The organism is Streptomyces sp. NPDC006372 (genome assembly GCF_040612515.1).
GTDB lineage: Bacteria > Actinomycetota > Actinomycetes > Streptomycetales > Streptomycetaceae > Streptomyces.
Genome location: NZ_JBEXQJ010000020.1, coordinates 1 through 115343 on the forward strand (window position 1 = coordinate 1; position 115343 = coordinate 115343).

Below are 115343 nucleotides of genomic sequence, written 5' to 3' on the forward strand. Positions count from 1 at the left end.
GAGGCAACCCTACGATTGTAGCCGCCAAATCCCGCCGTTACGCGGACAATCAATTCGCACTGCACTCAGCCATAGCTGAGTCAGTAGCCCGCGGCCCGGTGGGCGGCGCCGCCCCGTCGGGCTCCTGACCCGGCATGGGTTTGGGTCGCAACGCGGTCTGTTCCATGGCTCCCCTCCGGATGTGCGGATCGTCTCCGGCGGACGCGGAACGATCACGGCAGTTGCTCTACCCGGCACATCGGCGCATCACGAGCCACGAACGAGTGAGACTGAACGGTGCCTGTGGGGGCCTGGCGCGTCAGCCCGTGTGGCCCTCCCCGTGACCGCCGTGGGCACCGCCGTGGTCGAACTTCAGCACCTGGGACGGCATCACGACGAAGGGCCGCATCATGCCCATGTCCTCGTGCTCCAGCAGATGGCAGTGGTACATGAACCGGCCGTGCGCGCCGTCGAACTTCCCCATGACGCGCAGCATCTGGTTCCCGGGCACCCGGAAGACGTCCTTCCAGCCGCGCTCGTTGGGGGCGAGCGGCAGGGCCGTGCCCGCGTCGTGGCGGATCGGCGTGCGCGTGCCGCCCACCGCCGGGTCGAAGCCCGACACGTCGTACGCGTCACGGCCCAGCAGCTGGAAGTCGGCCAGGTGAATGTGCATGGGGTGGACGATCGGCGCGAGGTTGAGGAAGCTCCACTGCTCGTGGCTGCCCTCGGCGAGGGTGAAGCCGAGGGCGTCGTTGAACGTCCGTGCCGTACGCCGGTACGTCCGGGTCCTGCCGTCCGGCCCGGTGACCTGGATGACGCCGTCCGTGGGGACCTGGATGTCGCCCGGGTGCTCGACCTCGGCCATCTCCCAGATCTCGGGGTGGCCGCCGGCGCCCTTGGTGGCGGGCGGGGTGAGGACGACCAGGCGATGGCCGTGCCCGATGTCGTGGGTGAGGCGGCGGAAGGAGCCGGAGAGCACCGTGGGCAACTCGAAGGTGTCCGGCTCGCAGGTCTCACCGACCCGGAACTCCATGACGGCCGGGTACGGCACGTCACCCGCCGGGTCCGGCACTCCGGGCGGCTGGTTGCGGCCCTTGTTGACCAGGCGCAGCGTCCGGCCCTCGAGCCCCCGGAAGTCGGCCAGCAGGTCGAAACGCTCGGCCGGCGCGGCGGTCAGTGCCGGCAGGGTCTCCCCGAAGTCGACCGGGACGGGGCGCGGCAGCAACCCGCCGTCGCTGCCGATCTGGTGGAGGACACCGGGGACCGGGTTGTTCTCCTCGTCGACGAGGACGAGGTCGTAGATGCGCGCGTTGGAGGCGTTGACCAGCCGGAACCGGTACCAGCCCGCGTCGACGCCGGTGTACGGCCAGATACGGCCGTTGACCGTGGTGTACGGGCCGGTGAACGGGATGGAGACCGGCTTGCCCGTCTCCGGGTTCTGGTCCTGCACGATGACTGTCTTGTGCAGGAGCCGGCCGTTCAGACGGCCGTCCTCGTCGGTGTCGAGGTTGCGGTCGGCGAGCAGCAACGGGATCTCCCGCTCACCGCTCGGCAGCCGGAGGGCGTCCTCCTCGTCGTCCCGGACGAGGTAGGTGCCGTACAGGCCCGCCATCACGTTCCACCGGGTGATGTTCATGGCGTGGTCGTGGTACCACCACTGCACGGCCTGGTGGTCGTTCGGGTACTCGGAGAGCTGCGCGTCGCCGAAGGCGACCGCGTTGTCGGCCCAGCCGTCGTTGCCGCCGCCCGTCTGTGCGCCGTGCAGGTGGGTCACGGACCAGGCGGGCAGGGCCGCCACGTCCTTGTTCGGCTCGACGCCCTCACGTCCCGGTTCGGTACTGGCCTGCGGGCGGCCGTCCCGGCGCAGCTTCACCTCGACGGAGGTCACCGGGTACTCGCCGTCCTCGGGGATGCGGTTGGTCCAGGCGATGCGGACACGCTGCCCGCGCCGGACCTCGATGGTCGGGCCCGGGACCTGTCCGTCGTAGCCCCACATCAAGGTCGGCGGGAGCTGCGGGTGCAGGCGCACCCAGGTAGGGCGCAGGGCGATCTCGGTCTCGCGCAGGACGTCCCCGGAGGCGGGACGCAGGACGGGCGGGACGGGCAACTGTGCGACGTACGGCGTGAGTTCGGCCAGTGCGGGTGCCTGCTCGGTCTTCTCGGTGACGTCGGCCGGCTTGTCGATGATGTCGGTCAAGGTGAAACCCCCGTGTTGGTGCTTGTCTGTTCCCCTCACTGAGGAAGACCCCCGGAGCGCCGCCGGGGGTTCCTCGATGTCCCGTTCCGGATCGATCTGACTGGAAAGCGCCGTCTCAGCGAAGAGCGGGCACGGGCACGGCGGGTGGCCGGTCCGGGAGGAAGCCGTGGGCACGCCGGGCGAGCCACTCGTCCTTGTAACGGTCGACGTTCTGATGCCAGTTCAGGATGCCCGCCAGCCAGTTCCGCAGGTCCGTCACGTACTCCCCCATGACGGCTCGTCCCTCGTCCGAGAGCTGGACGTCGTCGTACAGGACCGGCAGTTCGTGTTCCACGACATGCTCGAACTGGCGCATGCGCTGACTCATCAGGTCGTGCACGACGCCGAGGGCGGCCGGGTAGTCGCAGCCGAAGAAGGACTGGACCACGAGGATGGCGTTGTGGATCTCGCCCTCGTACTCGATCTCCTTCTGGTACGAGAAGACGTCGTTGAGCAGGCACGCGAAGTCGATCGCGGCGTTCTCCAGGGAGCGGACCGGGCCGCTGCGGTAGAGCTCGGGCGGGACGGCCGGGCCGTGGCCCATCCGGCACAGGCTCAGGGTGAGGTCGGAGCCGAAGGTCGCGCGGCGCATCTCCAGGTAGTCGATCGGGTCGGGAACGCGGTTCTGGAACTGGTTGGACAGCTCCCACACCCAGCTCTCGGTCATGGCGTCGACCGAGGCCTTCAGGGTGCGCCGTTCCTCGGGCGTCATCCCCGCGGTGGTGCGCGACCACAGGTCGACGAGGCCGCGCTCCATGGCGTCGGCCGGGACCGGTGGCTCCTCACCGGTGACCGGCATGCAGTCGGACAGGCGTGCCGTGGCCAGCCGGGCGGCGACCAGGTCGCGGCGGCGGCCGTGGACCAGCGGGTAGTAGTCGTCGCCGTAGGTGCCCCAGGCGAGCCACTGGGCACTGAGGTCGAGGGCCTCGGGCGTGGCGTCCGGATCGAGGCCCGCCGCACAGAGCGCGAGGTCGTAGGCCCTGAGTTTGTCCTGGTCCCAGACGCCCTCGGCGAGGAGGCCCGTCCGGTCCGCCCAGGCGCGCAGACTCCGGCGGGCGTCGTCCAGGTGCGGGCTGAGCTCCAGCGGGAACGGCATGCGGATGTCGGGGATTCGCGCCGGGCCGACCTTCTGGTACGGCACATGCGTGTAGGAGCGCAGCCGCTCCGCACCCGCCGTCGCGAGCAGGGTGCGGACATCGGCCGCGGAGGTGCCGATGCCGGTGCATCCCGGCCACGGGCCGCCGCCGCGCGCGGCGTTCTCGTTCATGTAGCGGCTGGAGCGCAGATGCCACTCGTGACCGCCGGACTGCCAGTCCTGGAGTCCCTTGGTGTACGCCGCCACGGCCGCCACCTCGCCCGGGGTGAGGCCCTGCTCCAGGGCCACCGCGGGCACTTCGGTGAAGGCCGTGTGCTCGAACTGGTGGAGGCGGGAGGTGAGGACGTCGTTGACGGTGTCGGCGGCCTCCTGCGTGGTGCAGCCGAAGAAGGTCTCCAGGACGAGCACGCCGTTGCTGTTCTCGCCCTCGTCCTCCACCTCCCGCTGGTAGGAGAACAGGTCGTTGCGCAGGTGCACGGCGTCGGAGAACGTCTCCATCAGCACCCGCAGCGGCCTGGACCGGGCGACGGACGCGGGCACTTCGGCGGTCGCGTACTCCACGAGCCCGGCCGACCAGGGCGCGCCGCCCACCTTGCGGCGCATCTCGATGTACTCGACGGGGTTGGCGATCCGCCCCTCGTTGATGTTGGACAGCTCCCACATGGACTCGTTGAGCAGATGCTCGGTCGCCACGGCGAAGCGGCGGCGCCAGTCCTCGGACATCTTCGGCACCGTACGCGCCCACAGGTCGGCGAGGCCCGCCTCCACCGGGTTCTCCGGTTCCGGTACGGGGGTCGAGAGGTCCAGCGGCATGAACAGGGGCAGCCGGTCCAGGTGGGCCTTGCCGGCGACACGGTCCTGGCTGCGCTTGTACATCTCCAGGAAGTGGTCGTCGAAGAAGAAGACCCACACGTACCAGTCGGTGATGAGGGAGAGGGCGGGGCCGTCGCAGTCGGGGTGGGTGTAGGCGCACAGCAGGCCGTAGTCGTGCGCGTCGAGGTCGGTCTGCTCCCAGACGCCGGACCCCTCCAGCATGCCCATCTCGCGCGCCCAGTCCGTCGAGTGGGCCCGGGCCTCGTCGACGTGGGGGTTCAGGCGCGCGGGGTGCGGCAGGTAGAAGTGCGGGAGTTCGAACGGCTGCGTCATGGCCGGGCCCTACCCGGCGCCCCGTCACCGCATCCACGGCGTGGGACATGATCACACCATCGCGTGACTCACCCCCGGCTTCTGCGACTTCGCGTCCGCTACTCGGGGATCCTCACCTGGATCAGCGCGTGTGTGCCGCCGGTGCGCCAGCGCTCGCCCTCCGCAGCCACCAGTTCGGTCTCCGTACGGCTGTCGAGGCCGGTGATCACATCGGACTTCAGGGTGCGCAGGGCGGCGACCGGGCCGGGGAAGTAGGCCGTGACGTCCGGGAACGGAGTCGTCGGGGCCCACAGCCGGTCGCCCACGAGGCGGCGGTAGTTGAGGTCGCCCTTGACGATCGTGAGCGTGGCCGCGGCGAACTCGGCGCGCAGGTCCCCGGGCATCTCCTCGTACGGCAGCGGGGCGCTGGAGAAGGGTTGGGCGCGCAGGACGAGACGGCCGTCGGCCAGGGCGGACCACAGCCGGCGCCCGTACGCGGCGGCGGCTCCCCCGGCGCCGGTGAGGCGGCGCAGGGCGTCGACGACGTCGGCGGTGGTGGCGTCGGAGACGTAGTAGGGGTAGGGCTTGACGTGCAGGACCGCCCGTGCGATGCGGCCGCCGGCCAGGAGGTGGGCGATGAGGAGCAGATCGGGGACGAGTTCACGGCCGGCGTTGTCGGCGACCAGGCAGAGCGTGCCGTTGCCGGCGTCCGGTCCCTGGGCGTCGAGGAGCGACCAGAGCGCCTCGCTGTCGTCGGCGACCAGGCCCGGCGCGGCGTCCGCGGCCCGTGCGCCCTCGGCGGAGAGCCGGAAGCCGAGGTCGGCGCGGTTGCCCCAGAGGGAGCCGTGCAGGAGGGCCTGCGCCTGTTCGCCGGCGGGCCGGTGCGCGAGGTCGTCGAGTGCGGCCAGTTCCTCGTCGGTCTCCCGGGAGTCGAGTTCGGCGAGTTTGAAGGGGCGGAAGGGGTCGATGCCCTGCCAGGGGCCGGGGCCGAAGTAGCCGACGGCCTGGAGCAGTCGGCGGTAGAACCAGCTCTCGGACCAGAGCCACGGCACGTCGAACCAGGACCGGCCGGCGTACTCGCGCATCCCCCAGGCGTCCCAGAGGTCCCGGTCGTGCGCGTCGGCGGGGAGCGGTTCGATCTCGCCCTTGGTGCAGTTCGTCAGCAGTTCGTCGAGCGCGCGGTGCTGCCCGGGTTCGTACGGGAAGGCCTCACGCACCTGCCGGATGATCGCGGGGTGCCGTTCGGCCAGCACGCTGTGCGGGAAGGAGCCCGGCTGGTTGCCGAGGAGGACGGGTGCGGACGGGGTGTCGGGCATACGGCTCACCGTAGCGCGCGGATCTCCGGTCCCGGACGGATGCTTCAGACCGGCGCGAGTTCCCGTTCCAGGCGGGCCGCGAGACTCAGGTAGCGGGCGCGGCGGGTCACCGGGACCAGGCCGCGGATGAGTATGTTCCACATCTCGGCCGTCCTGCGCGGCTGGCGGGCGACGGGCTCGCGGGAGCGGCCGACGACCCGGGTGCCGACGAAGAAGCAGACCAGGGAGTGGGCCACCACGTCGATGTCGATGTCCGGGTGGACGTCGGCCTCCTTGACCGCGCCGACGAGCCGGGCCGTGACGATGTCCAGCCATTCCGTGAACGGGTGGCTGAGCGGCGGGCGGGGCCGGATCCCTCCGGTGGCGAGCCGCAGACCGGCCCGCAGGACGGGGTCCTCGACGGACATGCGGGTGATGCCGAACGTGAGGCGCATCAGCGCCTCGAGGGAGGTGTGACCGCGGTTGTCGGTCTCCTTCGCCAGCCGGCGGGCGGTGTGCGACTGGAGTTCGAGGATCGCGTGGGCGAGATCCTCCTTCGCCGCGAAGTGGAAGTACAGGGCACCCTTGGTGACCGAGGCGTGTTCCACGATGTCGCTGAGACTGGTTGATTCGTAGCCGCGACGGTCGAACAGGTCAGCGGCGGCCGTGATGATCGTCGAGCGGGTCTGCTCGGCTCGCAACTGCCTCACCATCGACTGATCTCTCCCGGGACGGAAATGAACGGGTCATGCCGTTTGTTTTTACCCCCCGTACACGATAACTCACCCTGAGACGGCGCTCATCACACCAGTGTGCCGGAGTGCGGGTGCACATCCGGCAAAACAAACGCAACCGGTGAAAGAAAACAGCGCGTTCGGTATCTAACTGTGGGGGTTGTGCGGCCAGACGTAAAGGCGGGCCGGCAGGTGCCCCATCCGCACCTGCCGGCCCGCCCGCTCGTGGCTGGATCCGTTCAGCGTTCCCGTGCCGGGATCAGAAGGTCAGCTTCCAGCTGTTCAGCGTGCCCGTGTCCTGCGCCGCGGTGTCCTGGACGCGCAGCTTCCAGGTGCCGCCCGCGCTCTCGCTCGAGGCGTTCACCGTGTACGTGGTCTTCACGTCGTCGGCGGAGTCCGAGGCGGCGGACTTCAGCCGGTACGCCGAACCGTCCGGCGCGATCAGGTCGATGACCAGGTCGCCGCGGTAGGTGTGGGTGATGTCGACCCCCACCTGGAGGGCCGACGGGGCGTTGCCGCTGCGGCCGGTGACGCTGATCGGCGACTCGACGGCCGCGCCGTTGTCCGGGATGGCCACGGCCGTGGTGCTGGAGAAGGTGGTGCCGGTGGACGTACCGCCCTTGACGGCCTGGACCGTCCTGGCGGCGTCCGCGAGGCCGGCGCCGCAACCGCCGGAGCAGGTGCCGGGCAGCGCACGGGCGTTGGCCTTGATGGCCGACTCGATCTGGGCCGGCGTGAGGGCGGAGTTGGCCGACTTCACCAGCGCGGCGAGGCCCGCGACGTGCGGGGTCGCCATGCTCGTGCCCTGGTAGTAGGCGTAGTTCTCGCTCGACGGCGTCTTGGAGCCGGAGTTCAGGGTGGAGAGGATGCCGTTGGCGGTGGAGGTGCGGGTCTCACCGCCGGGGGCGGCGATGTCGACCAGCGAACCGTAGTTGGAGTACGAGGCCCGGCTGCCGGCACGGTTGGTCGCGGCCACCGCGATGACGTTGTTGCAGTTGGCCGGGGAGGCGTTCGAGACGTTCTGGTTCTCGTTGCCGGCCGCGACGACGACCGTGGTGCCGCGGTTCACGGCGCCGTTGATGGCGCTCTGGGTGGCGGTGGAGCAGGCACCGCCGCCGCCGAGGCTCATGTTGATGACCTTGGCGACGTTGGTGTTGGCGGGCACGCCGGAGACGGTGCCGCCGGAGGCCCAGGTGATGGCGTCGATGATGTCGGAGTCGTAGCCACCGCACTTGCCGAGGACGCGGACCGGGGAGATCTTCGCGCCGTACGCGATGCCGGCGACGCCCTTGCCGTTGTTGGTGGCGGCGGCGATGGTGCCGGCCACGTGCGTGCCGTGCCAGGAGGAGGTGGAGGCCGGGATGCCCTGGCCGCACTCGTTGTCGTTGTACCAGTCGCCCGGGTCGGCCGGGTTGCTGTCACGGCCGTTGCCGTCGACGGAGACGGCGGTGTCGGAGATGAAGTCGTAGCCGCCGACGATGTTCGCGGCCAGGTCGGAGTGGGTCACGTAGCCGGTGTCGATGACGGCGACGGTGACGCCGGTGCCGGTGGTGGTGTCCCAGGCGGCGGGGACGTTCATGCCGGCGGTGGACTCGAAGAGGTCCCACTGTTTGCTGTACTCGGTGTCGTTCGGGGTGACGGCCGTCGGCTTGTTCAGGCGGTCCGGGACGACGTAGGCGACCTGCGGGTCGGCCTGGTACTGGGCGACGACGTCGGCGACGTCCGCCCGGGTGGGGTTCGCGCCCAGCTCGACGAGGGCCGCGCCGGTGCCGAGACGGCGCTGGAAGTCGACGTCCTCGCCGGTCTTCTCGGCCTTGGCCTCGGCGTCGGCGGCCGCGGCCTTGTTCGACCTGGCCTCGGAGGCGCCGGACTTGTAGCCGACGATGAGCCGCTCGGCCGGGGTGCCGGGGGCGGCCTCGGTCCGGTCGGCCGGGACCGCGGCGGCCCGGCCGGGGGCGGCCTCCTGGGCCACGGCGACCGTGGCGGGGGCGGCGGTCAGCAGGGCGGCGGAGACGACGGCGACGGATATCAGCTTCCGTCTGAGCTCTGGGGAGGTACGCACGGTCGTTGCCTCTTTCGAAACCGGGCTCCGGGCTGAGCGCGGAGCGGCGGTGGACGCGCTTCGTCGTCGAAGCGGAGGGGGGTGGTTCGACAAGCGACGCGATGGCCGGCCAGGCGTGTGGGGAGCGGACCGTTCGGGGTTACCTGTGGGTCAGCTGTGCTCGAACGATAGGCAAGGTGAAGGTCTTCGGGATACGGGGGAAACCCTCGATCCGGCTGGAAAACAACCCTGTATGGCGGCCAGTTGGCCGTGATTGGCCCGCTTTCGAACGGGTCTCGGCGCGGTGAACGCGCCGGGCCGCTTTCCCGTACTGCACTTCCGACCGCTCCCGCCCGGCCGAGGAGATGCAGACGGATGCTCCGAACGACCACACACCGCACCGCACTCGCGGCCGCCCTTGTCACCCCGCTGCTGCTGCCGCTCTGGACGGCGGCACCGGCGCGGGCGCACGGTGCGCCGACCGATCCGCTGAGCCGGGTGGTGGCCTGCTCCCCCGAGGGCGGCGACGACGCCGGCTCGGCGGCGTGCCGCGCGGCCGTCGCCGCGAACGGCGGGCCCTTCACGGCGTGGGACAACCTGCGGGTGGCGAACGTGAACGGCCGGGACCGGCAGGTCGTGCCCGACGGGAAGCTGTGCAGCGGTGGACTGCCCGCTTACAAGGGGCTCGACCTCGCCCGCGCGGACTGGCCCGCGACCCGTGTCACGCCCGGCGCGACGCTGACCATGCGGTACGTCTCGACGATCCCGCACACCGGCACGTTCCGGATGTACCTGACGAAGCCCGGCTACGACCCGACCGGACCGCTGTCCTGGTCCGACCTGCCCGAGAAGCCGTTCGCCGAGGTGACGGACCCGGCGCTGACGGACGGCGCGTACCGCCTCGAGGCGACCCTGCCGTCCGACCGGACCGGGCGGCATGTGCTGTACACGGTCTGGCAGAACAGCAGTACGCCGGACACGTACTACTCGTGCTCGGACGTGGTGTTCCCGGAGGGGGAGAAAAAGGAGACCCAGAAGGAGCCCCGGAAGGAGACCCAGAAGGAGCCCCAGAAGGGGGTGGAGGAGGAGACGGAGCAGAAGGCGGATCAGCAGCGGGGAGGGGCGGGGGACGCCACCCCGGCGGCCTCCACCGCCGAGCCCTCCTCGGGCCCGTCCACGCCCATGCTGGCGGGCGGCGCCGCTGCGGTGCTGGTGCTCACCGGCGGCGCCGCCCTGGCGGCACGGCTGCGTCGGCGCTGAACCGACGCCACTCGGCTGCTAGTTCACGTCGACGGCGACACCGTTCGCGGTCACCGGGGCGTACTTGGCGGTGAAGAAGGCGTTGGCGAAGCACAGCGACGAGCCGGACACCTTCGTGAACTGCTGGTTGGTGAAGGAGATGCTGTGGTCGGCGTTGTTCGCCTTGCCGGTCAGGCCGGGCGCCTGGTAGACGCAGTTGATGGTGCCGAGCAGGGTGCGCAGCTTGACCGTGGACTGGACGGTGGAGCCCGCGGCCGGGGTCACGGCGACGGTGCCGTCGGAGGAGACGCTGGTGGTGTAGGGCAGGTTGTCGACGGTGATGCCGCTGACGCCGAGCACACCGACCACGTTGGCGGTACAGCCGCTGGTGTCGAAGGTGTGCGAGGTCAGGGACTCCGTGGCGGTGCCGGGGGCGGCGGGGTTGCCGGTGACGGTGGCGGAGAACGCCGACGAGGTGCACGAGATGCCACTGGTGCCGGTGGCGCTGGAGTAGAAGGTGGCGGCGGTGCCGCTCGCCAGGGACGCGTTGAGGACGTCCCCGACCGCCACGGCCGCGCCGCCCGCGGTGAGGACCGGGGTGTCGGCCGCCGAGGCGGGGGTGGCGAGGCCCAGGGCGGCGACGGCGGCGGTGAGGGTGAGGAGGGTGCGCGTACGCATGCGGGTGTACCTCTTTCTGTGAAGCGAGGGGAGGGGGGACGCGGGTGCGCGTCCGCCGCCGCCGGCCCGTCACGCCTTCTCCGTACGTGACGGGCCGGCAACGGCAGTCCGGTCACCGGCCGGAGGGCCGCACGGGACGCGGCTCCGGACGGGCCGGGTGGGGGGTGGCTGGTGGCACGTCGTGCAGGAAAGGGGACCGTGCCGGGGCCGTGGAGGGTCGGACTCGGGCGGTGGAGAGCCCGTGTGGACACACCGGGCGGCGGGATTTCCCGTACGAGACGGGCGGTCCGGGGCACGCGGACGGCGCCGCGTGGCGGATCCGGCGCCACGGATCCGGTGGGACGAGGAGAGTTGTAGACCTACTCGTCAGTCAACGTCAAGGCTTCGCAGGGGAGTTGTGCGCGGGTTGAGCCTTCCCCGACAGTGGTGACTCACATGCGGCGCACATTCAACACTCTTTGTTCACACTTCCCTTGACCCTTCATGTAACCCCCGGTAACTTCCGAATCGGCTACTGCGGCGTAACGAGAAAGCCCTTGCGACCTCCGGGAGTCGCGGGGAGACGTGCGTACGCGGTCGGTGTCCGCGCCAGGGCAACGTGCCACCGAAGTCCGATCCGCACCGACATGCACCTGGAGCAGACATGACCTCCTCCGCCGAGCACAGCCCCGAAAGACCGGACGGCGCCGCCGTGCCGGACGTCAGTGATGTCCCCGCGCGACGCGGGCGGGTCCGGGCGCGCCGGACCGCGGTGATGGCGGTGCCGGCCACCCTGGTCGCCGCCGGACTCGCGGTCATGACCGCCGAGGGGGCGCTGGGCGTGCAGTTCGCCATCTCCGGCATGCCGTTCACGGTCACCGCCACCGATCTGAACGGCAAGGGCTTCGCGCAGTTCGGCGGCCTGGACGAGATGGCCGAGGGCAGCCCGAACGCCGGTGAGACCGGCGGTCAGGTGCTGGTCGTCACGTCGGTGATCAAGGACGCGACGCTCACCAAGCTGTGCCAGAGCGTGGACCTGGGCGGCACGAACCTGATCATCAGGGCGGGTGGCGGCGACAAGAAGGTCAGAGCCACCGACCTGACGACCGACTCGACGGAGCTGTCCGGCGACGCCGCGTTCAAGAACATCGAGATCGGCAACGACGCCAGCAAGCTCAACAAGGCCGGCAAGCTCGGCAAGGGGCCGATCGGCGTGTTCAGCCAGCAGTCCGACCGGGTGCGCATCAAGAACCTGCGGCAGACCAACTACGCCACGACGGCCGGTGTGTTCAGGCTGCCGGGGCTGACGCTGGGCTTCGGCGAGAAGGGGTGCTGATGCCCGGCGCATCGCCCGGGAGGTTCCGGCCCGCCTTCCGCCGGTGGCGGGCCGGCCGTCCGTTCTGGGGCGGGCTGCTGCTCGCCCTGGGCGGGGCGGAGGTGCTGCTCACCCTGAAGGCGTCGCTGGACGTCATCCTGCACGTCGGCATGCAAGGGCTGGCCGGCTACCTGCTGCCCACCGTCATGCTGCTGTGCGGATTGCTGATCCTCTTCAGCCCGGCCCAGCGCCTGTTCTACTCGGTCATCGGGGTGCTGGTCTCCCTGGGCAGTTGGATGACCTCGAACCTGGGCGGCTTCTTCGTCGGTCTGCTCCTGGGCGTCGTCGGCAGCTGCCTCACCTTCGGCTGGCTCCCGGACCAGGAGCCGCGGGTCAGCCGGCGCAAGCGCAGGAAGGAGGCGCGGGCCGCGAGGGCGGTGGCGCAGCCCCTGGAGCGCGAAGCAAGCCAGACCGCCTGAAACAAGCCAGTGATCGGCCATCCCCTGGCGTCGCACCGCCGCGGCCACTTGGCTGGACGGGGCGCGCTCTCACCCAAGAGGTGCGGGCACGTCACGCGAACGACCGCCAGCGCAGGGAGAGTCCGATGGAGTTCACCCACCCGATTGTGATCGACCCGACCGGCAGCGACATCCACGGCGAGGCCACCCGGATCCGCGAGCGCGGGCCCGTCACCCCCGTCGAACTCCCCCACGGCGTCCCGGCCTGGGCGGTGAGCAGCACCCCGCTGCTGAAGCGGCTGCTCACCGACCCGCGGGTGTCGAAGGACCCGCGCCGGCACTGGCAGCGCTGGATCGACGGCGAGGTCTCACCGGACTGGCCACTGTTCACCTGGGTCGCGGTGACGAGCATGTTCACGGCCTACGGCACCGAGCACAAGCGGCTGCGCACCCTCGTCTCCAAGGCGTTCACCGCCCGCCGCACCGCCGCGCTGCGGCCGCGGATCGAGGAGATCACCGGGTCGCTGCTCGACCGGGTCGCCAAGGCCGCGGCCGGCGCTGCCGCGGACGGCCACGCGGTCGATCTGCGGGAGGAGTTCTGCTATCCGCTGCCCATCCGGGTCATCGGCGAACTGCTCGGCCTGCCGGAAGAGTTGGGGCCCGAACTGCGCGCTGTGGTGGACGGCGTCTTCCACACCTCGGCCGACGCGGCCGAAGTCACCGACATGTATGCCCGGTTCTACGCCGTCCTCGGTGAACTCGTCGCCGTCAAACGGGCGTCACCCGGCGACGACCTGACCTCCGCGCTCATCGCGGCCCACGAGGAGGAGAGCGGCACCCGGCTGAGCGAACAGGAGCTGCTCGACACGCTGCTGCTGGTGATCAGCGCGGGCCACGAGACGACGGTCAACCTGCTCGACAACGCCGTCCACGCGCTGCTCACCCACCCCGGCCAGCTCGCGCACGTCCGTGACGGGCGGGCCACCTGGGACGACGTGATCGAGGAGACCCTGCGGGCCGAGGCACCGGTGGCCAGCCTGCCGCTGCGGTACGCCGTCGAGGACCTCCCGCTCGGCGAACTGGGCGGCCCGGACGGCGCGGTGATCCGCAAGGGCGAGGCGATCCTCGCCTCCTACGCCGCCGCCGGACGCGACCCGGAGCAGCACGGCCCGGACGCCGCCCGGTTCGACGTCACCCGTGCCGCGAAGGACCATCTGGCCTTCGGATACGGCGTCCACCACTGCCTGGGCGCCCCGCTCGGCCGGCTGGAGGCCCGCGTGGCCCTGCCGGCCCTGTTCGAGCGGTTCCCCGGCCTCACCCTCGCCGTGCCGTCGGACGAGCTGCGGCCGGTGGACTCGTTCATCTCCCACGGCCATCGGTCGCTGCCGGTCCTGACGGGCTGACGGGCGACCCGGCGGGCGCCGGATCTCCGGAGACCGGTTCTCCGGCGCCCTCCTCCTTCAGTGCCCTCGCCAGTAGTACACCTGCCGGCGCCCCTCCCGGCGGGAGCGGACCAGACCGGCCAGCTTCAGCTTGGTGAGGTGCTGGCTGACCGCGGGCAGCGCACCGCCGACCCGCTCCGCGAGCCCGGTCACGTCGCTCTCGCCCTGGGCCAGCGCCCACACGATGTGCAGCCGGGCGGGCGAGGCCAGCAGCCCGAAAGCCGCGGACGCCTGGGCGAGCACGTCGGCGGAGGGGTCCTCGAAGCCACTGCCGGCTGCCGCCACCGTGCCGCCCTTCCGTCGTCGCCGTCATCACCGTCGTCCCGCGAGCCGCCCCAGTCTAGGCGGCTCCCAGAGGAGTCCCGGAAAGCCGTTTTCCGCGACTTCGTCCGGGCGGTGTCGGCAGCCACCCCCTGGCGTCCGAACCGCACGGACGGTACGGAAAGCCGAGGTGAGCGCATCCGGAACGAGGACATGGCGACGTACGGGACGGGGGCGCGCACGGCATGACCGGGAGCACGCCGTTCGACCGGCCGAACGGTCATCACGATGCGGCGGCGGCAACTCACTGCATGTGGCCGCTCACTTGACGACCAGTGGTCACACACGGTTGGCTCCGGGCCAGCGAGAGTCATCGGGTCGTGCACGTTCATGGCCAGGCCTGTGCTCTCACCCTGCTCTTGCTCGGCCGCACAGCGAGGTCCGCCCCCCATGAACACTCCTCCCCCACCGCACACCACAGCGAGACTCGCCCGGGTCGCCGCTCTGGCGTCCGCCGTGTGTCTGCTGGTGGCCGGCTGCTCCGCCCTCGGCGCGGCCCGGGACGGGCAGGGCGCGGACGCGGCGGGCGGGCCGGGCGACGGCATGAAGGTCGCCATGGTCACGCACGGCGGCAAGGGCGACGCCTTCTGGGACCTGGTGCGCAGAGGCGCCGAGACGGCGGCCGCCAAGGACGGCGTCGACCTGACCTACGCCAGCGACTCCGATCCGGCCGCACAGGCCGACCTGGTGCGCGACGCGGTCCGCGACAAGGTCGACGGCATCGCGGTGACCCTGGCCAAGCCGGCGGCGATGCGCGGGCCGATCGCCCAGGCCAAGGCGGCCGGCATCCCCGTCGTCGGGCTCAACTCGGGCATCGACGCCTGGCGGCCGTCGGGGCTCCTGGAGTACTTCGGCCAGGACGAGTCCGTCGCGGGCCGCGCGGTCGGCGACAAGCTGGACGAGGTGAAGGCCAAGCACGTCCTGTGCGTGGTGCACGAGCGCGGCAACGTGGCGCTGGAGGCCCGCTGCGCGGGCGTGAAGAAGACCTTCCACGGTGACACCGACAACCTGTACGTGGACGGCAGCGACATGGACGCGGTGGACGCCACGATCGCCTCCCGGCTGCGGCAGGACACGAGCATCGACGAGGTGGTCACCAACGGCGCCCAGTACGCGCTCAGCGCCGTCAAGGCAGTGAGACAGGCCGGCAGCAGGGCCAAGATCGCCACCTTCGACCTCAACAAGGACCTGGTGAAGGCGGTCCAGGACGGTGACGTGCAGTTCGCCGTGGACCAGCAGCCGTACCTCCAGGGCTACCTCGCGGTGGACGCCCTGTGGCTGTACCGGACCAACGGCAACGTCAGCGGCGGCGGGACCTCGCCGGTGCTCACCGGTCCGGCCTTCGTGACCCGGTCGAACGTGTCCGCTGTGGCCCGGTTCGCGGCCGCCGGAACCCGGTGACCGGACGCTTCCTGTGAGGGTGTCGCCAAAGATTCGTTCAGGCCCGGTCCCTGTGTTCACTTGTACGGATAACATCCTGCACATCCCATGTGCCGCGCCCGGCATCCCCTCACCCTCGCGATCGTCCCCCGCACCCCCGCGACCGTCCCCCGCGCTCCCCGACCGTTCCGCCTCCCCGTTCCTCGCTCCCCGCTGATCGCCCTAGGACGACGATGTCTCGACGGACAGGTGCCCGGCGCCGTCTCGGTTCCATACGCCTCTCCCTGGTGCTTCTGGCCCTGGTGCCGAGCGTCACCCTCGCCGCCATGTGGGGCGTGACCACGATCCAGATGTTCTCGGAGGGGCTTCGGCTGCGTGACCAGACGGAGCTGAGCCGGTCGACCGGCGCCATGGGCACCGACGCGACACTCGCACTGCAGCGGGAACGCAGCCTGTCGGCGGCCTGGCTGGCCTCGCCCAAGGGCTCCCGGGCCAGGCTCGACGCGCAACGCGAGGAGAGCGACAAGGCGGTCGCGAAGCTGGTCGGGCAGGCGGACGCGATCGAGAAGGCGCCCTCCCGCGTCTCGGACCGGCTGTACTCGGTGCTGGGTTCGGTGGGCAGCCTGGAGTACTACCGGGACCAGGTGGACAACCCCACCGACATCACCCCCCAGCAGGCGCTCGACCAGTACTCCTCGATCATCGACGACCAGATCCACGCCTTCCAGGAGCTCTCCCAGGTCGACGACGGCGACCTCACCTCGCAGGCCGGCCCGCTGGTCGCGCTGGAGCACGCGGCGGAGCTGGTCTCCCGGGAGGACGCGCAACTGACCCTGGCCTGGCCGACCGGGCATCTGGACGACAAGGCCTGGGTGCAGTTCGCCGAGCTGGTGAACACCCGGCGCTGGCTGGTCCAGGACCAGGTGCTGCCCCAACTGACCGGAGATGCCAAGGCGCGGACCGAGCGGATCCTGGCGAGCCCCGAGTGGCGCACGCTGCAGGCCGTCGAGGACCAGGTCCTGGCGGCCCGCAACTCCAGCGCCGAAGCGGACCGGATCGCCCTGCCGGACGCGCAGAAGCGGTGGAACGCCGCCATGGACGAACTCTCCGACCACTACGCGACCCTGATCGAGCAGCAGACGACAGGACTGCTGGAACGCAGCGCCGACAAGGCGGACGGGCTGCTGATCAAGGCGGGCTTCCTGAGCGCCGGCGGCCTGCTCGCGCTGCTGCTGTGCGTCGGGATGTCCTGGCGGATCACCCGCTCGCTGTCCCGGCGGCTGCACGGCCTGCGCCGGGCCGCCGTCAGCCTCGCGCAGGAGCGGCTGCCCGACGTGGTGGCGCGGCTGGAGCGGGGCGAGACCGTCGACCCGGAGTCGGCGGCGAAACAGCTGGACTACGGCCACGACGAACTCGGCCAGGTGGCCCGGGCGTTCAACACCGCCCAGCGCACCGCCGTGCACACGGCGGTGGAACTCGCCGACACCCGGCGCGGCTTCCAGAAGATCATCCTGGGCATCGCCCGGCAGAGCCAGAACCTGGTCAACCTCCAGCTCAGCAAGCTGGACGCGCTGGAGCGTGAGCACAGCGACCCCGACATCCTCAAGGGCCTGTACGAACTGGACTCCACGGCCAGCCAGTTGCGCCGCTACGAGGAGAACCTCGTCATCGTCAGCGGCGAACGGCCCGGCCGCAGCTGGTCCGAGCCGGTCGCGCTGATCGACATCCTGCGCAGCGCTGTCGGCGAGGTCGCCGAGTACCAGCGGGTGGAGGTGCACACCGAGGAGGAGGTGTACGTCGCCCCGCCCGCGGTGGCCGACGTCATCCACCTGCTGGCCGAGCTCATCGACAACGCCACCGCGTACTCCCCCGCCCCGAGCCCCGTCACGGTGCGTGCCGGGATGGTGGCCAAGGGCCTGGCGGTCGAGGTCGAGGACCGCGGCCTCGGCATGTCGGAGGAGGACTACGCGTCCTTCAACGAACAGCTGGCGGTGCCCCCGCAGTTCGACGTGGTGGCGCTCGCCGACGATCTGCGGCTCGGCATGTTCGTGATCGCCCAGCTGGCCCACCGGCACGGCATCACGGCGACCCTGCGGTCCTCGCCGTACGGCGGGACCACGGCGATCGTGCTGATCCCGCACGAGATCGTGGTGCGGGAGGTCCCGGACGGCGGGACGTCCCGGGCGCGCGGCGCCGGCGGCGGAGCCGGCGTGAACGGTCTGGTGGCCACGGCCGGGCCGAGGGGCACGGGCGGCGGCCCCCCGGAGGGCGGACAGGTCCCGGAGGACGGGCGGGCCCCGGTGGACGGGAGGGATGCCACGGACGCCGGGCGGGCCGCGGCGTCCCAGGACGTCGAGGAGCCGCGCGGAGGCGAGGCCCCGCAGGGGACCGAGCGCGTCGCAGGATCCCCCCGCGAGCCCCGCCCCCTCGTCGCGGCGCGCACGGCCTCCGCCACCGCCCGGACCGCCGCCCGCGAGGTCGTGCCCCGCCGTGACGGTCTCGCCCCGCTCCCCCGCCGGGTGCCGCAGACCAGCCTGGTGGAGGAGCTGCGGGAGGAGCCCGGGCCCGACGACGGCTCCCTCGACGAGTTCACCGCGGAAGCGGCCGCCTCCTCCCTGGCCGGTTTCCAGCGCGGCACGCTCCGGGCCCGTGACGGCGACGCCGAGCCGCCGTCCGACGAGACCTCGACCGCACCGCCCCGGCAGGCCATCGCCGCCCCCGTCCCCCCGACTCCGCCCGCCGACCGCTGACGAAGGACACCGCAAATGACAGGCCCCATCCCCGCCACGCACACCCAGCTCGACCAGCTGCTGACCGGACTCGTGGAGCGGGTCGCCGACGTGAACCAGGCCGTGGTGCTCTCCGAGGACGGCCTGGTGGTGAGCAAGTCCACCGGGTTCCTGCGCGACGACGCCGAGCGCCTCGCGGCGACCGCGTCCGGACTGATGAGCCTCAGCAAGGGCGTCAGCATGGACTTCCGGGGCGGTCCGGTGCGCCAGGCGCTCATCGAGATGGCCAACAGCTATCTGATCCTGACCTCCGCCGGTCCCGGCGCGCACCTGGTGGTGCTCACCGGGCCGGGCGCGGACGTGGGGGTGGTGGCGTACCAGATGAACATGCTGGTGAAGAAGATCGGCGAGCACCTCAGCGCGGCACCGCGGGGCATGGCCGGTCCCGTCGTCGACCCAGGCGTGTGAGGTGGGCGGAGGCGACTCGGCGGGCCGGCTCGTACGGCCGTTCGCTCTGACCGGTGGCAGGACCCGGCCCAGCCGCGCCGACTTCACGCTCATCGCGACCGTCACCGCGGTCGATCCGCAGCCTGTGGTGGCGGTCCGGTGCCAGCCCGAGCACACCCGGATCCTGCGGCTGTGCGCCGAGCCGGTGGCCGTGGCGGAGCTGGCCGCCCGGCTCGACCTCCCGGTGAGCGTGGTCGTCATCCTGCTCTGCGACCTGCTGGAGGCGGGCCGCATCACCGTCCGCCCGCCGCGCCTCGTTTCCCGCACCACCCCGGACCTGGACCTGCTGCAGAAAGTGAGGGACGGCCTTGGCCGGCTCTGACTCCACCACCGACGCGTCCTCGGCACCCGACACGGTCAAGATCCTCGTCGCCGGCGGCTTCGGCGTCGGCAAGACCACCATGGTCGGGTCGGTCAGCGAGATCGCCCCGCTGCGTACCGAGGAACCCCTGACCATGGCCGGTCTGGGCGTCGACGACCTCGACGGCATCGAGGAGAAACGGGCCACCACCGTGGCCCTGGACTTCGGCCGGATCACCATCAGCCGGGAGCTGGTGCTGTACCTGTTCGGCACGCCGGGACAGCAGCGCTTCTGGTTCATGTGGAACGACCTGGCCCTCGGTGCGCTGGGTGCCGTGGTCCTGGTCGACGTCCGCAGACCCGAGTCGAGTTTCGCCGCGATCGACTTCTTCGAGCGCCGGGACATCCCGTTCGTCGTGGGCGTCAACGGCTTTCACGGCGAACACCCGTACCCGCCGGAGGACATCCGGGAGGCGCTCGCGATACCGCAGGACGTCAAGGTGCTGCTGTGCGACGCCCGGGACCGGGAGTCGTGCCGTGACGTGCTGATCGCCCTGATCGACCAGCTGATCGCGTCGGCGGTGCAGGCTTAGGGAGTTAGTTCGGGCCGGCACGTCGTGCGGCCCGGACGGGCGTCGCCGTCCGGGCCGGAGGGTCGGCCGGACGGTCAGACCAGCCCCTGCGACTTCAGCCAGGCCTTGGCCACGTCCAGCGGGTCCTTCTTCTCGAGCTGCACCTGCGTGTCCAGGTCGAGCAGCGCCGCGGTGTCGAGCTTGGCCGAGACCGCGTCGAGCGCCGCGGCGCCCTCCTTGGACAGCTCGCCCTTGCGGACCAGGGGCTGCACGTTCTGGAAGCCGAAGAGGTTCTCCGGGTCCTTCAGGACGACGAACTTGTCCCGGGCGATGGTCGGGTCGGTGGTGAAGAGGTCCGCGGCCTGCACCGTGTTCTTCTTCAGCGCCGTCTGGGTCAGCGGCCCGCCCGCGTCGAGGGACTTGAAGGTCTTGAACTCCAGCCCGTACACCGACTTCAGGCCCGCCAGGCCCTGGTGCCGGGTCTGGAACTCGGGCGAGCCGCCGAACACCAGGTCCTTGGCGGCGTCCTTGAGGTCGGCTATGGAGGAGTCCGAGGTGAGCTTGTACTTCTTCGCGGTCTCGGCGTTGACCGTCACGGAGTCCTTGTTCTGCGCGGCCGACGGCTTCAGCAGCTCCAGCTTGGAGTCGAGCTTGCCGTCGATCGCGGTGGTGGTCTCCTCGACCGTCTTCGGCTTGGCCTTGGCGTCGAGGTAGGCGAGCAGGGAGCCGTTGTACTCGGGCAGCACGGTGATGGTGCCGTTCTTCATCAGACCGTAGGTGGTCTCGCGGCTGCCGATGTTGGGCTTGTAGGTGACCTTGATGCCCTTGGCCTTGAGGGCCTCGCCGTAGATGTCGGCGAGCAGGATGCTCTCGGCGAAGTTGTTGGAGCCGACGACGACGGTGTCGCCCTTCGCCCCGCCGCCCTTCAGGGGGTCCTCGGAAGTGCCGCCGGAGGAACAGCCCGCCAGGAGCGCCACTGCCGCGCCGAGCGCGACCGCGGCCGCGCCGGGATGCCTCGTGATGGACCGGGTGCTGCTCTTCGCCGTAGTAATCACCCACTGATCCAAGCCAGCCGATAATCGGTCAGTCAAGAGCAGCCTGGTTACCAATCGGCGTCGATCTGGACCGGATTGCGCTACTCGCCCCTCATCGCCTGCGCACCCCCGGCGACACCGTGACCCGCGCCACTCCCCAGAAGAGCGCGAGCGTGACCAGCGCCAGGACGGCCACCAGGGTCGCGCCGCCCACCACCTTCTCGTAGTTGCGCTGGTAGAGGCCGTCCACGATGTACCGGCCGAGGCCGCCCAGGCTGACGTAGGCGGCGATGGTCGCGGTCGACACGATCTGGATGGCCGCCGAGCGCAGTCCGCTCAGGATCAGCGGCAGCGCGACCGGCAGTTCCACCTGGAAGAGGATGCGCGACTCGTGCATGCCCATGCCGCGGGCGGCGTCCACCGGTGACGGGTCGACGCTGCGCATCGCCTCGTAGGTGGTGACCAGGATCGGCGGGACGGCGAGGACGACCAGCGGGATCATCACGGGCAGCATGCCGAATCCCAGCAGGGTCGTCATCAGCACCAGCAGACCGAAGCTGGGCAGGGCCCGCCCCGCGGTGGCGACCAGGGACAGGGCGTTCCCGCCCCGGCCGTAGTGGCCGGTGACCAGGCCGATCGGCAGCCCGATGGCGGCGGCGAGGAGCAGCGCCTGAAGGGTGTACCGCACGTGTTCCCCGAGGCGGGCGGGGATGCCGTCGTAGCCGTGCCAGTGGGCGCTGTCGCTGAAGAAGGAGTTGACGAAGTTCAGTACGTTCACCGGGCGGCATCCTCAAGGACGGGCGCCGGCTTGCGGCGGGTCGTGCCGCTCGGCATCCAGGGCGTCAGCAGCACACGGACGAGAACCAGCAGGGCGTCGACGAGGATCGCCAGGAGGGCCGTGGTGATCACGGAGTTCCACGTGAGTTCGGGCCGGTTGTAGATCTGCGCGTCGTGGAGCAGGTTGCCGAGCGCGCCCTGGTTGCCGATCAGCATGCCGACGCTGACGAGGGAGATACTGGACACGGTCGCCACCCGCAGACCCGCGATGATCGCCGGGACCGCGATCGGCAACTGCACCTGGAAGTAGCGCCGTACCGGGCCGAAGCCCATGGCCGTGGCGGCGGCCAGGGTCTCCTCGGACACCGAGCGCACCCCGTCGACGATCGCCGGGACGAGCACCACCAGGCTGTACACGGCCAGCGGGATCATCACGGTCAGTTCGGTCTGCCCGGTGTAGTCGATGAGCACGACGAAGAACGCCAGCGACGGGATGGCGTACAGCACCGTGGTGACGCCGAGGACGGGCGGGTACAGCCAGCGGAAGCGCACGCACAGCTGGGCGATCGGCAGTGCGAGCAGCAGTCCGGCCGCGACCGGCAGCAGCGCCTCCCTCAGGTGCAGCCCGATCAGTCCGAGCCAGCTGTGCTGGAGGTCGCTGGGGATGTCGAAGAAGTCGTGCAGGAAGCCGCTCATCCGGCGACCTTCTCGTCGTCGCGCCCGGCCGCGTGGGCGCTGCGGATCGCCTCGCCGATGGTCTGCTGCGAGACCACTCCGGTGACCCGGCCGTCGGCGTCCACGGCGACGGCCCAGCCGGTCGGGGAGAGCACCGCGCAGTCGAGGGCGACCCGCAGGGAGTCGGTGCCGGGCACGAACGGCCGGCCGTGGGACAGCAGCCGGTCCGTCCTGATGTCCCCGGCCGCAAGGTCGCGCGGCTCGCCCCAGCCGAGCGGCCTGCCGTCCCCGTCGGTCACCAGGAGGTACGGGGCGTCGGGGGCGGCGATCTGCTCGGCGGTCGCGTCGAGCGGGATCACCGGGCCGGACGTCAACTCGAGCCGCCCGGAGGGGAAGAACGACAGCCGGCGGATGCCGCGGTCGCCGCCGAGGAAGTCCTCGACGAAGGCGTCGGCGGGGCTGGACAGCAGCTCGGCGGGCGGTGCGTACTGGGCGAGGTGACCGCCGGTGCGCAGCACGGCGACCGTGGTCCCGAGCTTGATGGCCTCGTCGATGTCGTGGGTGACGAAGACGATCGTCTTGCCGAGCTCTTCCTGGATGCGCAGCAGTTCGTCCTGGAGGCCCTTGCGCACCACGGGGTCGACCGCGGAGAACGGCTCGTCCATGAGCAGCACCGGCGGGTCCGCGGCGAGCGCCCGGGCCACGCCGACGCGCTGCTGCTGGCCGCCGGACAGCTGGTAGGGGTACCGCTTGGCGAGCGCGGTGTCGAGGCCCACGCGTTCCATCAGCTCCGCCGCCCGGGCCCGGGCCTTCTGCTTGCCCCAGCCGAGCATGCGGGGCACGGTCGCGATGTTGTCGACGATCGTGCGGTGCTGGAAGAGGCCGGCGTTCTGGATGACGTACCCCATGGACCGGCGCAGGGTGGTGACGGGTTGCCGCTGGATGTCCTCGCCGTCGAGGAGGATCGTGCCCTCGCTCGGTTCGACCATCCTGTTGATCATCCGCAGGGTGGTGGTCTTGCCGCAGCCCGAAGGTCCGACGAGGACGGTGATCGAGCGGTCGGGTATCTCCATGGAGAGCCGGTCCACCGCCACCGTGCCGTCCGGATACCGCTTGGTGACTGATTCGATCCGTATCAAGACGCCGGGGCCCTTCGGGTTGGCGGAGAGTGTTGGCCATGGTCGTACGGGCTGTTGCCGGTCGAGTCTAGACGGCGGCCGTTTCCGGCCCCGGGGCGGCCGGAATCTGCTCCGCGGTCAGCGGCAGGCGCACGGTGAACACCGTCGCCCCCGGCTCGCTGTCCAGCTCGATGCGGCCGCCGTGGGCCCGGACCAGGGACTCGGCGACCGCGAGGCCCAGTCCGCTGCCGCCGCGGTCGCGGCTGCGCGCCTTGTCGACGCGGTAGAAACGGTCGAACACCCGGGCGCTGTCGTCGGGCGGGATGCCGGGGCCGGTGTCGGTGACCCGCACCTCGGCCGTGCCGGGCCCGACGCGCACCTCCACGGACACCTTCGTACCGGCGGGTGTGTGCACGGCCGCGTTGGTGAGGAGGTTGTCGACGACCTGCCGGATGCGCAGCGGGTCCATCCGCAGCCACACCGCCCGCGGACCGGCAGGCCCGGTCAGCGGATGGTCGGGGCGGCCCGCGCGGAAGGCCTCCGCTGCCTGGTGCACCAGCTCCATCAGGTCGGCGTGCTGGAGCCGCAGCGGCGTCTCCACCTCCGCCGCGTCCAGCCGGGCGAGCAGCAGCAGATCGTCCAGGAGGACGCCCATCCGGGCGGCCTCGGCGCGCAGCCGGGCCAGATGCCGGTCGCGTTCCTCGGGGGCGTTGGCGGCGGCGTACTGGAACAGGTCGGCGTAGCCGCGCACCGACATCAGCGGGGTGCGCAGTTCGTGCGAGGCGTCGGCGACGAACCGGCGCAGCCGTTGTTCGGCCTCCGCGCGGACGGCGAGGGAGTCGTCGATGTGCTCCAGCATCGTGTTGAAGGCGGTCCGCAGTTCGTCCACCTCGGGCCCGCCGTCGCGGCCGTCGGCGCGCAGCGGCAGCCGGGCCGCCGACTCGGTCAGGTCGTGCGAGGCGATGCCGTTCGCGGTGTACGCCATGTCGCTGAGCGGCTTCAGGCCGCGGCGCAGCATCCTGCGGCCGAGGACCACCAGGGCCAGCAGCGCGAGCCCGAACGTGACAGCCTGGATCGTGATCAGCTGCCCGACCGTGTCCTCGATGTCGTCCATGGGCGCGGCGCTCACCAGCACCACCCCGGGTTCGACCTCGCAGGCGCGCAGCCGGTAGGCGCCCGCCCCCTCGAGGTGCTCGGTGCGCACGAGCTCCTGGTGCGTGGCGGCCTGGGCCCGGGCCAGGGCGGTGAAGTCGTCGACGTCCCGCGGCACGTCGGCGGGGTCCTCGGGCTTGCGCAGCTCGGGTGTGCCGTCCGCGACGTCGTACACGGCGTAGTACCAGCGGTAGTACTTCTTGCCCTGGAGCGTGCCGTGGTCCGCGATGCTCTTGGACTGGGCGAGCTGGGCGAGTTTGAGCTGGTCGTTGAGCTGGGCGGACAGGTAGTCCCGCATGTAGGTGGTCAGGGCCGTGCCGACGACGGCGAACACGACCAGCGCCAGGGCGCCGAGGCCCAGGGCCAGCCGGGTGCCCAGGCGCATTCCGCGGTAGGCCCGCATCGGCCGGGCGATCACTCGGAGGCCTGTCGCAGGACGTACCCGAAGCCGCGCACGGTGTGGATCAGCGGCGCGCTGTCGTCGTCCGTCTCGTCGAGCTTGCGGCGCAGCCGGCTGACGACCAGCTCGACGACGTTGGACCGGCCGCCGAAGCCGTACTCCCACACGTGGTCGAGGATCTGCGCCTTGGTCAGCACGGTGGGCGACTTGCGCATGAGGTAGCGCAGCACCTCGTACTCGGTCGGGGTCAGCGACAGCAGCCGGTCGCCGCGCCGCACCTCGCGGGTGTCCTCGTCCATCGTCAGGTCGCCGACCCGGAGCACGGACCGCTGGAAGGCGGGGCCCGCGCTGCGCCGCAGCACGGTTCGCAGCCGGGCCATCAGCTCCTCCACGGCGAACGGCTTGACCAGGTAGTCGTCACCGCCCCGGGTGAGACCCGCGACCCGGTCGGCGACTCCGTCGCGGGCGGTGAGGAACACCACCGGCACCATCGTGCCGGAGGCGCGCAGCCGGTCCAGGACACCGAAGCCGTCCACGCCGGGCAGCATCAGGTCCAGCACCACGATGTCGGGGTGGAACTCGGCGGCCCGCCGCAGCGCGTCCTCGCCGGTGTACGCCGTGACCGCCTCCCAGCCCTCGTAGCGGGCGACGGTCGCGACGAGATCGGCGATGGGCGGGTCGTCGTCGACGACGAGCAGTCGTACTTTCTCCACCCGCTCATAGTGCTTCACCTGTCCTGCGCCTCCATAGCCGTCCGCCCCTCGGCCGCGGGATCGATAAAAACTTGAAAGTTGAGCGACAGTATTCCGACAGCTCCCCCGCGACAAGCTCGGTGTCCCAGGATCCGATCAAGGAGCTGCCGACCGTGACGACCCTTCAACGACCCCCCACAGCGACACGGCCGGGCGTGCGCCCGGGAGTCGTGGGCCGCGCCGGCCTGTACGCGGTGCTGCTCGCCAACGCGGCCGTGGTGGCCGTCTTCTTCGTCCAGGCCGGTTTCGCCTCGAACGCGCTGATCGTGCTGGGCCGGCTCACCGGGCTGTACGGGGCGCTGCTGATGGCGTTCCAGCTGCTGCTGGTGGCGCGGCTGCCGTGGTTCGACCGGCGGATCGGCATGGACCGGCTGACGTCCTTGCACCGCTGGACCGGCTTCTCGGTGCTGTCGGTGCTGCTCGCGCATGCGGTGTTCATCATCTTCGGCTACGCGCGGTCCTCGTCCCTGGACCCGGTGAACCAGCTGGTGGACCTCGCGGAGACCACGGAGGGCGTGCTGCGCGCGCTCGTCGCCCTGGCGATCCTCATGGTGGTCGGGGTGGTCTCGGCTCGCTGCGCGCGGCGCCGGCTGGCCTACGAGACCTGGCACTTCATCCACCTGTACACCTACGTCGCGGTGGTGCTGGCGTTCACCCACCAGGTGGCGGCGGGCACGACGTTCACCTCGTCGTCCGTGGCGAAGACCTACTGGTCGGCCGTGTGGGGCGGAGCCCTCGCCGCGGTGTTCGCGGGCCGGCTGGTGCTGCCCCTGTGGCGCAACCTCCGCCACCGGCTCCGGGTCACCGCCGTCGTCCCGGAGAACGACGACGTCGTCTCGGTCTACGTCACGGGCCGCGACCTGGACCGCCTGCCCGCCCGGGCCGGACAGTTCTTCCTGTGGCGATTCCTGACGAAGGACCGCTGGTGGCAGGCGAACCCGTTCTCGCTGTCGGCCGCCCCGGACGGCCGCACCTTGCGCCTGACCGTCAAGCGTGCCGGCGCCGGCAGCGCCGCCCTGCGCCACCTGAAGCCCGGCACGCGCGTGTTCGCCGAGGGTCCCTACGGCGCCTTCACCACCCTGCACCGCACCCGCCCGGACGCGGTACTCATCGCCGGCGGGGTCGGCGTGACGCCCATCCGGGCCCTGCTGGAGGAACTGCACGGCCACGCCGTCGTGATCTACCGGGTCGCCACCGACCAGGACGCCGTCCTCCACGGGGAACTGCGCGACCTCGCGCTCGCCAGGGGCGCGGAACTGCACCTGGTGACGGGGCCGCCCGTGCCGGACCGGTTGGCGCCCGGGGAGCTGGCCCGTCTCGTGCCGGACATCGCCGAGCGGGACGTCTATCTCTGTGGCCCGCCTCCGATGATGAACGCCGTGCTCGGCAGCCTGCGCGAGCTGGGCGTGCCCAAGCCGCAGGTCCACTTCGAACGCTTCAGCCTGGCCGGATGACGAGGAGACTGTCGTGAAGCGAGCCATACCCGTCCTGGTCCTGAGCGTCGCCGGTCTGATCCCGGTCTGGCGGTACGCGCCCTCGCACGACACGGGATCGTCGTCGACGGTCACGGAGGCCGCGGCACCGGCGTCGACGCCCTCGGTCTCCTCGTCGGGCGGTACCACGTCCACGGTCGTGTCGGGTTCGGCCATCGACACCGAGAAGGGCCCGGTGCAGGTCGAGGTCACCTTCGACGGCGAGAAGATCGCCTCGGTGCGCATGCTGCAACAGCCGAACCACCCCCAGACAACGGCCGCCGTACCCCAGCTGATCGAGGAAACGCTGCAGGCGCAGAGCGCCGACATCGACACCGTCTCGGGCGCCACGATCACCAGCGACGGCTACAAGGAGTCGCTCCAGGCCGCCCTCGACGCGAAGGGCTGAGAGCATGCGGCGCGTCGAGCACGTCATGGGATTCCCGGTGTCGGTGCGGATCGACGACGAGGGCTTCCCCGAGGCGCCGTTGGACGGCCTTTTCGCCTGGCTGCGCGAGGTCGACGCACGGTTCAGCCCGTTCCGGCCTGACAGCGAGGTGTCCCGGCTGGACCGCGGGGAGGTACGCGAACCGAGCCCGGAGCTGCGGGAGGTCCTGGACCTGTGCGAGGAGTACCGGGTCGCGACCGGTGGCGCCTTCGACGCACGGCTGCCCGGGCGCGGCCTCGACCCCTGCGCCGTGGTGAAGGGCTGGTCGGTGGAGAGGGGCGCCGAGCTGCTGAGGGCGGCCGGGGCGCGGCGCTTCTGCCTCAACGCGGGCGGTGACGTGATCGCCGTCGGCGGCCCCTGGCGGGTGGGCGTACGCCATCCCGAGCGGGCGGACCGGCTGTGCACGGTGCTGGCCCTCACGGACCGGGCCGTCGCGACCTCCGCCCGCTACGAGCGCGGCGACCACATCATCGACGGCCGCACGGGCCGCCCGGCGACCGGACTGCTCAGCCTCACGGTCGTCGCCCCCACCCTCACCGAGGCCGACACCGTCGCGACGGCGGCCTTCGCGCTGGGCGCCGAGGGGGTCGAGTGGGTGGCGGGGCGGGCCGGTTGTGAGGTCTTCGCGGTGGACGCGGGGCGACGGGTGCTGCGGTCGGCGGGGTTTCCCGTCGCCGGGGAACGGACGGTGCGGGACTGACCTATCGGTAGTACCTGGTCGCCCATGCCTTTGGCATCCGCCACCGAAGTTGGGAGGGGCTTCCGAAAAAGCTGGACGACGGAGTGAACCGGGATGCGTTGAGCATCACCTTTGGTTGCACGTTCGGCACAATGCTCAGATCCTCCGCCAGACTCGCTTCCACACCGCCCGGCAGCTTCAAGCTGATCACTTTGGGCAACAGGAACCCTGCGAAAATCAACCCGAGGAGAACTGGCGTGAGTGTCATGACCATCGTCGTGGTCACATCTGCCCCCCAAAGGAAGTCGACCCACGTGGCCAGCAGAACCAGCGCAACGATCAAGACCACGAACGGTCCTGCGACGGTGGCACCCACCATCCACGGAAATGAGCTTTCTCCGAGCAACTGAGCAGCGCGCCGGGCCTCGTACTTGCCGCCTTCCTCGCGATGATGATTCTCGCTCTCTTCGAAATAGTGACGAGCATTCTTACGGTGTCTGCTCTGCTCGAAGGCGTTCGACGTCTGACTCGCCAACCTTTGCTCCACCACTCCTGCTACGAAGTAGGATTCCGGGTCGTTCATGTCGCTCAGGACCGCCGCCTTGGCCGCGCTGAGGGCGTCATCGTAGAAGGGCGTCCCAGAGGCTTGCTCAGCGGACTCCGGGACCGCGTCGCCGGCCTGCACCAGCACCCGGGCCAGGGCCTGATTGAGCTTCCCCGTGGAATAGCCGACATCGTCTCCGACATGGATGGCGGTGCGCAGCGTCTCTTCTGCCGACTTCAGATCGCCCCGCGATCGCACTACAGCTACTGCCAGCCCGAGAGCCGCGTCTCCTTTTTCCTTTCTGTTCGCAGTCGCCATTCGGGCCCGACGGAAGTGCCAGGCGGCGGCTTCCGCGTCCTCAGGGGACTCACTGCGCTCCAGATGGAGATGACCGAGCTCGATATGCACGCTCGCGTCGTTTTCATTGCAATCTTCCGCGCGCTCCAAGGATTCCAGGCTTTCTTTGAACAGGCCCATCTCTCGGTACAGGGCACCCAGCGCGACATGCCCACTGGAGCAGGGTGCAAGCTCGACCGCCTGCTGGAAGTATTGCTCCGCAGCTGCGTACTCGCCGTCGCGGAATGCCATCACACCTCGCCATGAGTGAGCCAGGGGAGCGAGGGGATCGCTCGGCGTGTGATCCAGAAACTCTGCGATGTGAAGACGTGGATCGCCATCGGCACCATAGTTCGAATTTTCGTCCCGCACACTTATCCAGGCCGACCCGAGCCAATACCTGGCCGCATGCATCGGGTCCCTCTCACGCGCCGCCTTGAATCGCTCGGCCGCCTTTCTGTAATCTTCTCCCTCGAAAGCCACCCAGCCGAGCTGCTCCAGCACTTCCGCCTCCTCTTCGGCGGACACGCTCTCGCGTTCGAGGAGATCCTCAAGAATCATTTCCGCCTTCCGAAAGTGATCCCCTTCTGGGTGAGCTATGCCTCGTTCAAGCTCAATCATGCCTTGTTCAACGAGGAATGGTCGATACGAGGCCCGCTCAAGGTGCCCACATATGAACCTCTGCGCGTCATCCAGACGGCCCAGCCCACGCAAGGCGGAGGACTTCCCGATGATTGCCGGCTCAAACCGCGGATTCAGGGCCAGGGCATCATCGTAGGACTTCAAGGCCTCCGCAGGACGGCAGAGACCGTCCAGCAATTGCGCCAGGACCGTATGCGCGTCCACCGACCTTCGATGTTCGGCGACCACCTTGCGGGCCTCGTCCTCCGCCGACCCGAACTCATGGAGTTCTTTCAGGATTTGAATATAATCCGACAACGCCTTCGGATGGACAGGATTTACGGAGAAAGCCTTCTTCGCATGCTCTCGCGCATCCTCGTACCTTCCTTCACCCCGGAGCACGTCACAGAGTGCGGAACGCTGGGGAAGGTCGTCCGGAAGTTTGTTGATCGCGTCGTATCCGTGCTTCTCGGCCTCTTCCCAACGTTGCTGCATCGCCAGGAATTGCGTTTTTGTGGACAGACCCCAGGAGTGGTGTCCCCTCGAATGGCTTATCGCTTCGTCGACTTCTCTTTCTGCGTCGTCACGACGGCCCATGTCGAACAGTACCCAAGCGAGCATCACACGTCCGTCTGCACTGTCGGGAAGGCGAATTATTGCTCGTGCCGCCTCCTCGGCTTCATGCCAACGGCGCATATAACGCAACTGGGCGGCTTTCGCCTGCAAAACTTCTTCATTATCCGGATCCATTTCGCAGGCTTCTTCGAACTGCCGAAGCGCTTCTTCAGCATGGTCCTGCTCACTCAGCACCCATCCTCGTGAGACCCGTAGGCCCGCATCCATCGGATGCAGTGAAAGTGCTTCATCAGCGGCATCTATAGCTTCGGTCCATCGGCAGAGCGCAACCAGAGCCGCTATTTTTCCGCGTAGCGCCCTGATGTTGCGACGGTCTGCGCTGAGTGCCTCTTCGTAGGCCATGAGGGCCTCATCATGACGACCTCGGCCGGCGTGCTCAGCTCCCTGCTTGACACTGTCCCCCACGTGACGTGCCTGGATAGGAATAATCTGCTGCAGCGTCATGACGCTACCCCCTGACTTGCAACTCCCTCGGATCACTCGGCAGAAGTAGTTAGATGTACACCACCATTATCGGCCGGGCCTACGAAAGATCACAACCCTCAACAGTTGCTTCACACAGGATTTTCGGTCAACTATTTCGTATTGAATTACGGCCGAAGTGGGAGTCGAACTCTGAACTGCGTATACAGGCCGCCCCTGACGTCTGAGCAGGCGTGCGCTGAGCGGGGAAACGAGGCAGTCAACAAAGCACCCGTCCCGAGGACGCGTTAGGCTCCTGGTGGATCACTGCCAACGGTAAAGGGGGGCCGGGCGCATGGACGCCACGGTGACGGCTGTCAGCAGCAACGGGGAGTACTCGTTCACCAAGCCGAACCGGGACAGCATCACGCTGCTCGAAGGGCTCGGGGTGGAGGGCGACGTCCATGCGGGGGTGACGGTCAAGCACCGTTCGCGCGTCGCGCAGGACCCGACCCAGCCGAACCTTCGCCAGGTCCACCTCATTCACGAGGAGCTCTTCGCCGAGGTCGGCGAGGCGGGCTTCCAGGTGGCGCCCGGCGAGCTCGGGGAGAACATCACCACGCGCGGCATCGACCTGCTGGGCCTGCCGGTCGGCACGCTGCTGCGGATCGGTGACACCGCGGTGGTGGAGGTGACCGGCCTGCGCAACCCCTGCCAGCAGATCGACGCCTTCCAGGACGGGCTGCTGAAGCAGGTCGTCGGCCGGGACGAGAACGGCCGGGTGGTGCGCAAGACCGGCGTCATGAGCATCGTGCGGGAGGGCGGGGTGGTGCGGCCCGGCGACACCGTCGAGGTGCGGCTGCCGGCCGAGCCGCACCGGCCGCTGGATCGCGTCTGACCGAACCGGTCAGTCCTCGGGAAGCGTCTCCAGGAATCCCGCCGGGGGGACGAAGAACAGGCTGCCGGTGACGGCCCGTGAGTAGTCCAGCAGCGGGTCGGGTCCCGAGCCCGGCCCGCCGAGGAACATCGTGCGCAGCATCGTCTCCGGGATCCCGGGCGTGCGGGCGTAGGCCACGAAGTACGTGCCGAACTCGCCGTGCCCGGGCCTGCCGAACGGCATCGCGGCGCGCAGTATCCTCTGCTCGGAACCGTCCGGGCCGAGGACGGTGTTGACGTCCTTGTGGGAGCCGGGCGCGTCGAGTTCGAGGTTGGTGAGCTTGGTGCGGCCGATCACCTTCTCCTGCGCCTCGACGGCGAGGGCCTCCCAGGCGTCCACGTCGTGCAGGTACTTCTGCACGACGGCGTAACTCCCGCCCCGGAAGCCGGGATCCTCCTCGCCGACCAGCACCGCGTCGGCCGCGGCCTGCCCGACGGGGTTCTCGGTGCCGTCGACGAAGCCGAGGACGTTGCGCGAGTCGAAGGAGGAGAACGCCTGCGTCTCGTCCCGCACGGTGATCGTGCCGCGCAGCCGCCGCATGAGCTCGGCGGCGAGGGCCTGTCGTTTGGATCAGGTCGGCTGAGAGGGGCCTCGCCTGTCAGCCGACCCGAGCGGGGCGTGGTGCGTGCAGCTGCAAGGCGGAGGAGGGAGTCGACGCGATGGGGGTACCGCCCACGCGAGCGAAGCCGAGCGTGGGGGAGTCGGCGAGTGACGACAACGCGGCAGATGTGCGTGCCACGCCCCGCGACGCCGGCATGATCCAAACGACAGGCCCTGGGGCGAAGCACAGGTCGGTGCGGGCGGCCTTGATGTGGAGGAACAGGTCGCCGGGGGTCGACGGGGCGTGGAGCCGGGGCCCGGCCAGTTCACGGAACGGGTGCAGTTCCGCGGGCCTGGGGCCGCCGAACAGCCGGCTCCAGGCCCGGGAACCGATGCCGGCGACGCAGCCGAGGCCGCCGTCGGGGCTGGGGAAGCCGACGGACCGCACGAGGCCCGCGAGGGAGCCCAGCACCTCCCGTACGGTGGCTTCCCCGCCGGCGTCGATCGTGGCGACCAGGAACACCGCGACCGACGCCGGCGGGTTCAGCACCGGCTGTGGCAGCGTCTCGCCCGGGGGCAGCGGTGACGTCATGGCTTTCCCATCCCTTCGCCCGGCCGGCACGGCCCGCCCGCTCCCCCTCCGGGACGGCGCGGCCCACGCCCCTGACACGATGCCCAGCGAACGGGCGGCCGGAACTCCCGGGCCGGAAGGGATGGTTGCTAGAGCTCCTCGTCCCGAAGCACCTTCACGTCCCAGGGACCGAGCGGCACGGCCTCGGCGTAGACGGTGTCGGAGAGCACGTCCCGCACGGCCGCGGGAACCGGAACGGACACCTCCTCCCACGACCAGTTGTGCAGGAAGCGCACCCGGCGGCCGTCCCGGGCGGCCGCCGAGGTGGCCGTGACGCTCGGGTGGGCGGGGCGCCACGAGCCGTCCGGGGCGTACCGGTCGAACAGGGCGCGGGCGAGGACGGGGTCGGGGACGGTGCCGACGTAGGTGACGCGGCCGGCGCCGTGGCGGTGCGTGGTGATCGCGGGCCAGCGTCCGAAGTGCGGGTGCACGTACGCCGCCAGGGCCTCGGCGCCCTGCGCCCGCAGTCCGTCCGCCCAGTGCAGGGCATGCGCGTCGGGCGGCAGGGGGAGGGCGTCCGTACCGGTGACGGGCAGCGGGTCGCCCAGGTTGCTGAACTCGTCGTACGTCACCCCGGCCGCCTCTGCGAGCCGTCCCGGCTGGAGGTCGGTGCGGGCCCTGGCCTCGGTGTCGCCGTAGCCGGTGCGGGGGCCGAGGACGAGGTGGCCGCCGGCCTCGGCGTAGGCGCGGAGCCGGTCCAGGACGGTGTCGTCGGCGGCGTAGTAGGCGGGGACGACGAGGAGGGGCGGCAGGTCGGCGTCCGGGAGCTGCCCGGGGTGCAGGACACGCGCCTGGAGGCCCGCGTCGAAGGCGCCCCGGTAGAAGGCGTCGAAGATCCGCTCGTACGACCGCCCGTCCGGGTTCCCCTCGGCGTCGGCGAGCGGCGGATGGCCCTGGAGCGCCCACTTGCTGGGCCCGTCGTACAGGAAGGCCACGTCGGCGTCCGGGGTGAGGGACGAGACGAGGTCGCCCGCCTTCTCCAACTCGGCGCCCAGCGCGGCCATTTCGCGGTAGACGCGGCCGGGCCGGCCGTTGTGCGGGAGGATGCCGCCCCAGTAGGTCTCGGCACCGAAGTGCAGGGTGTGCCAGTGCCAGTACTCGATCATCGAGGCGCCGCGGGAGATCAGCGCCCAGGCGGCCTGGCGCCACTGGCCGTCGTAGGCGGGACGGTTGTCCCACGGCCCGCTGATGGCCTGCGCGTTGGTCTCGGTGACCAGGAAGGGCTCCTGGCGTGAGGAGTACATGCGGTCGGCGCTGCGGAACAGCGCCCAGGTGCCGTTCGTCGTCCAGTTCTGCCCGGCCTTGCGCACGTCGGGCAGGGCGAGGGCGTCCTGCATCGTGTAGTACGGGTTGCCCGCGGTGACGTCGAGGCGGTCGGTGAGCTTGTCGTCCTCCACGCCCTGGCGGTCGTAGGAGATGCACGTCGTGACGAACTGGCCGGGGCGCGCGTACTCGCGGACGATGCCGGCCTGCCAGGCGATGAACTCGGTGGTGAGCCGGGCCTGGAAGCGCCGCCAGGCGAGGTCGTACTGCGGCTGGACGTTGCCGTCCGGGGTCCACAGGTCGGCCCAGGTGGACAACCGGTGGGACCAGTAGACCAGGCCCCACTCGCGGTTCAGGGTCTCCACGTCGCCGTACTGCTCGCGCAAGTGGTCGGTGAAGCGCTGGAAGACGCCGTGGTTGTGGAAGAGGTGCAGGCCCGGTTCGTTGTCGACCTGCCAGCCGATGACCGCCGGGTGGTCCGCGTACCGTTCGGCGATCCTGCGGATGATCCGCTCGGCGTGGAAGCGGAACGCCGGGTGGGTGAAGTCGACCTCCTGCCGGGCGCCCCAGCCGTGGCGCATGCCGGTGCGGTGCTCCCCGGCGATCTCCGGGTACTGCCGGGCCAGCCACGGCGGCACCGCGTACGTCGGCGTCCCGAGGATCACCGAGATGCCCCGCTCGTGCGCGCCGTCCAGGACCGGTTGGAGCCAGTCGAGGTCGAAGCGGCCGTTCTCGGGCTCCCAGGTGGACCAGACGGACTCGCCGACCCGGATGACCGTGAAGCGGGCCTCCGCCATCAGGTCGAGGTCGTCCTTGAGACGCTCGTACGGCTGGTACTCGTGGTAGTAGGCGGCACCGAACAGGATGCGTCGGGGCAGCTCGAACATGTCTCTCCTCTGGGCGAGTTGGTGGGACTTCAGCCCTTGACCGCGCCGGTGGACAGGCCTTCGAGGAGCTGCTTGCGCAGCAGCACGAAGAGGGCGACGGCGGGCAGGACGGCGAGGACGGCTCCGGCGAGCACGAGGTCGTACTGCCGTTGCTCCGACACGAACAGGGTCTGCAGGCCCAGCGGCAGGGTGTACTGGGAGCTGTCGGAGACCAGCACCAGCGGCCACAGGAAGCTGTTGTAGCTCTGCAGGAACTGCCAGACGGCCAGGGCGCCCAGCGCGGGCCGCAGCAGCGGCAGCACGATGGTCCGGAAGATGCCGAACTCGCTCGCCCCGTCGATCCGGGCGGCCTCCAGCACCGAGTCCGGGATCGACTGCACGATGTACTGCTGCATCATGAAGATCCCGAACGCGGGCGCCACCCACGGCACGATCAGCGCGAACCACGGGCTGCCGAGGCCGGTCTTCACGAGGATCACGAACAGCGGCACGAGGATCACCGCGAACGGGATGGACAGCGAGCTGAACATGACGTTGAACAGCAGCCGTTTCCCGGCGAAGCGGAACTTGGCGAAGCCGTAGCCGGCGAGCGCGCAGACGAAGACGGACACGGTCGTGGCGACGACGGCGACCACCGTGCTCATCAGGAACCAGCGGCCGAAGGGCTGCTCGGTGAGCAGGGTGCGGTAGTTGTCCAGTGTGAAGGGGTCCGGGAGGAGCTGCGGCGGGTAGCCGAAGATGTCGCCGCGCGGTTTGAAGGAGCCGCTCAGCGCCCACAGCAGCGGGGCGAGGAAGCCCAGGAGCAGCAGGACCAGCGCGGCGTACAGGGGGACGCGGGTGCGGGTCATGAGGCGGCCCTCCCGATGCCGAGGAGACGGTTGAAGAGCCGGCTGAGGCCGAAGACGAGGACGAAGAGGACGACGGCCGCGGCGGCGGCGTAGCCGAACTGCTGGCGCTGGAAGGCGGCCCGGTAGATGAACATGGTCACCGAGAGGGTGGACTCGGCCGGTCCGCCGCCGGTCAGCAGGTACGGCTCCTCGAAGATCTGGGCCGCGCCGATGAACGACGTGACGACGACGAACGCCGTCACCGGCTTCAGCGCCGGCAGGGTGACGGTGGTGAAGGTGCGCAGCCGTCCGGCCCCGTCGAGGGCGGCGGCCTCGTACAGCTCCCGGGGCACGTTCTGGAGTCCGGCGAGGAAGAAGACGGTGAGGTAGCCGGTCCAGCGCCACAGCATGACCAGGGCGATGCTCACCCTGGCCCAGCCCGGATCGCCGAGCCAGTCGATGCCGCCGGCGCCGAACAGGGCGCGCAGCACCGCGTTGGCGAGCCCGAACTGGCGGTCGAAGATCAGGCCGAAGACCAGGGCGACGAGGATCGGCGAGACCACCATCGGCACGAAGTAGGCGGTGCGCCACAGGTCGCGCACCCGCAGGCCCCGGGTGTTGAGGGCCTGCGCGATCAGCAGCGCCAGCGGTACGACGACACAGACCGCGACCAGCACGAAGACGGCGGTGTTGCCGAGGGCCCGGTGGAAGCTGATGTCGGTGACGAGGAGCCGGTAGTTCCGCAGCCCGACCCAGTGCGGTGTGCCGAGCCCGACCCACTCGGTGAGACTCAGCCACAGCGAGACACCGACCGGGACCAGCATGAAGAGGACGTAGAGGAGATAGAAGGGGGAGATGAAGAGGTAGGGCGCCCAGGTTCTGCGGGGCCGGTGTGCCTCTTGGCCAGGGGCGCTGTGCGCACGGGCGGTTCCAGGCGCCCCGGCAACGGTGGGGGTCATGGGTTACTCCTAATCCGCCGAGTTCGGCATCCCCTCAGGGGCGCGGGCAGCTTCGATATGCGGCTCCGCCGCGTGGGCGCGACAAACCCCAACGGCGCCGCAGCCGAACTACCGGCCGGCCTGGTCACGAAAATCGGCCGCGGTCTGCTTCAAGGCCTGCCGCGGGGTCAAGCTGCCGCGATAGGCACGCAAGAGGTTGCCCGCCAGAACGTCGTAGAGGATCGACTGGTCGGGGCTCTGGTGGAACGCGGGCACATCCGGCAGCAGCGAGCGGTACAACCCGAACAGCCGCTGCCCGCCACAGAACTCGTCCCGGTAAGCCCCCAGGCGCGGATCCGCGTACACCGACCGCCGGGTGGGCAGATAGCCGGTCTCCGTGAACCGCCGCACCTGCCCCTCGTGACTGAGCCAGGTCTTGAAGAGGAACTCCGTGGCCGCCCGTGTGTTGGCCTTGTCCTTGACGGCACCGAAACCCGTACCGCCGAGCGCAGCGGTCACCCCGCCTCCCGCGGCGAACCGGGGCAACGCGCGCACGCGCCATCTCCCCTTCTGCTCGGGCACGTTGGGCACCAGGCCGTAGTTCTTGTACCAGATGGCCATGGGCAGGCCGATGACCCGGCCCTGTTTCAGCGCGGTCTGCATGGCGGCCCCGTAGTAGTCGGAGACGTCGACGACGAAGCCACTGCGCAGCCCCTCGCAGAGGAAGCGCAGCACCTCCTCTGCCTCCGGCGAGTCGAGGAGCAGGGTCCCGTCGGCGTCGAAGAACGCGCCGCCGCGCTGGTAGAGCAGCATCTGGAAGGACTGCACGACCTGTCCCGGGTCGCTGCCCACCGTGGAGACGACGCACAGCGAGGAGCGGTGGTCCCGGTACACCCGTGCCCCGGCGTCGGCGAACTCCTCCCAGGTCGTCAGGGACCCGGTGAGGCGGTACCGGTCGAAGAGGTCCTCGCGGTGGAAGTAGACGACCATCGGGGTGTCCGAGTCGAAGGCGTAGACGCGGCCGTCCTTGCTGAAGGGGGCGGTGCGGGCCGGCAGCAGGTCGTCCTTCAGACCGGGTACGGCCTCGATGTCGGGTGTGAAGTCGTGCAGCAGCCGTTCGGAGATGTCGCCGCGCAGCATGCGCGGGAAGCTGCCGATCTCGAAGCCCACCAGGTCGGGGGTGCCCCGTCCGGCGACGGCCTGGGCGAGCAGTTTGGTGACGATGTCCGGGGGCCCGGAGCGCGTCACCTTCAGGTGGTAGCGGAAGTCGGTGGCACGGTCGGCCTCCGGGACGCCCTTGACGAAGAACTCCTCGTAGCCCGGGTCGTGGGTCCACAGGGAGAGGGTGACGTCGCCCGAGGTGCGGGGCGTGGTGCTGCCTGCGCCGCAGGCGGAGAGCGCGGCGGCCGTACCGAGGCCGAGGGTGCCGCGCAGCAGGGCGCGGCGGGTCGGAGGGCTGGGGGATGCTGGGGTGTACACACGTGACTCCTCACGTGGTGCGGCTGCGGGCGGGTGTCAGAGGGAGCCCGGGTCGCGTACCGGCCCGGTGGAGGCCCGTACGGTCAACTCGACTGCGTCGTCGGCCGGTTCGGCCGGTGCGGTGCGGCCCTCGATCAGGGCGATCAGTACGTCGACGGCGCGGTCGGCGACGGCGGCGAAGTTCTGCCGGACGGTGGTCAGCGGCGGGGAGAGGTAGGCGGCGGCGGGGATGTCGTCGTAGCCGACGACACTCACGTCACCGGGGACGGCGCGGCCCGCGTCGGCGAACGCGCGCAGGGCGCCGATGGCCATGTCGTCGTTGGCGGCGAACACGGCGGTCACATCGGAAAGTCCGGCGAGCTGCCGTCCGGAGGCGTACCCGGAGGCCGGGGTCCAGTCACCGGGCGACGGCAGGGGCGGCTCGGGCACGCCGGCCGCGGCGAGTGCCTCGCGCCAGCCGCGCAGGCGGTCGCGGGCGGCCCACCAGTCCTGCGGGCCGGGCAGGTGCCAGACGGTGCGGTGGCCGAGGGAGAGCAGGTGCTCGGTGGCGAGGCGGGCGGCGGCGACGCCGTCGCCGCCGACCACGGCCCCGGTGCCGCCGGTGAGTTCCACACCCTCGCCGACGCTGACCACGGGCACGTCGGCGCCGATCCTGAGCGGCGCGCCGTCGTCGATGGGCTCGGACAGCACGATCCCGTCCACACCCTGCTCCAGCAGCGCGTCCACGGCTACCGACACCTTCTGCCCCTCCAGGGTGCTGGCCAGGGCGACGGAGTACCCGGCCCGCTGCATCGCCCGTTCCAGGGCGATGAGCAGGGTCGACGGGCCGTAGAGGGAACTGCCCAGCGAGACCACGCCGATACGGCGGTAGCGTCCGAGGAGCAGGGCCCGGGCGGCGGTGTTGGGGCGGTAGTCCAGTTCGCGGACGGCTCTCAGGACGCGGTCGCGCACCTCGGGGCTGACGTGCGGTTCGCCGTTGACGACCCGGGAGACCGTCTTCTGCGACACCCCGGCGGCCCGCGCGACCTCGGTCATGCCGGGGCCGCGCCGCCGGCGGCCGCCCGCGGCCGGGGGTCCCTCGGCTCCGCTCGTGGTCATGCGTGCTCCCGGAAGTGGCAGGACTGTGGACTACGTAGTCAATGAGGGCGGTGGGAGTGCCCGAGCCGTTTATGACTACGTAGTCACGCCAGTGTCGGGGTGCCTCGCGGTCGCGTCAATGGTTCGTGCGGAACCGCTTTCTCAGCGCACGGGGCAGCCGGTCCGGGGGCGCCGGACCCGGTCCGCCAACTGCGCGGAGCATCCGGAGGGTTGACTGCCGCCCACCGCTGGACAGAACCTCCTGCCTCGCGCAGGATGTGGGCGATGCGGCCCGACCCCAAACGCTTTCTCACCCACGCGGTCCGTCGTGTCGCGCGCGCCGAGCATCCGGCGCAGGTGCTCCAGGAGCTCTGCGGGACGACGGTGCCGTCCGTCGCGGACGCCCTCGTCGTGTATCTCGCCGCCGCTCCGGGCTCCGCGGAGCACGCGGTTTCCGGGGCGCTTCTGCGCCTGAGCGGCACCGGGTGCCTGCCCGTGCGGACCGCCGCGCCGCGCCCGGCTCCGGCCGCCGCCGTCGCGCGGTACCTGCCGGCCGACCTGTCGCCCGACGCCGGTGAGCTGTGGCGGCCCGGACCGCGGGAGGGCCTCGACGGTGCGCTGGGCGGAACGGCGCACGTCACTGTGCCGATGGTGGAGTCCGGCGTCCTGACGAAGGTCCTCCAGGCGGGCGAGGCGCTGGGCAGGGACTCCAACGACCTGGATCCGGCGCTGCGCGAGCTGCTGGGGCCGGGCTCCCGGCTGCCGAAGGGGGACCGGGTCCTGCTCGTCCCCCTCGCCGGCCCTGGCGGAGTGCTGGGCGCCGCCCTGTTCCTGCGGCGGCCGGACCGGGAGGTCTTCCGCGCGGAGGACCGGCAGGCGCTCGGTGAGCTGTCGGCGCACGCCGCGCTCGGTGTGAGCGGGCCACCGCCGGTCCCGCCCGTCCCGGCACCGGCCTCCGCGCCGACGCGGGGAGACGGGGACCGGCTGCGCTTCGTGGGTGCCGCGACCCGGCGGATCAGCCGTGCCATGGAGCTGGACGAGATCCTGACCGGGCTGTGCCGGGCCGTGGTGCCCACCTTCGCGGAGACGGTTCTCGTCCACCTGCGTGAGCCGCTGCCGGTCGGCGACGAGCGGCCGGCCGGCCCCATGGCGCTGCGGCTGCTGCGCGTCGAGCGGTTCCCGGCGGAGGAGGACCCGGACGCCGTCCCGTTCACGGACCCCGACGCCGCCGGACCCTGCGAGGTGCGGCCCGGCAGCGCGCTCGCCGAGGTGCTGCGGGGCGTGCGCCCGGTGTTCGCCGACGCCCCCGCGGCGCGTGCCGCCCTGTCCGAACTGCTCGGTGACGACGGCGAGTTCACCGTGCCGGAGGGACAGCGCGCGATCCTCGCGCCGCTGCGCGGCCGGCGCCGGGTCATCGGCGCGGCCGTGTTCCTGCGCCGCCCCGAACAGGCGCCGTTCGAGGCCGCCGACCTCCTCGTCGCCGCACAGCTCGCCACGCACAGTGCCCTCGGCATCGACAAGGCCGTGCTCTACGGCCGCGAGGCCTACATCGCGGACGAGCTGCAGCGCACCATGCTGCCCGAGACCCTGCCCAGCCCCGCCGGTGTCCGCCTCGCCGCGCGCTATCTGCCCGCCGCCGAGTCGGCCCGCGTCGGCGGCGACTGGTACGACGTGATCCCCCTGCCGGGCAACCGTGTCGCCCTGGTCGTCGGCGACGTCATGGGCCACTCCATGACCTCCGCCGCCATCATGGGGCAACTGCGCACCACGGCCCAGACGCTCGCCGGACTCGACCTGCCGCCGCAGGAGGTCCTGCACCACCTCGACGAACAGGCCCAGCGCCTCGGTTCCGAGCACATGGCGACCTGCCTGTACGCCGTCTACGACCCGGTGTCGCACCGCATCACCGTCGCCAACGCCGGTCATCCGCCGCCCGTCCTGCTCCACCTGGGCGGCCGCGCCGAGGTGCTGAGCGTGCCGCCCGGGGCCCCGATCGGGGTCGGCGGTGTCGACTTCGAGGCGGTCGAACTCGACGCCCCCGCGGGCGCGTCCCTGCTGCTGTACACCGACGGTCTGGTCGAGTCCCGCCTCAGGGACGTGTGGACCGGCATCGAGCAGGTGCGCGAGAGGGCGGAGGCCACCGCGCTGCGCACCGGCCCCGACCGGCCGCCCTCGCTGGAAGCGCTGTGCGACGAGGTGCTCGACATGCTCGGCCCGGGCGACCGGGACGACGACATCGCGCTGCTCGCCGCCCGCTTCGACGGGATCGCGCCGAGCGACGTGGCCTACTGGTTCCTGGAGCCGGACGACACCGCGCCCGGCCGGGGTCGCCGCCTGGCCCGGCGCGCGTTGCAGCGCTGGGGCCTGGAGGAGCTCAGCGACTCCGTCGAACTCCTCGTCAGCGAGGTCGTCACCAACGCCGTGCGGCACGCCTCCCGGCCGGTCACGCTGCGGCTGCTGCGCACCGAGGTCCTGCGCTGCGAAGTGGGCGACGACGCACCCCAGTTGCCGCGGCTGCGCCAGGCCCGTGCCACCGACGAGGGCGGACGCGGGCTGCACCTGGTGAACCGGCTGGCCCGGCGCTGGGGCGCCACCCGGCTCAGCACCGGCAAGGTCGTCTGGTTCGAGATCGCCCGGCCCTGAGGGAGCCGCTCGGGACGCCGACGCCCCATTGATTGCTCAATTCAGCATCTCTAGCATCACTCGGTGGCTCCATTCACCTTTTCCCCTCCGGCCACGGGCCACGTGCCCGGGCATCCGGAAGGAGCACCCGTGTTCCCAGCCACTCGTGTCAGACGTCCCCGGCGGCCCGGACGCCTGCCCGCCGTCGCACTGTCGCTCGCCGTCGGCCTCATCCTCCCTTCGCCGGACGCGGCCGCCGCACCGGCCCACCCCTCGAAGGCCGCCCTGCCACAGGTGTGGCCGCAGCCGAAGAGCCTGCACGCCGGGCCCGGCCGGCTCACGGTCCCCGACCGGGTCGTGGCGGTCGTCGGCCGCCGCACCGACCCCTCGGCCCGGCGGGTCGTCGAGACCGTCCTGCGCGACGCCGGGGCCGAGCGGATCGTCACGGTCACCGAGCCGCCCCCGAAGGCCGCCTTCACCGTCTACCTGGGCGGCCCGGACGAGAACAGCGCCACGGCCCGGGCCCTGAAGCGCCTCGGCGCCCGGTCCCCCGCCGGGCTGCCCGACGGCGGCTACGTCCTCGCCTCCGGCCGCCGGCACGGACAGACCCTCCTCGCCCTGTCCGGCGCCGACCGCACCGGCACCTTCTACGCCGCCCAGACCCTGCGCCAACTGGTCACACGGACCGTGCCGGAAGTGACCGTCCGCGACTGGCCCACGGCCCGGCTGCGCGGGGTGATCGAGGGCTTCTACGGCACACCCTGGTCGCACGGCGAGCGGCTGAGCCAACTCGACTTCTACGGCCGCACCAAACAGAACGTCTACGTCTATTCCCCCAAGGACGACCCCTACCTGCGCGACCGCTGGCGGGACGAGTACCCGCCCGCCGGACTCGGGCAGTTGAGGGAACTGGTCGACCGGGCCGACGCCAACCACGTCCGCTTCACCTACGCCCTCTCCCCGGGGCTGTCCGTCTGCTACTCCTCGGACGCCGACACCGAGGCCCTCACCCGCAAGTTCGACTCGCTGTACGCCATCGGCGTGCGGTCCTTCGCGATCCCGCTGGACGACATCAGTTACACCAAGTGGAACTGCGACGCCGACGAGAAGGAGTTCGGCACGGGCGGCGGCGCCGCGGGAGCGGCCCAGGCCCAGTTGCTGAACCGGGTGTGGCGGGACTTCTCGGCGACCCACTCCGGTCTGGAGCCGCTGGAGATGGTCCCCACCGAGTACTCCGACCTCGCGGACTCCCCCTACAAGAAGGCGCTGCGGGAGAAGCTGGACCCGTCCGTGGTCGTGGAATGGACCGGCGTCGGCGTGATCGCCCCCACCATCACCGCCGACCAGGTCGCGCAGGCCCGCGAGGTCTACGGCCACCCGATCCTGGTCTGGGACAACTACCCGGTCAACGACTACGTCACCAGCCGTCTGCTGCTCGGCCCCTACACGGGCCGCGAGCCCGGCGTGGCGAAGGCGGCGACCGGGGTGACCGCCAATCCGATGGTCCAGGGTGAGGCGAGCCGGATCGCCCTGTTCACCTCCGCCGCCTACCTGTGGAACCCGGACGCCTACGACCCGCGGGCGGCCTTCCTCGCCTCGGTCCGCGACCTGGCCGGTCCGGCCGCCGCCGAGTGGCTGCGGATCTTCGCCGAGAACAACTACTCGTCCCGGCTCGACGCGACCGAGTCGCCCACGCTGAGCGTCCTCATCACCAGGTTCCGCCGGGCCTACGACGAGAACTCCGGCCTCGACCGGGCCACCGCCGCGCTCCGGTCGTACTTCACCGCCATGGCGGCCACACCCGGCGCCCTGCGAGCCCGCCTCGGCAACCCCGGCTTCCTGGAGGAGACCGCGCCCTGGCTGGACAAACTCGGCCGCTACGGCACCGCGGGGCGGACCGCCGTCGATCTCCTGCTCGCGGGAAAGCGCGGCGACACCGAGGCCGTCACCGCCCACTGGAACCGCCTCAGGGCCCAGCGCAAGGAACTCGACGCGATACCCCAGCAGGTGTCCCCCGGTGTGATGGACCGGTTCCTCTACACGGCGATGACCGAGAACGCACCCGACCCGGGCGTGGACGCCGCGTTCGCGCCGGGGTCCGTCAGCCTGGCGCCGGGGGGTTCCGCGAAGGTGACGCTCAGGTTCTCCGGCACGACCGCCCGGACCGTCGCATGGCGGCTCACCGCCCCCGAGGGCGTCACCGTCTCGCCCGCCGAGGGCACCGTGACCGTCCCGGCCGGGGGCGGCGCGTCGGCCGCGGTGACCGTCCGGGCCGGGGAGAGCGCACCGGACGGGGTGCGTTCGGTCGTGGTGACGGGCGACGGTGTCGTCGACCGTGCGCTGCCCGTCCGGATCACCGACGGCACCGGCACGCCGCGGGCGCTGACGGCCGACTTCAGCGGGGCGTCGGTCAGTTCCGTCGACCTGGTGTCGAGGAAGACGACCGGCATCCCCGTGGGAGCCAACCCCGGCGAGGTGGTGACGAGCGCGGACGGCCGTACCGCCTACGCGGCCAACCAGGGCTCGAACACGGTCAGCGTGATCGACGTGGCACGGGGCGAGGTCACCGCCACGGTCCCGGTCGGCCGGGTCCCCGCCGGGCTGGCGCTCACCCCGGACGGCCGCACCCTCTGGGTCGCCAACTACGGGGACGGCACGGTCCAGCCCGTCGACACGGCCTCCCTCACCGCCGGCTCACCCCTCCGGGTCGGGGGCGGTCCCGAGAACATGGCGATCACGCCCGACGGCCGGACGCTCTACGTGCCCAACATCAAGGACAACACGGTCACCCCGGTCGACCTCGCCACCCGGAAGGCGGGGACCGCCGTCCCCGTGGGCCCGAGCCCCTTCAACATCGTGGCCGCGCCCGACGGGAAGACGGTGTACGTGTCCAACTCCGGTGGCTCCACGGTCACTCCGATCGACACCGCCACGAACGGCACCGAGCCGACGCTCCTGGTCTCCGGCCAGGCCTACGGTCTCGCCCTGTCCCCGGACGGCCGGACCCTCTGGGTCAGCCCCAGCACGGGCGACACCGTCACCCCCGTCGACACGGTCTCCGGCGTGCCGGGCAGGACGGTGGAGGTCGGCCGGTCCGCCTTCGACGTCGCCCTGGACTGGGACGGCGGCACGGCGTACGTCACCACCGCCGACGCGGGCGCCCTGGTCCCGGTCGACACGGCGTCCGGAGCGGTGGGGGCGCCGCTGAGGACCGGGGCGTATCCGCTGGCCGTCGCAGTGACGCCGGTTCCGGTGAAGTGAGACGGGAACGGCCGGGGCCCCGGTAGGGGGCCCCGGCCGTTTCGTGCGGGTCCGGTACGGCTCAGCTCGCGGTGCGGCGGATCCGGCCCGCGTACTTCTTCTCCAGCTCCAGGTTGCCCTCGAAGCCGCCCGGCACATTGGCCGAGACGTAGACCGGAGGGCGTTCGCCGGCGGCGAGGAGGCGTCCGGCCGCCTCGGCGACCGTCATCTGGACGAGCATCACGCCGGTGAGTGTGGACAGGGCGCAGACCGAGCCGCCGCCGGGGAGTTCCAGCAGGGAGTCGCCGGGCGGTGCCGCGTTGTCGAGGACGACGTCGGCGATGTCGGCCAGTTTCCGGCCGCTGGGATGGGCGGCCGGGACGGCCCGGGTGTGGGCGAGGGAGGTGAGGGCCAGGACCCGGTGGCCGTGCTCCTTGGCGTGCAGGGCCATCTCCACGATGACCTTGTTGACGCCGGAGTTGGAGACGACGACGAACAGGTCCTCGGGGCGCGGGGCGGCGAGTTCGTAGAGGCGCGCGGCCACTCCCGCCCGGCGTTCGAGGAGCGGGTCGTCGAGGACGGACGGGTCCGCACCGCCGTACTGGACGAGGTCGGTGATGCTCAACCGGTTGGTGGGCACCAGTCCCCCGGCGCGGCCGGAGAGTTCGAGGACGAGTTCCTGCGAGTGGCCCGTGCCGAAGGCCTGGACGACTCCGTCGGCGCGCACGCACTCGGCGACCAGGTCGGCGGCGGCGGCCACGTCGTCACGGGCGGACTCGACGACCTCCTGGAGGACGGCGAGGCTCTTGCGCGCGTACTCCTGGGCGCTCACGGACTCGACGGACACGCGACACACTCCCCACTGATGGATTGAATCACCCTACACTTCCCCATCGGTGAATCAATAAATCACAGGGTTCTGTCAGCGGCAATCCGGTCCTGGTATTCAATTCATGCGCTGAAAGGTGGCTGGTACCTTCTCTTCATGCCTCCCACGGACGTCACGACACTGATCCGTACCGAGCTGCCCCGGCTGGCCGGCTCCCTGCGGAAGGTCGGCGAGCTGATCCTGGAGGATCCTGCCGCCGTCACCCACTGCTCGGCCGCCGAACTGGGCCGCCGCACCGGCACTTCGCAGGCGACCGTGACTCGTTTCTGCCGGGCCATCGGGCTGGAGTCCTACCAGCACCTGCTGATCGAGCTGGCCCAGGAGCGCGGCCGGGGCGAGGCCTCCGACTGGGGGACCGCCGAGATCGGCCCGGACATCTCGCCCGACGACAGCCTGGAGCGCGTCGTGCAGGTCGTCGGCACCGCGGACCTGCGGGCCGTCCAGCAGACCATCGACCGCATGGACCTCGACGCGCTCGAACGCGCCGCTCAGGCCCTGGCCAAGGCCAGGCGGATCGACGTCTACGGCGTCGGGGGCAGCGGCGCGGTGGCCCATGAGACCGAGACGCGGCTGTTCCGCATCGGCTGCTCGGTGCGCGGCTGGACCGAGGTGCACGCCGCGGCCACCTCGGCCGCCCTGCTGACACCCGCGGACGTGGCCATCGGCATCTCCCACTCCGGGGCGACCCGGGAGACCCTCGAACCGTTCGAGATGGCCAAGGAGCGCGGCGCCACCACCATCGCCCTCACCACGGACCCGCGTTCGCCGCTGTCCAGGGCCGCCGACATCCGGCTGATCTCGTCGTCCTCCGCGACCAGCTTCCGCGCCGAGAGCATCAGCAGCCGGCACTCCGTCCTGATGCTCGTGGACTGCCTCTACGTCCGCGTAGCCCAGCTGTCCTACCAGCGCGCGAGCGCCTCGCTGGCGCTGACCGACCACATCGCCGGGCAGCACGCGGTGAAGGCCCGGCGAGCCCGGTGAGCCTGGTCGAGGGTGCATGGATGAACCACCAAGTTGACGCGAAGATGGTTGTTTGAATCACTCCTGCCGTGCAGGATGGGGCTCCCCCCAGCGCACCTCGTAGGAGCCCCATGCGCGTCACCTCTGTCGAGTCGACCGAGCTCTTCACCGGGACCACCGAACAGCCGCGCCAGGTGGTGGCCGTCGGGCTGAGCCACACGCCGGGCCGGACCGTCCGGCTCACCCTGGAGGGTCCGGGCCTCACCGGCGCCACGGAGACCGCCGTGGGCGAGGACGGCACCGCCCGCGCCGAGATACCCGTCACCGGCGACGGCCTCGTGCCCGGCGACCGCCGCGAGATCACGGTCACCGCCACCGACGGGGACGAGATCACCACCCGCACCGGCGAGTTCACGGCCGCCGAGCCCGGCTGGACCATGTTCATGGTCAGCCACTTCCACTACGACCCCGTCTGGTGGAACACCCAGGGCGCCTACACCGAGACCTGGGACGTCGCCGACGACCCGGCGGCCGGACTGTCCGCCCGCACCTTCGACTCGCGCGGCCAGTCCGGCATGAGCCTCGTGCGGGCCCACTGCGACCTGGCCCGCCGCGACCCGGCGTACACCTTCGTGCTCGCCGAGGTGGACTACCTCAAGCCCTACTGGGACTCCTTCCCCGAGGAGCGCGCCTTCCTGCGGCAGCTGATCCGCACCGGCCGCGTCGAGATCATGGGCGGCACCTACAACGAGCCCAACACCAATCTCACCGGCGCCGAGGCGACGATCCGCAACGCCCTGTACGGCGACGGTTTCCAGCGCGGGATCATCGGCGCCTCGCCCGAGACCGCCTGGCAGCTCGACGCCTTCGGGCACGACCCGCAGTTCCCGGGGCTGATGGCGGACGCGGGAGTGAGTTCGAGTTCGTGGGCGCGCGGGCCGTTCCACCAGTGGGGGCCGACGCTGTCGGTGTTCGGCGAGGAGCCGCGCAACCCCGGGCGGATGCAGTTCCCGGCCGAGTTCAACTGGATCGCCCCCTCGGGGCGCGGGCTGCTGACGGCGTACATGGTCAACCACTACGGCGCCGGCTGGGCGATCGACAACGCGCCCACCCTGCCCGAGGCGCAGGCCGCCGCGTACAAGCTCTTCCAGCGGCTCAAGCAGGTCGCCCTCACCCGCAACGTGCTGCTGCCGGTCGGCGGTGACTACGCGCCGCCGTGCCGCTGGGTCATGGACATCCACCGCGGCTGGAACGCCCGGTACGTCTGGCCCCGCTTCATCAGCGCGATCCCCCGGGACTTCTTCGCCGCCGTCCGGGCCGAACTGGAGGCGGAGGGCCGCACGGCCTCACCGCAGACCCGCGACATGAACCCGGTCTACACCGGCAAGGACGTCTCCTACATCGACACCAAGCAGGCCCAGCGCCACGGCGAGACCCTGCTCGCCGACGCCGAGGCCTGGGCGACGCTCGCGTCCCTGCGCACCGGCCGGCCGTACCCGGACGCGGCCCTGGACAAGGCCTGGCGGCAACTCGTCTACGGCGCCCACCACGACGCCATCACCGGCTCGGAGTCGGACCAGGTGTACATCGACCTGATGACCGGCTGGCGGGAACTGCACGACCTCGCGGAGAGCGTGCACGCCGACGCGACCCAGGCCCTGGCCGACCACGTCACCCCCGGCGACGGCCCCGACCTCGTCGTCTTCAACTCCGCGACCTGGGCCCGCCGGGACGTGCTGACGGTCGACGACCCGGGCCTCGCCCCCGAAGGGCTCCCCGCGGTCCGCGAGGACGGCCGGCTCCACGTCGTCGTGCCGGAAGTGCCCGGCATGGGCCTCCGGGCGCTCCCGCTCGCCGAGGGGCCCGCCCCCGGCTGGACACACGGCGAGGGCCTCACCATCCGCAACGAGTTCTACGAGGTGACCGTCGACCCGGCACGCGGCGGCGGGGTCAGCGCTCTGCGCGCGCTCGCCGAGGACGGCCGGGAGCTGCTGCGCGCCGGAGACATCGGCAACGAGATCGTCGTCCAGGAGGAGTATCCGAGGCATCCGCGCTTCGGCGAGGGCCCCTGGCACCTCACCCCGACCGGCACGACGGCCGCCCGCAGCCGGGACGTCACCGCCGAGGTGCGCGCCGAGCACTCGCCGGCCGGCTCCCGGCTCACCGTCACGGCCGACCTCGGCCCGTTCCGGTACACCCAGCGGCTGACGCTGTGGCAGGGCGTCGACCGGCTCGACGTGACCACCACCGTCGACGGGTACGACGGCGCCGACCGGCTGATCCGGGTGCGCTGGCCCTCCGGCGTACGGGGCGGGCTGCCGGTGCACGAGGTGGCGGACGCGGTGATCGGGCGCGGGTTCGGGTTCGTGGAGGTGGACAGCGAGCGGTTCCCGTGGACGCTGGACAACCCGGCGAACACCTGGTTCGGCCTGGGCTCCACCGCGCGGGTCGCGGTGCACGACGACTCCGGCGCGTTCCTCGGGCACCGCTCGATCGGCGTCGCCGAACTCGTCTGCTCCGACTGGGACACGGCGGGCGAGCTCGGCACCCCGCTCGCGGCGGCCCTGGTCCGCGCCGGGGTCACGGCGACCTCGACGATCGCGGGCGGCCCACGCTACGGCGACCTGGAGGTCGACTCCAACCTCCCGGACCTCCGGATCGCCGTCGGCGGGCCGGACCGCAACGCCGTCGTCGCCGAGGCACTGGGCTGGGACCCGGCGGCCGGCCGGGAGCTGAAGCGCCAACTGGCCGAGCGGGGCGTGGCCGCCGTCTGGGTCGCACCACGCGCCTGTCTGCGCGAGGAGTGGATCCCCGGGGCCGATCTGCGCGACCTGGAACGCCTGCCGCTGCTCGTGGTCGCGGGGGACCGCCCCGAGGACGACGCCAAGGCGGTCGACGCGCTGATCGCCGACCTCAACGACTTCACGCTGACGGCGACGGCGGCGGGCGGCGGCGAGGCGCTGCCGCCGGGTGACGCCTGGGACGGCCGCAGCTTCTCGATCCTCAACCGGGGCACCCCCGGTTGCGTGGTCACCGCCTCCGGCGACCTCTACATGTCCCTCATGCGCTCCTGCACGGGCTGGCCGTCCGGGATCTGGGTGGACCCGCCCCGCCGGACCGCCCCCGACGGCTCGGGGTTCCAGCTCCAGCGCTGGTCCCACACCTTCGAGTACGCCGTCGTCGCGGGCACCGGCGACTGGCGCGCACTGCGGCTGCCGCAGGCCGGACACGCCTACAACCACCCGCTGACGGCCCGGGTACGCACCGGCTCCGGGTCCGGCCCCCTGCCCCGGACGGCTTCCCTGCTCTCCCTGGAACCGGCGGGCGAGATCCTGCTGGACGCGCTGAAACCGGCCGGCTCCCCGCTGGCCCGGGGCAGCGCGGCACGCGTGGATCCGGGTCGGGGCGTCGTCGTCCGGGTGCACGAGGTCAACGGGCGTCCGGTACGGGCACGGGTGACCGGACCGTTCGCCTGGGCGGCGGGCGCCCGCGCCGACATCCTGGAGAGCCCCGGGACATCACTGGCCCCGGACGGCGAGGGCGCTCTCGAAGCCGACCTGACCGGCTTCGAGGTCGCCACGCTCCTGGCCACACCGGCCGACGGCAGAACACCGTCCCCCGAACCCGGCGTCGAGGCCCACGAGCCCGCGCAGCCCGTCGCCACCCGCTACTGGCTGCACAACTCCGGCCCCGCCCCACGCGGCAACATGCCGGTCGCGGTGTACCTCTCCCCCACGGCCCTCACGACCGACGGCCCCGTCACCGCGACGGTCAGGGTCAGCTCGGAACTGACCGACGCCCCGGTGTCCGGCACGGTGACCTTCGAGGTCCCCCCGGGCTGGACCGCGGAACCCGCCGAGCTCCCGTACTCACTCGGCCCGGCGGGCTTCACCCTCACGGACATCACGGTCACACCGCCCCCGAACCCCGAGCCCGGCCGCCACCGGCTGGCCGCCCGGCTGTCGTACGGCGGCCAGACCTTCGAGGACGTGGTGGCCCTGGACGTCCCGGGCGGCCGTCCGGGCCCGTCCCTCCTCACGGACCTGGCAGCAGACCGGGTGACCCTCCGCCGCGGCGAACGAACCAGGGTCCCCGTCACGCTGCGCAACACCACACGGGCCCCCGTCAACGGCACCCTCTGGGCCGTCTCCTCCTGGGGCACCTGGCCGGGTGTCACCCCGGGCTGCCAGGGCTTCACGGTGCCCGGCGGAGAGCAGACGGAGTGCGAGATCGAGGTCGACGCCGACGCGATACCCCCCGGTTCCTACTGGCTGCTGGCCAAGACCGCCTGGCACGGCTGCGTGGCGTACACCAAGGCGGTGGAGCTGGTGGTGACACCGTGAGGGAGAACCATGCGGCAAGCGTTCGAGGCGAACCGATCCCGAAACAGCACGTGGACAGGTTCCTGCACTGCGACTTGCCCAGGGGCGCGGGGAACTGCGCGACCAGCCACGACACAGCCGCACAAGCAAGACGACACCGCCAGCAACGGCGCTGGGCAACCCAGATCGTCCTCATCCACGACCTGGCCCTCCACGCCTGCGCCGAACGAGGCCTCGCCCCACCGGACGACCTCATGCCGATGCAACTGCTCACCATCCCCGAGTCCGACATCGCCGACCTCGGCAGCATCGTCGCGGCATCCCTCGCCCACTCCCCGGCCGCCCGGGCCCTCCTCTCCGCCCTGGAACGCGAACAGCACATCCCTGACACGGCCGTGCGCGACTACTACGACCGCAACAGGGACCGCTTCCTCACCCCCGAGGCCCTGCGACGCGGCGTCGACCCCTACGACGAACCGGCTCCCACGGACATCCATCCGTACGGGCACGTACGCCACGGCATCGAACGCGAGCTACGCCACGCGGCAGCCCGCCGTGCCTTCTTCGACTGGCTGGACGAGGCCCGCGCGGACGTCGAGTACGCCGAGGGCCATGAACACCCCGGCGACCCCACGCAGCCGGACCACGAACACCGTCACTGAGCAAAACCATTGACCTCCGATGAATTCTGGTCCACATTTTCATCAATCGAAGTCCAACTTGGTGATTTGATCCAGCCACCGTCCAGCGACGACTGGTCCCAGGAGGGCAGCAATGCGCGCAAGAAGACTCACCGGATCCCTGACCTGTCTGGTCGTCCTGACACTGACGGCAGCCGGCTGCGGCCTGTCCGGCGGCGGTTCGGACGACGGCGACGCCTCGGCCGGCGGATGCAAGGTCGACAAGGGCAACGTCGGTTCCGGCAAGCTCTCCGGCGAGGTCAAGGGGAAGATCACCTTCCAGACGACCAATCTGAAGAAGGACTTCGGGAAGTACTTCAACGGCGTCATCGACGCCTTCGAGAAGACCCACCCCGGCACCGAGGTCAAGTGGATCGACGACCCGGGCGACGCCACCTTCACCCAGCGCCTGGTCGCCGACGCCCAGGGCTGCACGCTGCCGGACGTGGTGAACATCAACGTCAACACGGCGGTGGCGCTGACGAAGAACGGCTACCTGCTCAACCTGGACGACAAGGCACCGGACGCGGGCAAGCCGTTCGTCCCGGCGCTGTGGAAGTCGAGCATGTACGCCGACGCGGACGGCAAGAAGGTGCACAGCGTGCTGCCCTGGTACTCCGGCGGCATCGTGCAGACCTTCAACACCGACCTGATGAAGAAGGCGGGCCTCGACCCGGACAAACCTCCGACGACGGTCCTGGGCCTCTTCGACGACGCGGAGAAGATAGCCGAGGCCTCCGGCGGCAAGTACTACGCGTTCCTCGCCAACCCACAGCTGCGCATCCCCGCCGACTGGCAGCAGATGGGCATCGAGGTCCTCTCCCCGGACGGCAAGAGGTTCACCTTCGCCGACGACCCGAAGACGGCCCGGTGGGTCGAGGCCATGGCGAAGCTCTACAAGGCCGGCGGCATGCCGAGGGACTCCCTGTCCTCCACGCAGGACCCGGCCAACGTCTACGGCCAGGGCAAGCTGGTCTACGGCCCCACCAACCCGAACTTCCTGCGGTTCATCCAGCAGAACAACCCGAGCGTCTACAAGAAGACCGGTGTCGCCCGCTTCATGCTGGACGCCCTCGGCCACACCGTCGGCGCCCCGCAGTACGTCGGTGTCGCGTCCACCAGCAAGAACGCCCCGACCGCGCTGGCCTTCGCGCGGTTCCTGACGAACGCCGAGAACCAGCTCGCCTGGGCCAAGGACCCCAACGTCGTCATCTTCCCCTCCACCACGGCCTCCCTGAACGACCCGTTCTTCCAGTCGGTCAAGGGCGACGACCCCTTCGCCGAGGCCCGCAAGATCGTCGCCAGTGACCGCAAGACCGCCACGGCCGACGAGATCGCCCTGACGCCCGGTGAGCTCAACGCCATCTCGGCCCAGGTCCAGCTGGCCATGCAGGGCAAGAAGAGCGCCGAGGACGCTCTGCAGGAAGCGCAGTCCAAGGCCAACCAGCTGATCGAACAGGGCAGCTGAGGATGACTCAACCGACCGTCCACCAGGCGCCCGCCCCCGCTCCCCCGGGTGCGGGCGCCCGACCCCCCGGCGGCGCTTCCCCCTCGTCCCCGCCGGGGCCGCTGCGCCGCGCCCTCCGCTTCGTCACGCCCGGTCCGAGCGCCGACGCGGGGGGCGCGGCGCTCTACCGCCGCTGGTGGCTGCCCTGGCTGTGGATGACCCCCGCGATCATCGGGGCGACCGTGTTCGGGGTCTTCCCGTTCCTCAACACGGTCATGGTGTCCTTCACCGACGCCAAGCCGCTCGGCGGGGCGTACGACGTCGTAGGGCTGGACAACTACCGCCGGATGCTGAGCGATCCGGATTTCTGGCTGGCCACCCGCAACAGCCTGCTGTACGCGCTGATCGTGGTCCCGCTGATGGTGCTGCTGCCGTTGCTGCTCGCCCTCCTGGTGGAGAAGAACCTGCCGGGCATCGGCTTCTTCCGCTCCGCCTTCTACACGCCGGTGCTCGCCTCCAGCGTGGTCGTGGGCCTGAGCTGGCAGTGGCTGCTGAGCGACCAGGGGCTGGTCAACACCTGGCTGCAGAGGGCGCACATCATCCGTGACGCCATTCCGTTCCTGTCGGACTCGTGGCTGATCCTGCTGTCCGCGATGGGCCTGACGCTGTGGAAGGGCCTCGGCTGGTACATGATCTTCTACCTGGCCGCCCTCGGGAACGTCCCCCGGGAACTGCACGAGGCGGCGGCGGTGGACGGGGCGGGCGTGGTGCGCCGCTTCTGGCACGTGACGGTGCCCGGCGTGCGCACCTCCATGATGCTGGTCGGCACCTTGACCGGTATCGGCTCGCTCAGGGTGTTCACCGAGATCTACATGCTCGGCGGTTCCACCGGCGGCCCCGGCGGCGCCGACCGCACGCTCCCCTTCTACATCCGGGACGTGGGCCTCGACCCGCTCACCGGCAACGCCGGCTACGGCGCGGCGGTCAGCGTCGCCCTGTTCGCCCTGACCCTTGGCCTCACGCTGCTCGCCCAGCGCCTGACGAAGGAGGACGAGGCATGACGACCGCCGTCGACAAGCGCCGACGCCCGATGCCCCGCTGGCGCGACTACGGCCGTCCGCGCGAACTGGTCGTGCGCTACCTGCTGCTGGTGTTCGTCCTCTTCATCACCGTCGGCCCGCTGCTGTGGCAGCTGCTGTCCTCCCTCAAGGGCGCGGGCGAGGACGTCTTCGGCGCGGGCGCCTCCCTGATCCCCCACCACCCGTCGCTGCGGGCGTACCGCGAGGTCTTCGACCAGGTGCCGGTGTGGACGTACATCAGGAACAGCGTGTTCGTCGCCGTGCTGTCCATCGCCAGCCAGCTCGTCTTCTCCACCATGGCCGGCTACATGCTGTCCAAGCCCGGCTGGAAGGGCCGCAAGCTGGTCTGGGTGGTGCTGCTGGCGTCCATGATGTTCCCCTTCGAGTCGATCATGGTGTCGCTGTTCCTGAGCGTCCGGGACATGGGCCTGGTGGACAACCTGGCCGGTGTCTGGCTGCCCGGTTTCGTCGCCGCGATCAACGTCCTCATCATGCGGGCCGCGTTCCTCGCCGTGCCGCGCGAGATCGAGGACGCGGCGATGCTGGACGGCGCGGGCGAGTGGAAACGCTTCCGGTACCTCTATCTGCCGTCCGCCTACGGCGCGATCCTCGTCGTCACCATCAACACCTTCATCAGCGCCTGGGACGACTTCCTGTGGCCGCTGATCGTGCTGCGCACCGAGGACCACTTCACGCTGACGCTGGGTCTGGCGAGGCTCCAGACCTCGTCCTTCGGCTACGACCAGCGGATGGTGATGGCCGGTTCGGTGATCTCCGTGATCCCGGTGCTGGTGCTGTTCGTCATCACCCAGCGGTGGTTCTACAAGGGCGTCTCGTCCGGTGCCGTGAAACTCTGATCGACCCGGAGCACCACCGGTACGGCGGTCAACGCCCGGCGCGCCGACTCCGCGACGCGGAACTCGACGGTGCCGGGCAGGACCGCGGTCTCCAGGTCCGGTCCCACCTGGGCGAGTTGCTCGGCCTCCAGGGGAAACACGACGGTACGGCACTCCCCGGGCGCCAGGTCGACGGCTTGGAAACCCCGGAGTTCGAGTGTGCGCGGCCAGACGGACGTGACGAGCCGGCGCAGATACAGCTGGGCGACGGAACGCCCGTGCCGCTCCCCCGTGTTGGTGATCTCGACCGCCACCGCCCGGCCCGCGAGCCGGGGTGTCCCGTAGGCGAAGGCGGTGTACGACAGCCCGTGCCCGAAACCGTAGAGCGGCTCGGCGTCCTCGTCGGCGTAGCCGCCGTACTCGGTGTCCTTGTGGTTGTAATACACGGGCAGTTGCCCCGACGAGCGCGGCACCGAGACGGGCAGCCGGCCCACCGGGTCGGCGCGGCCGAGCAGGACGTCCGCGATCGCCTCACCACCCCAGGGGCCCGGGTACCAGGCGGTGAGCAGCGCGGCGGCCCGTTCGGCGGCTTCGGGGACGGCGTGCGGGCGGCCCTGGAGCAGGACGACCACGGTGGGCGTGCCGGTCGCCGTGACGGCGTCGAGCAGGGCCTGCTGGGCGGCGCCGAGCCGCAGCCCCGCCAGGTCGACGCCCTCTCCACAGGTCATCTCGGACACGACGGTGCGCGCGGCCCCGTTGGCGTCGAACTCCGTGTCCGGGGTGCGGGCGCTGCTGCCGCCCAGCACCAGCACGGCGACGTCGCAGGCGGCGGCCCGGCCGACCGCCTCGGGGATGCCGGACAGGTCGTCGCCGGTGAGGGCGCATCCACGGGCGTGGCGTACGTCGGCGTCCGCGCGTCGCAGTGCGTCGAGAACGCCGGTTCCGGTGCCGGGGCGTTGCGGGGCGGTGTAGTCGCCCAGGTGGTGGGCGACGGTGTCCGCGTGCGGGCCCAGGACGGCGATCCGGGACGCGGTCGACAGGGGCAGCACGCCCTGGTCGTCGTGGAGCAGGGTGACGGCGGCGCGGGCGAGGGCGGTGCTCAGGTCACGCCCGACGGCCGGGGACGGCAACGGGGCGGCGATGCAGGGCTGTTCGAACAGTCCCAGGCGGAACTTGAGCCGGAGGACCCGCGCGACGGCCCGGTCCAGGGCCTCCTCGCTCACCAGCCCCCGTTCGACCGCCTCCTCCAGATGCGTGAAGCCCTCGTCCCACAGGCTCAGATCGACACCGGCGTGGAGGGCGAGGGCGCCTGCCGAGACGACGTCGCCCGTCACGCGGGCCAGGCGGTCCACGGCCAGCCCGTCCGCCATGACGAGTCCGTCGAAGCCCCAGCGCTCGCGGAGCAGTCCGGTGAGCAGGGCCCGGTTGCCGGAGCAGGGCATGCCGTCGACCTCGTTGTAGGCGGCCATGACGGCGGCGGCTCCGGCCCGGACCCCGGCGCGGGCGGCGGGGAGGTGGATCTCGTGCAGGTCCCGGAGCCCGAGTTCGGACTCGGCGGAGTTGCGGCCGCCGACGGTGGCGCCCTGCCCGGCGAAGTGCTTGAGGACGACGGGCGCCCTGTCCGGGGCGAACAGCCCGCCCGGCGCCTGCTCCCCCTGCATGCCGCGTACGACCGCCTCGGTGAACCGGGCGGCGAGGTAGGGGTCCTCCCCGAAGCACTCCTCGGTCCGGCCCCAGCGCGGGTCACGGGCGATGTCCAGGGCGGAGACCAGGGCGACATGTCCGCCGCGGGCCCGCAGTTCGGCGGCGGCGTGGGCGGCGGCCCGCTCGTACAGGCCGGGGTCCCAGGTGGCGCCGACGGCCAGGTTGACGGGCAGGACCGTGCCGTCGAGGGCCATGTGGCCGTGCGGCACCTCCTCGACGAACAGGGCGGGGATGCCGAGCCGGCTGCGTTCGACGACGTGCCGCTGGACGAGGTGGGCCAGTGCCGCCCCGTCCCCGGCGCCGGACCCGGTGGCGTGGTCGACGCCCGACCAGGCGTCGGCGCGCAACAGCCCGTACAGCGCCCCGAGTCCGGCGAAGCGCTCGGTCTCGGCGTACAGGGCGTCGGTGAGTTCGAAGCCGCCGTCGGGGGTGCGGCGGTAGGCGTCCCAGCCGTACATCCGCTGGTTCAGCTGGCCGGCCTTCTCGCGCAGGGTCATGCGGGAGAGCAGGTCGTTGACGCGGGCCTCGACGGGGGCGGTGGGGTCACGGTAGAGGAGCGTGGCGACGGTCATGCGCGGCCCTCGTGAGCGAGACGGGCCAGGGCGACGGCGCCCCGGAGGCCGTCGGGGACCCAGTCGAGGGTGAGGCCGAGGGCGTGGAGACGGGCCTCCAGGCGGGTGGTCAGGGGCCCGTCGGGGCCGAGCAGTCCGCCGGTGGCGACGACGCGTTCGCCGGAGCCGGGGTGCAACGCCCGTACCGTCTCGGTGAGATGGTCGGCGGCCTCGTCGAGGATGGCGAGGGCGACCGGGTCCTCGGCGTCCCGGGCCGCCGCGACCACCAGGGGCGCGAGCCGGGCCAGGCGGATGGGGGGCTCGTTCATGACGGCGGGCAGCACGTGCCCGCGGTAGGCCTCGCGGTGGGGCCGGGACCAGGGAGTGTCGTCGTGAGGCGGGAGGGGGCGGCGGTCGCCGGCAGGGGATCCGGCCGCTCCGCCGTGCGCCGGGCCGCCCGCGGCGGCCGGTCCGGTCAGCGGCGGCACCGCCTCGTCCCGCACGTCGAGCGACGCGCCCTCCGCGTCCCCTTGGACCACACCGGGTGACAGTCTCCGCACCGCCCCTCCGGCCACACCCCCGTGCTGCCCGCCGGGCAGCAGGTCGCCCGGTACCCCGAGTTCCCGCCCCACCGTCTCTCCCAGCGAGGTCGGCGCACCCCTCCCGTCGGCCATCCGCAGGGCGGCCCGTACCGCCGCGCGGCCGATCCAGAAGCCACTGCCGTCGTCGCCGAGGAGCCAGCCGTCACCGTCCACGGTGGCCGTGGCACGGCGGTCGGTGATGCGCATGGCGACCGCGCCGGTCCCGGCGACCAGGGCGAGGCCGTCCGCCGGGGCGCCCGGCGCGGAGGCGAAGGCGGCCTCGATGTCGCTGCGGACGAGGGGCGGCCCGGCCTCGATGCCGAGCCGGCGCAGGGCGGCGGTGAGGGCGGTCAGGGCGTTGCGCCGCCCCGGTTCGTCGGCGAAGGCGTCCGTGGCCCCCGCAAAGCCCCCGGCCACGGCCACGACCCTGCCCCGGTCCGGCTCCGGCACGGCCTGCCCGACGGCCTCGGCGAGGTGCTCGGTGAGCTGCGGCACCGGCACGGTCAGCGCGTTGCCCGGCCCGGCGGCGCCCTCGCCCAGCGGACGTCCGTCGGCGGCGGTCGCCAGGACCGCCCGGGTCCGGGTGCCGCCCGCGTCGAGACCGACCACCAGGGGCGAGACGCCTTGACGTTCCTGGTTCAATTCATTACTCATCGCCGACTATGGTGATTGATGCATTCACCCAGGGCAAGACTCGACCCGAGGAGGATCACATCCCTACTCTCCGCTTCGGCGTCAACTACACGCCCCGCCGCGGCTGGTTCCACGCCTGGCACGACTTCGACCCGGCGCACGCCCGTGAGGACCTGGACCAGATCGCCGCCCTCGGCCTCGACCACGTCCGGGTCTTCCACCTGTGGCCGCTCCTCCAGCCCAACCGCACACTCATCCGCACCGCCGCCGTGGACCAGCTCGCGCACCTGGTCGATCTGGCGGCCGAGGCCGGTCTCGACGTCCTGGTGGACGGTGTGCAGGGCCATCTGTCCAGCTTCGACTTCTACCCGGAGTGGACCCGCAGCTGGCACCACCGCAACGTCTTCACCGACCCGGAGGCCGTCGCCGCCCAGGCCGAGCTCATGCGGACCCTCGGCCGTGCCCTCGCGGGCCGCCCGAACCTCCTCGGCCTGCAGCTCGGCAACGAGCTCAACAACCTCGTCGAGCACAACCCGGTGACGCCCGAGGAGGTGGACCACTACCTCGACACCCTGCTGGCGGCCACCCGCGAGCACCTGCCGCCGGACCGGCTCGCGACCCACTCCGCCTACGACGCCGCCTGGTACGGCGACGACCACCCCTTCACCCCCGAGGCCTCCGCCCGCAAGGGCGACGTCACCACCGTCCACCCCTGGGTGTTCTCCGGCGACTGCGCCCGGCGCTACGGCCCCCGCTCCCCGCAGGTGCTGCACCTCGCCGAGTACGGCACGGAACTCGCCAAGGCCTACGCGGAGGACCCGGCCCGCCCGGTCTGGGTCCAGGAGACGGGCGCCCCGGAGCCGCACGTCCCGGCCGCCGACGCCCCGGACTTCGCCCGCGCGACCGTACGGAACGCGGCCGGGTGCGAGGGGCTGTGGGGCGTGACCTGGTGGTGCTCCCACGACGTGGACCGGTCCCTGGCCGACTACCCGGAACTGGAGTACACGCTGGGCCTGTTCGACGCGCGCGGCGGCACCAAGCCGATCGCGACGGCCCTGGCCGAGACCGTCGCCGAGGTCCGTGCGGGACACCATCCCGCACGGCCCCGCGACACGGCCCTGGTCCTGGACTGCACACCGGCCACCCGCTCGGTGTCCGGCCCGGGAGGCGCGTACTTCGAGGCGTGGATGGCCCTGCGTACGGAGGGCGCCCGGCCCGCGGTGGTCCTCGCGGAGCGGGCGGACGACGCCGCGTACCTGGAGGCGCGCGGCATCAAGGAGATCGTACGGGTGCCGTAGGGGCTCAGACGCCGGTCAGTGCCTCGGCGAGCGCCCGCATATTGACCCGGCCCCGCCCGTAGGAGCACAGCGCGCCGCCCTCCGGCAGTCCGGTGTCGATCCGCACGGCATCGGGCCGCCGGCTCAGCAGCGCGTCGCGCAGCCGCGCCTGCCACGGATGCAGGGCGGCGTCGCAGGTGGCGACGGCGAGCGGCGCCTCGCCAGTCTCCCGGACGAGCCGGCCGGCGAGGGCGTCCGGGTCCTCCGGCTCCCCGGTGACGGCCGTCCCCGTGGCAGCGGGGTCCACCGCCCGCAGCGCGGTGAGCAGGTCCTCGCCGCCCCAGTTGAGGGCCGGGTGCGGCGATGGGAACAGATCGACGAGATGGGCTCCACGCACCGCCGCCGGCACGCCGCTGAGACGCACGGCCCGGCGCGCCGCCGCCAGCCCGGCGCCCGTGTCCCAGCCGGCGACCGCAGCGGCCGGAGCGGCGTACCGCCCGGCGAGCCGCCGCACCCGTCCGGCGGCCTCCCACACCCGCTCCTCGGCGAGCACACCGTCGCGCAGCGCGCCGAGCACCGCGTCCCGGCAGGCCAGGGTGACCTCCAGGTCCGGTACGGCCACGACGACCTGGTCGGCACCGGCGGCGAGGGCGATCCGCGCCCCGGCGGCCTCGCCGTAGCGGTCGGCGATCGCCTTCATCTCCAGCGCGTCACTGACGAGGACCCCGTCGAAGTCCAGCTCGTGGCGGAGCAGATCACCCAGGATGCGACGGCTCAGGGTGGCGGGCCGCTCGGGGTCCAGGGCCGGGAAGACGACATGGGCGCTCATGATCATCGGCACGCCCGCATCGACGGCCGCGCGGAACGGTTCGAAATCGGCCCGCAGTTCGTCGTACGGCCGCGGGTCGACCGCCATGCCGTGGTGGCTGTCGGTCTCGGTGCCGCCGTGCCCGGGGAAGTGCTTGGCGCAGGAGGCGACGCCCCGCCGCTCGGTGGCGGCGATCCAGGCCCGCAGATGCCGGGCGGCGAGCGCGGGTTCGGCGCCGAAGGCCCGGGTGCGCACGATCGGGTTGCGCGGATGGTGCTGGAGGTCGGCGACGGGGGCGTAGGAGGCGGTGATGCCGAGCGTGGCCAGATGCCCGGCGAGCGCGTCGGCGCACCGGGCGGTGAGCTCCGAGTCGTCGGCGACGCCGAGGGCGTAGGAGCCGGGGACGTCGGGGGCGTCCGCGCTCACCAGGTGGCCGATGCCGCCGCCCTCGTTGTCGATGGCCACGATCAGGTCGGGGCGCAGGGCCCGCAGGGTGTCGGTGAGAACGCGCACCTGCTCCGCGTCCCGCACGTTGCGGGTGAAGAGGATGACCCCGCCGAGGCCCCGGTCGATGAGCCGCTTGAGGGGGTCGGGCACGGTCGTGGTGCCGGTGAAGCCGGCGACGAGGCAGCCGTGGGCGGCCTCGTCGAGGCCGGTGGGCAGGGGCGCGGAGGGGGTCACCCCGTGAATCTTCTGGCTCGTTCAACCAAATGTCAACAGCCAGATGGATCACCCATTCAGCAGGCCGCCGGGCTTGCGGGCGAGCCCGGGCAGGCGAAACGTGCTGAAGTTCGTCCGTCACCCACTCCCACCCCACTCGCAGCCGCTAGCCTCGTGGTTCACCGACGGTGAACGGGGGTTGCCCATGGTGAACGCCGAACGCACGCCACCGGACTGCCCTGGGGGGCATGACGGCAGACCGGAGAGCAGTGCCGGGGCCCATCTCCAGGACCAGCTCGAGATCCTCATCCAGGACTTCCGCACGAGCGCCGAGCCGCCGATGCCGGTGTTCGTCGTGCACGCGCAGGAGAGCGCGGACGACGACGCCGTGGCCGGTCTTGTCCGTCAGCTGCACGCGGGTCAGGAGGCGCACGGCACGCGCTGCGCGGTGGTGCAGGACGCCTACGAGGGCCCCACCGAGGTGCGCCGGGCCGCCGCCATGGTGCGGGCCCTGAGCGACCCGAAGAAGTGGGGCGGCCCGAAGGCGGTGTACCGGCGCTACGCGTTCCCGCGGCTGCGGCTGGTGCACGCCATCGACGACGCGGTCGCCGCCCTCGGCGACAGCTGGCCGGCCCCCGCCGCGGGCAGTCCCGAGGCCGGGCAGGACCCGCGGCAGCGGCTGCTCAACCAGCTGGCCCAGCAGCGCTGGCGGCCGAGGAACACCGCGCGCTGGCGCTCCGGACTGCCGCTGTTCGACATGGCGCACATCCTCCCGGCGAGCCTCGTGACCGTGCTCGCCGCGCTGCTGGCCCGCAGCGAGTGGTACGTGGCGGTGGGCGCCGGTCTGGTCTTCCTGGTCCTGCTGACCGTCCTCAACTACGCCCTGCCGGGGCGGGCGCCGATCTTCCTGTGGCTGCGCCGGGAGAGCCGCTGGTTCATGACGACGACCTTCCTCAGGGCGGCGGACCAGGAGGAGCCCACCGAAGTCTCGCTGCTGCGGCCGGTGCGGTCCTGGAAGGCGATCGCGGCCCGGGCGTACGACGTGGCGGAAGCGCTGGAGGCGGGTGGCGACTTCCACCTCCAGCTGTGCGTACTGGCGCTGCGGGAGGACCTGCGGGACAACCATCGCCGCTGGAGCTGGGACCTGCGCGGCTTCAAGCGGCCGCGCCCGCCGATGCTGTTCCTCCCGCACGCGGACGACCGCAACGGCGGCATCGAACTGATCCGGGCCGTCAGCGACGTCCGCAGCCGGCGCAGCGAGCTCGACCCGCTGATGGTGGTCGCCGCGGTGCGTTCGCAGGACGTGCCGCGCCTGGAGCGCAGCGTGGTCCGGACGACACCCGAGCCGGACATCGCCCCGCCCAAGTTCGGCGAGCGGCTGCGCACCTGGTACCGGGAGTGGGCGCACAACCTGCGCGCCGAGCAGTCACCCAGCCGGGAGCGGTCCGTCCTGCCCTGGGTGATGCGGATCCCGCTGCCGCACGACCAGCTCGGCCCGGTCGAGGAGCACCGCCGACATCTGCGTGCCTCCGCCCGGCCGACGCTCGCCCGGCTGGTGTGGGCCCTGCACACCCTGGTCCTGGTGATCGTCCTGCTGGCCGTCGGCACCGTGATGCGGGCCGACGCCCTGCACGACCGGTACTGCTCGGCGTCCGTGCTGACGGCCAACCGGGACTCCCGGCGCGAGCGGACGTCCGACGGCGCCACGGAGTGCATCGGCATCGCGACGGACGGCGTCCGCTTCGCCGACTGGCTGCCCGTGCCGGAACCCGGTGAGGAAGTCAGGACGCTGACGGCCGACGAGGAGCCGCCCTGGACGGTGGACGACCTGGAGGACCGGGTCGCCGGACAGAACGCGGACGTCCTCGCCCACCACTCCGGCAAGTACGTCACCGTCGTCTACGCCGGGCCGCTCAGCGCCGATCCGGCGTCCGGCTCCTCGCTGGTGAAGGGCGCCGAGGAACTGGCGGGCGTGTACCTGGCGCAGGCCGTCATCAACGAGAACTCCAGCGTCAAGCTGCGCGTCCTGATCGCCAACGGCGGCGTGGACCTGGGCCACCAGGAGGAGATGGCCGAGCAGATCGCCGCGTACGCCGCCCACGACCCGACCGTCGTGGGGGTCGTGGGAACGGGCCGTGACCTGAAGTCGAGCAGGGCGACGACGCGCACCCTGATGGAGGCAGGCCTGCCCGTCGTCTCCGGCACGAACTCCGCCACCTATCTGCCCCGGGAGTTCGCCAACTGGTTCAGCCTGGCCGCCACGGACGAGTGGCAGACCCGGCAGCTCGGCCTGATCGCCGCCCAGTTGCGCACACCGGGACGGCAGCAGTACGCCCTGGTCCTCGCCCGCGACACGGCGAAGACCGACGACCTGTACACCAGCGAACAGGCGCGCTACGGCCAGCGGATGCTGCGGCGGCACGGCTTCACCCTGCTCGACCAGCGCCGCTACAGCCTCAGCGGCGGCAAGCCCGAACTCCGCTCGCACGCCCAGGAGATCTGCCGGGGCGGCAGGGTCCCGTCGGTGATCTACTTCGCGGGCCGGGTGGAGGACGTCGACCCCCTGATGAACCAGCTGGGCACCGAGCCGGGCTGTGCCGGCAAGCCGCTGGCCATCTTCACCGGCGACGACCTGTCCAAGGCGGACTTCGCCGGCGGCGGTCAGTCCGTCGCACCGAAGGTCACGCTGTACCACGCGGCCCTCGCCGAGCTGCGGACGGCCGCCACCAGGACGGGCTTCTACCTGGACGCGGCCGACCACCTGCCGGGGCTGAAGGACCGCCGCCTGCGCTACGACAGCCCGGCGCTGGCCAGCGGCCAGACCGCCCTGGCGCACGACGCGACCCGTGCCCTGTTCTGGGCGGCCACCCGCGACGACCGGCCGCAGAGCCGCGCCTCGACCTGGGTGAACCTGCGCAACGTCAAGATCGAGGGCATGGCCACCGGCACCATCGACTTCACCCGCGCCCCGCTGTACGGCGACCGCACCGGGCACAGCATCGTCCTCAAGGAGGTCCGCCGCGCCGGTGACGGCACCTCCAGGACCCGCGTGGTGTGCAGCCGCACCGCGGGGGACACGGACCGCCTCACGGAGAAGGAGTGCCGGATCGGCTGAGCGCCGCCTCAGCCCTGCTCGGGCGTCAGCCGCAGCGCGATGGAGTTGATGCAGTACCGCTGGTCCGTGGGCGTCGGGTACCCCTCGCCCTCGAAGACGTGCCCGAGATGCGAGCCGCACCGCGCGCACCGCACCTCGGTCCGCACCATGCCGTGGGACCGGTCCTCGATCAGCTCCACCGCGTCGGTGTCCTTGGGGTCGAAGAAGGACGGCCAGCCGCAGTGGGACTCGAACTTGGTCCCCGAGGTGAACAGGTCCGCGCCGCAGGCACGGCACGAGTAGACGCCCTGGGTCTTGGTGTCGGTGTACTCACCGGTGAAGGCGGGCTCCGTGGCCGCCTGGCGCAGCACCGCGTACTCGCCCGGGCTCAGCTCCGCGCGCCACTGCTCGTCCGGCTTCTCGACGTCGTACGCCATGAGCTTCAGCCCCTCAGTTCGACAGACGGTCCAGGATCCGCGGGCCGAGGTCGGTGACGTCGCCCGCTCCCATGGTGAGAACGAGATCCCCCGGCTTCGCCATTCCCGCGATCACCGAGGGGGCGTCCGCCTTGTCGTGCACCGGCGTCATGTCCGCGCCGGCGGCCCGGGCCGCGTCGATGATCAGCTCGCTGGTCACGCCGGGGATCGGGTCCTCCCGCGCCGGGTAGATGTCCAGCACCACCGAGGCGTCCGCCAGCGCCAGCGCCTGGCCCATCTCCTTGCCCAGCTCCTGGGTCCGCGAGAAGAGGTGCGGCTGGAAGAGGACCAGGATGCGGGAGTCACCCGCCGCGGCGCGCATGGCCTCCAGGTCGGCCGTCATCTCGGTGGGGTGGTGGGCGTAGGAGTCGATCACCTGCACGCCCGCCGCCTCGCCCTTGAGCTGCAGCCGCCGCTTCACACCGGTGTACGCCGCGATCGCCGGGGCCAGCTCCGCGGCGGGGATGCCGAGCGCCACGCCGGCCGCGAGCGCGGCCACCGCGTTGTGCGCGTAGTGCCGGCCGGGGACGGAGACCGTGAAGGTCAGCTCCTCCCCCTCCAGCACCACGGTGACCTCGCTCTTCAGGCCCTGCGGCACGACCGAGAGGATGCGCACGCCGGCGTCCTGCGACTCGCCGTACGTCACCACCCGCACCTCGCGGCCCGCGATCCGGCGCGTGAGCTCCCGCGCGCCCTCGTGGTCGGCGGCGATCACCAGCGTGCCGCCCGGGGTGACGCGGTCCACGAACGTCTCGAACGACTCGTAGATCTCGTCCATCGAGGCGTAGTTGGCGTGGTGGTCGAGCTCGACATTGAGGACGATGGCGACCTCGGGCGCGTACTTGTGGAAGCTGCGGTCCGACTCGTCCGCCTCGGCGACGAAGATCTCGCCCTCGCCGTGCAGCGCGTTGGAGCCGGGCGCGTCCAGGTCGCCGCCGATCGCGTACGAGGGCTTCAGGCCCAGCGCACCCAGCGAGACCGCCAGCATCGAGGTCGTCGTCGTCTTGCCGTGCGTACCGGCGACCGCGATCGGGCGCAGGCCGGCCATCAGCGCGGCGAGGGCGTCGGAGCGGTGCACCACGGGGATGCCCAGCTCGGCCGCGCGGGCCAGCTCGGGGTTGTCCTGCCGGATCGCCGACGACACGACCACGCAGCTGGCGTCGTCCGCCAGGTGCTCGGCGTCGTGCCCGATGTGCACGGTCGCGCCCAGTGCCCGCAGCGCCTCGGCCGTCTCCGACTCCTTGGCGTCGCTGCCCGCCACGACGGCCCCGCGCTGCGCGAGGATCTTCGCGATCCCCGACATCCCTGCCCCACCGATACCGATGAAGTGCGGTCGGTCCATGGCTGGGGGAAGGCCGGGTGCCATGCGGGTCTCCAAGTTCGGGGTGCGAGGGTGAGCAGCCCCAGCCTATTTCAGGAGGGGGCAGGACTGTGCCAACCCCTCAGGGGCGCGGGACGGTATCGATGTGCGGCTCCGCCGCGTGGGCGCGACCAGCCACACGCCACCCGCACCCGAAGGACGTCGGAAAGCACCCCTACGCCTTGCTGTGCGAGAACAGCTTCAGCACCGGCACCCCCACCTTGTGGCGGGCCCGGGAGGCCCAGTCCCGGTGGAAGAACTCCTCCACGTAGTGGGGATCGGTCAGCACGATGACCTCGTCGGCCCCGACCTCCTGCACCAGGGACTTCAGCGCGTCCAGCGGATGGTCTTCGATCAACCGCCCCTGGGCAGCGCTCCCGGACGCCCGCAGTGCCGCGAGAGAGACCTCCAGGGCGCGCTGCCCCACGCTCAGCGCCTCCTGCCCCTCCGGGGTCTCCCCCTCCCGCACGGCCTCGTCGAGCTCGCCGAGCGCCACGTCGTCGATGGCCCGCAGCAGCCGGTCCGCCTGCTCGCCGCGCGGCTGGAGCAGCACCTGGAAGGAGACATCCTCCTCGCCGTGCAAGGTGGTGACGAACTCCACGTCGGCGGACGTCAGCGCCTTCTCGATCATCAATACGCTTGTGAACACCAGGCGCCCCTTCTCCTCCGGGGGCCTGCGGCCCCACTCCAGCGTGGGCCGTGCCGGGCCCTGCAAAAACCATCCTGCCGCGCGTTCGCACGGGTAGTGCCGGATCCAGTGTGCCCCCCGGAAACCAAACGGAACGGCATATTCCGTCGATGAACGGACGGGCGGCGACCATCGTCCCCGTTTCCGGACGTACCGGCCGGCCGGACATCCCGGCCGCCGGCACCTTGTACCCCGCGCCCGGCGGTTCAGTACCTCAGGACCGTCCGTACCTGGTGAACAGGAAGCCGTCCTCCTCCAGCATCGACACCAGCCGGAAGCGGTGCGGCACCGGGACGGCGGGCCCCCCGGCGATGCGCTGCGCGTCGCCCGCGGTGAGCATGGGGGAGACGGTCAGGCAGAGCTCGTCGAGCACACCGGCCGACACCAGCTGCCCCAGCAGCCGGGGGCCGCCCTCGGTCAGCAGCCGGGTGTGGCCGAGACCGGCGAGGGCCCGGACGGCACGGGCCGGATCCACGCCGATGCCGTCCCCGGCGGTCAGCACCCGCGCGCCCGCCTTCTCGGCGGCGGCGACGCGGTCCGGGGCGGCCGAGGCTCCCGTGAGGATCAGGGTGGGCACCAGGGGCGAGGTGAACAGCGGGAGCGAGAAGTCCAGGTCGAGACTGGCGGTGACCACCGCGATCGCGGGCGCGGGGGCCTGCCCGGCCGCCTCGCGCCGCGCGGCGAAGTCGTCCCGCGCGCGAGCCGGACGGTACCCCTCCTGGCGCACGGTCTGCGCGCCGACGACCACGACGTCCGCCAGCGCCCGCAGCGTGCCGAAGATCCGCATGTCGGAAGCGCTGGAGATGGGCTGCGACCGGCCGTCGTGCTGGGCGGCTCCGTCCAGCGTGGCCACCATGTTGGCGCGCAGCCACGGCACCGGCCCCCCGGGCCCCGGCTCGGGATACGCGTACGCGTCGGCCAGCTCCTCGAGCCCCCACTCCCGCCCGGCACCCCCCAGGGCCCCCTCACCGGGGTCCGGAGCTGCTGTTTCATCGATCACAGGGAACAGACGTCGCATGCCGTGCAGTCTTCCACGCGCCTGCGGGCCTGTCCGGCGGACCAAGCCGTGGGTCGCGGGGCCTGGCACGCCCATCTGCGGCGTTGTCGTCACTCGCCGACGCTCCGCGTCGACTCCCTCCTCCGCCTTGCAGCTGGACGCACCAGACCCCACTCCCGGGCGTTACCAGGTCAGCGTGGATCCGGCACGGCTTGGTCCGCCGAACAGGCCCTAGCATGGTGAACCGTGTCCTCCTCCCCCGCCCCCTCCGGTACCGGCCCGATAACCGACGCGGCCCCCCTCTCCCTGTGCGCGCGTGAGCCGCGCGTTCCCGCGGACCGGCTGGTCGCCGAGATGGTGCCGCCGCCGCGGTTCGACTCGGTGCGCTTCAGCACGTACATCCCGGATCCGAACCAGCCCAGCCAGACCGAGGCGGTCCAGGTGCTGGAGAGCTTCGCGGCCGGCCTCGGCCACGGAACGGGCGGTTCCGGCAAGCGGCGGCTGTTCGGATTCGGCAAGGCGCCGAAGAAGGCCCCGGCCGGCCCGCGCGGCGTCTACCTCGACGGCGGCTACGGCGTCGGCAAGACCCACCTGCTGGCCTCCCTGTGGCACGCCACCCCGGCCGAGCCCGAGCTCAAGGCCTTCGGCACCTTCGTGGAGCTGACCAACCTGGTCGGCGCCCTCGGGTTCCAGAAGACCGTCCAGACCCTGTCCGGCCACCGGCTGCTGTGCATCGACGAGTTCGAGCTCGACGACCCCGGCGACACCGTCCTGGTCTCCACCCTGCTCGGCAAGCTCGTCGACGCGGGCGTCGCACTGGCCGCCACCTCCAACACGCTGCCCGGCAAGCTCGGTGAGGGCCGGTTCGCCGCGGCCGACTTCCTGCGCGAGATCCAGGGCCTGTCGGCCCACTTCCGCCCGCTGCGCATCGACGGCGAGGACTACCGCCACCGCGGCCTGCCCGAGGCACCCCCGCCGTACTCCGACGAACAAGTGACCAAGGCGGCCCACGCCACCGAGGGCGCCTCCCTCGACTCGTTCTCGTCCCTCCTGGACCACCTCGCCCGCGTCCACCCCAGCCGTTACGGCGCACTGACCGACGGAATCGAGGCGGTGTGCCTCACCGGGGTGCGGCCCGTTCCCGACCAGTCGACGGCGCTCCGGCTCGTCGTCCTCGCGGACCGGCTCTACGACCGCGAGGTGCCCGTGATGGCCTCGGGCCTGCCCTTCGACCAGCTGTTCAGCGAGGAGATGCTGAACGGCGGCTACCGCAAGAAGTACTTCCGGGCCATCTCGCGGCTCACCGCGCTGGCCCGCGACGCGGGACGACTCGCGAACCCTCGGTAACCCCACACCCGATATCGCATCAACTGCCGTGTGACAAGGGCTTTTTCAGGACGGCCCACCCATAAGTTTCAGGCTCTCTTCAGCTTGCAACGTTAAGTTAACCCTGCAAACGACTTTGCAGGGTTAACGTGTTTCTTGACCAGTCGTTGACCAAGCGTTGGTCAACGCTAGACGCGCAAGTCACCTGAAGGGGGGCGCATGTACCGAGGTAAGACGGCACGGACCGTGATGTCGATCCTCGCCGGCGTGCTGCTCGCCCTTCAGTTCTTCGCACCCACCGCGTCCTTCGCATCCGCGCACACACCCCGTAAAGCCGAGGCCAAGGCTCAGCACGGAACTGAACCCGCCGGCACCTACTCGCGCCCCGGAATCAAGGCCTCCGGGAAAGCTCTGCGCGATGAGACGGCCGCCTGCCGCGACGGACACCACGGGGGCCCGACCGGCCCCCTGCGGACCCGCGACCGGTTCCACAGCACGGATCAAGCGCCCCCGGCGCCCGAGCGGACCCCGCTGCGGCACATCCCGCCGACAGCGCCGGAACGGTCCACACCCGGCGACGCGCACCAACGCACGTCGAGATCCTCGGCGTCGCACACACCGGCAGCGCTGCAGGTCTTCCGCTGCTGAGCAGCAGAGCAGTTCGACCCCCACCTCTGTCATGCCCGTCCGACGCGCCCCCACGCGCGCCAGGAGGAGTCACCACACTCATGCAGCCCCTCATCGACAACGCCCGCATGTTCGGACAGCGCCCTGAGGAGTTCGCCCGCCTCGCCGAGGGCCAGTCCCCCGACGTCCTGTTCATCACCTGCTCCGACTCCAGGGTCGTACCGGCCCTGATCACGGGCGCCCGGCCCGGCGAGCTCTTCGAGCTGCGCACCGCGGGCAACGTCGTCCCCCCGTACGCCTTCGGGCACCCCACCTCCGAAGCGGCGACCATCGAGTACGCCGTGGAAGTGCTGGGCGTCAAGGAGATCGTGGTCTGCGGCCACTCGCACTGCGGCGCCGTCGGCGCGGTGGTACGGCACGACGACCTCACACCCGTCCCCGCCGTGCGGGACTGGCTCGCGCACGCCTGCGACGAGCCCAAGTGCGCGGACCCGACCGACAAGACGGTCACGGAAGCCGTGCAGAACCACGTCCTGACCCAGGTGGAGCGGCTGCGCTCCTACCCGTGCGTGGAGAGCCGTCTGACGGACGGCCGGCTCCGGCTGCACGCCTGGTTCTACGAGGTCCACACCGGAAGCGTGCGGGAACACCGCGCGGACACCGGTTCCTTCGAGAAGCTGTGAGGGGCACCATGACCAAGTTCCCCTATCTGAGGCAGGACTTCCTCGCCTCGATCGTCGTCTTCCTGGTGGCGGTGCCGCTGTGCGTCGGTGTGGCGGTCGCCTCCGGCGTTCCCGCGGAGCTGGGCCTTATCACCGGCATCGTGGGCGGGCTCGTCACCGGGCTGATGCGCGGCAGCAGCCTCCAGGTGTCCGGGCCCGCCGCCGGCCTCACCGTGCTGGTCTTCGAGGCCGTCAGCGAGTTCGGCGTGGCCACGCTCGGCGTGATCGTGCTGCTCGCCGGGGTGCTCCAGCTCGCCATGGGCTTCCTCGGGATAGGCCGCTGGTTCCGCGCGATATCCGTCTCCGTCGTCGAGGGCATGCTCTGCGGCATCGGACTGGTGATCATCGCCGGCCAGATCTACGCGGCGGCGGGCCTGAAGGCCCCGGAGTCCGGACTCGGCAAGATCGCGGGCCTGCCCGGGGCGTTCGCGGACGCGCTCGGCAGCCCCACCGCCCTGGCCTCCCTCGCGATCGGCGCGGGCACCATCGCCGTCATCGTGCTGTGGAAGAAGCTGCCGAAGGCGGTCCAGGCCGTGCCCGGCGCCCTCGCGGCAGTCGTCCTGGCCACGGTCGCCACGCTCGCCCTCAGCCTGCCCGTCGCCACCGTTCAGGTCGAGGGTCTGCTCGGCGTCATCCAGCCGCCCGGGGCCGAGGCCTTCGGCGAGCTGGCGAGCCCGGCCATCTGGGGCACCATCATCGCCTTCGCGCTGATCGCCTCCGCGGAGAGCCTGTTCAGCGCGGCGGCCGTGGACCGGCTGCACGACGGTCCGCGCACCGAGTACAACAAGGAAATGATCGCCCAGGGCGCGGGCAACACCCTGTGCGGTCTGCTCGGCGCGCTGCCGATGACCGCGGTCATCGTGCGCAGCTCCGCCAACGTCAACGCGGGCGCCAAGACCAAGGCGTCCCGGGTGCTGCACGGCGTGTGGCTGCTGCTGTTCGCCGCCGCGATGCCGTGGGCCCTGGCCCTGATCCCGGTTCCCGCCCTGGCCGGCATCCTGGTGCACGCCGGCTGGAAGCTGATCCCGTTCCGCCAGATCGGCGCTCTGTGGCGGGCTCACAAGGGTGAGGCGCTGATCCTCGTCGCCACCGCCGTGTCGATCGTCGTGGTGAACATGTTCGAGGGCGTGCTGATCGGTCTGGCCCTGTCGGTCGTCAAGACCGCCTGGGAGGCCTCGCACGTCAAGCTGGAGACCATCGACAAGGGCGCCGGCCCCATCCAGGTGTACCTGTCCGGCAACGCCACGTTCCTGCGGCTGCCGAAGATCCTGGACAGCCTGGAGAACCTGCCGCAGGACCGCCCGGTCGAGCTGGACCTGAAGGGTCTGCACCACCTCGACCACGCCTGCCGCACGGCCCTGGAGAACTGGGCCGAGCGCCACAGCGCGACGGGCACCGAGCCGGTGAAGGTCACGGAGCCCGAGGCGTCGGAGGAGGCCGAGAAGGTCACGGCCTCCTAGCGGCCGGCCGGAACACGGCCACGGGCCCGGGGTGCGCGGAACACGCGCGCCCCGGGCTTTCCCCTGTCCCGGGAGCCTTCCCGGGACCGAAGGCATGGCCTCGCCCCCGATTCCGGGCATATCGTTGCAGGAACAGACGAAACGGGACCTCTGAACGGGGAGGTCGTCATGCTCGAAGAGGTGGTCGCGGCGGTACTGGCCGCCGGAGCCGCAGGCCTGGTCTATCTGGGCGCGGCGGCACGAGTCGTCAAGCAGTACGAGCGCGGGGTCGTCTTCCGGCTCGGCCGGCTGCGCGGTGACGCCCGCCGACCCGGATTCACCATGATCGTCCCCGGGGTCGACCGGTTGCGCAAGGTCAACATGCAGATCGTCACGATGCCGGTGCCCGCCCAGGAGGGCATCACCCGCGACAACGTGACCGTGCGGGTGGACGCGGTCGTGTACTTCAAGGTCGTGGACCCCGGCGCCGCGGTGATCAACGTCGAGGACTACCGCTTCGCCGTCTCCCAGATGGCGCAGACCTCGCTGCGTTCGATCATCGGAAAGAGCGAGCTGGACGACCTCCTGTCCAACCGGGAGAAGCTCAATCAGGGCCTGGAGCTGATGATCGACAGCCCGGCCGTGGAGTGGGGCGTGACCATCGACCGCGTCGAGATCAAGGACGTGTCCCTGCCCGACACGATGAAGCGTTCGATGGCCCGTCAGGCCGAGGCCGATCGCGAGCGGCGGGCCCGTCTGATCAACGCCGACGCCGAGTACCAGGCCTCGAAGAAACTGGCCCAGGCCGCCCACCAGATGGCGGACACACCTTCGGCGCTCCAGCTCCGGCTGCTGCAGACCGTGATGGCCGTGGCGGCGGAGAAGAACTCCACGCTGGTGCTGCCCATCCCGGTGGAGCTCCTGCGGTTCCTGGAACGAGGCCGCGAGGAGGACCGGCAGCCGCCGGCGGAGGACACCACGGCCGACACGACGGACGCCCCGGTCGACAAGACGGAGCGGGCCATGGAGGAGCTGCGGCGCGCGGTCGAGCAGTGACGCGCGCTACGCGCGTGGTTCCCGGGACCCGCACCAGGTGATAGACACAGCGGGATCACTGTTCCTGTCCGCCAGCAGGAAGGTTTCCCCATGACCAAAACCGGTCGTATCGCCACACGACGTCAGGTGCTCGCCGGGACGGGCGCCGTGGGCGTCGGGATCGCGTTCTCCGGCGCCCTGTCAGAACTCTTCGCCGGCACGGCCGCCGCGCAGCCCCTCGGCCACGACGGCTACGGCCCGCTCGTCCCCGACCCGAAGGGCCTGCTCGATCTGCCGAAGGGCTTCCGCTACCGGGTCCTCTCCCGGCAGGGCGACGAGCTCCGGTCGGGTGAGGGCAAGGTGCCCTCCAACCACGACGGCATGTCGGCCTTCGGCGGCCGGGACGGCCGTGTCCACCTGGTCCGCAACCACGAGAACCGCGCCGACGGCAAGATCCCGGTCCCGACGGTCGAGGGCCTCACCTATGACCCGGCCGGCAAGGGCGGCTGTACGGCGCTGACGCTGGACTCCCACAACCGCGTGCTGTCCGAACGCGTCGCGATCGCCGGCACGGCCGTGAACTGCGCGGGCGGGCCCACCCCCTGGGGCACCTGGCTGACCTGCGAGGAGACCGAGGACAAGGCCGGCACCAACGGCTACACCAAGGACCACGGCTTCATCTTCGAGGTCGACCCGGTCGACCCGCACCGCACCGGAGCCGTCCCGCTGACCGCGATGGGCCGCTTCCAGCACGAGGCGATCGCCGTCGACCCCCGGCGGGGGGTGGTGTACGAGACGGAGGACGCCTTCGAGAAGCCGTTCGGTCTCTTCTACCGCTTCCTGCCGGAGAGGCCGCTGGGCGGCAGGGGTTCGCTGCGCGCGGGCGGCCGGCTCCAGGCCATGCGGGTGCCGGGGGTGCCGGACCTGTCGACGATCCAGGACATCGGCGCCGAGTTCGACCGCATCGAGTGGGTGGATGTTCCGGACCCGCTGGCCACGCAGACGCCCATCCGGTTCCAGGACTTCGGCCGCGGGGGCATCACACACGCGCAGAAGCTGGAGGGCTGCTACTGGGGTGGCCGGTCGGTGTACTTCGTGTCGTCCTTCGCGCACCGGTCGGCCGGTTCGGCGGCCGACCACTACGGGCAGGTCTGGCGCTACGACCCGGACCGCCGCACGCTGACCCTGGTGATCGTGTTCGGCCCGGACACCGACCTCCAGCTTCCGGGCGAGTCGCCGGACAACATCTGCCTGGCGCCCAGCGGCGGCCTGATGGTCTGCGAGGACGGCGAGGGCGCCCAGCACGTCTTCGGGGTGACCCGGCGCGGCGAGGTGTACGCGATGGCCCGGGGGCGTCAGAACATCGGCTCCCCGGAGCAGCCCGAATGGGGCGAGTTCGCCGGGGTGACCTTCTCCCCGGACGGCGACACGATGTACGTCAACTGCTACAACCCCGGCACCACGTTCGCGGTGACGGGCCCCTGGCGCCGGTAGCCCGCGGCCCGCTTCCGTCCGGGGCGGCGGGTGCGGAACCCGGCGCCCCGGCGGACGATCGAGGCACGAGGACCGGAAGGGGGCCCGTGGCGAAGAAGGACGGGAAGGACAGGAAGCACGGGGGTGAACGCACACCCTCGCTGCGCGAGCGACTGCGGCTGCCCGCCGGCGAGCCGGTCGACCTGTCCCGCCACGACTCCGGTGCCACCCCCGGCGGCCCGGGCACCAAGACGGCGGGCAAGGCCGCCACCGCCCGGGTCGGCGAGCACCTCGCCGACCTGCAGGAGCGGTTGTGGGCGGCGAGCACCGCGGGCGACCGGCGCCGGGTGCTGCTGGTCCTGCAAGGCATGGACACCAGTGGCAAGGGCGGTACGGTCAAGCACGTCATCGGCCTGCTCAATCCGTCCGGCTGCCGGATCACGGCGTTCAAGGCCCCCACCTCCGAGGAACGCGCCCACCCCTTCCTGTGGCGGGTGGAGAGGGCGCTCCCGCTCCCCGGCGAACTGGGCATCTTCGACCGCTCGCACTACGAGGACGTCCTGATCGCCCGCGTCCGCGACCTCGCGCCGCGCGCCGTGATCGACAGCCGCTACGAACGGATCAACGCCTTCGAGCGGTCCCTCACCGACGACGGGGTCACCGTCGTCAAGTGCTTCCTGCACATCTCCTACGACGAGCAGCGGCGCCGGCTGCTCCGGCGCCTCGACAAACCCGAGAAGCGCTGGAAGTTCGCCGCGTCCGACATCGACGACCGGACGCTGTGGCCCGCGTACCGCAAGGCCTACGAGACGGCCCTGGAGCGCTGCGGGACCTCGTACGCGCCCTGGTACCTGGTTCCGGCCGACCACAAGTGGTACCGCAACTGGGCGGTCAGCACCCTGCTCCTGGAGCACTTGCGGGAACTGGACCCGCGGTATCCGGAGGCGGACTTCGACGTGGCCGAGTGCCGCGAGCGGCTGCTGCGGCAGCCCTGAGGCGGCCGGGCCGGGCCGGACCAGGACCGCCGGTCAGGCGGCGAGCAGGTCGTCGATCTGGCCGACGGCCTGCTTGAGGCCCTCCTCCATGCCCATGGCGGCCAGCTGCTCCATCTGCTCACGCGAGTCGAAGAGGGAGCGCATCTCCATGCGGGTGCCGCCGTCGCGGTCGGTGAGGCGTACCCGCACGGACATGGTCGGCATGTCGTCCTTGGGTTTGCCCTCGTCGTCGGCGAAGCCGTCGGTGAACTCCAGGGACGTCGGCGGGGTGACCGAGGAGATCCGCCACCAGCCGCGGTGCCGGTCGCCCTCCGGTCCGGTCATGAAGTAGGTGACCTCGCCGCCGGGGGTCAGATCGTGCTCCTCCACGGTCGCCGGGTAGCTCGGCGGGCCCCACCAGCGCTCCAGCTGCCGGGGGTCGGACCACAGCCGCCACACCCGCTCGACGGGGGCGGTGAAGTCGGCGATCAGGGTGAGGGTGAGGTTGTCGAGGTCCTTGTCGACACTGGTGACGCTCATCGCTCGGGTCCTTCCGTGGTGTCGTTCTCGGTCTCTTCGGTTTGCGGGTCCTCCGCGAGCAGCCGGGCCATCCGGTCCACGCGCCCGCGCCATGCCGACTCGAGCTCGTCGAGGGCCTGGCGTGCGCGGCCCACCGCGTCGGGATCGGTGCGCACGAGCTGCTCCCGTCCGCTGCGCTGCTTGGCGACGAGACCGGCCCGTTCCAGCACCGCGACGTGCTTCTGCACCGCGGCGAAGCTCATCGGGTAGGCCTCCGCCAGCCGTGACACCGACAGCTCCCCGCGCACACAGCGGCGCAGTATGTCCCGGCGCGTGGTGTCGGCCAGGGCGTGGAACAGCCGGTCCACCGTCTCGTCGCTCAGCTCATCTACAACCATTTGGTTGTACGTTAGCCCTGCCGGCCCCTTCTGTAAAGCCGAACGGCGGACACTGAAGCGGACGGGCAGGGGTACCCGGTGGCCCATGAGCGAGAAGCAGCAGGTCAGCAGCTCGTACTGGCTCGACACGGCACCGGACGGCCACCACCCGGCCCTGACGGAGGACCTGGACGTCGACGTGGCGGTGATCGGAGCCGGGATCGCCGGACTGAGCACGGCGTGGGAACTGGCCCGGGCCGGACGGAGCGTGGCGGTGCTGGAGGCCGGGCGGGTCGCGGCCGGAGTCACCGGGCACACCACCGCCAAGGTCACCGCCCTGCACTCGCTCGTCTACGACAAGCTGCGGCGCACCCGCGGCCCCGAGGGCGCCCGGTTGTACGCGCGCTCCCAGTCCGAGGCGCTCGACCACGCGGCGGCGATCGTCGATGAGCTGGGCATCGACTGCGAGTGGGAGACCCGGAGCGCCTACACGTACGCCTGTGACGCGGGCCGGGTGGAGGAATTGCGCGCCGAGGCACGGGCGGCCGCCGAAGCCGGGCTGCCGGCCTCGTTCGTGACGGAGACCGGGCTGCCCTTCCCGGTGGCGGGCGCGGTCCGGGTCACCGGGCAGGCGCAGTTCCACCCCCGCAAGTACCTGCTGGCCCTCGCCGCCGACCTGGTGGACCACGGCGGACAGATCTACGAGGACACCACCGTCCTCGGCATGGACGAGGGTGAGCCGTGCCGGCTGTCGACCACGACCGGGGCGACGGTCCGGGCCCGTGACGTCGTCGTCGCGACGCACTACCCGATCTTCGACCGGGCCATGCTGTTCGCCCGGCTGTCCCCGCGCCGTGAGCTGGTGGTCGCCGGGACGATCCCGGCGGAGCAGGACCCGGACGGCATGTTCATCACGCCCGACGAAGGCACCCGCTCGGTGCGCACCGCACCCCATGAGGGCGACCGGCGGCTGCTCGTGGTCACCGGCGAGCACTTCACGCCCGGCACCGGCGACCCGCGAGTCAGTTTCGAACGCCTCACCGCCTGGGCCCTCGACCACTTCCCGGACCTGGAGGTCACCCACCGCTGGGCCACGCAGGACAACGACCCGACGGACACCGTGCCGATGGTCGGCCCGTTGCACCCGGGCGCCCGGCACGCCTACGTGGCCACCGGTTTCGCCGGCTGGGGCATGACCGGCGGCATCATGGCGGGTCGTCTGCTCACCGCGCAGATCACGGGCGAGGAGTGCGCGTGGAGCGGGCTGTACGACCCGCGCCGGGTGCGTCCCGCCGTGCGTGAGGCGCCGTCGTTCCTCAAGACGCAGGCCAAGGTCGCCGGCCACTTCGTGGGCGACCGGCTGCGGCCGTCGCCGCCGGTGGAGTCCCTGCCGCCCGGCGAGGGCGCCGTGGTCCGTGCCGACGGGCACCGCCTCGCGGTCTACCGGGACGACGACGGAACTCTGCACGCCGTCTCCGCCCGGTGCACCCATCTGGGCTGCCTGGTCTCCTTCAACGGCGCCGAACGCGCCTGGGAGTGCCCCTGCCACGGTTCCCGCTTCGACACGGACGGCAAGGTGATCCAGGGGCCGGCGACCAAGCCACTGGAGCAGCGGGACATCTGACGGCCGGGTGACACCGGCACGTGGCACGCATAAGGGCATGATCCCGCTCATATCTTCATACGGTGATCACCCTTCTCCGCCGTGCCACCGCGGTGTGCGCCCTCGGCGCCGCCCTCGCGGCCTGCGGGACCGCCGGGCCCCCGCGGGCCGCGTCCGCGCCGACGTCCGCACCTCCGTCGAGGCCCCCGACCCTCGCGCCCGGGCCCGCCGGCCTGACCCCCGTCTTCGCACACGGTTCCCGCACCGGCGGCCGGACCGTCGCGCTCACCTTCGACGCCGACATGACCGCCGGGCAGGGGGCGCGGGCGGCGGCCGGTGAGCGGTTCGACCATCCGCGGCTGATCTCGACGCTGCGCACGCTGAAGGTGCCCGCCACGGTGTTCATGACCGGGCGGTGGGCGGAGGAGTACCCGGACCAGGCCCGCTCCATCGGCCGGGACCCGCTCTTCGAGGTCGCCAACCACTCCTACAGCCACTACGCCTACACGCGGCACTGCTACGGCCTGCCGGCCGTCCCCCGGGAGCGGATGCGATCGGACGTGGAACGGGCGTACGCAGCCCTCCGGAAGGTGGGCGTACCGGATCCGATGCCCTACTTCCGCTTCCCCGGCGGCTGTTACGACCGGCGGGCGCTCAGGGCGCTGTCCCCGACCGGCGTGACCGCGGTGCAGTGGGACGTGGTGGGCGGCGACGCGTTCGAGACCGACGCGGACGCGGTCGTTCGGCAGGTGCTCGACGGAGTGCGGCCGGGGTCGGTGGTGGTGCTGCACTGCACGCGCAGCGCCGCTCCGGCGACCGAGCGGGCGGTGCGCGCGATCGTCCCCGAGCTGCGGCGCGACGGCTTCCGGTTCGTGAAGGTGTCCGAGCTGATCGGGTCCCTGAGCGGCCGGTCCTGACGGACCTACGCTGGACGTATGAGCGAGGACGACTACTGCCTGATCGACGCGGCCAGGCCGCCCCTGGCGGACGGACCGCCGTATGCCATGGGGGTCCCCCCGCTCGAGCGGAGCCGAGAGTGGGGGAGCGTGCTGTGCCGGGAGCCGACGGAGTACCCGGAGTCGTACAAGGGCATCACCCTCTGCCCGGCCTGTGAGTGGCAGGAGGCTCAGCGCACGGCCTGCTCAGGGTGATCTGCGGGCGGCCAGCGCACCGGCCAGGGCGAGTGCGGCGGCCGTGAACAGGGCTGCCGCGCCGAGGGGCAGCAGCGGGAGCGGGACGGTGCCCGACCGTGAGCCGGTCACCAGGCCCTGCACCGCCGCCTGTGCCGGGGAGCCGGTGACCACCAGGGACAGCAGGGCGGTCAGCAGCAGGGCCAGGACGGCACGGCCCGGTGAGCGCAGCAGGGGCCGGCTGGTGAGCGCGCCGACGGCCGTGCCGAGCAGGGCGCAGGCCAGGGCGGCGAGCAGCCCGGCCCCGCCGGCGGCGGCGAGCGGCACCCGGGTGCGGTGGTCGGAGGCGACCGGGTCGCTGAGCAGCGTCACGAGCAGGGTCGTGACCGCGCCGAGCGCCGCCGTGCCCGCCCGCGCCACCAGCAGACAGGCCACATGGGCGCGCGCGGGCCCGACGGCCGCGGCCACGCAGCCGCGCGCGGCGTCCGGCTCACCCGTGACGCAGATCCGCGCCAGCCAGGCGGCGACGGGCAGCAGCGCGGCGGCGCAGTAGCCGAGCGAGTCGAGCACCGGCTGACCTGCCTGGATGCTGATCGCGAGGAACGCGGCGTACAGCAGGAACGGCGGCAGCCAGCGCTGGGAGCGCAGCAGCAGGGCGGCGTGGTAGCGCAACAGGGCGGTCACCGGCGGCTCCCGGGCGTGTCTTCCCGCCGGACGCTCACCACGTGCCAGGGCGGGTGGGCCGTCAGGAGGGTGCGGAGCAGGACGTCGGAGTGCGGGGCGGGGACGGTGAGGCGGTAGCGGCCGGGAGAGGTCTCCTCGGCCGAGGTGACCGACGCGTGCGCGTCCGCGGGCAGCCGACCGTCCGGCGGGCCCTGGACGTCGACGGTGACCTGTGGACCGGACGGGCCGGGCTCGGGCGACGCCCGCTCCACCAGGCTCCCGTCGCGCACGGCGTAGGTCGCGTCGGGCAGGCCGGCGAGGCGGCGCGGGTCGTGGTCGACGAACACCACGGAGCCGCCGGCCGCCGTGCGCTCCGCCACGGCCCGCTCCAACTCGGCGCGCGCCGCTGTGTCGAGGCCCGTCCACGCCTCGTCCAGCACCAGCAACTCCGGCTCGCCCAGCAGGGCCTGCGCGACCGCGACCTTCTGGCTGCTGCCCTTCGACAGTCGCGCCATGGGGGTGCCCGCGTAGGCGGAGGCGCCGAGGCGCTCCAGCCACTCGCCTGCGGCACGGGCGGCGGCCGGGCGGGTCAGGCCGTGCACCCTGCCGAGGTGGGTGAGGTAACCGGCGGCGGTGAAGGGCAGGGCCGGCGGGAACCGCTCCGGGACGTACGCGGTGCGCGGGCGGCCGGTGACACGGCCCTCGCTGGGGGCGTCGATGCCGGCGAGCAGCCGCAGGAGGGTGGACTTACCGGTCCCGTTGGCGCCCTCCACCCGGACGAGCCGGCCCGGTGCCACCGTCAGGTCGACGCCGCGCAACACCCAGGGCCCGCGCAGGCCGTAGCGGCGGCCCGCGTTCTCGAGGCACAGGTCGGGTCGCATGGGCCCATCCTGCACGATCTTCCGGCTGGCACACTGGGATTCGTGAGCGAAGACCCGACGCCCGTGAGTGACAGCCCCTTCCGTTCCGAGCCCTCGGCGCGCGACACGGCACCGCAGTTCGTGCTGCCGCTGGTCGTGCGGATCGAGCGGGCGGACCCGCCGGCGCGTACGGACGCGCTGGAGACGGCCGCGCGGGCCGTGCTGACGATCCTCGGCGACGAGCGGTCGGCCGGGGAGGGCGTGTGGGCGGAGGCGATGCGGGACTGGCAGGACGCGCGGATCCGCAAGGTGGTGCGGCGGGCTCGCGGCGCCGAGTGGCGGCGGGCCGAGGCGCTGCCCGGCATCACGGTCACCGGCAAGTCGGCCGAGGTGCGGGTCTTCCCGCCGGTCCCGCTGGACGGCTGGCCCAAGGACCTGGCCCGGCTCCAGGTCTCCGGCACCGACCTGGACGACCCGGAACCGCCGGTGGACGCGGAGGCGACCGCCCCCGTGCTGTGGCTGAACCCCGAGCTCGGCATGTCGGCCGGCAAGGCGATGGCCCAGGCCGGGCACGCCGCACAGCTGGCCTGGTGGGAGCTGTCCGGCGAGGAGCGGGCCGCCTGGCAGGACGCGGGCTTCCCGCTCGCCGTACGGACGGCCGACCCGGCCCGCTGGACCGAACTGACGGGCAGTGGACTGCCCCTGGTCCGCGACGCGGGGTTCACGGAGATCGCGCCCGGCTCGTGCACCGTCGTGGCGGACCACCCGGTGCTGCGCCGGGGTCGGTAGGCCCCTGCGGCCACTCGTTCGGCGCAGCCGCGGGCGCGCCCGTGGCGGACCGGTGCTCCAGTGGGGTTACGGACCACCCGACTGTGGAGGCAGCCATGACCAGCGCCGCGCCCCCTCCCCCCGCTCCGCCCACCCCCGACCGGCCGCCCGGCGGTTCCGGCGATCCCCGGGCGGCCGCGGGTCTCGCCCTCGGCGGGACCCTGATGATCGTCTACGGCCTCTTCGGGGTGTTCCAGGGCATCGCGGCGATCGCGAACGACGAGGTGTACACGAGCTTCGGCGACTACGTCTTCACGTTCGACCTGACCGCGTGGGGCTGGATCCACCTGATCGTCGGCGTGCTCGTGGCGGCGGCCGGGTTCGGTCTGTTCACCGGCGCCCCCTGGGCACGGATCACGGGCGCGGTCGTGGTCGGGCTGGCACTGATCGCGAACTTCATCTGGCTGCCGTACCAGCCGTTCTGGTCGATCATCATGATCGTGACCGGCCTGTTCGTCCTGTGGTCGGTGTTCAACTACCGCTCCTCCTCCACGGTGTAGACGCACCCGGGTCAGTCCGGCGGCGGACGCCGGTCGCGTTCGGCGACCACCCTGTGCAGCCTGCGGGTGAGCGCGGTGGCCGCCGCCGTGAGGAAGACGAACGTGTACAGGATCTGCAGGACGGTCACCATGCGGGCCTCCTGCCCGCTCGGGGTGATGTCGCCGTAGCCGACGGTCGCGAGCGTGACGACGGTGAAGTAGAGGGCGTCCACCCGGGTACGCAGGCCGACGAACTGGCCCGGCTGCTGGGCGAGGGCGTAGTAGCCGGACGAGAAGACCAGGACGGCGAGACACATCAGCAGCGAGATCATGATGCCCGACCGGGTCTCCGGCTTCTCCAGCACGACGTCGCGCACGTGGCGCAGCAGCAGCGCGGCGACGAGCGTCAGACACAGCACGAACAGCGGCCAGCCCAGCCAGGGGCGGTCGGCGCCGAGCCCTTCGAGCGGCAGCAGGAAGTAGGCGGTGCCGCCGGCCACGAGCAGGGTTCCGGCGCCGATCCGCAGCCGGCGGACACTGACCGCCCCGAACTCCGGTCGCCGCTCGCGCGCGGGACGCTGCGGCTGCTCGCTGCCTTCGGGCACAGTTCCGGTCTACGGCGTATCGGGGAGTGGCGCGACCCTTGCGCCTCCGTCGGTGGGGCGAAGAGGGCCGCCGAACCTCAAATATTGCTCTGAAGGAGGGCGGAGCGGGGTTCGGGGGCGGGCGGCTGGGCCATACCCCCCTCACGTTCGAGGATCGGGCCGTGCGGAGGAGGGGGACGATGGAGCGACTGGGGACGGGCATCGGCTGGCGACCGGAGATCGCGGACGCCGTGGAGCGCATGCCGGGGATCGACTGGGTCGAGACCGTGGCCGAGAACGTCTGCCCCGGGCACCTGCCCGAGTCGCTGCTGCGGCTGCGCGAGCGCGGCGTCACCGTGGTGCCGCACGGCGTCTCGCTCGGTCTCGGGGGTGCGGACCGGCCCGCCGACAGCCGGCTGGTGGCGCTGGCCGAGCGGGTGGAGGCGCTGGGGTCGCCGCTGGTCACCGAGCACATCGCGTTCGTACGGGCGGGCGGCACGCTGACGGCGTCCCCGCGTCTGGAGGCGGGCCATCTGCTGCCGGTTCCCCGGACCCGGGACGCGCTCGACGTGCTGTGCGAGAACGTGCGCATCGCGCAGGAGGCGCTGCCGGTGCCGCTGGCCGTGGAGAACATCGCCGCGCTGATCTCCTGGCCGGGCGAGGAGATGACGGAGGGCCAGTTCCTTTACGAGCTGGCCGACCGCACGGGCGTCCGGCTCCTCATCGACGTGGCCAACCTGCACACCAACCACGTCAACCGCGGCGAGGACCCGGCCAAGGCCCTGGCCGAGCTGCCCCTGGAGGCCATCGCCTACGTCCATGTCGCGGGCGGCTTCGAACGCGACGGCGTCTGGCACGACAGCCATGCCCACCCGGTCCCGCGCCCGGTCCTCGACATCCTGACGGACCTCGCCTCCCGGGTGTCCCCGCCGGGGGTGCTGCTGGAACGCGATGAGAACTTTCCCGAGCCGGCGGAACTGGAGGGGGAACTGGCCTCGATACGGCGGGCGCTGGACGCGGGGGCCGTGGAGCGCGTGAAGACGGAACTCCGCTCGGCGTGCGGCGCGGTGGCCGTGCGGGGGGCAGAGCCCCGCACCGGGATCAGCGCCACTCAGCGCGAGGAGCCGGCCGCAGGCGGGGGCGGTGGGCTCGAAGGGACCCGAGGCGTCGCGGGCGGGGTGTTCGCTCGGGACGGCGCCGGGCGGCCGGGCGGGGAGGTCGGGGCGACACGGGGCGCCTGCGGCCTTCCCCGGCCCGGTGACGGTGGAGCCGCTCGGCAGCGGCTCGGCCTCGCGCAGGCCGCACTGCTGTCCGCGCTGGTCGCCGGGACGCCCGTGCCCGAGGGGTTCGACCGGGCCCGGGTCGGTGTTCAGGCGCGGGCGCTCGCGGCCAAGCGGGCCGATGTCGTGGCCAAGGTCGCGCCCGAACTGCCGGTGATCCTCGGGGCGGAGTACCGCACGGCCTTCCTGGCCTACGCCCAGACCCGGCCGATGACCGACGGCTACCGACGCGACGCCCTCACCTTCGCCGAGCACCTGCTGTCCGAGGGACGGCCCGAGGACACCGCGGCACGGCGGGAGCTGCGGGAGTGGTGGCTGGAGCGGTCGGGGCCCGCACCGCGGTCCCGCCGCCCGGCCCACCGACTGGCCCGCGCCACGCGCAGGGTGCTGCTGCGCCGCTGAGGACAGCCGCCGCCGGGCTCGTTCCGGAGGCCGACCGTGCACACGGCACCGGCAGCAGCAACGGAGTCCGGCTCGCCTCAGTCGTGCTCGGGGCGAGCCCCCGAAGCGGCCGCCCCCGGTTTCTCCGGCACCGCGTCGCCCGCCGGGGCGTCACCGCGGCCGTAGTGGTGCGTGGTGAACATGTAGAGCAGCCCGGCCCCCAGGACCACGGCACCGCTCAGCAGGACGATCCAGTTCTCCCACCAGGGCTTCTCGGGGGTACGGGCCCAGCAGATGTTGACGATGGCGAAGATGCCGTAGGCCAGCGCCCCGGCGTTCACCAGAAGTCCCCAGCGGCCCAGGGTGAACTCCCCCGCAGGATGCCAGCCCTTGAGCCGGGCGCGCAGCGCCGCCAGGACCACCATCTGGAACGAGGCGTAGATCCCGAGGATCGCGAACGAGACGATGTTGGTGAGGGCGTCCTCGGAGGCCAGCGAGGCGAACGCGATGAGCATCGGCACCACCGCGGCCACCAGCAGCGCGTAGCCGGGCACCGCCCGAGCGTGGGCGAACCGCCGCAGCAGCTGGTGCCCGACGATCATCTCGTCGCGGGCGTAGGAGTAGATGAGCCGCCCGGCGGCGGCCTGGAGGCTGATCGTGCAGGACAGGAAGGAGATCAGCACCACGGCCATCACCGCACGCGCCCCGGCCGCGCCCATGGCGTCGTACAGCACGTTCACCACCGGGTCGGCGTCCTCGCCGGAGATGACCGCGTTGTAGTCCGTGACCGACAGCAGCAGCGACATGCACGTGAACGTGGCCGCGGCGCCGCCGATGTAGATGGTGCGGCGCATCGCGCGGGGGATGACGCGGCCCGGGTGGGCGACCTCCTCGGCGGTGTCGCCGCAGGCCTCGAAGCCGTAGTACTGGTAGAAGCCGATGATGGCGGCCCCGAGGAACACCGGCAGGTAGGAGCCGTTGCCCTGAGTTCCGTAGGTGTCGAAGATGACGCCGATGTTGTGGTGGCGGTGGGTGGAGAGCAGGTAGATGCCGACGACGAGGGCGCCGATGAGCTCGCCGGAGAAACCGATGACCGCCGCCGCCGACAACGCCTTGGTGCCCAGGTAGTTGATGAGGACGGCGACGGCGATGAGCACCGCGGTGCACAGCACGGTGGTGTGCACGGTGGGGTCGAAGCCGAAGAGGATGGCGATGTAGGGGCCGGCGCCGTAGGCGACGGCGGTGATGGTCACCAGCAGCGCCCACATGTAGATCCAGCCGGTCATCCACGCCCAGCGTTTGCCCCACAGCCGCCGCGCCCACGGGTAGACACCGCCGGCGATGGGGTACTGCGCCACGACCTCGCCGAAGACCAGCGCCACGAGGAACTGGCCGCACCCGGCCAGCACGAACGCCCAGATCATCGGCGGCCCGCCCTCGGCGAGAGCGGTGCCGAAGAGGGTGTAGGTGCTGACCACCGGGGAGAGGTAGGTGAAGCCGAGGGCGAAGTTGGCCCAGGGCCCCATGTCCTTGCGGAACTCCGAACCGGGCTCCCCTCCGGGGACGCCGGACGCCGATGCGGGAGGCTGCGGACCCGTCACTGCCCGGCCTCCCGTCCGGCGGGGCCGGGACGGCCGGTGATCAGGTCGGCGGCGCGCTCGGCGGCGAGCAGCACGGTCACCATCGGGTTGATGGTGGGCAAGGTCGGGAACACCGACGCGTCGACGATCCGCACGCCCTCGAAGCCGCGCAGCCGCAACTCGGGGTCGAGCACGGCCAACGGGTCGTCCGGGGCGCCCATGCGGCAGGTGCCCGCCGGGTGGTAGACGGTGTGCGCGGCGCGGCGCCCGTACTCCGACAGGCCGGCGTCGGAGACGACGTCGGGACCGGGGGCGACCTCGCGGACGAGCCAGTCGCGCAGCGGGGCGGTGGCGGCCACCTCGCGGGCGGTCCTCAAGCCGTCCACGATGGTGCGCTCGTCGTGGCCCTCCGGGTCGGTGAAGTACCGGAAGTCCAGGGCGGGGTGTTCGGCGGGGTCGGCGCTGCGCAGCCACGTGCGGCCGGTGGAGCGGGCGCGCGGCACGTTCGGGGTCATGCACACCCCGTGCGCGGGCACCGGGTAGCCGAGGCGTTCGGTGTTGACGGTGAACGGCACCTGGTAGAAGTGGAACATCAGGTCCGGGCGGGGCTGCCCCTTGTCGCGGCGGAGGAACAGGCCGGCGTCGGAGTCCATCGCGGAGTTGGGCGGCAGCGGTCCGTCGGTCTCCCAGACGATCACGGACTCGGGGTGGTCCAGCAGGTTCTCGCCCACGCCGGGCAGGTCGGCCCGTACGTCGATGCCGAGGGCGCGCAGGTCGCCGGCCGGGCCGATGCCGGAGAGCATGAGCAGGCGCGGGGTGTCGACGGCGCCGGCGCAGAGCAGGAGTTCGCGTTCGGCGCGCACGGTCGTGGACTCGCCGTCGGCGCCCCGGACGGCGACGCGGGTCAGCCGTCCCGAGTCGTCGGTGAGCAGCCGGTGCGCCCAGGTCTCCAGCAGGAGCGTGAGGTTGGGCCGGCCCAGCACCGGGTGCAGGTACGCGACGGACGCGGAGGAGCGCAGGTTGCCCTCCGGCTGGTAGGCCAGCGAGAAGAAGCCGGTGCCGTCGGCGAAGGGCTCGGCGTTGAAGTCGTCGACGACGGGGACCCCGAGGGCGCGGGAGGCGGCGGTGACGAAGTCCTTGGCGATGGGGTTGCGGTCGGCCTCGGCCACCGGGACGATCTCGGTGAGCAGCCGGTCGCGGTAGGGGAGGATCGTCGCCGGGTCCCAGCCGGAGCAGCCCCGGTCCACCCAGTCGTCGAGGTCCTGCGGCAGCGGCAGGAAGCTGATCAGTGTGTTGTGCGAGGAGCAGCCACCGAGCACGCGCGCCCGCGAGTGCAGGATGTGCGAGTTGCCGCGCGGCTGCTCGACGGTGGTGTAGCCGTAGTCGAACTCGGAGCCGAGCAGGTTGATCCAGTTGCGCAGGCGCAGGATGCGCTCGTCGCCGACGTCACTGGGGCCGCCCTCGATGACGCAGACGCGGCAGTCGGGGTCCTCGCTCAGCCGGGCGGCGAGCACGCAGCCGGCGGTGCCGCCGCCGACGATGACGTAGTCGTAGGCGGACTCGGCGCCGTGCGCGGGGGTGGGGGCCATGCGGTGCCCTGCTTTCTTTGTCGTTCGGTGCGCCACGGGCGGGCGGTGCGCTGCCGGAAGGCCGGCCCGTCAGCCCTTGAACCAGCCCGAGGGGGCGGGGGCCAGGTTCTGGTAGATGTGTTTGGCCTCCTGGTACTCCCGCAGCCCGGTGGGTCCCAGCTCGCGCCCGACGCCGGAGCGGCCGAAGCCGCCCCACTCGGCCTGCGGCACATAGGGGTGGAAGTCGTTGATCCACACGGTGCCGTGCCGCAGCCGCTGGGCGACGCGCTGGGCGCGGCTCGCGTCGGAGGTCCACACGCCGCCGGCCAGGCCGTAGCGGGTGTCGTTGGCCAGGCGCACCGCCTCGTCCTCGGTGTGGAAGCGCTCGACGGTGACCACCGGGCCGAAGACCTCCTCCTGGACGATCCGCATGGACCGGTCGCAGTCGGCGAAGATCGTCGGCAGCAGGAAGAAGCCGCGGCTCAGGGCGGGGTCGTCGGGGCGGGTGCCGCCGGTGACGAGGCGGGCGCCCTCCTCCTTGCCGATGGCGATGTAGCGCTCGACCTTCTCGCGGTGTTCGGCGGAGCTGAGCGGTCCGCTCTCGGTGCCCTCCTCCATGCCGTTGCCGAGCCGGATCGCCTCGGCGCGTCGGGCGTACGCCTCGACGAACCGGTCGTGCAGCGAGTCCTGGACCAGCAGCCGCGAACCGGCCGAGCAGACCTGCCCGGAGTGCAGGAAGGCGGCGTCCAGCGCGTAGTCCACGGCGGCGTCGAAGTCGGCGTCCGCGAAGACGATGTTGGGGTTCTTGCCACCCAGCTCCAGGGCGATGTTCCGCGGCCCCTCGGCGGCGCTGGCCATGATGGACCGTCCGGTGTTCAGGCCGCCGGTGAAGGACACCAGGTCGACCTCGGGGTGGCTGGTCAGGGCGGCCCCGACGGTCGCCCCGGAGCCCAGGACCAGGTTGGCGACCCCGGGCGGCGCGCCGGCCTCCTCGATGAGCCGGATCATGGCGATGGTGGTGAGCGGTGTGGTCTCGCTCGGTTTGAGAACGAAGGTGTTGCCGGCGGCCAGGGCCGGGGCGACCTTCCAGGAGGCCTGGAGCAGGGGGTAGTTCCAGGGGGCGATGAGCGCGCAGACGCCGACCGGCTGGTAGACGACACGGCTCAGGACGTCCGGGCCGACGTCCACGACCCGGCCGCCGTCCTTGCCCGCGAGTTCGGCGAAGTAGCGGAAGGCGTTCGCCACGTCCTCCACGTCGATGCGGGCCTCGGCCAGGGTCTTGCCGGTGTCGAGCGTCTCGGTGCGGGCGATGTCCTCCTGGTCGCGCAGCAGCAGGTCGTGGACGCGCAGCAGCAGGTCGGCGCGGCGGCGGGAGCCGGCGTTCGCCCAGTCCTCCTGCTCGAAGGCGCGCCGGGCGGCGCGTACGGCGCGGTCCACGTCGGTGGCGTCGGCCTCGTCGACGGTGGTGACGACGGAGGCGTCGTAGGGGTTGACCACCTCCCGCCGGCCACCGGCCGCCGCCTCGGTCCACTCGCCGTCGATGTACAGCTCGCCCACCGCGGGCCCTCCTTCGCATCCGGCCGGTGCCGATCGGCTCGACGGTCAGCAACATGGCCCATCGGGCGGTCGGCGGCCACGGGGCACACCGCCGCGAGGGTGTCCGGGCGGCCCAGAGGACCCGGGTGGGCTAGTCGCCGGCCTCGCCCGTCCGCGCGCGAGTGTGGCGCGGCTGACACCTGGCGCGCCGCGACCCGACCGGCGGTTCGCCAACCTCCTGCGCATGGCACAGGGCAGGGTCTTCCCGGTCGTCGCCCAGGTCCGCGCGGGCACCCGCAGCTCCCTGGTGCGCGCACTCGCCGACGACGCCAACTCGGCCGTCGTGGACCACATCAAGGCCCTGGAGGCCACGGGCTACGTCGACTACGACGCCGTGGCCCGCGACCTGACCGGCCGGAGCAGCGCCCCTGCCCCGGACGAGTTCGGCCTACCCGCTCCCGCCGCCCGCCTACCGGCCGCCGCCCGGACAGTGAAGCGGAACGTCACATACCGGCAACACTCCGTCCGGATCGTGAACGAGGCATGGTGTTCTCGCACCCGTGTCACATACAAACAACATATGCTCTGGGTCCTTTTCCTGCTGGCGGCCTGGGCCGTGGCGGGCACGGCGTGCACACGTCTGTGCCTGGCCGCCGTACGCGCCGCCGCCGTCGACGCGGACACCGGCCGGGTGCGTGAACTGACCCTGTACGAGGCCGCGTTCCTCTCCGGCGGCCCTCGACGGGTCGCGGACGTGACCCTCGTGGCCATGGCACGCCAGCGTCGTCTGCTCCTGGCCCACACCGGCTGGGCGACGGTCGTCGATCCGCTCGGGCGGGACGAGATGGAGCGGTCGGTCATAGGAGCCATCGGCCCCGAGGGGCAGTGCCGGATCGCCCCGGTTCGGGCCACCGCCGCCACGGCGGAGGCGGTGCGGGGCATCGCCGACGGGCTGGTGCGCGCGGGGCTCGCGGTGCCCGACAGCACCCGCACCACGGTCGCCGTGGCCGTCCGTCAGGTACGCGTGGCAGCCGTCGCCGTGTTCGGCCTGGGCGTCGCCGCGCTGCTGACGCCCGCCCCGCCCGACATGCCGCGGCAGTTGGTCGCCCTGTGGTTCGCGCTGCCGCTGGCCCTGACGCTGAGCTGCCTCGCCATCGCCCGGGTCGAGATCCACCCCTACTCCCGCTGGGCCTCCCCGGCCGGTCAGCGGCTGCTCGGCGCGCTCACCCGGAACGCCGACGGCACCGCCGACGACCGTACGTTCCTCACGTCCGTGGCCGTGCGCGGCGTCGGCGCGATCGGCGAACCGGACCTGCGCGCCGCCTTCGCGCACCGCGAGGGACACGACTGACGGATCCCCGGGGGGCGCACAGGGGGCATTGGGGCCGACACCGGGCGACGGTGCTTGCCTTGCCCAACCGCCGGACCAAACATCCCTTTTGTCGCCACGGTGCAGCGAAGGGACACGTGATGAGAGCCGCCCTCCTCTATTCGGCCGCGGGGTCCTTGCTGCTGACCGCCCTCACCACGACGCCGGTCGCCGGGACGCCGGTCACCGGGGAGCGAGAGGCGGCCGAGCTGCGCGGCACCGCCGTGGCCGCGGCGCGGGCGAGGGCGGCCGGCGTCGACTTCGGCCCCTGTCCCGGCGAGCAGGACCCGCCGGGCGGCATGCAGTGCGGAACGGTCACCGTCCCGCTGGACTACGCCCGGCCGGACGGCCGGCAGATCGAACTCGCCGTCAGCCGGGCCCGGGCCACGCACAAGGACCCGGGCAACAGCAAGCACGAGGTCCGCCGCCAGGGTGCCCTGGTCCACAACCCGGGCGGGCCGGGCGCCTCCGGCCTGTACTTCCCGCTGGTCGGGAGGCTCCCCGAGTGGAAGCGGATCGCGGCCGCGTACGACCTGGTCGGCTACGCCCCGCGCGGGGTCGGCCGTTCCGCGCCGCTGTCCTGCCAGAACCCGAAGCGGTTCCTCAAGGGGCCCACGCAGTCGCCCGCGCACCCCTCGGAGTCGTTCAAGAAGGCACGCGTCGCCGAGGCGAAGGCGTACGCGCGCGGCTGCGCCGAGCGGGCCGGCGGCGCGCTGCGGCACTACCACTCGCTGAACAACGCCCGCGACCTCGACGTGCTGCGCGCCGCGCTCGGCGAGGACCGGCTGACCTTCCTGGGCACCTCGTACGGCACGTACTTCGGGGCCCTGTACGCGACGCTCTTTCCCGGGCACGTACGGCGGATGGTGTTCGACTCGGTGGTCCACCCCGCCCCGGGGCGCGTCTGGTACCGCAACAACCTCGCCCAGTCGGCGGCGTTCGAGCGCCGCTGGCAGGACATCCGGGAGTGGATCGCCCGGCACCACGACGTGTACGGGCTGGGCCGGACCGCGCGGGAGGTGCAGCGCGGCTACGAGCGGGCGAGCGCTCGGCTGGCGGCCCGGCCGGCGGGCGGGAAGGCCGGGCCGGGGCAGCTGCAGGCGGCCTTCTTGCAGGCCGGGTACTACGACGACCAGTGGCCGCACCGCGCGCAGGCGCTGTCGGCGTACCTCGAGGGCGATCCCCGGCCGCTGGTCGAGCAGGCGGCACAGCATCCGGAGGCCGCCGCCGAGGCGGAGAACTCCCGCGCGGTCTACCTGGCCGTCGAGTGCAACGACGCGCCCTGGCCCACGGACTGGGAGGTGTGGGACCGGGACAACACCCGGCTGGCGCGGACGGCGCCGTTCGAGACCTGGGACAACGTGTGGACGAACCTGCCCTGCGCCTACTGGCGGGCACCGCGGCAGCGGCCCATCGACGTGGGCGCCCGGCCGGGCGCCCTGCCCCCGACACTGATCCTGGCCGCCGAACGGGACGCCGCCACGCCGTACGACGGGGCCCTCGCACTGCACCGCCGCCTCGCGGGCTCGGTCCTGGTGACCGAGCGGGACGCCGGCTCGCACGGCCTGGCGGGCGGCCCGAACGCCTGCGTCAACGGCCACCTGGAGGCGTATCTGCTGACCGGGCGGCTGCCGGGAAGGCGTACCGGCTGCGCCCCGCGTCCGGAACCGGAGCCGCACACGGAGGCGGAGCCGCGTCGCCCGGCCCCCGGCGAGGCCGGGGCCGGGCGGCCGCGTCGCTGATCAGGCCAGGCCCGCGACCAGCTCGGCGATGTCCTTGCGGCGGCCCGTGAAGAACGGCACCTCTTCGCGGACGTGCCGACGGGCCTCCGAGGCGCGCAGATGGCGCATGAGGTCGACGATGCGGTACAGCTCGTCGGCCTCGAAGGCGAGGATCCACTCGTAGTCGCCGAGGGAGAACGAGGCGACGGTGTTGGCCCGCACGTCCGGGTAGCCACGGGCCATCTTGCCGTGGTCGGCGAGCATGCGGCGGCGGTCCTCGTCGGGCAGCAGGTACCAGTCGTAGGAGCGCACGAAGGGGTAGACGCTCACGTAGTCGCGGGGCGTCTCGTCGGCGAGGAACGCCGGGATGTGCGCGCGGTTGAACTCGGCGGGGCGGTGCAGCGCCATGTTCGACCAGACGGGCGTGAGCGCACGGCCCAGCTTCGTGCGGCGGAAGAGGTTGTACGCCTCCTGGAGCTGGTCGCTGGTCTCGGCGTGCCACCAGATCATGAGGTCGGCGTCGGCGCGCAGGCCCGAGACGTCGTAGGTGCCGCGGATCGTGACGTCCTTGGCGGCGAGCTGGTCGAACAGCTCCTGGACCTCGTCGGCGTACCCGGCGCGGTCCTCGGGGAGCACGTCCTTCAGCTTGAAGACGGACCAGAGCGTGTAGCGGATGACCTCGTTGAGGTCCTTGGCCAGCTTGCCCTTGTTCGGGATGCGGTCGGGCGCGGTGCTGGAGGCCGTGGTGGAGGCGTCGTCACTCATGCTCCTCATTCTCCCGCTCCGCCGTGCAGGCTCTGCACCGGGTGGTCGGTGAGCTCCTGCACACCCCGCAGGTCACCGTGGATCTGGTCCACGGCCGCGTACGCGCTCGCGATGCACGCCGGGACGCCGACGCCGTCGTACGGGGCGCCGCAGAGGGCGAGCCCCGGGAGCCGGGCGACGTGCTCGCGGACGCGGGCCACGCGCGCGTGGTGGCCGACCGGGTACTGGGGCAGGCCGTCCTCCCAGCGGGTGACGCGGGTGGCGACGGGGGTGGCGTCCAGGCCGGTCGCCGCCTTCAGATCGCGCCGGGAGACGTCCACGAGCTCGGCGTCGTCGCGCCGCAGGATCTCGGTCTCGCCGTACCTGCCGACGGAGGTGCGCAGGACGACGAGGTCGGGGTTCTCCTCGGCGATCCAGCCCCACTTGCCGGAGGCGAAGGTGGCGGCCTTGATCGTGCGCCCGTCCACCGGCGGCACGAGGAAGCCGCTGCCCTCGGGCAGGTCCGTCCCGGCGCGGGGGTAGGCGAGCGTGACCAGGGCCATCGACGCGTACTCGACGCCGCCGAGCTCGGCGGCGGCCCCGGGGCTGTCGGTGCGCAGCAGGCCGGCGGCGGCCGGGGCGGGGACGGCGACGATCACCGCGTTCGCGTGCCACACGTGCACACCGGAGACGACACGCCACCCGCCGTCCGCCGGGGTGCGCCGCAGCTCCGTCACCGGCTTCCCGGTCAGGATCTCGCCTCCGCGGGCCCGGACCGATTCCGCGACCGCGAGGGGCAGGGTGCCCACGCCGCCCCGGAGGCCCATGAACACCGGGCCGGTCTGCTGGGCGGCCGCCGCCTTCTCCTGGATCTCGCGGACCCCTGCCGTCAGTGAGGTGTGGGTCCGGGCGGCCTCGAAGAGCTGCGGGACGGCCGAGCGCATCGAGATGCGGTAGGCGTCGCCGGCGTACACGCCGCCCAGCAGGGGTTCCACCAGGCGGTCGACGACCTCCCGGCCGAGACGCGCCGCGACGAACTCACCGACGGCCACGTCGTCGCCGATCTCCGTGCGGGGCAGCTCGGCGTCCCGCTCGATGCGGGCGAGACCCTCGTCGGACAGCACGCCGGACAGGGCGGCGGCGGTGCCGGGCACGCCCATCACATGGCCCTTGGGCATCGGGCGCAGTGCGCCCCGGGTCCAGATCGAGGCCGTGGCGCTGGCCGGGGGCTGCAGGCTGTCGGCGAGTCCCACCTCCCGCGCGAGTGTCACCGCCTCGGGCCGGCGGGCCAGCAGCGACTCGGCGCCGAGGTCCACCCGCGCACCGGCGATCTCCCCGGGCAGCAGCTTGCCGCCGACCCGGTCCGCGGCCTCCAGCACGGTCACCCGCACCCCGCGCTCCAACAGCCGGTGTGCGGCGGCCAGACCCGCGATGCCCGCCCCGATGACGACGACCTGCTCCGTGCCCGCACGTGCCTGAACTTCGCGCATGCCTCCAGCTTCTCAAACCCGTCCGACAGGCCCTCTCGGACCCCTCCGGCAGCGCTCCCGCGCCCCGGTGTCCGTCACGAGTCCCGACCGTGACCGCATCGGAACCGTCCCGGGCCAAACGTCCGGCGCGGTCCAGGCGTCGAAGAAGCATCAGCAGAATCGACCCACGGGGGATGCCCTCATGCGCACACGACGACCCGTACACCGCCCCGCGCCGGCCCTGGCCGCGCTCCTGCTGGCCGCGGCCCTCGCGCTCACCGGGTGCAGCGCCGCGGGCGACGACTCCGGTGGGAGCACGGCCGCCGACCAGGGGGCCGCCTCCCGGGCGGACGACAAGGCAGGCGCGCGGGAAGCCGCACCCGGCGGCGCCGGGAGCGGTGCCCGGGCGACGGCGCCGCCGAAGCTCACCGCCACCCACATCATTCGCACGGCCTCGCTGACCGTGCAGGTCAAGGATGTCCCCAAGGCCCTGGACCAGGCCCGCGCCGGCACCGAGAACGCGGGCGGGTACGTCGGCGACGAGACCACCACCCGGGACGAGGAGGGCCGCGAGCGGACCCGGGTCGTGCTGCGGGTGCCCGTGGAGCAGTACGACGAGGTCCTCACCGAGCTGGAGGGCGCGGGCAAGCTCCTCGACCGCAACGCGAAGGCCGAGGACGTCACCGACCAGGTCGTGGACGTGGAGAGCCGGATCAAGTCGCAGCGGGCCAGTGTGGCCCGGGTCCGCGAGCTGATGGAGCGGGCCACGAGGCTCGCCGACGTGGTGACCCTGGAGGGCGAGCTGAGCACCCGCCAGGCCGACCTGGAGGCGCTGCTCGCACGCCAGGCGTCCCTGAAGGACCGCACGAGCCTGGCCACCATCACCCTCTCGCTGTCCGAGACACCGGTGAAGAAAGCCGAGAAGGACGACGACGACCCGGGGTTCGTGGACGCGCTGGCGGGCGGCTGGAACGCGTTCGTGACCATGCTGCGCTGGCTCGCGGTGGTCCTCGGCGCGGTCCTGCCCTTCGCGGCGGTGGCCGCCCTGATCGCGCTGCTGTGGCTGCGCGTCGTACGCCCCCGTCTCCCGCGCCGCCCGCGGCCCGCGCCGACACCCGCCACGAGCGCGCTCGGCCCGCTGCCGACGGCCCGGCCGGCGCCCGGACCCGAAAGCCCGCGCACCCCGGGCGAGCAGGACTGAAATGCCGTGCTCCCGTAGCGTGTTCGCATGAGCATGAGCCGTACGCGGGGTACACGGGAGCGACTGGTCGTGATCGGCGGCGACGCCGCGGGGATGTCCGCGGCGTCGCAGGCACGCCGTCTGAGGAAGCCCGACGAGCTGGAGATCGTGGCGTTCGAACGCGGCAACTTCACGTCGTACTCGGCGTGCGGAATCCCGTACTGGGTGGGCGGCGACGTCCAGGACCGGGACCAGCTCGTCGCCCGCACGCCCGAGGAGCATCGCGCGCGGGACATCGATCTGCGGCTGCGCACCGAGGTCATGGAGCTCGACGTCGACGGACAGCGGGTCCGCGCGCGTGATCTCGACTCCGGCGCCGAGTCCTGGACCTCGTACGACAAGCTGGTGATCGCGACCGGTGCCCGGCCGATCCGCCCGGACATGCCCGGCATGGACGCTCCCGGGGTGCACGGTGTGCAGACGCTGGACGACGGCCAGGCGCTGCTCGACACGCTGGAACGCACGCGTGGGCGCCGCGCGGTGGTGGTCGGGGCCGGTTACATCGGTGTGGAGATGGCCGAGGCGCTCATCAACCGCGGCTACGAGGTGACGGTCGTCAACCGGGGCAGCGAGCCCATGTCGACGCTCGACCCCGACATGGGCCGCCTGGTGCACGAGGCGATGGAGGGCCTGGGCATCACCATGGTCGACGACGCCGAGGTCACGGAGGTCCGCACGGGTGACGACGGCCGGGTACGCGCGGTGGCCACCCGGGACCGGGAGTTCCCGGCGGACGTCGTCGTGCTCGGCATCGGGGTACGCCCCGAGACGACCCTCGCCGAGGCGGCCGGTCTCCCCCTGGGCACGCACGGCGGTCTCCTCACCGACCGCTCGATGCGGGTCCGCGGCCACCAGAACATCTGGGCCGGCGGCGACTGCGTCGAGGTACTGGACCTGGTCTCCGGCCAGGAACGGCACATCGCGCTCGGCACGCACGCCAACAAGCACGGCCAGGTCATCGGCACCAACGCCGGCGGCGGCTACGCCACGTTCCCGGGCGTGGTGGGCACGGCGGTCAGCAAGGTCTGCGACCTGGAGATCGCGCGCACGGGACTGCGCGAGAAGGACGCCCACCGTGTGGGCCTGCGCTTCCAGGCGGTCACCATCGAGTCGACGAGCCGCGCGGGCTACTACCCGAACTCCTCCCCCATGACGGTCAAGATGCTCGCCGAGCACCGCACGGGCCGCCTCCTCGGCGTCCAGATCGTCGGCAGGGAGGGCGCGGGCAAACGGGTCGACATCGCGGCGGTCGCCCTCACGGCAGGCATGACGGTGGAACAGATGACAGCCCTGGACCTGGGTTACGCCCCACCCTTCTCCCCCGTCTGGGACCCCGTCCTGGTAGCGGCCCGCAAGGCGTCGGCGAAGGTCCACAGTTCGTTGTAGGGGCAGTTGGGCCCGCGCCCCCTAGGGGCGCGGGGCTGTATCGATGTGCGGCTTTGCCGCGTGGGCGCGAGCAACCACAACCAGCCCGCAGCCGGGAACGCACCCGCACCCGCACCCCTACGGCGAAACCCTACGCAGTCCCAGCCGTCCCGTTGATCCGGTCAATGGCCTGCCGCGCCTGCTCCGCCGGCGGCCGGGACGGCAAGGACGAAACCGACGCGGAAGAAGTCACCGCCGGCGGCTGCTCCCCCGCCGGCTTCGCATGCGCGGCACTCCGCGACGAACGCAACCGATGACTCACCGCCTCCTCCAGCGTCACCGGCCGCCGCATCTGGGAGGCCAGCCGCCCGGCCTCCTGGCCGAGACGGGCCACGTCCTCCCAGGGCAGCCGCACCACCAGCGTCAGCTCGGCCTCGCCGTCGGGCAGTGCGTGCATCGGAGGAGTAACTCGGTCGTTCATCGCCTGTTCCTCACGTCGGCCCCGCGACCCGCCTTCCCCGCGCCGCGGGCGGTTGCCGACACATACGCACACCCGCACGGCTGCGTTCAGCCATGCCCTCCGATTCACCGGGGCCTCACCGGGCACACGGGGGATGTGGTCATCCCCGTCCATGACGTGAATCCCGTGCGGCGCACCCCGTGGGTGACGTACGCCCTGCTCGCCGCCAACATCATCGTGTTCCTGCGCACCCCCGGCATGGCCGGCTCCGTGACGGGTGAGAGCAGCCTGGCCCAGCTGTGCCACCTCCAGGCGTTCCTGGACCACTACGCGGCGGTGCCCCGCGAGCTGATCCAGCATCAGATGCCACGGCTGGTACCCACGGGCGACGTCGGCGTCGGCTCCCAGGGAGCCGGCTGTGTCGTCGGCCCGCCGGCCTACGACAAGTCCCCGGAACTCAGCGTCCTGACAGCGATGTTCCTGCACGGCAGCTGGCTGCACCTGCTGGGCAACATGCTGTTCCTGTGGATCTTCGGAAACAACATCGAGGACCGGATGGGCCACGTCCGGTTCCTGCTCTTCTACGTCGTCTGCGGCTACGCGGCGGGGTACGGCTTCGCGCTCCTCAACGCCGGCTCGGGCGCCCCCCTGATCGGCGCGTCCGGGGCGATCGCCGGGGTGCTGGGCGCCTATCTGGTGCTCTACCCGAAGGCCCGGGTCTGGGTCCTGGTCCCGTTCCTGATCTTCCTGCCGCTCCGCCTGCCGGCCTGGATCGTGCTGGGCTTCTGGTTCGTCCTGCAGGCGGTGTACTCCTCCGGCGAGGGCCTCTCCGACGCCGGCACGGTGGCGTACACGGCGCACGTCGCCGGTTTCGTCGCCGGGATGCTGATCGCCTGGCCGCTGCGGCCCGGCACGCCACCGCCTCCGGAGCCCCGGGGCATCCTCTTCGGCAGGCGGGCGCGGCCGGGCTGGTAGGACCGCTCGGCGCGGTCCGTCAGCGGGCCGTCCGTCAGCGGGCCGTCCGTGTGTGGACGTACTCCACCAGCCGCGTCAGCGCGTCCGGGTCCGTGGCCGGCATGACGCCGTGGCCGAGGTTGAAGACGTGGCCCTCCAGGCCCGCCGCCGCGTCCAGGACCTCCTGGGTCTTGGCCTCGACGGCCTCCGTCGGGGCGAACAGCACGGTCGGGTCGAGGTTGCCCTGCAGCGCCTTGCCGGGGCCGACGCGGCGCGCGGCCTCGTCCATGGGGACGCGCCAGTCGACGCCGACGACGTCCGCGCCGGCCTCGCCCATGAGCGGGAGCAGCTCGCCGGTGCCGACGCCGAAGTGGATGCGCGGCACGCCGTAGCCGGCCACGGCCTCGAACACCTTCGCCGACGCCGGCAGCACCGAGCGCCGGTAGTCGACGGGGGCCAGGGCGCCCGCCCAGGAGTCGAACAGCTGGACCGCCGAGGCGCCCGCCTCGATCTGCACCTTCAGGAAGGCGGCCGTGATGCCGGCGAGGCGGTCGAGCAGGTCGGCCCAGAGCTCGGGGTCGCCGTACATCATCGCCTTGGCGTTCTCGTACGTGCGGGAAGGGCCGCCCTCGACGAGGTAGCTGGCGAGGGTGAAGGGGGCGCCGGCGAAGCCGATGAGGGGCGTGGCGCCGAGCTCGCGGGTGAGCAGGCCGATGGCCTCGGTGACGTAGGAGACGTCCTCGGGGGTCAGGTTGCGCAGTTGGGCGAGGTCCTCGCGGCTGCGGATCGGGCGCTCGACGACCGGGCCGACACCGGGCTTGATGTCGAGGTCGATGCCGATGGCCTTGAGCGGGACGACGATGTCGCTGAAGTAGATCGCCGCGTCCACGTTGTGCCGGCGCACCGGCTGGAGGGTGATCTCGGTGACCAGTTCGGGCCGCATGCAGGACTCGAGCATCGGAACGCCCTCGCGCACCTTGCGGTACTCCGGCAGTGAGCGCCCGGCCTGCCGCATGAACCACACGGGGGTGTGGGGTACGGGCTCGCGCCGGCAGGCCTTGAGGAAGGCGGAGTCGTACGTGGCGGACGGCTGCTGGGCCCGGGGGGCGTCGTTGGCACTCACGGGGAAAGTTTCGCACGCCGCCGATGGGCGTGATTCAGCCCCTGGAGAGGCGCGGGGTGTCTAGCCCGGCACCCGGGCTCCGGTCCCCGTAATCTTCCCGCATGGCTGCGGCTCAGGGACGACTGTCGGACGGCGCTGGCGGAATGGACGAAGCGAAGGACACCGAGAAGGACCGGCGGGAGGCGGACTCCGTCCCGCCGCCCTTCCGGGCCGCCGTCGACGCGCTCAGGGCGGCGCGGCTGCGGCCCCAGATCGAGGTCGAGCCGACGCCCCCGCCGAAGCGGCTCGCCCCGTACTCCTACGCGCTGGAGGCCGCGGTCGTCGACGGCGACCAGGACCTGGCCGACGGCCGGCTGGTGCTGCTGCACGACCCGGCCGGGCACGACGCCTGGCGGGGCACGTTCCGGCTGGTGACGCTGGTGCGCGCGGAGCTGGAGGCGGAGATGGCCGCGGACCCGCTGCTGCCGGAGGTGTGCTGGTCCTGGCTGACCGGCGCGCTCCAGGCGCGCGGGCTGACGTACGGGGAGCCGAGCGGCACGGTCACGCGGGCGAGCTCCCACTACTTCGGCGGGCTGTCCGCGCGCCCGGCCGCCTCCCAGATCGAGATCCGGGCGTCGTGGACGCCGCGCGAGGGCCTGGGCGGGGCACCGGACACGGCCGCGCACCTGGCGTCCTGGTGCGATCTCCTCGCCCAGGTCGCGGGCCTGCCGCCGGCCGGACCCGGCGACGCGTCGGTGGTGACGCTGCCGCAGCGGCGGGGGCCCCAGTCCCGCTGATCGAACCCGTTCCGACCTCGTGCTGATCGAACCTGTACGGGGCGGTCAACCACGTCCTGTCGACGATCACACCTGCGTCCCCCTCTTGGCCGAATCACTTTGTCGATACGGCCACTTTCGACCGCGTACCGACGCAGAGCGAAACCGTTCGACCTTCGAATGATCGACCGCGTGTCCGAATTGCACGGATTGTTATCACCGATTCGTGATCATTCTCTAAAGGCGGACGGGTTGGGTGCCGAAGACGACTGTGACCTTGAAAGCACGGTTCGTCCCGGCTTCACCCCCACGAGCCGGCCCCGTCCCGCACCCCAGGAGGCCTGGTGTCCGTTCTCCTCGAGCAGCCCGCAAGCCTGGTCGCCTACCGCCCGAACAAGCCCACCGCCATGGTGGTCGTGGCCGACCCGCGTGTTCGCTCCACCGTGACCCGTCACCTGTGGGCGCTCGGCGTACGCGATGTCATCGAGGCCTCGTCCATCGCGGAGGCTCGTCCCCGCATCGGCAACCCCCGCGACATCTGCGTCGCCGACGTCCACCTGCCCGACGGCTCCGGCCTCACCCTGCTGTCGGAGACCCGCGCCGCGGGCTGGCCCAACGGGCTCGCCCTCTCCGCCGCCGACGACATCGGCGCCGTGCGCAACGCGCTCGCCGGCGGGGTGAAGGGCTACGTCGTCACCGGCACGCGCACCAACGTCGGACTCCCCACTCGCCCGGGCGCCGCCCCCATCGGCGCCGCCGCCGCCCGTCTGCACCGCCGCCCCCCGGGTGCCCCGAGCCACCCGGGCGGTTACCGCGAGCTGTCCGGCCGCGAGGTCGAGGTGCTGCGCCTGGTCGCCGAGGGCCAGTCGAACAAGGCGATCGGCGTCTCGATGGGCCTGTCCGCCCTGACGGTCAAGAGCCACCTCGCCCGCATCGCCCGCAAGCTCGGCACGGGCGACCGGGCCGGCATGGTCGCGGTCGCCCTGCGGACCGGGATCATTCACTGACCTTCTTCCGATGACCCTTCGTGATCATTCAGTCACCTGAACGGGATCGGACCGTGGATCCCGTCCATGCCCGCACGGCTCGCGAACCCGGCGTTTCCCCGAGCTGACTGGTTTGCGACCCCCGGGTGCCCGTCGACGGAACGTTCCGTCGGCGGGCGCTGTCCATACACGGATACCCTTGACATGTGACCGACGCCCACGAGACCGCAGCAGACAGCTCACTGCGAACCACCGGAGGCGCCCCTCCGGACGACGGCGGAACTTCTGCTACGGAGGCGCCGATCCCTTTGCTGGAGCCGCGTGAGGGCATTCCGCCCGTCATCGCGGACGAGGCCGCCCTGGCCCGGGTGATCGCCGCCTTCGCGGCGGGCACCGGCCCGGTCGCCGTCGACGCCGAGCGGGCGTCCGGCTACCGCTACGGGCAGCGCGCCTACCTGGTGCAGCTGCGCCGCGAGGGCGCCGGAACCGCGTTGATCGACCCCGTCGCCTGCCCCGACCTCTCCGCCCTGGGCGAGGCCCTGTCCGGCGTCGAGTGGGTGCTGCACGCCGCCACCCAGGACCTGCCCTGCCTGCGCGAGATAGGCATGGTGCCGACACGGCTCTTCGACACCGAGCTCGCCGGGCGGCTCGCCGGATTCCCCCGGGTCGGCCTCGGCGCGATGGTCGAGGGCGTCCTCGGCTTCGTCCTGGAGAAGGGACACTCCGCCGTCGACTGGTCCACCCGTCCGCTCCCGGAGCCCTGGCTGCGGTACGCGGCGCTGGACGTCGAGCTGCTCGTCGACCTGCGTGACGCGCTGGAGAAGGAGCTGGACCGGCAGGGCAAGCTGGACTGGGCCCGCCAGGAGTTCGACGCGATCGCCTCGGCCCCGCCGCCGGAGCCGCGCAAGGACCCCTGGCGGCGTACGTCCGGGATGCACAAGGTGCGCCGGCGACGGCAGCTGGCCGTCGTACGGGAGCTGTGGCAGACCCGGGACCGGATCGCGCAGCGGCGGGACGTCTCGCCCGGCAAGGTGCTCGGGGACGCGGCGATCGTGGAGGCGGCGCTGGCTCTTCCGGCCAACGTGCACGCACTGGCCGCGCTGAACGGGTACGGACACCGCATGAGCAAGCGGCAGCTGGAGCAGTGGCAGTCGGCGGTGGACCGGGCGAAGGGGCTGAGCGAGGCCCAGTTGCCGCAGCCGGGGCAGCCGGTGGCGGGGCCGCCGCCGCCCCGCGCCTGGGCCGACAAGGATCCCGCGGCCGCGGCGCGGCTGTCGGCGGCGCGGGCCGGGGTTTCGGCGCTGGCCGAGCGGCTCAACATGCCGCAGGAGAATCTGATCACGCCGGATACGGTGCGGCGGGTGTGCTGGGAGCCGCCGCAGGATGTGAACGCCGAGTCGGTTGCGGAGGCGCTGGCCGGTCATGGGGCTCGGGCCTGGCAGGTCGAGCAGGTCACGCCCGTTCTGGTGGAGGCACTGTCCACCCAGTCGCCGTAGGGGGTTCTCCACGTACGGCGACCGCGGGTCGTGTGTGGTTGTTCGCGCAGTTCCCCGCGCCCCTGAGAAGAAGGGCGCCTACTTCGTGGCCCCTTGCGTGAAGCCGTTGTAGATGAAGCGCTGCAGGAACAGGAAGACGATCAAGGTGGGGGCGATGACGAGGATCGCTCCTGCCGAGATGGTCTCCCAGTGGGCGCCGAAGGGGCCCTTGAAGCGGAACAGGGACGTCGAGATCACGCCAAGATCTTCGGAGGGCATGTAGAGGAAGGGGATGTAGAAGTCGTTGTACATGGTGATGCCCTTGACGATCACCACCGTCGCGATCGCCGGCTTCAGCAGCGGGAAGATGATCTTTCGGTAGATCGTGAAGGCGTTGGCGCCGTCGATCCGGGCCGCCTCGTCGAGTGAGACCGGGATGGACCGGACGAACTGCAGGAAGATGTAGATCGAGACGATGTCCGTGCCCATGTAGAGGGCGATCGGGGCCCACAGGCTGTCGAACATGCCGAAGCTGTTGACGATCTGGAAGGTCGCCACCTGGGTCGTGACGCCGGGGACCAGCGCAGCGATCAGGAACAGGGCCAGGACCAGCTTGCGGAAACGGAACCGGAACCGGTCGATGGCGTAGGCGGTCATGGAGCCGATGAGGACCGTGCCGCCGATGGCGAAGAGCAGGATGACCGCCGTGTTGGCGAAGGCCGAGAGCATCCGGCCGTCCTGGAACGCCGTCGCGTAGTTGTGGAAGTTGAGCAGGTCGTCGGGGAGGGCGAGGGCGCCGCTGTCGTTCGCCATCTCCCGCTCGGACTTGAGGGACGTCAGGAGTACGGCCGCCAGCGGGAGCAGGACCACCACCGTCGCGGCGACCAGGGACAGATACACGAGCGTTCGGGCCACGGCGCGGCGCGTCATACGAGGTCCACCTTGTCGTCGGGAACGAGGCGCCGCTGGATCCAGGTCACCGCCAGGACGATCAGCAGGAGCACGATCGCGGCCGCCGAGGCGAGCCCCGTCTTGTTGAACTGGAAGGCCAGCTTCACGGTCTGGATAACGAAGGTCTCGGTGCCGGTCGCCCCGCCGGTCATGATGTACGGGATCTCGAAGACCGACAGCGAGCCGGAGACCGAGAGGATCACCGTCAGGGACAGCACCGGTTTGATGCCGGGCGCGATGATGTGACGGAACTGGTGCCAGCGGTTCGCGCCGTCCAGCTCGGCCGCCTCGTAGAGCTCACCGGGGACGGACTGGATCGCGCCCAGGAAGAGGACGAAGTTCAGGCCCAGGTAGCGCCAGACCGAGACGGCGGCGAGGGAGGTGTTCGCCGACGTCGGGGAGCCGAGCCACGCGTGGTCCGTCTCGATGCCGAGGAGGCCGAGGACCGAGTCGAGGGTGCCGCCGTCCTGGAAGAAGTAGAGGAAGACGAAGCCGATCGCCACCCCGTTGATCAGGTAGGGGAAGAACAGCACGCCCTTGAAGAAGTTCCGGAAGCGGACGTTGAAGCTCAGGATCGTGGCGAAGTAGAGGGCGAGGACGATCTGGAGGACCGAGGCCGCCAGGTAGTAGCCGCTGACCCAGAAGACCTCGAACAGGTCGGAGCGGGTGAAGAGTTCGGCGTAGTTCTCGGCGCCCGTGTAGTGCAGCTCGGGGCTCACTCCGTCCCAGTCGGTGAAGCTGTACGCGACCATGTTGGCGATCGGCGCGTACGTGAAGACGATCAGCAGGGTGAGCGGGGCGAGCAGGAAGAGCCAGGGGGTGGCCCCGCGCCACCGCGCGGGGCGCGGGGCGGGGGCCGGGCCGGGAGCGGGCGGACCGGGCACCGCCGCGCGGGCCGCCTTCTCGGTCGTGTCCGTCATCAGGACCCCAGGGTCCGCTGGGTGTCGGTCCACTTCTTCGCGAGGCCGTCCAGGAAGTCGTCCAGGCTGCCCTTGGTGGCACCGCGGGCGAGGTCGACCAGATCCTGGCGGTAGTCGGGCTTGTTGATGCCGACCTCGGACTGGTTGTCGATGGTCTTCACCTCGGCCCCCTTGGTGTCGTCGAGGTCGAGGATGCGCACCCCGGCCTCCTCGTACGGCTTCAGGACCTCGGGCAGCGGGGCGGATTTGAGCGGGGACAGCGCCAGGTTGTCCGCCGCGTAACCGGACTTGTCGGTGAACCAGTCGATCCAGGCGCGGGCGGCGGCCTTGTGCTCGGAGTGGATGTTGACGGCCTGGTTGTAGTCGGGCAGCGCCACCGCGCAGAACATGCCGTTCTTCTGCGCCGGGAAGGGCATGAACCCGATGTCGTCGGGGTTCGCGCCGGCCTGCTTCGCCGCGCCCCGCATCTGGATGACGGCCCAGGAGCCGAGCCACATCGTGGCGATGTCCCCCTTGGCCAGCTTGGGTTTGGACGCCTCCCAGTTGGTGGTGGTCGGGTCCTTCTCGACGAGCCCGGCGCGCACGATGTCGTAGAGCAGCGTGTCGGCTGTCCGGAGGTCGGCGCCCTCGGCCCACGGGTCGCCCTCGGCGAGCTTCGTGGTGGCCTGTTCGTCGCAGCCGACCGAGCCGTTGACCTGCGTCCACTGGGTGAGCGGCCACATGTCCTTGAAGTTGGTGTAGTACGGGATCGCGTCGGTCCGGGATTTGATCGCCTTGAGGCCGGCGAGGAACTCGGCCGGGGTCTTCGGCCAGTCGGTGACGCCGGCCTTCTGCCACACCTTCTTGTTGTAGATGAAGCCCGGGACCGCGCCGAGCGGGCTCTGGCCGTAGACCTTGCCCTCGACCATGGTGTAGTCGGTGAAGCGGTACTTCTTGCTCCGCTCGGCCTGACTGCCCAGCGAGGCGAAGAACTTGGGGTAGTCCTTCTTCTCGATCACGCCGGGGATCATGAGGACGTCACCGTAGTTTTCCGTGTTCATACGGATCTTGACTTCGCCCTCGTAGTCGGTGATGCCGTCGAACTCGACCTTCACCTTCGGGTAGGTCCTGTTGAACTCGGCGGCGTACTTCTTCATCGTCCCGTCCTGCACGAGGTCGGTCCGGTGGGTGAGGACGGTGATGGTCCCGCTGACCTTGGCCGGGTCGTCGGGCGCCTCGGCGTCCGCGCCCTTCGAGGCGCCTCCGGTGCCGGTGCAGCCGGAGGCCAGCAGGGCGGCGCCCACGGCGAGGGCGAGGAAGGTACGGCGGTTCATGTGCATCAGCTCCGTTCGCGGAGAGGAACTCGGGACGGAAGAGCACGTGCGGTATGGCTGGTTCGGCACTCTGACAGCGCTTTCTCAACCGGTAAAGTCCCATTCCCGCCAAGGATGCGAGAGCCACACACAACTCTTCACTGAACCGGTCAAGGGAGTGCGCATGCTGGAGGCCACACCGCTCGGCGACGGATGGATCCTGCGGCACGGGTCGGAGGCGCTGCCGGCCTCGGTGCCGGGCTGCGTGCACACGGACCTGATGGCGGCCGGGGTGATCCCGGACCCGTTCCTCGGCCGGGGCGAGACCGAGGTGGCGTGGGTGGGGCGCCGCGACTGGACGTACGAGCGGGAGCTCGGCGGCTCGTCCGTGCCGGAGCGGCAGGAGCGGCACGAACAGACCGACCTGGTCTTCGACGGGCTCGACACCGTCGCCGAGATCTCCCTGGACGGGCGGCCGCTGGGGACGGTGCGGAACATGCACCGCTCGTACCGGTTCGACGTCACGGGGCTGTCCGGGCGGCTGTCCGTGCGGTTCGTCTCCGCGTACGCCGAGGCCGAGGCCGTACGGGGGCGGCTGGGCGAGCGGCCCGCCGCGTACACCGAGCCCTACCAGTACCTGCGCAAGATGGCCTGCTCGTTCGGCTGGGACTGGGGGCCGACCCTGGTGACGGCCGGGATCTGGCGGCCGGTGCGGCTGGAGCGCTGGTCGACGGCCCGGATCGCCCGGGTGCGTCCGCTGGTCACCGTCGAGGAGGGGGTGGGAGTCGTCGAGCTGGCCGTCGACGTCGAGCGGACCCGGGTGGAGGCGCCGCTCGCCGTGGAGGCGACGGTGGGCGGGGTGCGGGCGCGGGCGGCGGTCGAGGGGGCGGGCGGGGTGGTGCGGCTCCGGGTGCCGGACGCGGAGGTGTGGTGGCCCCGCGGGTACGGCGAACAGCCGCTGTACGAGGTCGAGTTGCGCCTGCTGCACGGTGACGACGCGCTGGACGTGTGGCGGCGCCGGATCGGCTTCCGGACCGTGGAGCTGGACCGCCGGCCCGACGCGCACGGGACCGGATTCACCCTGGTCGTCAACGGCGAGCGGCTCTTCGCCCGGGGCGTCAACTGGATCCCCGACGACGTCTTCCCGTCCCGGATCACCCGCGCGCGCTACCGGGAGCGGCTGGAGCAGGCCGCCGGGGCGGGCGTGGACCTGGTGCGGGTCTGGGGCGGCGGGATCTACGAGAGCGAGGACTTCTACGACGCCTGCGACGAACTCGGGCTGCTGGTCTGGCAGGACTTCCCGTTCGCGTGCGCGGCCTACCCGGAGGAGCAGCCGCTGCGTAGTGAGGTGGAGGCCGAGGCGCGGGAGAACGTCGTACGGCTGATGCCGCATCCGTCGCTGGTGCTGTGGAACGGCAACAACGAGAACCTGTGGGGCTTCCGGGACTGGGGGTGGGAGCCGGGGCTGGCCGGGGACTCCTGGGGCGAGGGGTACTACCTGGGCGTACTGCCGCGTGTGGTGGCCGAGTCGGACCCGACCCGGCCCTACACGGCGGGCAGCCCCTGGTCCGGGTCCTGGCGGCACCACCCGAACGACCCGGCGCACGGCACCCACCACTCGTGGGAGGTGTGGAACCGGGAGGACTACGCCGACTACCGGCTGAGCGTGCCCCGGTTCGTCGCCGAGTTCGGCTGGCAGGCGCCGCCCTCGTACGCCACGCTGCGCCGGGCGCTGCCCGGTGAGGAACTCGCGGCGGACTCCCCCGGCATGCTGCACCACCAGAAGGCCGACGACGGCAACGGCAAGCTGGAGCGGGGGCTGGCCCGGCACTTCGCCGTGCCGAAGGGGGACTTCGACCGCTGGCACTACCTCACGCAGCTCAACCAGGCGCGGGCGGTCGCGGCCGGGATCGAGCACTGGCGCGCGCACTGGCCGGTGTGCGCGGGCACGGTCGTCTGGCAGCTCAACGACTGCTGGCCGGTGACGTCCTGGGCGGCGATCGACGGGGACGGCCGGGAGAAGCCGCTGTACCACGAGCTGAAACGGCTGTACGCGGACCGGTTGCTGACGCTGCGGGCGCGCGACGGCCTGCTCGAGTTGGCCGCCGTCAACCAGGGGGCGGAGGAGTGGAGGGAGACCGTGACCCTGCGGCGGATGTCCGTCGCGGGTGAGGTGCTGGCGCGGGCGGCCGTGGAACTTGCGGCTCCGCGGCGGAACGTGACACGACTCGTCGTCCCGCGCGAGCTGACACCGGTCGGGCCGGAGGAGTTCCTGGTCGCGGATGCGGGCGGGGGTGTGAGCCCGGCTGCGGCTGCGGAAGCAGGCCTGCACGCGAACACCGGGGCGAAGACGGGCGCGGGCGCCCCTGCGCAGGCGGGATCGGACGCGGTTGCGGAAGCGGGCCCGGACACGGACACCGGGGCGAGGACGGACGCGGGCGCGGGTGCCGGTGGGCTGCGGGCGTTGTACTTCCCGGTGGCCGACCGGGACATCCCCTACCCCGTCCCCGAGTTCGAGGTCGCGCTCGCCCCGGACGGCATCACCGTGACCGCCCGCACCCTGGTCCGGGACCTGCTGCTCCAGGCCGACCGGCTGGATCCGGAAGCGCGGGCCGACCGGGGGCTGGTCACGCTGCTGCCGGGCGAAGAGGTGACCATCGGGGTGCGCGGCTGGAAGACTCCGGACGTCCGGAGTGCTCGTTCGGCCCTGTACTGCGTGGAGCCCACCCGATGACGGCGACGCCACCGGCCCCCCGCGTCACCATCAGGGACGTCGCCGCCCGCGCCGGCGTGTCCAAGGGGGCCGTGTCGCTCGCCTTCAACCACAAACCCGGGCTGTCGGAGGCGACCCGGGACCGGATCTTCCGGGCCGCGCGGGAGCTCGGCTGGGCGCCGAACCTCACGGCGCGGACACTGGCCGGATCCCGCGTGGACGTGGTGGGGCTCGCGGTGTGCCGGCCGGCACGGATGCTCGGGCTCGAACCCTGGTACATGGAGTTCGTCTCGGGCGTGGAGAGCGTCCTGGCCGAGCACTCCTGCTCCCTGCTGCTGCGGCTCGTACGGAGCATGGACGAGGAGGTGCGGGTCCAGAAGGCCTGGTGGCGGGGGCGTCAGGTCGGCGGCTCGATCCTCGTCGACTTCCGGGCCGGTGATCCCCGGGTGGGCCTGGTGGAGGGGCTCGGGCTGCCGGTGGTCGCCGTCGGGCACCCTTCACTGACCGGGGGGCTCACCTCCGTGTGGACCGACGACGCCACGGCCGTCACGGAAGCGGTGCGGTACCTGGCCGCACTCGGGCACCGGCGGATCGCCCGGGTCGGCGGGGCGGCGGCCCTCGGGCACACGGCGATCCGGACGGCGGCGTTCGACGAGGCGGCGGGGGCGCTGGAGCTGGCCGGGGCGTGGCAGGTGGCGACGGACTTCTCGGGGGACGCGGGGGCGCGGGCGACACGGTCGCTGCTGACGGCCGCGCCGCCGGACCGGCCGACCGCGATCGTGTACGACAACGACATCATGGCGGTGGCGGGGTTGTCGGTGGCGGCGGAGATGGGACTGCGGGTGCCGGAGGACGTGTCCCTGCTGGCGTGGGACGACTCGCAGCTGTGCCGGCTCACGCATCCGACGCTCTCCGCGATGAGCCATGACGTGCACGGATTCGGGGCGGAGGTGGCCCGGACGTTGTTCTCGGTGATCACCGGCGGCGAGGCCGGGTCCCCTCCCGTGCCCACTCCCGTGCTCACACCCCGGGGGTCCACGGCGCCGCCTCGGTGACTGCTCGGATGTGACCTTCACCGCTCCGCCTGTCAGGACTGGGCAGCTACGTTACCCACAAGTAGCATGGGCCTGAGCGCGCGCTCAGCGCATGCAGCAGCAATGCAGTCCCGGACCCTGGAGGAGAGCCATCGTGCCTCGTACCGTCAGGGACGTCGTCTTCGTCGACGGCGTCCGCACCCCGTTCGGCAAGGCGGGCCCCAAGGGCATCTACCACGAGACCCGTGCCGACGACCTCGTCGTGAAGGCGATCCGGGAGCTGCTGCGCCGCAACCCCGGACTCGACCCGAAGAAGATCGACGAGGTCGCCATCGCCGCGACCACGCAGATCGGTGACCAGGGACTCACCATCGGCCGCACGGCCGGCATCCTCGCCGGTCTGCCGCAGTCGGTCCCCGGCTACTCAATCGACCGCATGTGCGCCGGCGCCCTGACCGCCGTCACCACGGTGGCCGGCTCCGTCGCCTTCGGTGCGTACGACGTCGCCATCGCCGGTGGTGTCGAGCACATGGGCCGTCACCCCATGGGTGAGGGCGTGGACCCGAACCCGCGGTTCGTCTCCGAGAAGCTGGTCGACGAGTCGGCCCTGTTCATGGGCATGACCGCGGAGAACCTGCACGACAGGTACCCGCAGATCACCAAGCTGCGCGCCGACGAGTACGCCGTGCGCTCCCAGGAGAAGGCCGCCAAGGCGTACGCCAACGGCAAGATCCAGGCCGACCTGGTGCCGATCTCGGTTCGCCGCACCTCCCCCGAGGCCGGTGAGACGGGCTGGGGCCTGGTCACCGCCGACGAGCCGATGCGCCCGGGCACGACCCTGGAGAACCTCTCCGGCCTGAAGACCCCGTTCCGCGTCCACGGCCGGGTCACCGCCGGTAACGCGGCCGGTCTGAACGACGGCGCCACCGCCTCGGTCATCGCCTCCGAGGAGTTCGCGCGGGAGCACGACCTCCCCGTGAAGATGCGCCTGGTCTCCTACTCCTTCGCGGGCGTGGAGCCGGAGGTCATGGGCTACGGCCCCATCCCGGCCACGGAGAAGGCGCTGGCCCAGGCCGGCCTGTCCATCTCCGACATCGGCCTGTTCGAGATCAACGAGGCCTTCGCCGTCCAGGTCCTGGCCTTCCTCGACCACTACGGCATCGCCGACGACGACGAGCGCGTCAACCAGTACGGCGGCGCCATCGCGTTCGGCCACCCGCTGGCCTCCTCCGGCGTCCGCCTGATGACGCAGCTGGCCCGCCAGTTCGAGGAGCAGCCGCACGTCCGCTACGGCCTGACCACCATGTGCGTCGGCTTCGGCATGGGCGCGACGGTCATCTGGGAGAACCCGCACTTCGAGGGGGACAAGTGAGCACCACCGCCGAGCTTCTCAAGCAGGCTTCCGAGCTGTTCCCGGACGAGGTCGTCACAGTTGCGCACGTACGCCACTTCGACCTCCCCCTGGGTGCGGGCCGCTTCGCCCTGATCACCCTGGACAACGGCCACGACCACACCAAGCCGACCACCTTCGGCCCGGCCTCGCTGGCGAACCTGAACGCCGCGATCGACCAGGTCGAGAAGGAGGCGGCGGACGGCGAGATCATCGGCGTCGGCATCACCGGCAAGCCGTTCATCTTCGCGGTCGGCGCCGACCTCAAGGGCGTGGAGATCCTCAAGGAGTACGAGCACGCCCTCGCCATCGGCAAGGGCGGCCACGAGGTCTTCAAGCGGCTGTCCAAGCTGGCCGTGCCTACCTTCGCGTACTACAACGGTGCCGCGATGGGCGGCGGTGTCGAGGTCGGTCTGCACTGCACCTACCGCACCGTCTCCGCGGCGCTCCCGGCGTTCTCGCTGCCCGAGGTGTTCCTGGGCCTGGTCCCGGGCTGGGGTGGCTGCACGCTGCTGCCGAACCTGATCGGCCCCGAGAAGGCCGTCTCGGTGATCATCGAGAACAGCCTCAACCAGAACAAGCAGCTCAAGGGCAAGCAGGTCTACGAGCTCGGGATCGCCGACGCGATCTTCGAGGGCGCGGACTTCCTGGAGCAGTCGCTGATCTGGACCGCCGCCGTCCTCAAGGGCGAGCTGGAGATCGAGCGCCCGGTGATCGACCGCGGTGAGGCCTGGGACCAGGCCGTCGCCAAGGGCCGATTCATCGCGGACTCCAAGGTGCACGGCGCCGCCCCGGCCGCCTACCGCGCCCTGGACATCATCGCCGGCGCCAAGAACGGCGACCTCCAGCAGGGCTACGACGCCGAGGACAAGGCCCTCGCCGACCTCATCATGGGCGGCGAACTGCGCTCCGGCATCTACGCCTTCAACCTGGTGCAGAAGCGCGGCAAGCGCCCCGCCGGTGCCCCGGACAAGTCCCTGGCCCGCCCGGTCACCAAGGTCGGTGTCGTCGGCGCCGGTCTGATGGCCAGCCAGCTCGCGCTGCTGTTCCTGCGCCGCCTGGAGGTGCCGGTCGTGCTGACCGACATCGACCAGGAGCGCGTCGACAAGGGTGTGGGCTACGTCCACGCCGAGATCGACAAGCTGCTCGGCAAGGGCCGCATCAACCAGGACAAGGCCAACCGCCTCAAGGCGCTGGTGTCCGGTGTGCTGGACAAGGCCGAGGGCTTCGCGGACGCGGACTTCATCATCGAGGCCGTGTTCGAGGAGATGGGTGTCAAGCAGAAGGTGTTCGCGGAGGTCGAGGCGGTCGCCCCGGCGCACGCGATCCTCGCCACCAACACCTCCTCGCTGTCGGTGTCGGAGATGGCGTCGAAGCTGCAGCACCCCGAGCGGGTCGTCGGCTTCCACTTCTTCAACCCGGTCGCCGTGCTGCCGCTGCTGGAGATCGTCCGCGGCGAGCAGACCGACGACGCCTCCCTCGCCACGGCGTTCGGCGTCGCCAAGAAGCTGAAGAAGACCGCGGTCCTCACCAAGGACGCCCCGGCGTTCGTCGTGAACCGCATCCTGACCCGCTTCATGGGCGAGATCCAGAACGTCATCGACGAGGGCACCCCGGTCGAGGTCGCCGAGAAGGCCGTCGAGCCGCTCGGTCTGCCGATGTCGCCGCTGGTCCTGCTGGAGCTGGTCGGCCCGGCCATCGGTCTGCACGTCTCCGAGACGCTCAACAGGGCCTTCCCGGACCGCTTCACGGTCTCCCCGAACCTCGCGGCCGTCGTCAAGGCGGGCAAGCGCGGCTTCTACGTGTACGACAGCGGCAAGCCCGAGCTCGACCCGGAGGTCGCCGCGCTGCTGAAGCAGGGCGACAGCGTCCTGACGGAGGAGCAGGTCCGCGACCGTGTGCTCGACGCGGTGGCGCAGGAGATCGGCATCATGCTCGACGAGGGCGTCGTCGCCGAGGCGCAGGACATCGACCTGTGCCTCATCACGGGCGCCGGCTGGCCCTTCCACCTGGGCGGCATCACGCCGTACCTGGACCGCGAGGGCGTCTCCGAGCGAGTGAACGGCAAGAGGTTCCTGGCCCAGGGCGTGGCGTCGGTTCCGGCGTAACCCCCCATGGGTGACTGAGGAGGGCCTCCGCACTGTGCGGAGGCCCTCCTGTCATGAGTCGCGCTGTTCGGCGGATTCGAGCCGTGTCCTCAGCTCCGCGTTCTCCGCCTCCAGGACGGCGATGCGCTTACGGGCGAAGTACAGCTCCATGACGGCGTCCTGGAACTCGGCGACGAGCTGCTCGGGGGTCAGTTCCATCGGTTCCCCCCTTATGCCTGGGCCACGAGGGTGACCTTGCCGTTGCCGCCCTTCCAGTACAGGGCGCCGCCCCGGGCGAAGAGGGAGCCGCCGCCCTGCTCCTTGGCCGGCTCTGCGGTGACGTCGTCGAGACGCGCCGTCCCGTCGAGGCGCGTCGTGCCCTCGACGAGCAGTGCGGGAGCCTCGGACCGCTGGACCACGTGGAGCTGGCCGCCGGGGGTGGCTCCGACGCCGATGCCTATCCCGGTGCGGCCGCTGCCCTTGACGACGAAGTCCTCCAGGCCGGGGTTGTTGCGCAGCACGATCAGCGCGCCCTTGGTCGGGGCGTCGGTCGCGGTGACGAAGATGCCCTGGGCGGCCGTCCCCTTTGTCCTGAGGTCGATGGAGAGCCCCGAGGCGCCGTGGTCCGAGCCGTCGGCGTACCCGTTGTGGGTGATCTTCAGTGTGCCCCGCTGGGCCCGCTCCGCACCGCTGAGGTACATCGCGGACGACTCCGGATTGACGGACGTCACGTTGAGCGCGGCCTTGTCGCCGGACGTGGCCGCGTAGTTTATCTTCACGACGTACTCGGTCGGCGACGCGCCGTAGAACGCGGCGGGCGCGGTGTACTGGGTGTACCCGTCGTCGGCCGCCGCGGCCTCCGATCCGGTGGCGACGGTCACGGCGCCCGCCGTGAAGGCGCCGAGGAAGAGTCTTCGTCTCACTGTCATCTGAACTCCTGTGGTCTGCAGGTAGGTACGGTCGATGGACGGGAGGCCGGGTCGGGCGGGCTCCCCTCAGAGCTCCTGCCATGCGGTGAGTGCCAGCCCCGGTTCGTCCTTGCGGCGGGCGAGCCGGAGCGTGCCGGTGGACGGGGAGGAGCTGGCCGCGACGACCTGGTCGTGCTCGTCGAGCGCCAGCGACACCGCCCCGTCGGCGGGCAGTCGGGGGCCCGACTCGGTCCACCAGGCGCCGGCCGACTCGTGCTCCGTCGGATAGGCGGCGAAGGCGACCCGGCCGCTCGCCGACCGCTGGGCGAGCACGGTGCAGTCGTGCCCCTCGATCTCACACCGCACGGCGGACACCGGTCCCGGCCCGGCCGACCCGATGAGCGTCACCGGCTTCTCGCCCGGGCGCCAGGCGCACAGGTCACCGGACGTGTCCGTGAAGAAGAGCGTGGTGTGCTCGGCGGACGTGGCGAGCGCGCGCAGGGTCCCCGGCCGGGCGGGCACGTCGACGCCTTCGGTCCGCACCGGCTTCTTCCCGTCCGCCTCCTGCCGCCAGTGCAGGATCCCGCCGGGCCCGCAGGCGTACACCTCCACGAGCCCCGACTCCCCGGTCACGGCGGCCAACTCCCCCTCGACGTCATGGCCTTCAAGGTCCAGCCAGCCTCCCCAGCCGCCCTTGACCTTCTGGTTGCGCAGGCTCACCCCGCCGCCCTTGTTCCGGACGAAGACGTAGCCGCGCCCCGCGCCATCGACGGCGACGGCCGGCGGGCCCGTCCGGTCGCCCTTCTGATCCGGGTGCCCGATCGGGACCCAGTCCAGGGGGGCGAGCCCCGGCCGGAAATGCGTGGAGTGCACGAGCCCCGACTCCCCCGGCACGGTGGGCCGCCAGGCGGCCAGATGGGCGTACCCGTCGGCGCCCTGGCCGACCGCCGCACCCGGGTGCAGCTTCTGGCTGCCGCCGACGGTGCGGGGAACGTCTTCCCAGGAGCCGGTGGGGCCGCGTTCCGCACGGCACAGGACGGCGTCGCCTGAGGGGAGATAGACGGTGAGGCGGCCGTCGCGGCCGCGGATGAGCCAGTCGCCGTTCACCAGTTCACCTTATGCGGGCCGGGCGGCCGGGCCCCCGCCGGGCGGTCATGTCCCGTGCGATCCTGGCCACATGAACGACCACCTGCCTCTGCTTGTCGTCGTCGACGCCGCGAACGTCGTCGGGTCGGTGCCGGACGGGTGGTGGCGGGATCGGCGGGGGGCGGCGGAGCGGTTGCGGGACCGGTTGGCGGCGGACGGGGTGCCGGGGGTTGCCGGGCCGGTCGAGGTCGTGCTCGTGGTGGAGGGGGCTGCTCGGGGGGTGGAATCGGTCCCGGGGGTGCGGGTGGAGTCGGCGCCGAACAGTGGGGACGATCACATGGTGGACGTTGTCGCGCGGGCCG

The 115343-nt window shown here is 71.8% G+C and carries 93 protein-coding genes and 3 pseudogenes (1 of these 96 running past the window's edge); 49 read left to right on the forward strand and 47 right to left on the reverse strand.

Features of this window, described 5'->3' with window-relative positions:
* Positions 1–298 precede the first annotated feature (298 nt).
* The 5 genes from phsA to ABZ016_RS26055 form a co-directional block, all read right to left on the reverse strand.
* Positions 299–2167: an O-aminophenol oxidase PhsA gene (phsA, locus tag ABZ016_RS26035; RefSeq protein ID WP_356919223.1), complete on the reverse strand. Its 1869-nt coding sequence runs from the start codon at positions 2165–2167 to the stop codon at positions 299–301.
* A 124-nt stretch (positions 2168–2291) separates the two neighbouring features.
* Positions 2292–4457: a germacradienol/geosmin synthase Cyc2 gene (cyc2, locus tag ABZ016_RS26040; protein WP_356919108.1), complete on the reverse strand. Its 2166-nt coding sequence runs from the start codon at positions 4455–4457 to the stop codon at positions 2292–2294.
* Between the two features lie 98 nt (positions 4458–4555).
* On the reverse strand, positions 4556–5752 hold the full coding sequence (locus ABZ016_RS26045; protein ID WP_356919109.1) for a damage-control phosphatase ARMT1 family protein: 1197 nt from the start codon (positions 5750–5752) through the stop codon (positions 4556–4558).
* A 44-nt stretch (positions 5753–5796) separates the two neighbouring features.
* On the reverse strand, positions 5797–6444 hold the full coding sequence (locus tag ABZ016_RS26050) for a ScbR family autoregulator-binding transcription factor (protein WP_356919110.1): 648 nt from the start codon (positions 6442–6444) through the stop codon (positions 5797–5799).
* Between the two features lie 280 nt (positions 6445–6724).
* Positions 6725–8527, reverse strand: coding sequence for a S8 family serine peptidase (locus ABZ016_RS26055; protein WP_356919111.1), 1803 nt, complete (start codon positions 8525–8527; stop codon positions 6725–6727).
* A 354-nt stretch (positions 8528–8881) separates the two neighbouring features.
* Between ABZ016_RS26055 and ABZ016_RS26060 the strand changes: the two genes are divergently transcribed.
* The gene (locus tag ABZ016_RS26060) at positions 8882–9766 is read left to right on the forward strand and encodes a lytic polysaccharide monooxygenase (protein ID WP_356919112.1); all 885 of its coding nucleotides are present in this window, start codon (positions 8882–8884) and stop codon (positions 9764–9766) included.
* An 18-nt stretch (positions 9767–9784) separates the two neighbouring features.
* On the opposite strand, the gene ABZ016_RS26065 is transcribed toward ABZ016_RS26060, so the two are convergent.
* On the reverse strand, positions 9785–10423 hold the full coding sequence (locus ABZ016_RS26065; RefSeq protein ID WP_356919113.1) for a Tat pathway signal sequence domain protein: 639 nt from the start codon (positions 10421–10423) through the stop codon (positions 9785–9787).
* A 643-nt stretch (positions 10424–11066) separates the two neighbouring features.
* Here ABZ016_RS26065 and ABZ016_RS26070 point away from each other — a divergent pair.
* The 3 genes from ABZ016_RS26070 (at position 11067) to ABZ016_RS26080 (ending at position 13578) form a co-directional block, all read left to right on the forward strand.
* Complete coding sequence (locus tag ABZ016_RS26070; protein WP_356919114.1) at positions 11067–11738, forward strand: DUF6230 family protein; 672 nt, start codon at positions 11067–11069, stop codon at positions 11736–11738.
* A complete protein-coding gene (locus tag ABZ016_RS26075; RefSeq protein WP_356919115.1) occupies positions 11738–12196 on the forward strand; it encodes a DUF6114 domain-containing protein in 459 nt (152 codons plus the stop codon). The genes ABZ016_RS26070 and ABZ016_RS26075 overlap by 1 nt, the downstream gene beginning before the upstream one ends.
* Before the next feature lie 125 nt (positions 12197–12321).
* Complete coding sequence (locus tag ABZ016_RS26080) at positions 12322–13578, forward strand: cytochrome P450 (protein WP_356919116.1); 1257 nt, start codon at positions 12322–12324, stop codon at positions 13576–13578.
* 75 nt (positions 13579–13653) lie between these two features.
* Here the strand turns inward: ABZ016_RS26080 and ABZ016_RS26085 are convergent.
* A pseudogene (locus tag ABZ016_RS26085) lies at positions 13654–13902 on the reverse strand (metalloregulator ArsR/SmtB family transcription factor); the annotation flags it as partial.
* Between the two features lie 426 nt (positions 13903–14328).
* Here ABZ016_RS26085 and ABZ016_RS26090 point away from each other — a divergent pair.
* The 5 genes from ABZ016_RS26090 to ABZ016_RS26110 all read left to right on the forward strand — a co-directional run bounded on the left by ABZ016_RS26090 (position 14329) and on the right by ABZ016_RS26110 (position 19447).
* A complete protein-coding gene (locus ABZ016_RS26090; RefSeq protein WP_356919117.1) occupies positions 14329–15339 on the forward strand; it encodes a substrate-binding domain-containing protein in 1011 nt (336 codons plus the stop codon).
* 212 nt (positions 15340–15551) lie between these two features.
* Positions 15552–18068, forward strand: coding sequence for a nitrate- and nitrite sensing domain-containing protein (locus ABZ016_RS26095; protein ID WP_356919118.1), 2517 nt, complete (start codon positions 15552–15554; stop codon positions 18066–18068).
* 15 nt (positions 18069–18083) lie between these two features.
* Entirely contained in the window at positions 18084–18515 is a 432-nt protein-coding gene (locus tag ABZ016_RS26100) for a roadblock/LC7 domain-containing protein (RefSeq protein ID WP_356919119.1), read from the forward strand.
* Between the two features lies 1 nt (position 18516).
* On the forward strand, positions 18517–18876 hold the full coding sequence (locus ABZ016_RS26105) for a DUF742 domain-containing protein (protein WP_356919120.1): 360 nt from the start codon (positions 18517–18519) through the stop codon (positions 18874–18876).
* Complete coding sequence (locus tag ABZ016_RS26110; RefSeq protein WP_356919121.1) at positions 18863–19447, forward strand: ATP/GTP-binding protein; 585 nt, start codon at positions 18863–18865, stop codon at positions 19445–19447. Before ABZ016_RS26105 ends, ABZ016_RS26110 begins: the two co-directional genes overlap by 14 nt.
* Positions 19448–19521: 74 nt before the next feature.
* Here the strand turns inward: ABZ016_RS26110 and ABZ016_RS26115 are convergent, their stop codons facing one another.
* The 6 genes from ABZ016_RS26115 to ABZ016_RS26140 all read right to left on the reverse strand — a co-directional run bounded on the left by ABZ016_RS26115 (position 19522) and on the right by ABZ016_RS26140 (position 25295).
* Positions 19522–20478, reverse strand: coding sequence for an ABC transporter substrate-binding protein (locus tag ABZ016_RS26115; RefSeq protein WP_356919224.1), 957 nt, complete (start codon positions 20476–20478; stop codon positions 19522–19524).
* A 94-nt stretch (positions 20479–20572) separates the two neighbouring features.
* Entirely contained in the window at positions 20573–21238 is a 666-nt protein-coding gene (locus tag ABZ016_RS26120; protein ID WP_356919122.1) for an ABC transporter permease, read from the reverse strand.
* Positions 21235–21933, reverse strand: a complete 699-nt coding sequence (locus tag ABZ016_RS26125; RefSeq protein WP_356919123.1) for an ABC transporter permease subunit — start codon at positions 21931–21933, stop codon at positions 21235–21237. Before ABZ016_RS26125 ends, ABZ016_RS26120 begins: the two co-directional genes overlap by 4 nt.
* A complete protein-coding gene (locus ABZ016_RS26130; protein WP_356919124.1) occupies positions 21930–23051 on the reverse strand; it encodes an ABC transporter ATP-binding protein in 1122 nt (373 codons plus the stop codon). Before ABZ016_RS26130 ends, ABZ016_RS26125 begins: the two co-directional genes overlap by 4 nt.
* 67 nt (positions 23052–23118) lie before the next feature.
* Complete coding sequence (locus tag ABZ016_RS26135) at positions 23119–24585, reverse strand: HAMP domain-containing sensor histidine kinase (protein ID WP_356919125.1); 1467 nt, start codon at positions 24583–24585, stop codon at positions 23119–23121.
* Positions 24586–24596: 11 nt separating this feature from the next.
* Positions 24597–25295 carry a response regulator transcription factor gene (locus ABZ016_RS26140; RefSeq protein ID WP_356919225.1) on the reverse strand — a complete coding sequence of 233 codons (699 nt, stop codon included), beginning with the start codon at positions 25293–25295 and terminating at the stop codon, positions 24597–24599.
* A gap of 152 nt (positions 25296–25447) precedes the next feature.
* On the opposite strand from ABZ016_RS26140, the gene ABZ016_RS26145 reads away from it, so the two are divergent.
* Genes ABZ016_RS26145 through ABZ016_RS26155 form a run of 3 tightly spaced genes read left to right on the forward strand, consistent with a single transcriptional unit; the run spans position 25448 to position 27954 of the window.
* Positions 25448–26788, forward strand: a complete 1341-nt coding sequence (locus ABZ016_RS26145) for a ferredoxin reductase family protein (RefSeq protein WP_356919126.1) — start codon at positions 25448–25450, stop codon at positions 26786–26788.
* 13 nt (positions 26789–26801) lie between these two features.
* On the forward strand, positions 26802–27215 hold the full coding sequence (locus tag ABZ016_RS26150; protein ID WP_356919127.1) for an FMN-binding protein: 414 nt from the start codon (positions 26802–26804) through the stop codon (positions 27213–27215).
* Positions 27216–27219: 4 nt separating this feature from the next.
* On the forward strand, positions 27220–27954 hold the full coding sequence (locus ABZ016_RS26155; RefSeq protein WP_356919128.1) for an FAD:protein FMN transferase: 735 nt from the start codon (positions 27220–27222) through the stop codon (positions 27952–27954).
* A 1-nt stretch (position 27955) separates the two neighbouring features.
* Here the strand turns inward: ABZ016_RS26155 and ABZ016_RS26160 are convergent, their stop codons facing one another.
* Positions 27956–30514, reverse strand: coding sequence for a tetratricopeptide repeat protein (locus ABZ016_RS26160; RefSeq protein ID WP_356919129.1), 2559 nt, complete (start codon positions 30512–30514; stop codon positions 27956–27958).
* Positions 30515–30827: 313 nt separating this feature from the next.
* Between ABZ016_RS26160 and ABZ016_RS26165 the strand changes: the two genes are divergently transcribed.
* The gene (locus ABZ016_RS26165; RefSeq protein ID WP_356919130.1) at positions 30828–31370 is read left to right on the forward strand and encodes an MOSC domain-containing protein; all 543 of its coding nucleotides are present in this window, start codon (positions 30828–30830) and stop codon (positions 31368–31370) included.
* 9 nt (positions 31371–31379) lie between these two features.
* Here ABZ016_RS26165 and ABZ016_RS26170 read toward each other — a convergent pair.
* The 7 genes and pseudogenes from ABZ016_RS26170 to ABZ016_RS26200 all read right to left on the reverse strand — a co-directional run.
* Positions 31380–31967 (reverse strand): annotated as a pseudogene (locus ABZ016_RS26170) (Dyp-type peroxidase); the annotation flags it as partial.
* A 220-nt stretch (positions 31968–32187) separates the two neighbouring features.
* Positions 32188–32541, reverse strand: a pseudogene (locus ABZ016_RS26175) (Dyp-type peroxidase domain-containing protein); the annotation flags it as partial.
* A 128-nt stretch (positions 32542–32669) separates the two neighbouring features.
* Positions 32670–34730, reverse strand: a complete 2061-nt coding sequence (locus tag ABZ016_RS26180; protein WP_356919131.1) for a beta-galactosidase — start codon at positions 34728–34730, stop codon at positions 32670–32672.
* A gap of 29 nt (positions 34731–34759) precedes the next feature.
* Complete coding sequence (locus ABZ016_RS26185; RefSeq protein ID WP_356919132.1) at positions 34760–35578, reverse strand: carbohydrate ABC transporter permease; 819 nt, start codon at positions 35576–35578, stop codon at positions 34760–34762.
* Complete coding sequence (locus ABZ016_RS26190; RefSeq protein ID WP_356919133.1) at positions 35575–36516, reverse strand: sugar ABC transporter permease; 942 nt, start codon at positions 36514–36516, stop codon at positions 35575–35577. The genes ABZ016_RS26185 and ABZ016_RS26190 overlap by 4 nt, the downstream gene beginning before the upstream one ends.
* 108 nt (positions 36517–36624) lie before the next feature.
* The gene (locus tag ABZ016_RS26195) at positions 36625–37974 is read right to left on the reverse strand and encodes an extracellular solute-binding protein (protein ID WP_356919134.1); all 1350 of its coding nucleotides are present in this window, start codon (positions 37972–37974) and stop codon (positions 36625–36627) included.
* Positions 37975–38010: 36 nt separating this feature from the next.
* Positions 38011–39072 (reverse strand): LacI family DNA-binding transcriptional regulator, encoded by a 1062-nt coding sequence (locus ABZ016_RS26200; RefSeq protein ID WP_356919135.1) that lies wholly within the window; start codon positions 39070–39072, stop codon positions 38011–38013.
* Positions 39073–39336: 264 nt separating this feature from the next.
* Here ABZ016_RS26200 and ABZ016_RS26205 point away from each other — a divergent pair, with 264 nt between their 5' ends.
* Complete coding sequence (locus ABZ016_RS26205; RefSeq protein ID WP_356919136.1) at positions 39337–41694, forward strand: ATP-binding SpoIIE family protein phosphatase; 2358 nt, start codon at positions 39337–39339, stop codon at positions 41692–41694.
* A 129-nt stretch (positions 41695–41823) separates the two neighbouring features.
* Positions 41824–44934: a beta-N-acetylglucosaminidase domain-containing protein gene (locus ABZ016_RS26210; protein WP_356919137.1), complete on the forward strand. Its 3111-nt coding sequence runs from the start codon at positions 41824–41826 to the stop codon at positions 44932–44934.
* Positions 44935–44995: 61 nt separating this feature from the next.
* On the opposite strand, the gene ABZ016_RS26215 is transcribed toward ABZ016_RS26210, so the two are convergent.
* Positions 44996–45760, reverse strand: a complete 765-nt coding sequence (locus ABZ016_RS26215) for an SIS domain-containing protein (protein WP_356919138.1) — start codon at positions 45758–45760, stop codon at positions 44996–44998.
* 138 nt (positions 45761–45898) lie between these two features.
* On the opposite strand from ABZ016_RS26215, the gene ABZ016_RS26220 reads away from it, so the two are divergent.
* The 6 genes from ABZ016_RS26220 (at position 45899) to ABZ016_RS26245 (ending at position 55147) form a co-directional block, all read left to right on the forward strand.
* On the forward strand, positions 45899–46783 hold the full coding sequence (locus tag ABZ016_RS26220; protein ID WP_356919139.1) for a MurR/RpiR family transcriptional regulator: 885 nt from the start codon (positions 45899–45901) through the stop codon (positions 46781–46783).
* A 110-nt stretch (positions 46784–46893) separates the two neighbouring features.
* Entirely contained in the window at positions 46894–51105 is a 4212-nt protein-coding gene (locus ABZ016_RS26225) for an NEW3 domain-containing protein (RefSeq protein ID WP_356919140.1), read from the forward strand.
* A gap of 50 nt (positions 51106–51155) precedes the next feature.
* Positions 51156–51746, forward strand: a complete 591-nt coding sequence (locus tag ABZ016_RS26230; protein WP_356919141.1) for a peptidyl-prolyl cis-trans isomerase — start codon at positions 51156–51158, stop codon at positions 51744–51746.
* A 112-nt stretch (positions 51747–51858) separates the two neighbouring features.
* On the forward strand, positions 51859–53232 hold the full coding sequence (locus ABZ016_RS26235; RefSeq protein ID WP_356919142.1) for an extracellular solute-binding protein: 1374 nt from the start codon (positions 51859–51861) through the stop codon (positions 53230–53232).
* Positions 53233–53234: 2 nt separating this feature from the next.
* Entirely contained in the window at positions 53235–54272 is a 1038-nt protein-coding gene (locus ABZ016_RS26240) for a sugar ABC transporter permease (RefSeq protein ID WP_356919143.1), read from the forward strand.
* Complete coding sequence (locus ABZ016_RS26245; protein ID WP_356919144.1) at positions 54269–55147, forward strand: carbohydrate ABC transporter permease; 879 nt, start codon at positions 54269–54271, stop codon at positions 55145–55147. The genes ABZ016_RS26240 and ABZ016_RS26245 overlap by 4 nt, the downstream gene beginning before the upstream one ends.
* Here the strand turns inward: ABZ016_RS26245 and ABZ016_RS26250 are convergent.
* On the reverse strand, positions 55111–57402 hold the full coding sequence (locus ABZ016_RS26250; RefSeq protein WP_356919145.1) for a glycoside hydrolase family 3 N-terminal domain-containing protein: 2292 nt from the start codon (positions 57400–57402) through the stop codon (positions 55111–55113). The genes ABZ016_RS26245 and ABZ016_RS26250 overlap by 37 nt on opposite strands.
* Positions 57399–58616: a BadF/BadG/BcrA/BcrD ATPase family protein gene (locus tag ABZ016_RS26255; RefSeq protein ID WP_356919146.1), complete on the reverse strand. Its 1218-nt coding sequence runs from the start codon at positions 58614–58616 to the stop codon at positions 57399–57401. The genes ABZ016_RS26250 and ABZ016_RS26255 overlap by 4 nt, the downstream gene beginning before the upstream one ends.
* Before the next feature lie 8 nt (positions 58617–58624).
* Here ABZ016_RS26255 and ABZ016_RS26260 point away from each other — a divergent pair, with 8 nt between their 5' ends.
* Positions 58625–59893 carry a glycosyl hydrolase gene (locus ABZ016_RS26260; protein ID WP_356919147.1) on the forward strand — a complete coding sequence of 423 codons (1269 nt, stop codon included), beginning with the start codon at positions 58625–58627 and terminating at the stop codon, positions 59891–59893.
* A gap of 4 nt (positions 59894–59897) precedes the next feature.
* Here the strand turns inward: ABZ016_RS26260 and ABZ016_RS26265 are convergent, their stop codons facing one another.
* The gene (locus tag ABZ016_RS26265; RefSeq protein WP_356919148.1) at positions 59898–61361 is read right to left on the reverse strand and encodes a glycoside hydrolase family 3 N-terminal domain-containing protein; all 1464 of its coding nucleotides are present in this window, start codon (positions 61359–61361) and stop codon (positions 59898–59900) included.
* 184 nt (positions 61362–61545) lie between these two features.
* Here ABZ016_RS26265 and ABZ016_RS26270 point away from each other — a divergent pair, with 184 nt between their 5' ends.
* On the forward strand, positions 61546–64455 hold the full coding sequence (locus tag ABZ016_RS26270; protein ID WP_356919149.1) for an ABC transporter substrate-binding protein: 2910 nt from the start codon (positions 61546–61548) through the stop codon (positions 64453–64455).
* Positions 64456–64463: 8 nt separating this feature from the next.
* Here ABZ016_RS26270 and msrB read toward each other — a convergent pair whose 3' ends face one another.
* The 4 genes from msrB to ABZ016_RS26290 form a co-directional block, all read right to left on the reverse strand.
* Positions 64464–64871, reverse strand: a complete 408-nt coding sequence (gene msrB, locus ABZ016_RS26275; protein WP_345663769.1) for a peptide-methionine (R)-S-oxide reductase MsrB — start codon at positions 64869–64871, stop codon at positions 64464–64466.
* A 13-nt stretch (positions 64872–64884) separates the two neighbouring features.
* Complete coding sequence (gene murC / locus ABZ016_RS26280) at positions 64885–66276, reverse strand: UDP-N-acetylmuramate--L-alanine ligase (RefSeq protein WP_356919150.1); 1392 nt, start codon at positions 66274–66276, stop codon at positions 64885–64887.
* A 169-nt stretch (positions 66277–66445) separates the two neighbouring features.
* Complete coding sequence (locus ABZ016_RS26285; protein ID WP_356919151.1) at positions 66446–66919, reverse strand: indole-3-glycerol phosphate synthase; 474 nt, start codon at positions 66917–66919, stop codon at positions 66446–66448.
* A gap of 253 nt (positions 66920–67172) precedes the next feature.
* The gene (locus ABZ016_RS26290; protein WP_356919152.1) at positions 67173–67976 is read right to left on the reverse strand and encodes a pyrimidine reductase family protein; all 804 of its coding nucleotides are present in this window, start codon (positions 67974–67976) and stop codon (positions 67173–67175) included.
* Positions 67977–68201: 225 nt separating this feature from the next.
* Between ABZ016_RS26290 and zapE the strand changes: the two genes are divergently transcribed.
* From zapE to ABZ016_RS26325, 7 genes are all read left to right on the forward strand, one after another.
* Positions 68202–69302 (forward strand): cell division protein ZapE, encoded by a 1101-nt coding sequence (gene zapE / locus ABZ016_RS26295; protein WP_356919153.1) that lies wholly within the window; start codon positions 68202–68204, stop codon positions 69300–69302.
* A 198-nt stretch (positions 69303–69500) separates the two neighbouring features.
* Positions 69501–69929, forward strand: a complete 429-nt coding sequence (locus ABZ016_RS26300; RefSeq protein ID WP_356919154.1) for a hypothetical protein — start codon at positions 69501–69503, stop codon at positions 69927–69929.
* Positions 69930–70009: 80 nt separating this feature from the next.
* On the forward strand, positions 70010–70591 hold the full coding sequence (locus tag ABZ016_RS26305; protein WP_356919155.1) for a carbonic anhydrase: 582 nt from the start codon (positions 70010–70012) through the stop codon (positions 70589–70591).
* 8 nt (positions 70592–70599) lie between these two features.
* Positions 70600–72090: a SulP family inorganic anion transporter gene (locus ABZ016_RS26310; RefSeq protein WP_356919156.1), complete on the forward strand. Its 1491-nt coding sequence runs from the start codon at positions 70600–70602 to the stop codon at positions 72088–72090.
* 168 nt (positions 72091–72258) lie between these two features.
* A complete protein-coding gene (locus ABZ016_RS26315) occupies positions 72259–73125 on the forward strand; it encodes a slipin family protein (protein ID WP_356919157.1) in 867 nt (288 codons plus the stop codon).
* 90 nt (positions 73126–73215) lie between these two features.
* Positions 73216–74598 (forward strand): PhoX family protein, encoded by a 1383-nt coding sequence (locus ABZ016_RS26320; protein WP_356919158.1) that lies wholly within the window; start codon positions 73216–73218, stop codon positions 74596–74598.
* 86 nt (positions 74599–74684) lie between these two features.
* A complete protein-coding gene (locus tag ABZ016_RS26325) occupies positions 74685–75572 on the forward strand; it encodes a PPK2 family polyphosphate kinase (protein WP_356919159.1) in 888 nt (295 codons plus the stop codon).
* A gap of 33 nt (positions 75573–75605) precedes the next feature.
* Here the strand turns inward: ABZ016_RS26325 and ABZ016_RS26330 are convergent, their stop codons facing one another.
* On the reverse strand, positions 75606–76091 hold the full coding sequence (locus ABZ016_RS26330) for an SRPBCC domain-containing protein (RefSeq protein WP_356919160.1): 486 nt from the start codon (positions 76089–76091) through the stop codon (positions 75606–75608).
* Positions 76088–76468 (reverse strand): metalloregulator ArsR/SmtB family transcription factor, encoded by a 381-nt coding sequence (locus tag ABZ016_RS26335; protein WP_356919161.1) that lies wholly within the window; start codon positions 76466–76468, stop codon positions 76088–76090. The genes ABZ016_RS26330 and ABZ016_RS26335 overlap by 4 nt, the downstream gene beginning before the upstream one ends.
* An 85-nt stretch (positions 76469–76553) precedes the next feature.
* Between ABZ016_RS26335 and ABZ016_RS26340 the strand changes: the two genes are divergently transcribed.
* From ABZ016_RS26340 to ABZ016_RS26350, 3 genes are all read left to right on the forward strand, one after another.
* Entirely contained in the window at positions 76554–78071 is a 1518-nt protein-coding gene (locus ABZ016_RS26340; RefSeq protein WP_356919162.1) for an FAD-dependent oxidoreductase, read from the forward strand.
* Positions 78072–78133: 62 nt separating this feature from the next.
* Positions 78134–78967 (forward strand): polysaccharide deacetylase family protein, encoded by an 834-nt coding sequence (locus ABZ016_RS26345; RefSeq protein WP_356919163.1) that lies wholly within the window; start codon positions 78134–78136, stop codon positions 78965–78967.
* Between the two features lie 18 nt (positions 78968–78985).
* Positions 78986–79201 (forward strand): hypothetical protein, encoded by a 216-nt coding sequence (locus ABZ016_RS26350; RefSeq protein ID WP_356919164.1) that lies wholly within the window; start codon positions 78986–78988, stop codon positions 79199–79201.
* Here ABZ016_RS26350 and ABZ016_RS26355 read toward each other — a convergent pair.
* Both ABZ016_RS26355 and ABZ016_RS26360 read right to left on the reverse strand, forming a co-directional pair.
* Positions 79193–79864, reverse strand: coding sequence for an ABC transporter (locus ABZ016_RS26355; RefSeq protein ID WP_356919165.1), 672 nt, complete (start codon positions 79862–79864; stop codon positions 79193–79195). The two genes, ABZ016_RS26350 and ABZ016_RS26355, sit on opposite strands and share 9 nt — an antisense overlap.
* A complete protein-coding gene (locus tag ABZ016_RS26360) occupies positions 79861–80724 on the reverse strand; it encodes an ABC transporter ATP-binding protein (RefSeq protein WP_356919166.1) in 864 nt (287 codons plus the stop codon). The genes ABZ016_RS26355 and ABZ016_RS26360 overlap by 4 nt, the downstream gene beginning before the upstream one ends.
* A gap of 42 nt (positions 80725–80766) precedes the next feature.
* Between ABZ016_RS26360 and ABZ016_RS26365 the strand changes: the two genes are divergently transcribed.
* Together ABZ016_RS26365 and ABZ016_RS26370 are read left to right on the forward strand one after the other, a co-directional pair.
* Positions 80767–81492 carry an aminoacyl-tRNA hydrolase gene (locus tag ABZ016_RS26365; RefSeq protein ID WP_356919167.1) on the forward strand — a complete coding sequence of 242 codons (726 nt, stop codon included), beginning with the start codon at positions 80767–80769 and terminating at the stop codon, positions 81490–81492.
* Positions 81493–81587: 95 nt separating this feature from the next.
* Positions 81588–82031 carry a hypothetical protein gene (locus tag ABZ016_RS26370; protein ID WP_356919168.1) on the forward strand — a complete coding sequence of 148 codons (444 nt, stop codon included), beginning with the start codon at positions 81588–81590 and terminating at the stop codon, positions 82029–82031.
* An 11-nt stretch (positions 82032–82042) separates the two neighbouring features.
* On the opposite strand, the gene ABZ016_RS26375 is transcribed toward ABZ016_RS26370, so the two are convergent.
* A complete protein-coding gene (locus ABZ016_RS26375) occupies positions 82043–82537 on the reverse strand; it encodes a potassium channel family protein (RefSeq protein ID WP_356919226.1) in 495 nt (164 codons plus the stop codon).
* Between the two features lie 257 nt (positions 82538–82794).
* Between ABZ016_RS26375 and ABZ016_RS26380 the strand changes: the two genes are divergently transcribed.
* On the forward strand, positions 82795–84276 hold the full coding sequence (locus tag ABZ016_RS26380; protein WP_356919169.1) for a DUF692 domain-containing protein: 1482 nt from the start codon (positions 82795–82797) through the stop codon (positions 84274–84276).
* 77 nt (positions 84277–84353) lie between these two features.
* Here ABZ016_RS26380 and ABZ016_RS26385 read toward each other — a convergent pair whose 3' ends face one another.
* From ABZ016_RS26385 to ABZ016_RS26395, 3 genes are all read right to left on the reverse strand, one after another.
* Complete coding sequence (locus ABZ016_RS26385; protein ID WP_356919170.1) at positions 84354–85856, reverse strand: APC family permease; 1503 nt, start codon at positions 85854–85856, stop codon at positions 84354–84356.
* Positions 85853–87424, reverse strand: a complete 1572-nt coding sequence (locus tag ABZ016_RS26390) for a GMC oxidoreductase (RefSeq protein ID WP_356919171.1) — start codon at positions 87422–87424, stop codon at positions 85853–85855. The genes ABZ016_RS26385 and ABZ016_RS26390 overlap by 4 nt, the downstream gene beginning before the upstream one ends.
* A gap of 69 nt (positions 87425–87493) precedes the next feature.
* Positions 87494–88960, reverse strand: a complete 1467-nt coding sequence (locus tag ABZ016_RS26395) for an aldehyde dehydrogenase family protein (RefSeq protein WP_356919172.1) — start codon at positions 88958–88960, stop codon at positions 87494–87496.
* A gap of 559 nt (positions 88961–89519) precedes the next feature.
* On the opposite strand from ABZ016_RS26395, the gene ABZ016_RS26400 reads away from it, so the two are divergent.
* Both ABZ016_RS26400 and ABZ016_RS26405 read left to right on the forward strand, forming a co-directional pair.
* The gene (locus ABZ016_RS26400) at positions 89520–90290 is read left to right on the forward strand and encodes a TIGR04222 domain-containing membrane protein (protein WP_356919227.1); all 771 of its coding nucleotides are present in this window, start codon (positions 89520–89522) and stop codon (positions 90288–90290) included.
* 119 nt (positions 90291–90409) lie between these two features.
* Positions 90410–92050: an alpha/beta hydrolase gene (locus ABZ016_RS26405; RefSeq protein WP_356919173.1), complete on the forward strand. Its 1641-nt coding sequence runs from the start codon at positions 90410–90412 to the stop codon at positions 92048–92050.
* Here ABZ016_RS26405 and hemQ read toward each other — a convergent pair whose 3' ends face one another.
* Complete coding sequence (gene hemQ / locus ABZ016_RS26410) at positions 92051–92794, reverse strand: hydrogen peroxide-dependent heme synthase (RefSeq protein ID WP_356919174.1); 744 nt, start codon at positions 92792–92794, stop codon at positions 92051–92053. It abuts the gene before it with no gap.
* A gap of 5 nt (positions 92795–92799) precedes the next feature.
* Positions 92800–94263, reverse strand: coding sequence for a protoporphyrinogen oxidase (gene hemG / locus ABZ016_RS26415; protein WP_356919175.1), 1464 nt, complete (start codon positions 94261–94263; stop codon positions 92800–92802).
* A gap of 181 nt (positions 94264–94444) precedes the next feature.
* Between hemG and ABZ016_RS26420 the strand changes: the two genes are divergently transcribed.
* Together ABZ016_RS26420 and ABZ016_RS26425 are read left to right on the forward strand one after the other, a co-directional pair.
* Positions 94445–95443, forward strand: coding sequence for a DUF4349 domain-containing protein (locus ABZ016_RS26420; protein WP_356919176.1), 999 nt, complete (start codon positions 94445–94447; stop codon positions 95441–95443).
* Between the two features lie 27 nt (positions 95444–95470).
* On the forward strand, positions 95471–96868 hold the full coding sequence (locus tag ABZ016_RS26425; protein ID WP_356919177.1) for an FAD-dependent oxidoreductase: 1398 nt from the start codon (positions 95471–95473) through the stop codon (positions 96866–96868).
* 130 nt (positions 96869–96998) lie between these two features.
* Here ABZ016_RS26425 and ABZ016_RS26430 read toward each other — a convergent pair whose 3' ends face one another.
* Positions 96999–97328: a hypothetical protein gene (locus ABZ016_RS26430; protein WP_356919178.1), complete on the reverse strand. Its 330-nt coding sequence runs from the start codon at positions 97326–97328 to the stop codon at positions 96999–97001.
* A 135-nt stretch (positions 97329–97463) separates the two neighbouring features.
* Here ABZ016_RS26430 and ABZ016_RS26435 point away from each other — a divergent pair, with 135 nt between their 5' ends.
* A complete protein-coding gene (locus tag ABZ016_RS26435; protein WP_356919179.1) occupies positions 97464–98282 on the forward strand; it encodes a rhomboid family intramembrane serine protease in 819 nt (272 codons plus the stop codon).
* 34 nt (positions 98283–98316) lie between these two features.
* On the opposite strand, the gene hemE is transcribed toward ABZ016_RS26435, so the two are convergent.
* Positions 98317–99384, reverse strand: coding sequence for a uroporphyrinogen decarboxylase (gene hemE / locus ABZ016_RS26440; protein ID WP_356919180.1), 1068 nt, complete (start codon positions 99382–99384; stop codon positions 98317–98319).
* Positions 99385–99485: 101 nt separating this feature from the next.
* On the opposite strand from hemE, the gene ABZ016_RS26445 reads away from it, so the two are divergent.
* The 3 genes from ABZ016_RS26445 (at position 99486) to ABZ016_RS26455 (ending at position 102621) form a co-directional block, all read left to right on the forward strand.
* Complete coding sequence (locus ABZ016_RS26445) at positions 99486–100160, forward strand: DUF3000 domain-containing protein (RefSeq protein ID WP_356919181.1); 675 nt, start codon at positions 99486–99488, stop codon at positions 100158–100160.
* A 323-nt stretch (positions 100161–100483) separates the two neighbouring features.
* Positions 100484–101146 carry a response regulator transcription factor gene (locus ABZ016_RS26450; RefSeq protein WP_003993737.1) on the forward strand — a complete coding sequence of 221 codons (663 nt, stop codon included), beginning with the start codon at positions 100484–100486 and terminating at the stop codon, positions 101144–101146.
* A gap of 185 nt (positions 101147–101331) precedes the next feature.
* Positions 101332–102621, forward strand: a complete 1290-nt coding sequence (locus tag ABZ016_RS26455) for a ribonuclease D (protein ID WP_356919182.1) — start codon at positions 101332–101334, stop codon at positions 102619–102621.
* Between the two features lie 78 nt (positions 102622–102699).
* Here ABZ016_RS26455 and ABZ016_RS26460 read toward each other — a convergent pair whose 3' ends face one another.
* From ABZ016_RS26460 to ABZ016_RS26470, 3 genes are read right to left on the reverse strand one after another with little or no spacing between them, the layout of a single operon-like run.
* A complete protein-coding gene (locus ABZ016_RS26460; RefSeq protein WP_356919183.1) occupies positions 102700–103530 on the reverse strand; it encodes a carbohydrate ABC transporter permease in 831 nt (276 codons plus the stop codon).
* Positions 103527–104471 (reverse strand): sugar ABC transporter permease, encoded by a 945-nt coding sequence (locus tag ABZ016_RS26465; RefSeq protein ID WP_356919184.1) that lies wholly within the window; start codon positions 104469–104471, stop codon positions 103527–103529. The genes ABZ016_RS26460 and ABZ016_RS26465 overlap by 4 nt, the downstream gene beginning before the upstream one ends.
* Complete coding sequence (locus ABZ016_RS26470) at positions 104471–105784, reverse strand: ABC transporter substrate-binding protein (protein ID WP_356919185.1); 1314 nt, start codon at positions 105782–105784, stop codon at positions 104471–104473. The genes ABZ016_RS26465 and ABZ016_RS26470 overlap by 1 nt, the downstream gene beginning before the upstream one ends.
* Before the next feature lie 163 nt (positions 105785–105947).
* Between ABZ016_RS26470 and ABZ016_RS26475 the strand changes: the two genes are divergently transcribed.
* The 4 genes from ABZ016_RS26475 (at position 105948) to ABZ016_RS26490 (ending at position 113008) form a co-directional block, all read left to right on the forward strand.
* A complete protein-coding gene (locus ABZ016_RS26475) occupies positions 105948–108497 on the forward strand; it encodes a glycoside hydrolase family 2 protein (protein ID WP_356919186.1) in 2550 nt (849 codons plus the stop codon).
* Positions 108494–109531, forward strand: a complete 1038-nt coding sequence (locus ABZ016_RS26480) for a LacI family DNA-binding transcriptional regulator (protein ID WP_356919187.1) — start codon at positions 108494–108496, stop codon at positions 109529–109531. Before ABZ016_RS26475 ends, ABZ016_RS26480 begins: the two co-directional genes overlap by 4 nt.
* A 133-nt stretch (positions 109532–109664) precedes the next feature.
* A complete protein-coding gene (locus ABZ016_RS26485; protein ID WP_356919188.1) occupies positions 109665–110882 on the forward strand; it encodes an acetyl-CoA C-acyltransferase in 1218 nt (405 codons plus the stop codon).
* Entirely contained in the window at positions 110879–113008 is a 2130-nt protein-coding gene (locus ABZ016_RS26490; protein ID WP_356919189.1) for a 3-hydroxyacyl-CoA dehydrogenase NAD-binding domain-containing protein, read from the forward strand. The genes ABZ016_RS26485 and ABZ016_RS26490 overlap by 4 nt, the downstream gene beginning before the upstream one ends.
* Positions 113009–113059: 51 nt before the next feature.
* On the opposite strand, the gene ABZ016_RS26495 is transcribed toward ABZ016_RS26490, so the two are convergent.
* From ABZ016_RS26495 to ABZ016_RS26505, 3 genes are all read right to left on the reverse strand, one after another.
* Complete coding sequence (locus ABZ016_RS26495) at positions 113060–113206, reverse strand: hypothetical protein (protein WP_356919190.1); 147 nt, start codon at positions 113204–113206, stop codon at positions 113060–113062.
* 11 nt (positions 113207–113217) lie between these two features.
* Positions 113218–113916, reverse strand: coding sequence for a hyaluronoglucosaminidase (locus ABZ016_RS26500; protein ID WP_356919191.1), 699 nt, complete (start codon positions 113914–113916; stop codon positions 113218–113220).
* 66 nt (positions 113917–113982) lie between these two features.
* Positions 113983–115002, reverse strand: coding sequence for a hypothetical protein (locus tag ABZ016_RS26505; protein ID WP_356919192.1), 1020 nt, complete (start codon positions 115000–115002; stop codon positions 113983–113985).
* Positions 115003–115072: 70 nt separating this feature from the next.
* On the opposite strand from ABZ016_RS26505, the gene ABZ016_RS26510 reads away from it, so the two are divergent.
* On the forward strand, positions 115073–115343 hold the 5' portion of the coding sequence (locus tag ABZ016_RS26510) for an NTP pyrophosphohydrolase (protein ID WP_356919193.1). The gene runs 101 nt beyond the window's last position; only the first 271 of its 372 coding nucleotides appear in the window; its start codon is at positions 115073–115075; the stop codon falls past the right edge of the window.

Excerpts from the sequence above, each read along its gene's own strand:
- ABZ016_RS26090 (WP_356919117.1), top strand. The coding sequence starts at position 14,329 with ATGAACACTCCTCCCCCACCGCACACCACAGCGAGACTCGCCCGGGTC.
- ABZ016_RS26425 (WP_356919177.1), top strand. The coding sequence starts at position 95,471 with ATGAGCATGAGCCGTACGCGGGGTACACGGGAGCGACTGGTCGTGATC.
- ABZ016_RS26310 (WP_356919156.1), top strand. The coding sequence starts at position 70,600 with ATGACCAAGTTCCCCTATCTGAGGCAGGACTTCCTCGCCTCGATCGTC.
- murC (WP_356919150.1), bottom strand. The coding sequence starts at position 66,276 with ATGGCACCCGGCCTTCCCCCAGCCATGGACCGACCGCACTTCATCGGT.
- ABZ016_RS26495 (WP_356919190.1), bottom strand. The coding sequence starts at position 113,206 with ATGGAACTGACCCCCGAGCAGCTCGTCGCCGAGTTCCAGGACGCCGTC.
- cyc2 (WP_356919108.1), bottom strand. The coding sequence starts at position 4,457 with ATGACGCAGCCGTTCGAACTCCCGCACTTCTACCTGCCGCACCCCGCG.
- ABZ016_RS26125 (WP_356919123.1), bottom strand. The coding sequence starts at position 21,933 with ATGAGCGGCTTCCTGCACGACTTCTTCGACATCCCCAGCGACCTCCAG.
- ABZ016_RS26305 (WP_356919155.1), top strand. The coding sequence starts at position 70,010 with ATGCAGCCCCTCATCGACAACGCCCGCATGTTCGGACAGCGCCCTGAG.
- ABZ016_RS26060 (WP_356919112.1), top strand. The coding sequence starts at position 8,882 with ATGCTCCGAACGACCACACACCGCACCGCACTCGCGGCCGCCCTTGTC.
- ABZ016_RS26350 (WP_356919164.1), top strand. The coding sequence starts at position 78,986 with ATGAGCGAGGACGACTACTGCCTGATCGACGCGGCCAGGCCGCCCCTG.
- ABZ016_RS26430 (WP_356919178.1), bottom strand. The coding sequence starts at position 97,328 with ATGAACGACCGAGTTACTCCTCCGATGCACGCACTGCCCGACGGCGAG.
- ABZ016_RS26075 (WP_356919115.1), top strand. The coding sequence starts at position 11,738 with ATGCCCGGCGCATCGCCCGGGAGGTTCCGGCCCGCCTTCCGCCGGTGG.
- ABZ016_RS26200 (WP_356919135.1), bottom strand. The coding sequence starts at position 39,072 with ATGACCACGAGCGGAGCCGAGGGACCCCCGGCCGCGGGCGGCCGCCGG.
- ABZ016_RS26160 (WP_356919129.1), bottom strand. The coding sequence starts at position 30,514 with ATGACGCTGCAGCAGATTATTCCTATCCAGGCACGTCACGTGGGGGAC.
- ABZ016_RS26095 (WP_356919118.1), top strand. The coding sequence starts at position 15,552 with ATGTCTCGACGGACAGGTGCCCGGCGCCGTCTCGGTTCCATACGCCTC.
- ABZ016_RS26420 (WP_356919176.1), top strand. The coding sequence starts at position 94,445 with ATGCGCACACGACGACCCGTACACCGCCCCGCGCCGGCCCTGGCCGCG.
- ABZ016_RS26245 (WP_356919144.1), top strand. The coding sequence starts at position 54,269 with ATGACGACCGCCGTCGACAAGCGCCGACGCCCGATGCCCCGCTGGCGC.
- ABZ016_RS26370 (WP_356919168.1), top strand. The coding sequence starts at position 81,588 with ATGACCAGCGCCGCGCCCCCTCCCCCCGCTCCGCCCACCCCCGACCGG.
- ABZ016_RS26290 (WP_356919152.1), bottom strand. The coding sequence starts at position 67,976 with ATGCGACGTCTGTTCCCTGTGATCGATGAAACAGCAGCTCCGGACCCC.
- ABZ016_RS26100 (WP_356919119.1), top strand. The coding sequence starts at position 18,084 with ATGACAGGCCCCATCCCCGCCACGCACACCCAGCTCGACCAGCTGCTG.
- ABZ016_RS26045 (WP_356919109.1), bottom strand. The coding sequence starts at position 5,752 with ATGCCCGACACCCCGTCCGCACCCGTCCTCCTCGGCAACCAGCCGGGC.
- ABZ016_RS26300 (WP_356919154.1), top strand. The coding sequence starts at position 69,501 with ATGTACCGAGGTAAGACGGCACGGACCGTGATGTCGATCCTCGCCGGC.
- ABZ016_RS26340 (WP_356919162.1), top strand. The coding sequence starts at position 76,554 with ATGAGCGAGAAGCAGCAGGTCAGCAGCTCGTACTGGCTCGACACGGCA.
- ABZ016_RS26135 (WP_356919125.1), bottom strand. The coding sequence starts at position 24,585 with ATGCGGGCCTACCGCGGAATGCGCCTGGGCACCCGGCTGGCCCTGGGC.
- ABZ016_RS26225 (WP_356919140.1), top strand. The coding sequence starts at position 46,894 with ATGCGCGTCACCTCTGTCGAGTCGACCGAGCTCTTCACCGGGACCACC.
- ABZ016_RS26250 (WP_356919145.1), bottom strand. The coding sequence starts at position 57,402 with ATGACCGTCGCCACGCTCCTCTACCGTGACCCCACCGCCCCCGTCGAG.
- ABZ016_RS26390 (WP_356919171.1), bottom strand. The coding sequence starts at position 87,424 with ATGGCCCCCACCCCCGCGCACGGCGCCGAGTCCGCCTACGACTACGTC.
- ABZ016_RS26400 (WP_356919227.1), top strand. The coding sequence starts at position 89,520 with ATGCTCTGGGTCCTTTTCCTGCTGGCGGCCTGGGCCGTGGCGGGCACG.
- ABZ016_RS26190 (WP_356919133.1), bottom strand. The coding sequence starts at position 36,516 with ATGACCCCCACCGTTGCCGGGGCGCCTGGAACCGCCCGTGCGCACAGC.
- ABZ016_RS26480 (WP_356919187.1), top strand. The coding sequence starts at position 108,494 with ATGACGGCGACGCCACCGGCCCCCCGCGTCACCATCAGGGACGTCGCC.
- ABZ016_RS26205 (WP_356919136.1), top strand. The coding sequence starts at position 39,337 with ATGCGGCCCGACCCCAAACGCTTTCTCACCCACGCGGTCCGTCGTGTC.
- ABZ016_RS26165 (WP_356919130.1), top strand. The coding sequence starts at position 30,828 with ATGGACGCCACGGTGACGGCTGTCAGCAGCAACGGGGAGTACTCGTTC.
- hemG (WP_356919175.1), bottom strand. The coding sequence starts at position 94,263 with ATGCGCGAAGTTCAGGCACGTGCGGGCACGGAGCAGGTCGTCGTCATC.
- hemQ (WP_356919174.1), bottom strand. The coding sequence starts at position 92,794 with ATGAGTGACGACGCCTCCACCACGGCCTCCAGCACCGCGCCCGACCGC.
- ABZ016_RS26070 (WP_356919114.1), top strand. The coding sequence starts at position 11,067 with ATGACCTCCTCCGCCGAGCACAGCCCCGAAAGACCGGACGGCGCCGCC.
- ABZ016_RS26360 (WP_356919166.1), bottom strand. The coding sequence starts at position 80,724 with ATGCGACCCGACCTGTGCCTCGAGAACGCGGGCCGCCGCTACGGCCTG.
- ABZ016_RS26220 (WP_356919139.1), top strand. The coding sequence starts at position 45,899 with ATGCCTCCCACGGACGTCACGACACTGATCCGTACCGAGCTGCCCCGG.
- ABZ016_RS26330 (WP_356919160.1), bottom strand. The coding sequence starts at position 76,091 with ATGAGCGTCACCAGTGTCGACAAGGACCTCGACAACCTCACCCTCACC.
- ABZ016_RS26475 (WP_356919186.1), top strand. The coding sequence starts at position 105,948 with ATGCTGGAGGCCACACCGCTCGGCGACGGATGGATCCTGCGGCACGGG.
- ABZ016_RS26235 (WP_356919142.1), top strand. The coding sequence starts at position 51,859 with ATGCGCGCAAGAAGACTCACCGGATCCCTGACCTGTCTGGTCGTCCTG.
- ABZ016_RS26320 (WP_356919158.1), top strand. The coding sequence starts at position 73,216 with ATGACCAAAACCGGTCGTATCGCCACACGACGTCAGGTGCTCGCCGGG.
- ABZ016_RS26050 (WP_356919110.1), bottom strand. The coding sequence starts at position 6,444 with ATGGTGAGGCAGTTGCGAGCCGAGCAGACCCGCTCGACGATCATCACG.
- ABZ016_RS26380 (WP_356919169.1), top strand. The coding sequence starts at position 82,795 with ATGGAGCGACTGGGGACGGGCATCGGCTGGCGACCGGAGATCGCGGAC.
- ABZ016_RS26180 (WP_356919131.1), bottom strand. The coding sequence starts at position 34,730 with ATGTTCGAGCTGCCCCGACGCATCCTGTTCGGTGCCGCCTACTACCAC.
- ABZ016_RS26260 (WP_356919147.1), top strand. The coding sequence starts at position 58,625 with ATGGTGATTGATGCATTCACCCAGGGCAAGACTCGACCCGAGGAGGAT.
- ABZ016_RS26335 (WP_356919161.1), bottom strand. The coding sequence starts at position 76,468 with ATGGTTGTAGATGAGCTGAGCGACGAGACGGTGGACCGGCTGTTCCAC.
- ABZ016_RS26185 (WP_356919132.1), bottom strand. The coding sequence starts at position 35,578 with ATGACCCGCACCCGCGTCCCCCTGTACGCCGCGCTGGTCCTGCTGCTC.
- ABZ016_RS26270 (WP_356919149.1), top strand. The coding sequence starts at position 61,546 with ATGGTGAACGCCGAACGCACGCCACCGGACTGCCCTGGGGGGCATGAC.
- ABZ016_RS26465 (WP_356919184.1), bottom strand. The coding sequence starts at position 104,471 with ATGACGGACACGACCGAGAAGGCGGCCCGCGCGGCGGTGCCCGGTCCG.
- ABZ016_RS26240 (WP_356919143.1), top strand. The coding sequence starts at position 53,235 with ATGACTCAACCGACCGTCCACCAGGCGCCCGCCCCCGCTCCCCCGGGT.
- ABZ016_RS26155 (WP_356919128.1), top strand. The coding sequence starts at position 27,220 with ATGCGGCGCGTCGAGCACGTCATGGGATTCCCGGTGTCGGTGCGGATC.
- ABZ016_RS26460 (WP_356919183.1), bottom strand. The coding sequence starts at position 103,530 with ATGACGCGCCGCGCCGTGGCCCGAACGCTCGTGTATCTGTCCCTGGTC.
- ABZ016_RS26500 (WP_356919191.1), bottom strand. The coding sequence starts at position 113,916 with ATGACAGTGAGACGAAGACTCTTCCTCGGCGCCTTCACGGCGGGCGCC.
- ABZ016_RS26065 (WP_356919113.1), bottom strand. The coding sequence starts at position 10,423 with ATGCGTACGCGCACCCTCCTCACCCTCACCGCCGCCGTCGCCGCCCTG.
- ABZ016_RS26405 (WP_356919173.1), top strand. The coding sequence starts at position 90,410 with ATGAGAGCCGCCCTCCTCTATTCGGCCGCGGGGTCCTTGCTGCTGACC.
- ABZ016_RS26445 (WP_356919181.1), top strand. The coding sequence starts at position 99,486 with ATGGCTGCGGCTCAGGGACGACTGTCGGACGGCGCTGGCGGAATGGAC.
- ABZ016_RS26255 (WP_356919146.1), bottom strand. The coding sequence starts at position 58,616 with ATGAGTAATGAATTGAACCAGGAACGTCAAGGCGTCTCGCCCCTGGTG.
- ABZ016_RS26470 (WP_356919185.1), bottom strand. The coding sequence starts at position 105,784 with ATGAACCGCCGTACCTTCCTCGCCCTCGCCGTGGGCGCCGCCCTGCTG.
- ABZ016_RS26080 (WP_356919116.1), top strand. The coding sequence starts at position 12,322 with ATGGAGTTCACCCACCCGATTGTGATCGACCCGACCGGCAGCGACATC.
- msrB (WP_345663769.1), bottom strand. The coding sequence starts at position 64,871 with ATGGCGTACGACGTCGAGAAGCCGGACGAGCAGTGGCGCGCGGAGCTG.
- ABZ016_RS26315 (WP_356919157.1), top strand. The coding sequence starts at position 72,259 with ATGCTCGAAGAGGTGGTCGCGGCGGTACTGGCCGCCGGAGCCGCAGGC.